Origin of the sequence: Pseudobacillus sp. 179-B 2D1 NHS (assembly GCF_045370945.1) — a bacterium.
Classification (GTDB): domain Bacteria; phylum Bacillota; class Bacilli; order Bacillales; family Domibacillaceae; genus Pseudobacillus.
Genome location: NZ_JBIQDP010000007.1, coordinates 1 through 115,343 on the forward strand (window position 1 = coordinate 1; position 115,343 = coordinate 115,343).

The 115,343-nt window shown below is 40.0% G+C and carries 116 protein-coding genes, 1 tRNA gene and 1 pseudogene (1 of these 118 running past the window's edge); 46 read left to right on the top strand and 72 right to left on the bottom strand.

Going from position 1 to position 115,343, the window contains the following annotated elements:
- Nucleotides 1–834, top strand: an 834-nt coding sequence (locus ACH0BF_RS08775) for an IS1182 family transposase (protein WP_406909283.1), incomplete at its 5' end; no start/stop codon positions are given.
- Between the two features lie 172 nt (nucleotides 835–1,006).
- On the opposite strand, the gene ACH0BF_RS08780 is transcribed toward ACH0BF_RS08775, so the two are convergent.
- Nucleotides 1,007–2,011, bottom strand: coding sequence for an ABC transporter substrate-binding protein (locus ACH0BF_RS08780; protein ID WP_406909284.1), 1,005 nt, complete (start codon nucleotides 2,009–2,011; stop codon nucleotides 1,007–1,009).
- A 186-nt stretch (nucleotides 2,012–2,197) separates the two neighbouring features.
- Between ACH0BF_RS08780 and ACH0BF_RS08785 the strand changes: the two genes are divergently transcribed.
- Genes ACH0BF_RS08785 through ACH0BF_RS08800 form a run of 4 tightly spaced genes read left to right on the top strand, consistent with a single transcriptional unit; the run spans nucleotide 2,198 to nucleotide 5,851 of the window.
- Nucleotides 2,198–3,202: a FecCD family ABC transporter permease gene (locus ACH0BF_RS08785; RefSeq protein WP_120036562.1), complete on the top strand. Its 1,005-nt coding sequence runs from the start codon at nucleotides 2,198–2,200 to the stop codon at nucleotides 3,200–3,202.
- Nucleotides 3,199–4,254 carry a FecCD family ABC transporter permease gene (locus tag ACH0BF_RS08790; RefSeq protein ID WP_340855394.1) on the top strand — a complete coding sequence of 352 codons (1,056 nt, stop codon included), beginning with the start codon at nucleotides 3,199–3,201 and terminating at the stop codon, nucleotides 4,252–4,254. The genes ACH0BF_RS08785 and ACH0BF_RS08790 overlap by 4 nt, the downstream gene beginning before the upstream one ends.
- 18 nt (nucleotides 4,255–4,272) lie before the next feature.
- Entirely contained in the window at nucleotides 4,273–5,100 is an 828-nt protein-coding gene (locus ACH0BF_RS08795; protein ID WP_120036561.1) for an ABC transporter ATP-binding protein, read from the top strand.
- On the top strand, nucleotides 5,084–5,851 hold the full coding sequence (locus ACH0BF_RS08800) for an IucA/IucC family C-terminal-domain containing protein (RefSeq protein ID WP_182917106.1): 768 nt from the start codon (nucleotides 5,084–5,086) through the stop codon (nucleotides 5,849–5,851). Before ACH0BF_RS08795 ends, ACH0BF_RS08800 begins: the two co-directional genes overlap by 17 nt.
- A gap of 55 nt (nucleotides 5,852–5,906) precedes the next feature.
- On the opposite strand, the gene ACH0BF_RS08805 is transcribed toward ACH0BF_RS08800, so the two are convergent.
- The 3 genes from ACH0BF_RS08805 to ACH0BF_RS08815 form a co-directional block, all read right to left on the bottom strand.
- The gene (locus ACH0BF_RS08805) at nucleotides 5,907–6,158 is read right to left on the bottom strand and encodes a DNA alkylation repair protein (protein ID WP_120036559.1); all 252 of its coding nucleotides are present in this window, start codon (nucleotides 6,156–6,158) and stop codon (nucleotides 5,907–5,909) included.
- Nucleotides 6,159–6,277: 119 nt separating this feature from the next.
- On the bottom strand, nucleotides 6,278–7,231 hold the full coding sequence (trhO, locus tag ACH0BF_RS08810; protein WP_340855400.1) for an oxygen-dependent tRNA uridine(34) hydroxylase TrhO: 954 nt from the start codon (nucleotides 7,229–7,231) through the stop codon (nucleotides 6,278–6,280).
- A 473-nt stretch (nucleotides 7,232–7,704) separates the two neighbouring features.
- Nucleotides 7,705–8,466 carry an SDR family NAD(P)-dependent oxidoreductase gene (locus tag ACH0BF_RS08815; RefSeq protein ID WP_120036558.1) on the bottom strand — a complete coding sequence of 254 codons (762 nt, stop codon included), beginning with the start codon at nucleotides 8,464–8,466 and terminating at the stop codon, nucleotides 7,705–7,707.
- A 495-nt stretch (nucleotides 8,467–8,961) separates the two neighbouring features.
- Here ACH0BF_RS08815 and ACH0BF_RS08820 point away from each other — a divergent pair, with 495 nt between their 5' ends.
- The 3 genes from ACH0BF_RS08820 (at nucleotide 8,962) to ACH0BF_RS08830 (ending at nucleotide 12,292) form a co-directional block, all read left to right on the top strand.
- Entirely contained in the window at nucleotides 8,962–9,486 is a 525-nt protein-coding gene (locus ACH0BF_RS08820) for a sigma-70 family RNA polymerase sigma factor (protein WP_340855405.1), read from the top strand.
- A 9-nt stretch (nucleotides 9,487–9,495) separates the two neighbouring features.
- Nucleotides 9,496–10,623 (top strand): DUF4179 domain-containing protein, encoded by a 1,128-nt coding sequence (locus ACH0BF_RS08825; RefSeq protein WP_120036556.1) that lies wholly within the window; start codon nucleotides 9,496–9,498, stop codon nucleotides 10,621–10,623.
- A 268-nt stretch (nucleotides 10,624–10,891) separates the two neighbouring features.
- The gene (locus ACH0BF_RS08830) at nucleotides 10,892–12,292 is read left to right on the top strand and encodes a S8 family peptidase (protein ID WP_120036555.1); all 1,401 of its coding nucleotides are present in this window, start codon (nucleotides 10,892–10,894) and stop codon (nucleotides 12,290–12,292) included.
- A gap of 140 nt (nucleotides 12,293–12,432) precedes the next feature.
- On the opposite strand, the gene ACH0BF_RS08835 is transcribed toward ACH0BF_RS08830, so the two are convergent.
- On the bottom strand, nucleotides 12,433–13,344 hold the full coding sequence (locus tag ACH0BF_RS08835) for a sigma factor regulator N-terminal domain-containing protein (RefSeq protein WP_406909285.1): 912 nt from the start codon (nucleotides 13,342–13,344) through the stop codon (nucleotides 12,433–12,435).
- Nucleotides 13,344–13,835: an RNA polymerase sigma factor gene (locus tag ACH0BF_RS08840; RefSeq protein WP_120036553.1), complete on the bottom strand. Its 492-nt coding sequence runs from the start codon at nucleotides 13,833–13,835 to the stop codon at nucleotides 13,344–13,346. The genes ACH0BF_RS08835 and ACH0BF_RS08840 overlap by 1 nt, the downstream gene beginning before the upstream one ends.
- Before the next feature lie 585 nt (nucleotides 13,836–14,420).
- Here ACH0BF_RS08840 and ACH0BF_RS08845 point away from each other — a divergent pair.
- Nucleotides 14,421–15,062, top strand: a complete 642-nt coding sequence (locus ACH0BF_RS08845) for an NIF family HAD-type phosphatase (protein WP_406909287.1) — start codon at nucleotides 14,421–14,423, stop codon at nucleotides 15,060–15,062.
- Nucleotides 15,063–15,217: 155 nt separating this feature from the next.
- Here ACH0BF_RS08845 and ACH0BF_RS08850 read toward each other — a convergent pair whose 3' ends face one another.
- The 3 genes from ACH0BF_RS08850 to ACH0BF_RS08860 all read right to left on the bottom strand — a co-directional run bounded on the left by ACH0BF_RS08850 (nucleotide 15,218) and on the right by ACH0BF_RS08860 (nucleotide 16,790).
- Entirely contained in the window at nucleotides 15,218–15,484 is a 267-nt protein-coding gene (locus ACH0BF_RS08850; RefSeq protein ID WP_120036551.1) for a phage holin, read from the bottom strand.
- Between the two features lie 286 nt (nucleotides 15,485–15,770).
- On the bottom strand, nucleotides 15,771–16,484 hold the full coding sequence (locus tag ACH0BF_RS08855; protein ID WP_340855423.1) for a class I SAM-dependent methyltransferase: 714 nt from the start codon (nucleotides 16,482–16,484) through the stop codon (nucleotides 15,771–15,773).
- An 81-nt stretch (nucleotides 16,485–16,565) separates the two neighbouring features.
- On the bottom strand, nucleotides 16,566–16,790 hold the full coding sequence (locus tag ACH0BF_RS08860; protein WP_340855426.1) for a YppG family protein: 225 nt from the start codon (nucleotides 16,788–16,790) through the stop codon (nucleotides 16,566–16,568).
- 165 nt (nucleotides 16,791–16,955) lie between these two features.
- Between ACH0BF_RS08860 and ACH0BF_RS08865 the strand changes: the two genes are divergently transcribed.
- On the top strand, nucleotides 16,956–17,753 hold the full coding sequence (locus ACH0BF_RS08865) for a DUF2268 domain-containing putative Zn-dependent protease (RefSeq protein ID WP_340855429.1): 798 nt from the start codon (nucleotides 16,956–16,958) through the stop codon (nucleotides 17,751–17,753).
- A gap of 204 nt (nucleotides 17,754–17,957) precedes the next feature.
- Here the strand turns inward: ACH0BF_RS08865 and ACH0BF_RS08870 are convergent, their stop codons facing one another.
- Together ACH0BF_RS08870 and ACH0BF_RS08875 are read right to left on the bottom strand one after the other, a co-directional pair.
- Nucleotides 17,958–18,215, bottom strand: coding sequence for a hypothetical protein (locus ACH0BF_RS08870; RefSeq protein WP_120036547.1), 258 nt, complete (start codon nucleotides 18,213–18,215; stop codon nucleotides 17,958–17,960).
- Nucleotides 18,216–18,652: 437 nt separating this feature from the next.
- Nucleotides 18,653–18,844, bottom strand: coding sequence for a YbxH family protein (locus tag ACH0BF_RS08875; RefSeq protein WP_120036546.1), 192 nt, complete (start codon nucleotides 18,842–18,844; stop codon nucleotides 18,653–18,655).
- Between the two features lie 113 nt (nucleotides 18,845–18,957).
- Between ACH0BF_RS08875 and ACH0BF_RS08880 the strand changes: the two genes are divergently transcribed.
- Nucleotides 18,958–19,206 (top strand): alpha/beta-type small acid-soluble spore protein, encoded by a 249-nt coding sequence (locus ACH0BF_RS08880; RefSeq protein WP_120036545.1) that lies wholly within the window; start codon nucleotides 18,958–18,960, stop codon nucleotides 19,204–19,206.
- Nucleotides 19,207–19,227: 21 nt separating this feature from the next.
- Nucleotides 19,228–19,401: a small, acid-soluble spore protein, H family gene (locus tag ACH0BF_RS08885; protein ID WP_340855437.1), complete on the top strand. Its 174-nt coding sequence runs from the start codon at nucleotides 19,228–19,230 to the stop codon at nucleotides 19,399–19,401.
- A gap of 76 nt (nucleotides 19,402–19,477) precedes the next feature.
- On the opposite strand, the gene ACH0BF_RS08890 is transcribed toward ACH0BF_RS08885, so the two are convergent.
- The gene (locus tag ACH0BF_RS08890) at nucleotides 19,478–21,874 is read right to left on the bottom strand and encodes an immune inhibitor A domain-containing protein (protein WP_340855440.1); all 2,397 of its coding nucleotides are present in this window, start codon (nucleotides 21,872–21,874) and stop codon (nucleotides 19,478–19,480) included.
- A 452-nt stretch (nucleotides 21,875–22,326) separates the two neighbouring features.
- Between ACH0BF_RS08890 and guaD the strand changes: the two genes are divergently transcribed.
- On the top strand, nucleotides 22,327–23,691 hold the full coding sequence (gene guaD, locus ACH0BF_RS08895) for a guanine deaminase (RefSeq protein WP_340855441.1): 1,365 nt from the start codon (nucleotides 22,327–22,329) through the stop codon (nucleotides 23,689–23,691).
- A gap of 249 nt (nucleotides 23,692–23,940) precedes the next feature.
- Here the strand turns inward: guaD and ACH0BF_RS08900 are convergent, their stop codons facing one another.
- A complete protein-coding gene (locus ACH0BF_RS08900) occupies nucleotides 23,941–25,155 on the bottom strand; it encodes a metallophosphoesterase family protein (RefSeq protein WP_259455712.1) in 1,215 nt (404 codons plus the stop codon).
- A 354-nt stretch (nucleotides 25,156–25,509) separates the two neighbouring features.
- Between ACH0BF_RS08900 and ACH0BF_RS08905 the strand changes: the two genes are divergently transcribed.
- Nucleotides 25,510–26,310, top strand: a complete 801-nt coding sequence (locus tag ACH0BF_RS08905; protein WP_340855447.1) for a DeoR/GlpR family DNA-binding transcription regulator — start codon at nucleotides 25,510–25,512, stop codon at nucleotides 26,308–26,310.
- A gap of 104 nt (nucleotides 26,311–26,414) precedes the next feature.
- On the opposite strand, the gene pstB is transcribed toward ACH0BF_RS08905, so the two are convergent.
- The 7 genes from pstB to ACH0BF_RS08940 form a co-directional block, all read right to left on the bottom strand.
- Nucleotides 26,415–27,185 carry a phosphate ABC transporter ATP-binding protein PstB gene (pstB, locus tag ACH0BF_RS08910; protein WP_340856462.1) on the bottom strand — a complete coding sequence of 257 codons (771 nt, stop codon included), beginning with the start codon at nucleotides 27,183–27,185 and terminating at the stop codon, nucleotides 26,415–26,417.
- Nucleotides 27,186–27,256: 71 nt separating this feature from the next.
- Nucleotides 27,257–28,081, bottom strand: coding sequence for a phosphate ABC transporter permease PstA (pstA, locus tag ACH0BF_RS08915; protein ID WP_120036540.1), 825 nt, complete (start codon nucleotides 28,079–28,081; stop codon nucleotides 27,257–27,259).
- A 1-nt stretch (nucleotide 28,082) separates the two neighbouring features.
- On the bottom strand, nucleotides 28,083–28,997 hold the full coding sequence (pstC, locus tag ACH0BF_RS08920; RefSeq protein WP_340855450.1) for a phosphate ABC transporter permease subunit PstC: 915 nt from the start codon (nucleotides 28,995–28,997) through the stop codon (nucleotides 28,083–28,085).
- Between the two features lie 61 nt (nucleotides 28,998–29,058).
- The gene (locus ACH0BF_RS08925) at nucleotides 29,059–29,901 is read right to left on the bottom strand and encodes a phosphate ABC transporter substrate-binding protein (protein WP_340855453.1); all 843 of its coding nucleotides are present in this window, start codon (nucleotides 29,899–29,901) and stop codon (nucleotides 29,059–29,061) included.
- 333 nt (nucleotides 29,902–30,234) lie between these two features.
- A complete protein-coding gene (locus ACH0BF_RS08930) occupies nucleotides 30,235–31,062 on the bottom strand; it encodes a methyl-accepting chemotaxis protein (protein WP_182917104.1) in 828 nt (275 codons plus the stop codon).
- A gap of 236 nt (nucleotides 31,063–31,298) precedes the next feature.
- The gene (locus ACH0BF_RS08935; RefSeq protein ID WP_340855457.1) at nucleotides 31,299–33,449 is read right to left on the bottom strand and encodes a DUF262 domain-containing protein; all 2,151 of its coding nucleotides are present in this window, start codon (nucleotides 33,447–33,449) and stop codon (nucleotides 31,299–31,301) included.
- A complete protein-coding gene (locus ACH0BF_RS08940) occupies nucleotides 33,446–35,161 on the bottom strand; it encodes a DUF262 domain-containing protein (RefSeq protein WP_340855460.1) in 1,716 nt (571 codons plus the stop codon). Before ACH0BF_RS08940 ends, ACH0BF_RS08935 begins: the two co-directional genes overlap by 4 nt.
- Before the next feature lie 543 nt (nucleotides 35,162–35,704).
- On the opposite strand from ACH0BF_RS08940, the gene ACH0BF_RS08945 reads away from it, so the two are divergent.
- The 3 genes from ACH0BF_RS08945 to ACH0BF_RS08955 all read left to right on the top strand — a co-directional run bounded on the left by ACH0BF_RS08945 (nucleotide 35,705) and on the right by ACH0BF_RS08955 (nucleotide 40,013).
- The gene (locus ACH0BF_RS08945) at nucleotides 35,705–36,679 is read left to right on the top strand and encodes an S-layer homology domain-containing protein (protein ID WP_406909289.1); all 975 of its coding nucleotides are present in this window, start codon (nucleotides 35,705–35,707) and stop codon (nucleotides 36,677–36,679) included.
- Nucleotides 36,680–37,139: 460 nt separating this feature from the next.
- A complete protein-coding gene (locus ACH0BF_RS08950; protein WP_406909290.1) occupies nucleotides 37,140–38,189 on the top strand; it encodes a HEPN domain-containing protein in 1,050 nt (349 codons plus the stop codon).
- 378 nt (nucleotides 38,190–38,567) lie between these two features.
- Nucleotides 38,568–40,013: a hypothetical protein gene (locus ACH0BF_RS08955; protein ID WP_406909291.1), complete on the top strand. Its 1,446-nt coding sequence runs from the start codon at nucleotides 38,568–38,570 to the stop codon at nucleotides 40,011–40,013.
- Here ACH0BF_RS08955 and ACH0BF_RS08960 read toward each other — a convergent pair.
- Nucleotides 40,010–40,240, bottom strand: coding sequence for a hypothetical protein (locus ACH0BF_RS08960; protein ID WP_406909292.1), 231 nt, complete (start codon nucleotides 40,238–40,240; stop codon nucleotides 40,010–40,012). The genes ACH0BF_RS08955 and ACH0BF_RS08960 overlap by 4 nt on opposite strands.
- Nucleotides 40,241–40,969: 729 nt before the next feature.
- On the opposite strand from ACH0BF_RS08960, the gene ACH0BF_RS08965 reads away from it, so the two are divergent.
- Nucleotides 40,970–41,920 carry a hypothetical protein gene (locus tag ACH0BF_RS08965; RefSeq protein WP_406909293.1) on the top strand — a complete coding sequence of 317 codons (951 nt, stop codon included), beginning with the start codon at nucleotides 40,970–40,972 and terminating at the stop codon, nucleotides 41,918–41,920.
- A gap of 102 nt (nucleotides 41,921–42,022) precedes the next feature.
- On the opposite strand, the gene ACH0BF_RS08970 is transcribed toward ACH0BF_RS08965, so the two are convergent.
- The 7 genes and pseudogenes from ACH0BF_RS08970 to ACH0BF_RS09000 all read right to left on the bottom strand — a co-directional run bounded on the left by ACH0BF_RS08970 (nucleotide 42,023) and on the right by ACH0BF_RS09000 (nucleotide 52,096).
- Entirely contained in the window at nucleotides 42,023–42,196 is a 174-nt protein-coding gene (locus ACH0BF_RS08970) for a hypothetical protein (protein ID WP_406909294.1), read from the bottom strand.
- 15 nt (nucleotides 42,197–42,211) lie between these two features.
- A pseudogene (locus ACH0BF_RS08975) lies at nucleotides 42,212–42,659 on the bottom strand (restriction endonuclease); the annotation flags it as partial.
- A gap of 44 nt (nucleotides 42,660–42,703) precedes the next feature.
- On the bottom strand, nucleotides 42,704–45,316 hold the full coding sequence (locus tag ACH0BF_RS08980; RefSeq protein ID WP_406909295.1) for a TnsA endonuclease N-terminal domain-containing protein: 2,613 nt from the start codon (nucleotides 45,314–45,316) through the stop codon (nucleotides 42,704–42,706).
- On the bottom strand, nucleotides 45,309–47,111 hold the full coding sequence (locus ACH0BF_RS08985) for a DNA methyltransferase (protein WP_406909296.1): 1,803 nt from the start codon (nucleotides 47,109–47,111) through the stop codon (nucleotides 45,309–45,311). The genes ACH0BF_RS08980 and ACH0BF_RS08985 overlap by 8 nt, the downstream gene beginning before the upstream one ends.
- Nucleotides 47,112–47,122: 11 nt before the next feature.
- On the bottom strand, nucleotides 47,123–49,984 hold the full coding sequence (locus tag ACH0BF_RS08990; RefSeq protein ID WP_406909297.1) for an ATP-dependent helicase: 2,862 nt from the start codon (nucleotides 49,982–49,984) through the stop codon (nucleotides 47,123–47,125).
- Between the two features lie 290 nt (nucleotides 49,985–50,274).
- Nucleotides 50,275–51,066, bottom strand: coding sequence for a hypothetical protein (locus tag ACH0BF_RS08995; protein WP_406909298.1), 792 nt, complete (start codon nucleotides 51,064–51,066; stop codon nucleotides 50,275–50,277).
- Nucleotides 51,067–51,145: 79 nt separating this feature from the next.
- Nucleotides 51,146–52,096 carry a winged helix-turn-helix domain-containing protein gene (locus ACH0BF_RS09000; protein WP_406909299.1) on the bottom strand — a complete coding sequence of 317 codons (951 nt, stop codon included), beginning with the start codon at nucleotides 52,094–52,096 and terminating at the stop codon, nucleotides 51,146–51,148.
- A gap of 659 nt (nucleotides 52,097–52,755) precedes the next feature.
- Here ACH0BF_RS09000 and ACH0BF_RS09005 point away from each other — a divergent pair.
- From ACH0BF_RS09005 to radC, 4 genes are all read left to right on the top strand, one after another.
- Nucleotides 52,756–52,965: a hypothetical protein gene (locus tag ACH0BF_RS09005; protein WP_406909300.1), complete on the top strand. Its 210-nt coding sequence runs from the start codon at nucleotides 52,756–52,758 to the stop codon at nucleotides 52,963–52,965.
- 38 nt (nucleotides 52,966–53,003) lie between these two features.
- On the top strand, nucleotides 53,004–53,519 hold the full coding sequence (locus ACH0BF_RS09010; RefSeq protein WP_406909301.1) for a hypothetical protein: 516 nt from the start codon (nucleotides 53,004–53,006) through the stop codon (nucleotides 53,517–53,519).
- 30 nt (nucleotides 53,520–53,549) lie between these two features.
- The gene (locus tag ACH0BF_RS09015; protein ID WP_406909302.1) at nucleotides 53,550–54,317 is read left to right on the top strand and encodes a hypothetical protein; all 768 of its coding nucleotides are present in this window, start codon (nucleotides 53,550–53,552) and stop codon (nucleotides 54,315–54,317) included.
- Between the two features lie 198 nt (nucleotides 54,318–54,515).
- Nucleotides 54,516–55,124 (top strand): RadC family protein, encoded by a 609-nt coding sequence (radC, locus tag ACH0BF_RS09020; protein WP_406909303.1) that lies wholly within the window; start codon nucleotides 54,516–54,518, stop codon nucleotides 55,122–55,124.
- A gap of 192 nt (nucleotides 55,125–55,316) precedes the next feature.
- Here radC and ACH0BF_RS09025 read toward each other — a convergent pair whose 3' ends face one another.
- A complete protein-coding gene (locus ACH0BF_RS09025) occupies nucleotides 55,317–56,249 on the bottom strand; it encodes a DNA polymerase III subunit delta (RefSeq protein ID WP_406909304.1) in 933 nt (310 codons plus the stop codon).
- Nucleotides 56,250–56,541: 292 nt separating this feature from the next.
- On the opposite strand from ACH0BF_RS09025, the gene ACH0BF_RS09030 reads away from it, so the two are divergent.
- From ACH0BF_RS09030 to ACH0BF_RS09050, 5 genes are all read left to right on the top strand, one after another.
- A complete protein-coding gene (locus ACH0BF_RS09030; RefSeq protein ID WP_406909305.1) occupies nucleotides 56,542–57,111 on the top strand; it encodes a helix-turn-helix domain-containing protein in 570 nt (189 codons plus the stop codon).
- Nucleotides 57,112–57,154: 43 nt separating this feature from the next.
- A complete protein-coding gene (locus ACH0BF_RS09035; RefSeq protein WP_406909306.1) occupies nucleotides 57,155–57,652 on the top strand; it encodes a recombinase family protein in 498 nt (165 codons plus the stop codon).
- A 532-nt stretch (nucleotides 57,653–58,184) separates the two neighbouring features.
- Nucleotides 58,185–58,370, top strand: a complete 186-nt coding sequence (locus ACH0BF_RS09040) for a helix-turn-helix domain-containing protein (RefSeq protein WP_406909307.1) — start codon at nucleotides 58,185–58,187, stop codon at nucleotides 58,368–58,370.
- Between the two features lie 53 nt (nucleotides 58,371–58,423).
- A complete protein-coding gene (locus ACH0BF_RS09045; RefSeq protein WP_406909308.1) occupies nucleotides 58,424–58,603 on the top strand; it encodes an Arm DNA-binding domain-containing protein in 180 nt (59 codons plus the stop codon).
- Nucleotides 58,604–58,689: 86 nt separating this feature from the next.
- Nucleotides 58,690–59,880: a tyrosine-type recombinase/integrase gene (locus ACH0BF_RS09050; RefSeq protein ID WP_406909309.1), complete on the top strand. Its 1,191-nt coding sequence runs from the start codon at nucleotides 58,690–58,692 to the stop codon at nucleotides 59,878–59,880.
- Nucleotides 59,881–59,955: 75 nt separating this feature from the next.
- Here the strand turns inward: ACH0BF_RS09050 and ACH0BF_RS09055 are convergent.
- From ACH0BF_RS09055 to ACH0BF_RS09065, 3 genes are all read right to left on the bottom strand, one after another.
- Nucleotides 59,956–60,028, bottom strand: a tRNA-Val gene (locus tag ACH0BF_RS09055).
- 87 nt (nucleotides 60,029–60,115) lie between these two features.
- Entirely contained in the window at nucleotides 60,116–60,814 is a 699-nt protein-coding gene (locus ACH0BF_RS09060) for an ABC transporter permease (RefSeq protein ID WP_340855887.1), read from the bottom strand.
- The gene (locus ACH0BF_RS09065) at nucleotides 60,811–61,599 is read right to left on the bottom strand and encodes an ATP-binding cassette domain-containing protein (RefSeq protein ID WP_340855890.1); all 789 of its coding nucleotides are present in this window, start codon (nucleotides 61,597–61,599) and stop codon (nucleotides 60,811–60,813) included. Before ACH0BF_RS09065 ends, ACH0BF_RS09060 begins: the two co-directional genes overlap by 4 nt.
- Nucleotides 61,600–61,679: 80 nt before the next feature.
- Between ACH0BF_RS09065 and ACH0BF_RS09070 the strand changes: the two genes are divergently transcribed.
- The 4 genes from ACH0BF_RS09070 to ACH0BF_RS09085 all read left to right on the top strand — a co-directional run bounded on the left by ACH0BF_RS09070 (nucleotide 61,680) and on the right by ACH0BF_RS09085 (nucleotide 64,005).
- Nucleotides 61,680–61,907: a hypothetical protein gene (locus ACH0BF_RS09070; RefSeq protein WP_340855891.1), complete on the top strand. Its 228-nt coding sequence runs from the start codon at nucleotides 61,680–61,682 to the stop codon at nucleotides 61,905–61,907.
- 321 nt (nucleotides 61,908–62,228) lie between these two features.
- Nucleotides 62,229–62,954: an alpha/beta hydrolase gene (locus tag ACH0BF_RS09075; RefSeq protein ID WP_120036518.1), complete on the top strand. Its 726-nt coding sequence runs from the start codon at nucleotides 62,229–62,231 to the stop codon at nucleotides 62,952–62,954.
- 106 nt (nucleotides 62,955–63,060) lie between these two features.
- Nucleotides 63,061–63,576, top strand: coding sequence for a YjcG family protein (locus tag ACH0BF_RS09080; RefSeq protein ID WP_120036517.1), 516 nt, complete (start codon nucleotides 63,061–63,063; stop codon nucleotides 63,574–63,576).
- A 6-nt stretch (nucleotides 63,577–63,582) separates the two neighbouring features.
- A complete protein-coding gene (locus ACH0BF_RS09085; protein ID WP_406909310.1) occupies nucleotides 63,583–64,005 on the top strand; it encodes a GNAT family N-acetyltransferase in 423 nt (140 codons plus the stop codon).
- Nucleotides 64,006–64,113: 108 nt separating this feature from the next.
- On the opposite strand, the gene ACH0BF_RS09090 is transcribed toward ACH0BF_RS09085, so the two are convergent.
- From ACH0BF_RS09090 to ACH0BF_RS09120, 7 genes are all read right to left on the bottom strand, one after another.
- Entirely contained in the window at nucleotides 64,114–64,377 is a 264-nt protein-coding gene (locus ACH0BF_RS09090; protein ID WP_340855895.1) for a hypothetical protein, read from the bottom strand.
- A gap of 86 nt (nucleotides 64,378–64,463) precedes the next feature.
- Nucleotides 64,464–64,721, bottom strand: coding sequence for a sporulation-specific transcription regulator SpoVIF (gene spoVIF, locus ACH0BF_RS09095; RefSeq protein ID WP_120036514.1), 258 nt, complete (start codon nucleotides 64,719–64,721; stop codon nucleotides 64,464–64,466).
- Between the two features lie 185 nt (nucleotides 64,722–64,906).
- On the bottom strand, nucleotides 64,907–65,038 hold the full coding sequence (locus tag ACH0BF_RS09100) for a YjcZ family sporulation protein (RefSeq protein WP_340855897.1): 132 nt from the start codon (nucleotides 65,036–65,038) through the stop codon (nucleotides 64,907–64,909).
- Between the two features lie 79 nt (nucleotides 65,039–65,117).
- Entirely contained in the window at nucleotides 65,118–65,474 is a 357-nt protein-coding gene (gene spoVAE, locus ACH0BF_RS09105) for a stage V sporulation protein AE (RefSeq protein WP_120036512.1), read from the bottom strand.
- A 26-nt stretch (nucleotides 65,475–65,500) separates the two neighbouring features.
- Nucleotides 65,501–65,977, bottom strand: coding sequence for a stage V sporulation protein AC (gene spoVAC / locus ACH0BF_RS09110; RefSeq protein ID WP_340855900.1), 477 nt, complete (start codon nucleotides 65,975–65,977; stop codon nucleotides 65,501–65,503).
- Between the two features lie 12 nt (nucleotides 65,978–65,989).
- Nucleotides 65,990–66,442 carry a YhcN/YlaJ family sporulation lipoprotein gene (locus ACH0BF_RS09115; RefSeq protein WP_120036511.1) on the bottom strand — a complete coding sequence of 151 codons (453 nt, stop codon included), beginning with the start codon at nucleotides 66,440–66,442 and terminating at the stop codon, nucleotides 65,990–65,992.
- Nucleotides 66,443–66,688: 246 nt separating this feature from the next.
- Nucleotides 66,689–67,051: a DUF1360 domain-containing protein gene (locus ACH0BF_RS09120; protein ID WP_340855904.1), complete on the bottom strand. Its 363-nt coding sequence runs from the start codon at nucleotides 67,049–67,051 to the stop codon at nucleotides 66,689–66,691.
- Between the two features lie 122 nt (nucleotides 67,052–67,173).
- On the opposite strand from ACH0BF_RS09120, the gene ACH0BF_RS09125 reads away from it, so the two are divergent.
- Nucleotides 67,174–67,665, top strand: a complete 492-nt coding sequence (locus ACH0BF_RS09125) for a CotY/CotZ family spore coat protein (RefSeq protein ID WP_120036510.1) — start codon at nucleotides 67,174–67,176, stop codon at nucleotides 67,663–67,665.
- Nucleotides 67,666–67,804: 139 nt separating this feature from the next.
- Here ACH0BF_RS09125 and ACH0BF_RS09130 read toward each other — a convergent pair whose 3' ends face one another.
- The gene (locus tag ACH0BF_RS09130) at nucleotides 67,805–68,341 is read right to left on the bottom strand and encodes a CotO family spore coat protein (protein ID WP_340855908.1); all 537 of its coding nucleotides are present in this window, start codon (nucleotides 68,339–68,341) and stop codon (nucleotides 67,805–67,807) included.
- Between the two features lie 289 nt (nucleotides 68,342–68,630).
- On the opposite strand from ACH0BF_RS09130, the gene ACH0BF_RS09135 reads away from it, so the two are divergent.
- Nucleotides 68,631–69,410, top strand: a complete 780-nt coding sequence (locus ACH0BF_RS09135; RefSeq protein ID WP_340855909.1) for an enoyl-ACP reductase FabI — start codon at nucleotides 68,631–68,633, stop codon at nucleotides 69,408–69,410.
- A 173-nt stretch (nucleotides 69,411–69,583) separates the two neighbouring features.
- Here ACH0BF_RS09135 and ACH0BF_RS09140 read toward each other — a convergent pair whose 3' ends face one another.
- Nucleotides 69,584–71,440, bottom strand: coding sequence for a monovalent cation:proton antiporter family protein (locus tag ACH0BF_RS09140; RefSeq protein ID WP_406909311.1), 1,857 nt, complete (start codon nucleotides 71,438–71,440; stop codon nucleotides 69,584–69,586).
- 122 nt (nucleotides 71,441–71,562) lie between these two features.
- Here ACH0BF_RS09140 and prpE point away from each other — a divergent pair, with 122 nt between their 5' ends.
- On the top strand, nucleotides 71,563–72,300 hold the full coding sequence (gene prpE / locus ACH0BF_RS09145; protein ID WP_340855913.1) for a bis(5'-nucleosyl)-tetraphosphatase PrpE: 738 nt from the start codon (nucleotides 71,563–71,565) through the stop codon (nucleotides 72,298–72,300).
- Between the two features lie 118 nt (nucleotides 72,301–72,418).
- Here the strand turns inward: prpE and ACH0BF_RS09150 are convergent, their stop codons facing one another.
- The 4 genes from ACH0BF_RS09150 to ACH0BF_RS09165 are packed head-to-tail and all read right to left on the bottom strand — an operon-like array spanning nucleotide 72,419 to nucleotide 75,184.
- Nucleotides 72,419–73,318, bottom strand: coding sequence for an RluA family pseudouridine synthase (locus tag ACH0BF_RS09150; RefSeq protein WP_340855915.1), 900 nt, complete (start codon nucleotides 73,316–73,318; stop codon nucleotides 72,419–72,421).
- A gap of 4 nt (nucleotides 73,319–73,322) precedes the next feature.
- Entirely contained in the window at nucleotides 73,323–74,117 is a 795-nt protein-coding gene (locus ACH0BF_RS09155; protein ID WP_120036504.1) for an NAD kinase, read from the bottom strand.
- Between the two features lie 17 nt (nucleotides 74,118–74,134).
- Nucleotides 74,135–74,779, bottom strand: coding sequence for a GTP diphosphokinase (gene yjbM, locus ACH0BF_RS09160; protein WP_120036503.1), 645 nt, complete (start codon nucleotides 74,777–74,779; stop codon nucleotides 74,135–74,137).
- Nucleotides 74,780–74,806: 27 nt separating this feature from the next.
- The gene (locus tag ACH0BF_RS09165) at nucleotides 74,807–75,184 is read right to left on the bottom strand and encodes a UPF0738 family protein (protein ID WP_340855920.1); all 378 of its coding nucleotides are present in this window, start codon (nucleotides 75,182–75,184) and stop codon (nucleotides 74,807–74,809) included.
- 256 nt (nucleotides 75,185–75,440) lie between these two features.
- Between ACH0BF_RS09165 and ACH0BF_RS09170 the strand changes: the two genes are divergently transcribed.
- From ACH0BF_RS09170 to ACH0BF_RS09190, 5 genes are all read left to right on the top strand, one after another.
- The gene (locus ACH0BF_RS09170; protein WP_340855922.1) at nucleotides 75,441–76,034 is read left to right on the top strand and encodes a CYTH domain-containing protein; all 594 of its coding nucleotides are present in this window, start codon (nucleotides 75,441–75,443) and stop codon (nucleotides 76,032–76,034) included.
- Nucleotides 76,035–76,044: 10 nt separating this feature from the next.
- The gene (locus ACH0BF_RS09175) at nucleotides 76,045–76,704 is read left to right on the top strand and encodes a lytic transglycosylase domain-containing protein (RefSeq protein ID WP_120036501.1); all 660 of its coding nucleotides are present in this window, start codon (nucleotides 76,045–76,047) and stop codon (nucleotides 76,702–76,704) included.
- 162 nt (nucleotides 76,705–76,866) lie between these two features.
- A complete protein-coding gene (locus tag ACH0BF_RS09180; RefSeq protein WP_120036500.1) occupies nucleotides 76,867–77,265 on the top strand; it encodes a globin domain-containing protein in 399 nt (132 codons plus the stop codon).
- Nucleotides 77,266–77,288: 23 nt separating this feature from the next.
- Nucleotides 77,289–78,107, top strand: coding sequence for a ClpXP adapter SpxH family protein (locus tag ACH0BF_RS09185; protein ID WP_120038145.1), 819 nt, complete (start codon nucleotides 77,289–77,291; stop codon nucleotides 78,105–78,107).
- Between the two features lie 322 nt (nucleotides 78,108–78,429).
- Nucleotides 78,430–78,591 carry a hypothetical protein gene (locus ACH0BF_RS09190; RefSeq protein WP_182917102.1) on the top strand — a complete coding sequence of 54 codons (162 nt, stop codon included), beginning with the start codon at nucleotides 78,430–78,432 and terminating at the stop codon, nucleotides 78,589–78,591.
- A gap of 49 nt (nucleotides 78,592–78,640) precedes the next feature.
- Here ACH0BF_RS09190 and pepF read toward each other — a convergent pair whose 3' ends face one another.
- The 12 genes from pepF to ACH0BF_RS09250 all read right to left on the bottom strand — a co-directional run bounded on the left by pepF (nucleotide 78,641) and on the right by ACH0BF_RS09250 (nucleotide 92,680).
- The gene (gene pepF / locus ACH0BF_RS09195) at nucleotides 78,641–80,458 is read right to left on the bottom strand and encodes an oligoendopeptidase F (protein WP_120036499.1); all 1,818 of its coding nucleotides are present in this window, start codon (nucleotides 80,456–80,458) and stop codon (nucleotides 78,641–78,643) included.
- 64 nt (nucleotides 80,459–80,522) lie between these two features.
- Nucleotides 80,523–81,668 (bottom strand): competence protein CoiA, encoded by a 1,146-nt coding sequence (locus tag ACH0BF_RS09200; RefSeq protein WP_340855926.1) that lies wholly within the window; start codon nucleotides 81,666–81,668, stop codon nucleotides 80,523–80,525.
- A gap of 129 nt (nucleotides 81,669–81,797) precedes the next feature.
- On the bottom strand, nucleotides 81,798–83,312 hold the full coding sequence (cls, locus tag ACH0BF_RS09205; RefSeq protein WP_340855928.1) for a cardiolipin synthase: 1,515 nt from the start codon (nucleotides 83,310–83,312) through the stop codon (nucleotides 81,798–81,800).
- Nucleotides 83,313–83,449: 137 nt separating this feature from the next.
- On the bottom strand, nucleotides 83,450–84,109 hold the full coding sequence (gene mecA / locus ACH0BF_RS09210; RefSeq protein ID WP_120036496.1) for an adaptor protein MecA: 660 nt from the start codon (nucleotides 84,107–84,109) through the stop codon (nucleotides 83,450–83,452).
- 243 nt (nucleotides 84,110–84,352) lie between these two features.
- Entirely contained in the window at nucleotides 84,353–84,748 is a 396-nt protein-coding gene (gene spxA / locus ACH0BF_RS09215; RefSeq protein WP_041099230.1) for a transcriptional regulator SpxA, read from the bottom strand.
- Nucleotides 84,749–85,118: 370 nt separating this feature from the next.
- On the bottom strand, nucleotides 85,119–85,694 hold the full coding sequence (locus ACH0BF_RS09220) for a GNAT family N-acetyltransferase (RefSeq protein ID WP_120036495.1): 576 nt from the start codon (nucleotides 85,692–85,694) through the stop codon (nucleotides 85,119–85,121).
- A complete protein-coding gene (locus ACH0BF_RS09225; RefSeq protein WP_340855937.1) occupies nucleotides 85,695–86,903 on the bottom strand; it encodes a putative glycoside hydrolase in 1,209 nt (402 codons plus the stop codon).
- 172 nt (nucleotides 86,904–87,075) lie between these two features.
- Nucleotides 87,076–88,005 (bottom strand): ABC transporter ATP-binding protein, encoded by a 930-nt coding sequence (locus ACH0BF_RS09230; protein WP_340855939.1) that lies wholly within the window; start codon nucleotides 88,003–88,005, stop codon nucleotides 87,076–87,078.
- 2 nt (nucleotides 88,006–88,007) lie between these two features.
- Complete coding sequence (locus ACH0BF_RS09235) at nucleotides 88,008–89,072, bottom strand: ABC transporter ATP-binding protein (RefSeq protein ID WP_340855941.1); 1,065 nt, start codon at nucleotides 89,070–89,072, stop codon at nucleotides 88,008–88,010.
- A gap of 13 nt (nucleotides 89,073–89,085) precedes the next feature.
- A complete protein-coding gene (locus ACH0BF_RS09240) occupies nucleotides 89,086–90,000 on the bottom strand; it encodes an ABC transporter permease (RefSeq protein ID WP_340856464.1) in 915 nt (304 codons plus the stop codon).
- Between the two features lie 15 nt (nucleotides 90,001–90,015).
- A complete protein-coding gene (locus ACH0BF_RS09245) occupies nucleotides 90,016–90,951 on the bottom strand; it encodes an ABC transporter permease (RefSeq protein WP_406909313.1) in 936 nt (311 codons plus the stop codon).
- A gap of 85 nt (nucleotides 90,952–91,036) precedes the next feature.
- The gene (locus ACH0BF_RS09250; protein ID WP_340855945.1) at nucleotides 91,037–92,680 is read right to left on the bottom strand and encodes a peptide ABC transporter substrate-binding protein; all 1,644 of its coding nucleotides are present in this window, start codon (nucleotides 92,678–92,680) and stop codon (nucleotides 91,037–91,039) included.
- A 685-nt stretch (nucleotides 92,681–93,365) separates the two neighbouring features.
- On the opposite strand from ACH0BF_RS09250, the gene trpS reads away from it, so the two are divergent.
- A complete protein-coding gene (gene trpS / locus ACH0BF_RS09255; protein ID WP_142927240.1) occupies nucleotides 93,366–94,358 on the top strand; it encodes a tryptophan--tRNA ligase in 993 nt (330 codons plus the stop codon).
- An 82-nt stretch (nucleotides 94,359–94,440) separates the two neighbouring features.
- On the opposite strand, the gene ACH0BF_RS09260 is transcribed toward trpS, so the two are convergent.
- From ACH0BF_RS09260 to ACH0BF_RS09285, 6 genes are all read right to left on the bottom strand, one after another.
- Complete coding sequence (locus ACH0BF_RS09260) at nucleotides 94,441–95,196, bottom strand: YjbA family protein (RefSeq protein WP_120036486.1); 756 nt, start codon at nucleotides 95,194–95,196, stop codon at nucleotides 94,441–94,443.
- Nucleotides 95,197–95,281: 85 nt separating this feature from the next.
- Nucleotides 95,282–95,488, bottom strand: coding sequence for a YuzI family membrane protein (locus tag ACH0BF_RS09265; protein WP_120036485.1), 207 nt, complete (start codon nucleotides 95,486–95,488; stop codon nucleotides 95,282–95,284).
- Between the two features lie 201 nt (nucleotides 95,489–95,689).
- A complete protein-coding gene (gene fabF, locus ACH0BF_RS09270; RefSeq protein WP_340855951.1) occupies nucleotides 95,690–96,934 on the bottom strand; it encodes a beta-ketoacyl-ACP synthase II in 1,245 nt (414 codons plus the stop codon).
- A 43-nt stretch (nucleotides 96,935–96,977) separates the two neighbouring features.
- Nucleotides 96,978–97,910 carry a beta-ketoacyl-ACP synthase III gene (locus ACH0BF_RS09275; RefSeq protein ID WP_120036483.1) on the bottom strand — a complete coding sequence of 311 codons (933 nt, stop codon included), beginning with the start codon at nucleotides 97,908–97,910 and terminating at the stop codon, nucleotides 96,978–96,980.
- A gap of 260 nt (nucleotides 97,911–98,170) precedes the next feature.
- A complete protein-coding gene (locus ACH0BF_RS09280; RefSeq protein WP_120036482.1) occupies nucleotides 98,171–98,362 on the bottom strand; it encodes a ComZ family protein in 192 nt (63 codons plus the stop codon).
- Between the two features lie 14 nt (nucleotides 98,363–98,376).
- Nucleotides 98,377–99,336 (bottom strand): BMP family ABC transporter substrate-binding protein, encoded by a 960-nt coding sequence (locus ACH0BF_RS09285; protein WP_340855953.1) that lies wholly within the window; start codon nucleotides 99,334–99,336, stop codon nucleotides 98,377–98,379.
- A gap of 195 nt (nucleotides 99,337–99,531) precedes the next feature.
- Here ACH0BF_RS09285 and ACH0BF_RS09290 point away from each other — a divergent pair, with 195 nt between their 5' ends.
- A complete protein-coding gene (locus tag ACH0BF_RS09290; protein ID WP_120036480.1) occupies nucleotides 99,532–99,714 on the top strand; it encodes a YjzD family protein in 183 nt (60 codons plus the stop codon).
- A gap of 135 nt (nucleotides 99,715–99,849) precedes the next feature.
- Here ACH0BF_RS09290 and clpB read toward each other — a convergent pair whose 3' ends face one another.
- Entirely contained in the window at nucleotides 99,850–102,447 is a 2,598-nt protein-coding gene (clpB, locus tag ACH0BF_RS09295) for an ATP-dependent chaperone ClpB (RefSeq protein ID WP_340855955.1), read from the bottom strand.
- 193 nt (nucleotides 102,448–102,640) lie between these two features.
- On the opposite strand from clpB, the gene ACH0BF_RS09300 reads away from it, so the two are divergent.
- Nucleotides 102,641–103,453: an undecaprenyl-diphosphate phosphatase gene (locus tag ACH0BF_RS09300; protein WP_340855957.1), complete on the top strand. Its 813-nt coding sequence runs from the start codon at nucleotides 102,641–102,643 to the stop codon at nucleotides 103,451–103,453.
- A gap of 122 nt (nucleotides 103,454–103,575) precedes the next feature.
- Here the strand turns inward: ACH0BF_RS09300 and ACH0BF_RS09305 are convergent, their stop codons facing one another.
- Nucleotides 103,576–103,884, bottom strand: a complete 309-nt coding sequence (locus tag ACH0BF_RS09305) for a metal-sulfur cluster assembly factor (protein WP_049660688.1) — start codon at nucleotides 103,882–103,884, stop codon at nucleotides 103,576–103,578.
- Nucleotides 103,885–104,074: 190 nt separating this feature from the next.
- Here ACH0BF_RS09305 and ACH0BF_RS09310 point away from each other — a divergent pair, with 190 nt between their 5' ends.
- Complete coding sequence (locus ACH0BF_RS09310; protein ID WP_406909314.1) at nucleotides 104,075–104,908, top strand: Cof-type HAD-IIB family hydrolase; 834 nt, start codon at nucleotides 104,075–104,077, stop codon at nucleotides 104,906–104,908.
- Nucleotides 104,909–104,954: 46 nt separating this feature from the next.
- On the opposite strand, the gene ACH0BF_RS09315 is transcribed toward ACH0BF_RS09310, so the two are convergent.
- Nucleotides 104,955–105,809 (bottom strand): YitT family protein, encoded by an 855-nt coding sequence (locus tag ACH0BF_RS09315; RefSeq protein WP_259455710.1) that lies wholly within the window; start codon nucleotides 105,807–105,809, stop codon nucleotides 104,955–104,957.
- Nucleotides 105,810–105,913: 104 nt separating this feature from the next.
- Here ACH0BF_RS09315 and ACH0BF_RS09320 point away from each other — a divergent pair, with 104 nt between their 5' ends.
- The 3 genes from ACH0BF_RS09320 (at nucleotide 105,914) to ACH0BF_RS09330 (ending at nucleotide 108,264) form a co-directional block, all read left to right on the top strand.
- Nucleotides 105,914–106,771 (top strand): DegV family protein, encoded by an 858-nt coding sequence (locus ACH0BF_RS09320; RefSeq protein WP_120036477.1) that lies wholly within the window; start codon nucleotides 105,914–105,916, stop codon nucleotides 106,769–106,771.
- Between the two features lie 27 nt (nucleotides 106,772–106,798).
- Nucleotides 106,799–107,290, top strand: a complete 492-nt coding sequence (locus ACH0BF_RS09325) for a YajQ family cyclic di-GMP-binding protein (RefSeq protein WP_340855964.1) — start codon at nucleotides 106,799–106,801, stop codon at nucleotides 107,288–107,290.
- Between the two features lie 107 nt (nucleotides 107,291–107,397).
- The gene (locus ACH0BF_RS09330) at nucleotides 107,398–108,264 is read left to right on the top strand and encodes an SDR family oxidoreductase (protein WP_340855966.1); all 867 of its coding nucleotides are present in this window, start codon (nucleotides 107,398–107,400) and stop codon (nucleotides 108,262–108,264) included.
- A 71-nt stretch (nucleotides 108,265–108,335) separates the two neighbouring features.
- On the opposite strand, the gene ACH0BF_RS09335 is transcribed toward ACH0BF_RS09330, so the two are convergent.
- The 6 genes from ACH0BF_RS09335 to addA all read right to left on the bottom strand — a co-directional run.
- On the bottom strand, nucleotides 108,336–109,841 hold the full coding sequence (locus ACH0BF_RS09335) for an alpha-amylase family glycosyl hydrolase (protein ID WP_120036474.1): 1,506 nt from the start codon (nucleotides 109,839–109,841) through the stop codon (nucleotides 108,336–108,338).
- A gap of 283 nt (nucleotides 109,842–110,124) precedes the next feature.
- Entirely contained in the window at nucleotides 110,125–110,538 is a 414-nt protein-coding gene (locus tag ACH0BF_RS09340) for a YjdF family protein (RefSeq protein WP_340855968.1), read from the bottom strand.
- A 306-nt stretch (nucleotides 110,539–110,844) separates the two neighbouring features.
- A complete protein-coding gene (locus tag ACH0BF_RS09345) occupies nucleotides 110,845–111,207 on the bottom strand; it encodes a YisL family protein (protein WP_120036472.1) in 363 nt (120 codons plus the stop codon).
- A 75-nt stretch (nucleotides 111,208–111,282) separates the two neighbouring features.
- On the bottom strand, nucleotides 111,283–112,185 hold the full coding sequence (locus ACH0BF_RS09350; RefSeq protein WP_340855970.1) for a fumarylacetoacetate hydrolase family protein: 903 nt from the start codon (nucleotides 112,183–112,185) through the stop codon (nucleotides 111,283–111,285).
- Nucleotides 112,186–112,189: 4 nt separating this feature from the next.
- On the bottom strand, nucleotides 112,190–113,383 hold the full coding sequence (locus ACH0BF_RS09355; RefSeq protein ID WP_340855972.1) for a DUF418 domain-containing protein: 1,194 nt from the start codon (nucleotides 113,381–113,383) through the stop codon (nucleotides 112,190–112,192).
- A gap of 147 nt (nucleotides 113,384–113,530) precedes the next feature.
- A protein-coding gene (addA, locus tag ACH0BF_RS09360) for a helicase-exonuclease AddAB subunit AddA (protein ID WP_406909315.1) crosses the window boundary here: on the bottom strand, nucleotides 113,531–115,343 show its final stretch. Its footprint extends 1,895 nt past the window's final position; the window shows 1,813 of its 3,708 coding nt (coding positions 1,896–3,708); its start codon lies off the right edge, out of view — the gene reads right to left on this strand; the stop codon is at nucleotides 113,531–113,533.

Consider the following 115,343-nt stretch of genomic DNA (forward strand, 5'->3'; position numbering starts at 1 on the left):
CAAGAAGAGATTAATCAGGACCGAGAGGATCATGGAAAAAAGCCGTTCCCGCCAGATAAGTTCGATAAAGAAGAAACGAAAGAAATCAAGGAAAGTACAACCGATCCGGACAGTGGCTACTACGTTAAAGACGAACGAACCAAACAATTTGCCTATTCCTTTCACGCGGCCGCAGACCGTAAGGGATTCGTAATTGGCACAATGGTCACACCAGGCAACACACATGACAGCCAGATCTTAGAGCCGTTAATGGAGAAAGTGATAGAAAAGGTAGGAAAACCTAAAGCTGTTGGTGCAGATGGAGCTTACAAAACACCTGCCATTGCCAGTTATTTAATGGAAAACGGCATGATACCTGCCTTGCCTTATACACGGCCGCGCACAAAAGAGGGCTTCTTCAGAAAGCATGACTATGTGTACGATGAACATTTTGACTGTTACCTTTGTCCGGCAGGGGAAGTATTGAATTACTCAACGACGAATAAGGAAGGCTATCGTGAATACAGATCACCCAAACAGGTTTGTACCTCCTGCCCTTTTTTAGCTAAATGCACGGAAAGCAGAGATCATCAAAAAGTGGTGACACGCCATATTTGGCAGAAATATATGGAAGAGGCCGACCATCTTCGCCACCACGAAGAAGTTAAAGCGATTTATGCGGAGCGAAAAGAAACGATTGAGCGTGTATTCGCAGATGCAAAAGAAAAGCATGGCATGCGTTGGACAACGTTAAGGGGACTTAAAAAATTGTCGATGCAAGCGATGCTTACTTTCGCTGCCATGAATCTCAAGAAAATGGCCAGCTGGACTTGGCGAGAACCAGAAATGGTTTAAATGATGACCTCGGAGAGGTCTATCTTTCTCTCGAAGGGCTTTAAAACTACCGAAAAATCAAAAGGGGTTCGGAATAAGACTATTCCGAACCCCTTTTGTCGACAAACTGACCTCCTTATTTTAATAAGGAGGTTTTTATAGACAAATCCTGGCTATATCGCTTGAAAAAAGCTTACTTCTCAGTTAAAAAATATTTCTCAATATCATCCAGGAATAAATTAGCTGCTACTACGCCGCCCGCTGTATTCCAGACAGCATCGTCCACTTTATGGATGTTGTTATTTTTTACGACATTTAAGTTTTTGAATAGCGGATCGTTAACCCATTCTTCTTCTAACTTCGGTGCCTCCCCTTTGCTTTCTGCCGGGTCATATGTGAAGTAGAAAAGAATATCGCCATCCATTGCAGGAATACGCTCTTTCGTTACATTTTTCTCAGCGAAATCCGGCTGATCCTGGCCCTTCGGACGGGCAAAGCCTAATTGATCTAAAATAACGCCGGAGAAAGTATCCTTGTGATAAATACGAACATCACCAGGCATGAAACGGACAATGGAAACTTTTTGGTTCACCTTGTCACCAAGCTTGCCTTTTAATTCTTGGACGCGCTTGTCAAAGTCAGTAATTACTTGGTTGCCTTCTTCTTCTTTATTTACTGCTTTCGCATAAAGTTTAAAGTTTTCTTTCCAATCACCGCGCAGCGTTTCTGAGTAGACCGTCGGAGCAATCGCGCTTAACTGCTCGTAAATTTTTTCGTGTCGCATTTTATTGCCGATAATTAAATCCGGTTTCAATGAAGCAATAGTCTCTACACTTGGTTCACCTTCATTCCCAACACTTTTAACACCTTTCATGTCATCCTCAATATGTTTATACCAAGGGTTGCCTGTCCATGATTGTACAGCACCTACAGGTTTTACTCCCAATGCCAAAAGGGCTTCCGTGCCTTCGTTTGTCAGAATGACAACACGTTTAGGATTACCTTTGATTTCTGTTTTTCCCATGGCGTGTTCTACGGTGTAAGGTTTGCTCTCAGTTGTGTTTGCTTCATTCGACGCTTTATTATCTTTCGAAGGTTGCTTTTCTTCATTGCCGCAGCCCGCCAGTGCAAAAACAATGACTAGCATGAATGCTGCCAACAGCGATGAAAAGCGGTTGCGTGTAAAATATGTATGCATATATTTTCCCCCTATATGAAAATGATTTTCATTTACATGTAGATATTATGGGATGGGAAATGTTTTGTCAATGAATAATTGAAAATGATTATCAAGATCATTGACAGTGCTTTTCTCATCTCTTACACTTAAAGAAAAATAGGTATATTGGGAGAGAAAAATAGGTATATTGGGAGAGAAAAATAGATGCTGTTGAGACACACGGAGGGAAAAGCCTTTGGACTGATAATTAGTGGAGGAATATTACTTATTTGTATCGGTCTTAGCATCGTCATGGGCTATACAAATACAAGCATAAAAACAGCTGTTCAAGCATTTCAGCATTTCAATGGCTCAAATGAACATATTATTATTCAAAATGTACGTCTTCCCCGGGCATTAATCGCTGCTGCCGTAGGAAGCAGCCTGGCTATAGCGGGGGCGTTGATGCAGGCATTAATGAAAAATCCGCTTGCTTCTCCTGATATTCTTGGAATCAATGCAGGGGCCGGCTTTTTTATTGTAGTTGCATTGATGGTGTTTTCCGTTAACTCTCTTCATGCATTTACATGGATAGCATTTGCCGGAGCGGCATCTGCTGCTTTTATCGTCTACTTCTTCAGCGGGACAGGAGGCGGCGGACTTACCCCCATGAGATTGACGCTTGCAGGCGCGGCCATCGCAGCGCTGTTTTCCTCTCTAACCCAGGGGCTGCTGGTAATGGATGAGTCGGCTCTTGATCAAGCCTTATTTTGGCTTGCCGGATCTGTACAAGGTAGAAAACTAGAAATTCTTCTTTCTGTTCTTCCCTATCTTGCAGCAGCTACGATCGTTGCTTTTTTCATGGCTCAGAAGATTAACATCTTAACGATGGGTGAAGATGTAGCGAAAGGACTTGGCCAGCAGACAGGCGCAGTGAAACTCATTGTTGCCATTTCCTTCATCCTGCTCGCGGGCGGCTCTGTGGCTGTAGCTGGCCCGATTGGGTTTATTGGTATTATCGTTCCTCATATTGTTCGCTCATTAGTGGGCAATGATTATCGCTGGGTATTGCCTTATTGCAGTGTAATAGGCGGAATTTTACTTTTGGTGGCTGATATCGGTGCCCGCTATGTTATCATGCCAGAGGAAGTTCCGGTCGGAGTAATGACCGCTTTTATTGGCACACCCTTTTTTATCTACATTGCACGTAAAGGAGGCCGTGCCTCATGAAGAAATATTCTCCGCTTCGCTTAGGCAAAGGAAACATTTCATTGCTTCTTGACTGGAAAGCACTCTGGATCAATATTGGTTTTATTTTCTTACTGCTGGCTGTATTTCTTGTCAGCACCGGAATGGGAGAGCAATTTCTCCAGCCATGGCGTGTTCTCAATGTACTGCTCGGACAAGGAGATGCTTTTGAGCAGCTGATCGTTAATTCCTTCCGTATGCCCAGGATTCTGATCTCTGTTCTCGTCGGCATGAGTCTGGCGGCGGCAGGGGCTATTTTACAAGCTGTTGTAAGAAACCCTTTAGCCTCTCCTGATATTATCGGGGTAACCGGCGGAGCGTCTGTAGCTGTTGTTCTTTTTTTAGTCCTCTTTACTGATAGAAGCAATGCTCTGACAGTCAGCATCCATTGGCTGCCGCTAGGCGCCTTTATCGGTGCAGCCGTCGTGACCTTTCTCCTTTATCTACTAGCATGGAAGGACGGTCTATCTCCAGTCCGCCTTGTATTAGTCGGAGTGGGAATGTGGGCATTGATGAAATCGTTGACTACTTTATTTATGATCTTGGGGCCTATTCACCAGGCAAGCCAGGCAAATGTTTGGATTACAGGCTCTGTTTACGGATCAAACTGGAAAAATGTTTGGATATTGGCACCTATCACCATTTCCCTTCTGATCATTGTGCTTGTAATGATTAGAAACATTAACATTCAAGACCTTGGGGAAGAGATCGCCACAGGAGTAGGAACGAATGTACAAAAGCAGCGTTTTCTTTTGCTGCTGATCAGTTCTGCTTTAACCGGAAGCGCAGTTGCGTTTGGAGGCGGTATCGGCTTTGTTGGCTTGATGGCTCCCCACATCGCCAGAAGACTTGTCGGCTCCTCTTTTGGAGCGTTGCTGCCTTTATCCTCTATTATTGGAGCCATATTAGTCTTAATGGCGGATTCAATCGGGCGGACATTTTTCCTCCCTGTTGAAGTTCCGGCAGGCGTGTTTACTGCAGCTCTTGGAGCCCCTTATTTCATTTATCTTTTATATAGGCAGCGAAATGCTTAACAAAGGAGCGGAAAGTATATGCCAGCACTAGAAACGAAGTCGCTTACATTGTCTTATGGAGATACAATCATTATTGATGAATTGGATTTACACATTCCTAAAGGTGAAATTACGGTCTTTATCGGCAGCAATGGGTGTGGGAAATCTACGCTTCTTCGCTCGTTAGCTCGCTTGCTGAAACCGCAGTCCGGTTCTATTTTGATCGAAGGAGAAATGGTATCAAGTCTTCCTACAAAAGAAATTGCCAAGCGGTTAGCCATTTTGCCTCAAGGGCCTGTGGCTCCTGAAGGGCTGACTGTTTTACAACTCGTCAAGCAAGGACGCTACCCTTATCAAAAGTGGTACCGCCAATGGTCTGAAGAAGATGAGAGGGTCATCCATAATGCCCTGCAAGCAACGGGAATGGAAGCTTTATCTGACCGTTTAGTCGATTCGTTGTCGGGAGGCCAGAGACAACGTGCCTGGATTGCAATGACGTTAGCGCAGGACACCGACATCATCTTGCTTGATGAGCCGACAACGTATTTGGACATGACTCATCAAATTGAAATTCTTGATCTCTTATTCGAGCTCAACGAACAAGAAGGACGTACCATTGTCATGGTGCTTCACGATTTAAATCTTGCTTGCCGTTATGCCCACCACCTCGTTGCTGTAAAAGACAAGAAAGTCTATGCTCATGGAAAGCCAGAACATGTCATGAGCCCTGAATTAGTGAAAACCGTCTTTAATATGAATTGCGAGATAACCGTCGATCCCCTTTTCGGGACTCCTATGTGCATCCCTCATGGAAAAGGGAGATATGTGGCGGCCGAGGAGAAGAAAGACCATGAACTCATTTACTAATGAAGAATTGGCTGTTCTAGAAGAGAAGTATCGCTTAACCACACGGACTGCTTCTTCCTCCTTAACAATTCAAGCAAACGGTCTACTCGATGATCAACAACTATGCTCTTATTTACTGCAAGTCAAAGATAAAATCAAAGCAGCTAACACGACTGTGGCTGCTTCTCTTTTTATCAAGAGGTACAGTTTTGCTATATTAATTGCCCTCTATTCGATGAGCGTTCTCAATAAGCGACTGGACTTTTCCTTTCGTAATATATGGATTGAAACGTTGGATGAAGAAGAGCCATTATGGCTGCCTTCTTTCAGGTTTTCTCATTTAGCCGCCGATGAACCGGGCAATGTCGACCGTGTGAAATGGAGAGAAGAGGCCATTCAGCAAATATTCGGAGGCCATATTGATCTATTGTTCACTCATGTAAAAAGGCAAAGCCGTCTGTCCAAGTTAATTATGTGGGAAAATCTCTATACTTATATTCGCTGGATGTACGAAAGCCTGCTAAACACCCCAGAGTATCATGGCCAACATGAGACTCTTGCCAATGATTTTCATTATCTTGTTAAAGAAGGAGCTGGATCACTGTTCGGCTCTTACCATCAAAATCCATTGTTAAGATGCGAGAGTTCACAACAGCGCGTTGAAAAAAATGGAACAGTCATTCAGAAGCGCAAAACCTGCTGTCTTTCTTATTTAGCGGGATCGAAAGGCAAGCGTTGCAGCGTATGCCCGATTGATTGTACATCTAAATAACGCAAAAACAGCCAGTTCATGAAACATGAACTGGCTGTTTTTAATAGTCCTCCTCTTAACTCTGTTGCTTTTCCCCAAACTTAATAAACATCATTTCATCTTCAACTAAATTGCAGACCGCACAATGAATTCTGCGTTCGGGACCGTTATAGGTTGCATGGAAAGGACCAGGATCACTTGAGCCTTCGAACCGTTCAATCACCTCTCCTGTCTGAGGATCTAGTTTGACTCCATGAGCGACCTGTTCGACAATGTTGAATCTGGAACGGTTCGTCCTGCAGTTTGGACAGCAATAACGCGTACTCATAAGAACCCTCCTATGCATAATTATGTCAATTATCATGTCCATAAGAAGTTTCTATTATTCATCCGCTTGAACAACGAATAAGAGGATCCTGTCAGATCCTCTTATTCGTTGTTCTCTATTTATTCGTTAATTTGTTCTAATCTGCTTTTTACTTCTTCCTCAGTTAACCCTTGTTCTTTTACATACAAGTTATTCGGATGTGTTCTGCATTCATGCGTACATCCGCGCAAATATTTATGCTCGTTTTCTTCCGTACAAAAAATCCGCTTATCACATTCAGGGTTGGCACAATTGACGTAACGTTCGCACGGTTCACCGGTAAAGTGATCCCGTCCTACTATCACATGTTCGACACGGTTAATGGGGACACCAATCCGGTCATCAAAAACATAACACTGTCCATCCCATAGCCTTCCCTGCACTTCGGGGTCTTTTCCATACGTCACAATCCCCCCGTGAAGTTGGTTTACATCTTCAAATCCTTCCTTCTTCAGCCAGCCGGAAAACTTTTCACAACGAATGCCGCCTGTACAATAAGTTAGAATCTTTTTCCCTTCCAACTCGTCTTTATGCTCGCGTACCCAATCGGGAAGCTGGCGGAATGCCTGAATATCGGGACGAAGAGCTCCTCGGAAGTGCCCTAAATCGTATTCATAATCATTTCTTGCATCGATGATGACTGTATTCTCTTCTTGCATCGCTTCAAAAAATTCTTTTGGACTTAAATAATTTCCCGTCAGCTCCTGCGGATTCACGTCATCATCAAGCTGCAGTGTCACTACTTCTTTTCTCGGACGAACGTGCATTTTTTTGAAAGCATGTTCATCTGCTTCATCTATTTTAAATATCATCTCTGCAAACCGAGGGTCTTTTTTCATCGTTTGCATGTATTGTTCTGTTTGCTCAACTGTTCCGGAAACCGTTCCGTTAATTCCTTCCGCCGCTACGAGAATGCGGCCTTTTAAACCAAGCTCCTCACAAAGCTTCAAATGCTGCTTGGCAAACTCTTCAGGATTCTCAATGGGAACGTACATATAATACAGCAATATTCTATATGGTTTAACATCATTCATCTTATTTCTGCCACCTATCTATTTATATTTGCAGGATATAAATACACTAAGCAATATACTCCTTAAATAGGCTGACTGCAAGTGGAATTTATTGATACTAATCCTTCCTCTTTAAATAAGCTTAGTGTATTGACTCCGTGAGATTAACTTATCGCCCTCTGTCTCCACGGCATTTGTTTTCATCTAGCCCATAAGCTTCTGGTGTTTGAATAAAGACGGCTCATTACAGTTATAGTCGCCGATTCGTTCATACTTATCATTAACTTTTTCTTTTCGTGTCTAAGGAACAGACTACTTCTTTCCATCGTCCATTTTACCAAAAAGCTGATCGGCTTCACTGTTTACTCGTTGAACAGGAAATAAGCCGTCCTTTGATAAGGACGGCGCCGATTATAGAAAAACTCTAGCTTGTACACCATCAAGATGATTGTAATATCTATGCTTCCATCTTCATATTCTCCTGTTCGGCCTTTCTAGAAATTCATTTTAGATTGGCCGCCGTCTACATTAAGGCTTGCTCCCACGATCCATGAAGCTTTGTCAGATGCCAGAAAAGCAACGACGTTAGCCACTTCTTCTGGAGTGCCGAAACGCCCCGCCGGAATATCATTTTTCACAAACGCTTTAATTTGTTCCGGATTTTCTTCAAGCCGTCTCTTCCAGTTGCCGGTTTCATGGAGTATGCTTCCCGGTGCCACGCTGTTTACACGAATCCCATCAGCAATGGCTTCGTCTGCAAAAGCTTTTGTAAAACTGATCAAAGCTGATTTGGCATTGTTATATGTCACCTTGCCGCCGCTCTCTCTTCCATATACAGATGTGATATTGATGATCGCCCCGCTCTTTTCCTTCTTCATATGATCGGCTGCTAGCTTGCTTAAATGAACAGCTGAAAAATAATTCAGCTCCAGCGCTTCATGGAACAGCTCCATCTCCGTATCCATTGCCCTTCCCCCGTTGCTGCCGCCTGCATTGTTGACCAGAACATCAATTTTCCCCTTTTGCTCCATAAAAGATTCCATGAGCTTCTCCCGTTCTTCGGGATTTAAAATATCCGCTTGAAAAATAGAGACATGATGATCCAGCTCTTCTTGTGCTTTTTTCAATGATTCTATGCCACGGGCGGCGATCGAAACATTCGCTCCTTCACGTATGAAAGCTTGGGCAATGGCTTTTCCAATTCCCTTCGAGCCCCCGGTGATCAGTACGTTCTTTCCTTGTAAGTGCAAATCCACCCATCTCACTCCTCTTTGCTTTTATATTAAGTAACGATTATGTATGCTAGCTGTTTTCATTATACCTGTGTCAGCGACTGATTTACATTGATAGCGCTTGTCTTCTTCCTATACATCATTGATAAAAGTCCCCTCCTCTTACTGTATACTTTGAACTGACGTTTCTATATTTTATTAAGCCCAATTTTTATGCTTCCTGCACGAATGATGCATTTTTTATTGCCAGGGTTTGTTAAAGAGCCATGTTGTTTTTTTAATAGTTGATTCGAACGGAAGACAGTATTCCGGCTGGAAAAGCGAGTCTTGATAAGACCTGCAGGAGCATATGAGGCGAGGAGGCTCGCGGACCGCCCACGAAAAGCGTCTACCGGCAGAGAAAAGCAACAACCAAGTGTAACAGAGCCTGTTACTAAAAAGATTCTTTCATAAATGATAGGAAATGACCCTTTCTTCCGTATTAATCAGTGAAAATGTTTTTAGAAAGGTGGTAAACCAATGGATGATAGGATCATCGTTAAGCAAATTACTCGTAAAAAAGACATAGGTTTGGAAATGTTAATCGATCATTATGCCGGTCTCATCACCGCTATCGTTCGAAAACACTTAAGCGGTTTGAATATGTATGAGGAAGAGTGCATCAATGATGTGTTGTTATCTGTCTGGAACAACATTGAAAGCTTTGACCAAAAACAAAATTCGTTTAAAAACTGGATTGGGGCTATCGCTAAATATAAGGCGATTGATTATAAGCGCAAGTATATGAAAGAAAGGAAAAATATTAGCTTATCACAAGTCGATCCCCCGGCCTCTGCAGACTCCCTTCTCCTGCAGCATGAATTGCAGGAAGAAATCGAGGAGTTACTCAGCCATTTGAATGAAAAAGACCGGCATTTGTTTAAACAATATTACTTAGAAGATGTCCGTTTGGAGAAGATCGCCAGCCACACTCAGACAACGAAAGATAATTTGTATAACCGGCTATCAAGAGGACGAAAAAAATTGAAAGAAATTATGAGATAAGGTGGTGCCATGATGAAAAATCCATATGAATTGTTAAACCAAGTTGATAGCAGATCGGAGCAATACGAAGAAGTACAATTAAATGCGGCTGAGAAAACGAGACTAAAGCAATCATTACAAGCAAAAATCAAGCCTCGAAAAAAGAAAAATCGAAAACTTTTACTTGCAGCTGCTTTTATATTGGTAACAGCAGGCCCTCTTATGCTGAGCAATGATCAAGTATGGGCCTCTCTATCAAAAGCTGGAAAGCAGATTGAATTATTTTTTAACAAACCAGAAAATGAGTTTACCGGCTATAAACAAATGATAGAGAAAACAGCTGCAGACCAAGATGTCCACGTTACACTAAATGAATTAATGCTTGATGACGGCCAAATCCTGCTCAGTCTGAATATAAAGTCAACAGACCCGAATAGGAAGACCCCTATTCAGCCAGGAGAACTTCAAGTAAAAATCGGAGAGCTGGCATTCGCCAATGCCGCTTATACTCTGCATAGGGAGAATAAAGAGACAGAAGACGGCAGCTGGAACTACTTATACTCCTTTGATTTAGATCATATCGACACAAATGGAGACGGCGTGAATGACAAAGCCTTCCAAATTCTCGATTATATGGATTCACAAAAAGATTATCCTGTAACGATTACTTTTCAGACGATGGAATATGAAAAGGAACATGGCACTAAGTCTGGGAAATATTCTGATTCGTTCGGGGAAATTAAAGGGCACTGGGCCTTCCAAACGACGGTCAACGGCGCCAATATTCAGTCTGACACAACCGTTTATCGTGTAGATAAAGAAATAAATATTAATGAAAAAGGCATTGAAGGAACGTTGAAAATAAAAGAAATCCGCGTATCCCCTGTCTCTGTAAAAATACATCATACGTTTGAATATAAGAAAGGTACAAGTGAAAGCCACGCTATCCACCTTATTCTTAAAGATGAAAAAGGCAAGCTTCTTCTAGGAAGCGGAACGGGAGAAAGCTCACTCACCCTATCCGAAATGAGTGAAGAGATTGAATTAGACCATAATATTCGTAAAATTAGCATCACCCCAAGTATCTTTAATTATAAGACAGAATCTCAACAGCCTTTGAAGGATCAATCGTTTGAAGTAGATGTAACAAAGCAGTAAGGAAATGAACTGTTCATTGTTTGGCATTTCTTCCTTACCCTATATTTTTCACACAGCGAGCGTGTCTAACACTGCTCGCTGCTTGTAATGGATTGAATCATTCTATACACAAATAAATTAAGCGTAACCGGGGGATAATAACCGATAGTTTAAATTTCTTTAAAAAGGAAATGATTCTGCACTCGCTACGGTGCAGTGAATTTCTAAGGCAGTAAATGATAGAAATGCTCCATTAAAGAAAATGAAAAATACAACTTGAGGTGCCAGCATGCAAAGAAAAGGAATAATCGGATTATCTGTCTTGGTTTTGGGCCTTGCAACGATAGCAGTATTAAGCTTTAACAGACAGCCGGAAGACGAGGCGGCCCGCTTTAACAGCGAAAAAAATGTCCGGCAAATGCAAGTGCAGAACTTGCAGCAGGACAACCCACGCATTTTAAAAATAAATGCCATTCGCGCCAATGATATTACTAAAAAAAGGCTGGATAACGATCCTTCTGTTAAGCTGATCCATCATAACAAGCAGGATAAAAGCCACTATTATGACAATGAGGTAGTTGTAGACTTTAATGCTTCTCCGAGTGAAGCCGATATAGCGAAAATCACTCGCGATATTGACGGCGAGCTGAAAGAGCAGCTGGATTCCGTCTATATTTTCAAATCCAGCAGTAAAACACCGGCTGAATTGATGGAGTATTTCCAGCAAAGCCCGAATGTTACGTATACAGAGCCCCATTATATTTTCTTGCAAAATGAAGTGAACGATACCTATTACCAAAACTACCAGTGGAATCTGCCCGCTATTCGGACAGAAGTTGGGTGGAATGTTACTCGGGGCTCCAGAAAAATAAAAATTGCCGTTGTGGATACCGGCGTAGACCTGAATCACCCTGATCTTTCTCACCGGTTGACGAAGGGCTACAATGCGCTCTCTCATGATGATCCACCAAATGATGATAATGGGCATGGTACCCATGTGGCCGGAATTATCGCTTCTATCCCGAATAATGCTGAAGGGGTCGCAGGGATTACATGGTATAACCCGATTATCCCCGTAAAAGTGCTTAACTCCGATGGGTTGGGCGGCTCCTTTGATGTTGCCCAAGGAATCCGATGGGCAGCAGACCATGGGGCCGACGTAATTAATTTAAGCCTTGGGAATTACCAGCCTTCCACTGTTATGCAAGAAGCCATTCGCTATGCTTTGAAAAAAAATATCGTTGTTGTCTCTGCAGCTGGAAATGATAACTCCAGCCAGCCGAGTTTCCCGGCTGCTTATCCCGGTGTGATTGGTGTAGCTGCTGTAGACTGGGAAGGCAACCGTGCTCCCTTTTCAAATTATGGAGATTATATTGACATAGCAGCACCTGGTGTCCACATTGCCAGTACATTTTCTCAGGGACAATACGCCAGCCTGTCAGGTACGTCCATGGCTGCTCCACATGTAAGTGCCTTAGCAGGGCTGATTCGCTCCATTGATCCCAATTTGAGAAATACAGAAGTAATGAACATTATGACAAAAACAACACAGCAGGCAGAACAAACCCGTCCGAAGATCTACTATGGCAATGGAGTCATTGACAATAACAATGCTTTGCGGGTCGCGTACAGAAAAAAGTATCCATTAGGGAGGACAAGCGAGTGGATCGATCAATTTTTCGCGCGATAAAGCAAGCAGTTAATAATTGAATACTTGTGCTGTCTGATAAGAAAAATAGCTGGTCGAAGCTGCCTATAAGGTCTTCGTCCAGCTACGAAAGGACAGATTAACAAAAAAAGAGACCAGATATCCTTCTGGTCTCTTGCCTATTATTTCTTCGGTTTAATATACGGGACGATTTGCGCAGTAGCCCCTACAGAAGCACCTCGAACAAAATCTTGATTTTCCAAAGCCTTGAAATTTTGGGTTTGCCCCGTCAGCATTGCTCCTAAAATTTTCACTTCATCAAACTGTTTATTTTTATTTAGATTTAAAAACTTCTGGATTGTTTTGTTATCTCCAGCTGCATCGTATTTTTTGAGTGAATCAATAAAGCTGTTGTATGCCTCTTCCGGTGAATTAGATGGGTCAAACCCATAAACTGGCATGCCAGCAGGCCCTTTACTTTCATCTACCATTGGTGATGCCATATACAACCATACAATGTTTAAATTATCAGGAATTTTTGCTTGAATTTCTTCCAAGGTATAAGGTTGATTAAAGGAAATGGCAACTTCCGCAACATAGTTCTTCATCCGTGAAATGTCCCCTAGTTCATTTTGTACTCCATCATAATACTTTTGAATAGATGGATGATAAAATGTCGCAACTTTGTTCTTTGTTTGTTTATCATACTCATAGAACTCTCTGTCAGACCAATAAAACCCTGGTATTAACTCATTGTAATCAACTTTGGTACGAAGCCAATCATACGAACTTGTAAGTGTGCTCCATTGAACTAAATAGCCATTAATATTTTTAGAACGATTTGTCACAATGTTACCACCAAACATGGATGAATTGCTCGTTACCTGAGAATCGACTTGAATATTGGGTTCAGCGATGGCATTATGTAAGAAAAGCTCGTCATGAAGTCTTTCAGAACTTTTTGCTGCAAAGTAATTCCCCGTTTTATAAAGAATGGGCAATGAAATGAGTACGACAATAATTGAGGTAATGATAATTTTTAAGAGTTGTTTTCGTTTAGCTCTTTTTAAAGCTCCATTTAACGAACTATCCATTAATATTTTCCTCCTATTTTTGAGTGAATAAATTTACGTGCGCGATATAATTTCTGCTTTACACTATCTACTTTAATGTCTAAAATAGGAGCAATTTCTTCATAGGAAAAACCATAGTAATACTTTAAAAAGAAAATTTCTTTATATTCCTTTTTTATGTCTTTTAGTAAATAGAAAATCTCATCCTTATTTAAAATGGCATCAAATTCATGGTCTGTATGTTGTAACTTTAAATAAATCTTCTCGGTTAAATAGATGTTTTGTTGCTCCTTTTTCCTTTTCAAGTCAATGTATTCATTGAGTGCTACTCTAAAGAACCAGGGACGGATATTGTCCTCTGTTAGGTCATCCAGCAATGTGTAAACTTTATAAAAGGTGTTTTGAATGATATCTTCTGCATCTTCTTTTTTAGCTCCTTTCGCTAGTAATAAATCGAACACTTCCTCTCCTAAATTGATAAGATAGGAGGCTAACATATTTTCTTTTTTCATCTTTTGTCCTCCCTATACTTATACAACGAATAAGTAATAATAAATGTATACACTTAAATGAAGTAAAGAAAAATTTTTGATTTATCAATGGAGGCTATGGGGCTATATTATATAATTCGATGTCACCGGTGCGGAAGAAGCATTCCCCATCGAGTTTCATGTGCACCTGTTTATTCTCATCGGGGCGATTATCGTAATCGAAAAATACTCGCGAACCGCAAACAACGAGCTCTCCTCCTTGTCCTGTCTGGCGGATTAAAGTACCATGATTTCTGATAAGCCATATTCCTCCGCATAACGCTGCCCTGTTCGTTCATAAAGCCGCTCGCCAATAACCACTGGCACTCACTTCTAGAGAAGAAATATCATAATCCGCCAATCGCGGGTTGGCTAAAAAGTCTACTACCATTGTGCTGATGTCTATCCAATGTGTCCCCTACACTCTTTGCTATTGCAATTAAAAACTTCCCCTCCTGACTATAAAGCTCCTCAAAGCTTTTTAACTGTTAATGATGTAGGATAAGGGAGAAACCCTTTTAAATAACGGCAGCAAAACTTATGATTATGGTGAAAAGGAGACTCCCAATGAAGGCAATGATATTTGATATGGACGGCACTTTGTTTCAAACTAATTTAATTTTAGAAGGAGCATTGGAAAAAGTCTTTGAAGAACTTCGTAAAAATGGCTTGTGGACTGGTCAGACACCGATTGAGCAATATCGTGAGATTATGGGTGTCCCCCTGCCCGTTGTATGGGAAACTCTTTGTCCCCATCACTCTATAGAAACCCATCGGCAAAGCAATGAATTTTTCCATCTTCAGCTTATCGAACTGATAAAAGGCCAGAAGGGAGCCCTCTACCCTGATGCTGAAGACATTTTGGAAGCATTGAGTACAAAATATACTTTATACATAGCGAGCAACGGCCAAAAAGAATATCTACAAGCCATTACGGATACCTATAAATTAAACCGATTCATTAAACATACATATAGCATCCAATCTATCCCGTCCGGACATAAATCTGACTTGGTTAAAAGAATCATTTTAGAAAACAGAATTAAAAACGGAGTAGTTGTTGGAGATCGGTTATCGGATATCCAGGCAGCAAAAGACAATGGCCTCCTAACCATTGGTGTGAATTTTGACTTTGCTCATCCGTCTGAATTAAAGCAAGCTGATCAAGTGATTAATAGTTTGAAAGAGCTGTTAGACTTAGAAATGTAGAAATGAACAAGTCTACTTTTAAAAATTTATGGAATGGTTTTCAATCATGGAAGAAAACTGCTTTTTAAAAGCTTCTTCCCCTTTCATCTATGTACCATTTTCTGCTATAAAAAAGAGCCCATTAAAATAATGGGCTCAAAAACCGCCTGAATCCTTTACCTAGGCTCCTTATAGTTTTTGGCTTGTTCGCTATCTGAGTAGCCTTGGGTTGTAGGATCCTGTACGATCCCTAACATGGCAAGGACAACCAATACAGCATTAACAACTCCCAGGAGCCAGGTGTCTATTTGATCAGTCCATGTGAAATCAATAGCACCCATTTGATTTAATCCTCCAACAATTAGCTGTGCAACGATCAATAATTGAGCAACAAAGCTCATGACCCACGTTGGATTCTTAAATCTTAGTTTCCAGTTAATCACTTCTCATCCCTCCTGATATAAGATATGTTCCAAGAAAAAATTTGAATAATTAATGAGTCCTTAGGAGAGACGAAATTTCGTTAAAATGATTATTTTAACTAACTTATTTGTTGGAGCTGCCTTTCACATAAAACAGCAAGCTTTCTGCTATCGTTTGAAAAATGTCGAGCACAAAATTTCTTGCTTATTACGCATATTAATGTGCTGGTGTTACCCAACTGCTCCTCAAATGATATCTGTCAACTCTTACTAGCCAGAGATAGCACCTAGACGGTTCTTTATCAGCTTAAAGGCCGCATATAAACATACGGAATCCCAGCTTTTCTCTATACTTTATTGTTAAATACTCATGCTCTTGGAAAATCTCGAAAAACTCCTCGTCAATATGTTCTGACAGTGAAAAATCAGCTGCCTGTTCTAGATCCTGTTCATCATCATGCGGTTGGTAGTTTTCAATGGTTACACGAGTGAATCCAGCTTGTTGAAAGGCAGTCGACCAGTCTTCTTCCGTAAACAAACCGGTAAATCCATAAAAGTCTGTTATTTCTCGCTGCTCTTCTTTGAGAAGTGGCTGCTCGCATACCATTTCAACCGCAAGCAATTGGCCGCGCGGCTTTAAAACTCTTTTGAACTCTGAAATGGTTGAGCCCAGATTAGTGAAAGCAATGACTGATTCAGAAAGAATCACATCGAATGCGGCATCAGGAAACAGCAAATTTTGTGCATCGCCTACTTCAGCTGTAACTGGTAAATCCAAAGTTAAAAATCTGTTATTTGCCTTCTCTACCATTACTTTGCTTGAATCAACAGCCGTCACCCGGCATTTGTACTTTTCGGCCATGTATGCGGAAGTTTGGCCGGTACCACAGCCAATATCAAGAACAGTCTTTGTTCTATCTATCTCTACCTTTGCCAACATCTTTTTGGTTAATTGAAGTCCTCCCGGATGCGCTCCTCCTACGCCCAACATTGCCAGACAATCAAGATACGCGTTAGCCAACCCGTTTCCCCCATCCTTTAGCTAGCTTATTAGCTTCTGTTATCCTTGTTAGTTTTTTAGCTTGAAGCGTATATTCCTACCTTATTTCTTCATAAATTTAGAGATCATCGGGCTTACTTGGCTGTATATCCCATTCAATTGCCGGGCAGTTGCTGTAATTTTTTCAAAATCATAGTTCCCCTCTTGATCCTGCAGCAAAGACAGTAATCCTCCCCGTGGTCGTTGTGGCGGTTGTTGAGCCCTTCCGAGCGGGCGCCTTGAAACAGGCGAATAAGGAGCCATTGGGCGTCTTGGTCCAAAAAACATTAGCATCGCACCTCCTTTTTATGCCTTATTCCATAGTATTCAAGTGATTCGTTTCTGAAAGGGTATGTACCCCGACGTTCCAAAAATTACAGTTTGGCAAACGGGAACACTTATCAAAAACAAGCATATCTTGTTAGATAAATTGACTGTTGGAGGAGAATGGATGTGAGCGTTATTCGAACCGATGAGTGGCTGCTAAATTCATATAAGAAACCTCTGGAAATATGCGAGAAGATAACGGATTACTTTAACGGAGTTTCAGCTGCTGAAATTTATGATTATCTGACACTTCATGGGATGTACCGCCAACCAGTGAAAAATGATCGGGCGTTTTTAACAAGCCTGCAGAAAAATAATGTATGGAAGATGGTTGAACAGGAAGAACAGCAGCTTCAAGCAAAATGGCAGGGCCCCGAAGTCCCTATCTTTATTTTGCCGTTAAACATGAAGGAACGGAGAAACTCAAACAAACCGAATGAAAAAGCCGGCTTAGCTTTTAAAGATAAATTGTTTTTATTTATTTCTGAAAGCAATACAGAAGAAGAGATAAAGGCATTGCTGACTCATGAATACCACCATGTTTGCCGATTAGAAAAATATAAAAAAGATGAAGAAGATTTTAGCTTATTGGATACCATGATCATGGAAGGATTAGCGGAGCATGCTGTTCGGGAGAGATTGGGAGACGGACTGGTTTCAGCCTGGACATCATACTATTCAAATAAGGAGTTAGAAAAAATCTGGCAGAACATTATTCTTCCCAACATACATGTACCCAAGTCTCACCGCAAACATAACAGCCTGCTGTATGGCTTTCGTTTCTATCCAAAAATGGCCGGTTATTGCATTGGCTATTACTTGGTGCAAAACTACCTTAATGACACCGGGCAAACAACTGACGAGTTAATGGAACTTCCTTCTGAAGTCATCGCTAAAATCTCTCCGGACTTATGGAGAAAATGAACATGCCAAATAAGCAGAAAGATGTCTTTAAAATGCCGCCTGACAGACACCTTCCTGCTTATTTTTCATAAACTACATATAGCTAAGCGAATCCCTCTATGTGCACAACATTCTATTTGTGCTTTCTTGATGCAAGGCAGTCCGCCTAATCCGTGAACAAAAACGGTATACATATTTATTACCTTTTTGCATTGGTTTATCGAATTACCAAAAGAAAAATGGAAGTAAAGCAAGAGTAGCAATGGCGCCTAATGCAATTCCATAGCCAAATCCTGAACCATAGCCGTACGCTCCATAACCAAAACCGCCTAAGTTACGTGCACCGCTAATAGGACGGATAAAGACTTTATGATTATTCGCGTGTTGAATAATCCCTCTGTGCATTCTTCCATCATGTGTTCTAATCTCAACAGCTCTTCCTCTATATCGTTGGCAAAGTCCATAGTAACGTTCAACTGACATGTTCTCACCCCCATACCCTCATACGCTATACGGCAGTATATGTCACTCTTCAGTTATTGGAGTGGACAAACACAATAGGATAGATGCGGAAAAAGCTTATCTAATCAGGAAACATCCGCCCGGTTATTGATCATCATATGAGGATGCTGAGTGAGTCGGTAATGGGTTGCTTTCATTTATACCATGATAGTCATTCTCGATTTTAACTGATTAGACACCTGCAGAAGATAGGAAGTTTAATAAATCGACCGTGCGAATTTCTTCCTCGCCTTCCCAATGATATCTCCACATAGCTTCATCTAAAAAGAGCAGACAATCTCCCAGAAGATTTGCCCGCTCTTTTTATTTAAGAAATGAAAAACAAACAGTTTATCAAACTAACCAATTCATACCGCTTCTTTTTAAGGATTTTCTCCAGATCATGAACTCATGGTTCTTTAAATATTATGCTCTTTGCAATAATGGTTAACTAATTCCTCTATTTGATTATGTTCAGCAAAGTCTCCAGAGAAATCAAAGAGAATCTCTTCTACGAATTCTCCCTCCCGGTAGACGTGAATAGCCCCATTTTGCTTAATTACGCTGTATTCCGGCACAAACCGATAGCCATTGCGTTCAATCGCGCCCATTTGTTAGCTCTCCTTTCCTTTTCCATTAGTATAGCCAGCAAACTGGACACTAGCCTATACGATAACAACTTATCGGGCATAGTAACATTGAACAGCTAAAAGGAGGAATGCATATGTCGAGAAAAAACAAAATTCTTGTTCCTGAAGCAAAACAAGCGCTAGACAACTTGAAGGCAGAAGTCGTAAATGCCAGTGACCCGGCAGCTGCCAAGTTTGAAGCCGCAAAAGAAGTAGGGGTTCCGCTAACAGAAGGATACAATGGCAAGCTTACTTCTGAAGAAGCCGGTCAAATTGGCGGGCGCCTAGGCGGTTCCATGGTCCGAGAACTGATCAACATGGCAAAAAAGAACCTGCGTTCATAGGAATGAGGTGAAGAGGTGGAAATGAAACGCGTACTTGAAGTTCTAGAATCGGAGAAGGATATCCCTGTTCACTACAGTGGCATCCCTGTTTGGATTGAAGGCGTTGATAAACATTCAAATCTGGCAACCATTCAAGCAAGGGGGACGCATGACGTCAGCCGTGTTGTATCTATTGAGGGCCTTGAGGAAAAGTAATTTTTAAACATCGGGTGCTCTCCCAAGACCACTTAAACAGCAAAAACGGGCTGCTATAACGGCAGCCCGCTCTTAGTTATTTGTGAATCCATACGGCCCCTGCCGAGTTGTCTTTTGCTTCGCCGATAACCTGGAATTTCAAGCCGTAGTTTGGCACGTTACGGCCAGCATCTGGAATCATTTGATTGATATACTTTCTGGCATCGTCAAATGTAGGAACACCGTTTAATCCTTTATAATGATAGAATCCCCGTGTTGGAGAATCGATTGTCCAGCCCGGTGCTTTGTCTAGGCTGAAAGCCGCGTCAGCGATTTGATAGCGCGTGCTCTGATTAATGCTCGGTTGTCCGTTTAACGTGCCGACAATGGCCTCCGGGTGGGAATCCACTACGCCGAGAAATCCGTCTCCAGGATGAACACCTGTCCAGTTATCCATGTAGCTGTCATCCCCATACCATACGACGAGCCCGGTATTATAAGCTACTCCCCGAGAGTGCATCAGGGCCTTGTCTGAACCGTTATAATTTCTCCACTCTAAATAATAGTAATTGGCTTTCTGGAATGTTCCGTTGGATACTTCAAAGCCATCAGTTGTGAACTTAGGCGTTCCTTCCGCATCATCCGCAAAAACTACTTTGCCATCAATTGTAAGCGTGGCGTTATCAAGAGCGAAGCCTTCAAGAGACAAACCGCCATCTGTCACATATTCAAAAACAAGCTTTACCTTTTTACCGGCGAATGCGCTCAAATCATAAGACTTGTCCACCCACTGTCCCTTAGAAGATTCAGCTCGGGTATCGCCGTCTGTATCTTCATCGCCAATAGTATCAATGATAACTTCTTGTCCATCATTCGTAACGGCCTTCACATTCAAGAAGTCATAGTCAAATTCAATATCATAATAGGCTTTATAATCAAACACGGCTGTTTTGGCTGCCGTTAAATCAAACTCTGGTGAAGTTAACGTTGTGTGAAGGTCATCTCCCTTTGTGCTGTAATAATACTTTTCACCAAATTGCGGGGCAATGCCTTGGACGGTTTTCTGTGGCAAATTCACTTTTACAATGCCTGGATTTTTGGACTTGGTCACGCTCTGGTCAAGAATAAAAGCCAGGCCGCTTTTGTCTATATCCTTATAATCCACTTCAGTTATATTGGCCCAATTGCCACCCATTACTTTTTGGAAAAATTCTTTATTTTGCGGGGAAAAGCTTGTTGGCTCGGTACCGGCGATTTTTCCGTTCCAGCTACCGCCGCTCATAATCGACCAGGAGGCGATCGGTTCGCCATGCCCTGTATACTGGGTATCATATTCGTCCGGCAACCCTAAATCATGACCGAATTCATGCGCGAATACACCAACAGCTCCGTCTTCAGGCTGGATCGTATAGTCAAATGCAGCCATGTTTCCACCCCAATAATCCACCTTCGCTTGCGAACCTTGAACAGGATAAACTCCATCAAGCGTCCAGCGGTGTGACCAAATCGCGTCGTCACCAAGTTTGCCGCCGCCAGCTTCCTGACCGGTACCTGCATGAATAATCATTAAATGATCAACGAGTCCATCCGGTTCATTTAAGTTTCCATCTCCGTCGAGATCATATTGGTCAAATTGATCATATTCAGATAAATCAATACCCGAAGCGACCGCTGCATTTAAAGCATCTTTCACGAGGTCACGCGGTCCTTTTGGATCCATATTATCATGACCGCCGTTTGGATTATCATCTCCATATTCCTTGGCCGTTCCCGGAAGTGTTAACCAGTCAGATACCGTGCCGTCTACTGTGTAGCTGCCCCCGGACTGCTCCTCGTAAAATTGTTTAAACGTCTTTACTTTATCTCCGTTAAACAAAGTAAATTCCTGATCGCCAAACATTAATTTTTCATAATGCTCTTTATTAAAATCATCCGCAAACATATAACCATCTTCTTGAACGACATTATTATGTTTAAAATCGCTAAACTCAGTTAATAGAACCAACACTTTATCCTGGCGGACGCTCCCATTATAGTTTGCTTGTTTGGCAGGATTTACCTTCACGGCGCCGTTTGGTTTTCCTTTTTTAAAGTTTTCATGGCCTTTATTAAGCTGCTTCGCGAGTTTATCTTTTTGCTTTGTTAAAAAATCCTTCGTTTTTTTGTCAAATTTTTCGTGTTTTTCATCTGTATATTTCTTATGATTGCCAGGCTGTTTTTCCCCTTGCTTTTTCTTGATATATTGCTTTACTGCCTTCTGAGTTTCTGCCGAAGAAGCATTTTTCGCCAGCAGTCCCTGATCTTTTAAACTCTTGGCAATGCGATCTTCGTTAATAATATTTACATCTATGTCTGGAGACTCGATTGCCGCTGCAGAGGCAGCTGAAGGATGAATGTTAGCGCTTACAAAACCTCCCGTAAATATGGCCGACGCTGCAATAGCACTGGCAGCCCAACTTGAAAGCAACGTTGAATTCCGCTTCTTTTTCCCCATGTTTACCCCCTAGTAAGCTATTATTTTGATAGTCGAAACAATTTGATTATATAACTCGTTAATAAATGGTGTAAATATCCAAATGATATTTTGGTAAAAAATGATAAAATATACTTAGCATAGTTGAGAAGAGTTGAACTTTTTCAGGTATTTATACTAGCTAAAATAAAAAGTAAATAGGCTGGATGGCGGTTATTACAAGGAATAGAAGCCCTCTAAAAAATGAAAATCCGTTCCTCTACTTATCAAGTATTTATGACTCTAATGAGCCTTGTTGCTCCTCTTTTTTTCTCTCTCCCCGATAAAAAATTCGTTGGATAATGAGCATTCGTTAAAATGAACAGTCATTGGGAGAAAACAAGGGGTTCCTTCGTTTTCTTCTAGACCTGCTATTTTTTTTCCCTTATAATCACTAGTATGAATCTATAAAAACGAACATTAAGGTGATAATCATGAAAAAATATATGGATATTTTTCAAGGAACAGCTTTTTCCAGTACGTCTCCTAAAGACATTCAAGTTTTAAAAGATTATCTTTTCTGTATTAACAGTGACGGCATGATTGAAAAAATTGTTGCACCGGAAGAGGCGGACTATCAACAGCTGGTGGATGCTTATGAAGGAGAAGATCACTTTCATCATTTAGCTGAAGGGCAGTTTTTCTTGCCGGGTTTTATCGATTTACATGTGCACGCCCCTCAATGGGCTCAAGCAGGAACGGCGCTGGATCTCCCGCTCTATGACTGGTTACATACATACACCTTTCCGCTTGAGGCCAAATTTTCAGATCTGACTTTCGCCGAAAATGTCTATAACGACTTAGTCAGCACTTTGCTTGCGCATGGAACCACGACCGCCCTTTATTTCGCGACTGTGCACAAAGAGGCTAGTGTGCTGCTGGCTGAGATCTGTGCGAAGAAAGGACAACGAGGGCTCGTCGGGAAAGTTGTCATGGACAATCCTGAACAAACGCCGACCTATTATCGTGATGCTGATACGCAAACAGCACTAGCTGATACGGAGGAGTTTATTTTAGCTGTTAAGGAGTTAGCAAAGACCGCTAAGCAAGGAGTTTATCCGGTGGTGACCCCACGCTTTATCCCAAGCTGTACAAATGACACACTAAAAGGTTTAGGGGAATTGACGGCCAAATATGATACACATGTCCAATCACACTGCAGCGAAAGTGACTGGGCGCATGGGTACGTGAAAGACCGATTTGATAAACATGATGCCTTTGCTTTGCATGAGTTTGGTCTGTTGCATGATAAGTCGGTAATGGCCCACTGTAACTTCCTAGATGATCATGATGCAGAATTGTTTGCTGAAACAGGAACGGCCATCGCTCACTGTCCAATATCCAATGCTTACTTTGCCAACAGCGTCATTCCCATCGCTCACTTTCACTCGAAGGACGTTGAGATTGGCTTAGGATCTGATATTTCTGGCGGTTTTTCACCTAGCCTGTTTGATAATGTAAGGCAAGCAATCATCTCATCGCGAATGTTAGAAGATGGTGTGAACCCCGCTCTGCCTGCTGAAGATCGCGGTGTGCCGCAATCACGTATTACGATTAATGAAGCCTTCTATTTAGCAACAGCTGGCGGCGGCGAAAGTTTAAGCTTGCCCATCGGCCGCCTGCAGGAAAACTATGTGTGGGACGTACAAGTCATCGATACGAAAGCGGCAGCTGCCAAACTGCCTATCTTCGACGTGAATGAAGACTTGCATAATGTCTTCCAAAAAATCATGTATCTCGCCCGTCCGGAAAACATCCGTGAAGTCTGGGTTCAGGGGAAAAAGGTTCATTCAAAGTAATCCTGCTTACTCCTTGACATAGTTTAGAAGGCCAATCCAAGTGGATCGGCCTTCTGATCTTTAAACTAAATGTGGAAGTTAGTACAACAGAATATATCCAGGTGCTTTTATTGTACGGGACCCCTCTTATGGGATTAAAAAATAAATCTTCTAACTGACCATGATACAAACCGCTTGGATCTATCCCGAAGCGGCCTATCTAACAAGGGAAGGTGAATCCTCACTTCCCCTTTTGAGCTATTTCTCTATTTATTTGCTTGTTACAGTTTTTGGCTTATCCTTCAATGGCAATGGATCGATACTTTGATCGTTGGCCGTTAAATCAATGCCATAATCTTTTGCAAAAACCATATATGTATCGACGAGAACATTTTCTTTCTTTTCATCTAGATTGAATACTCTGGCCCCGCGCAGTCTATTTCTTTCTGCCCCGGAAAGCCCGTAAGCCCCGAACCCGCAATTGCCTGCATAGCCAAGCATTACCCCATAATAATTCCCTGCATAGGTGTTGATATGATCATGCCCACAGAAGACGCCCTTTACATCCCCGCGGTGCAAAATGGCTGAAAACATGCCACTATTGAATGGTCCTGGACATTCATTTTCGTTTCTTTCCCCTGTGATACTATGTTTTTTCACAGCTAACGCATGCTTTGATTCTGACATTTCCTCTTTGCTGGCAAACCACATATAGCGATGTTCCCATAAAGGAATATGCATGAACATAAGGGATGGAACTTTACGATTCAATCTTTTCTCTAATTTCTTAGACGTTTCATAATACCAGTTCACCTGATCAAAGCGCAACCAGTCCCAATGAGGATAGCCTTCAAAATCCTGCCCGGCGATTTCCTTTGGCGCATATCTTCCACTATCCATTAACCATAAATTAAAGGCAGGTGTCGTTCCTTTAGAATTATTGATAAGCAGATAGGAATTTCCTGTTCCTGTTACACCTTTTTCACTCGGCTGGTTCCTATTGTACGGATACGACATATAGATTTTGAGCATATCCTCCTCATCAAGGCCATTTTTTGGCGTGGCATCTTCATCATGATTTCCGAATGTCACCGCCCACTGAATCTTTCTCTTCTCCATTGGCTGAGCAAGATTATTAATCGCTTGCTTTACTTCCAATGGAGTATCAGGCCCGCTTGCTAACATGTCTCCATTGATCACTACAAAATCAGGCTTTTCAGCATCTAAAACCTTTTCCATTAACTGAATGGTTCTGCGATCAATTCGTTCATCGTCTTGTGGATCATTAAATTGCACAATTTTAAACCTTCCATCAGAATTAAATTTCAATTTGGCTGCTTGATTGTCTTTGGCTAATGCTGTCGCATTGCCGAATAAATCTCCCGGCATCCCAGCAGAGGCAAGGGTTAAGGCAAGGGTACTCATCCCACCAATTTTAATAAAACTTCTTCTGTCTAACCCTTTACTCATCTCTTCATTACTCATTTAGCATACCTCCCCATTCTTTCATCCTGCTTGTCATTGATAGAGTGTTCTGTCCTCTTTTCTCCCTTTAAGCTTAATCTACTAATATTGGTGGATTATGAAGTTAAGCCAAAAAATAAGTAAAGAAAACAAAAGCATCAAAGAAAGCAAACTATTCATGGATCCAATCATGGCACCCTTTCTAAGAATTAGGAACCATCATGTTCATAGTCGAAAAGACAGATAAATCAGCTGATGTCTCTTTTGTTTTACTAAATATTTTTGAAAAATTAACGAAACTGAAAATCTTTCTTTATAATTCGTTTTTACAATTAAGAAAGACTAAGAAAATTGTAGAAGTGTGGGAGAAATAGTATGAATAAGTCTTTACTATCAGAAAGACATAAAATCATTCTGCGAGAACTTGATGTGAAAATAAAAGTCAACGTCATGGATCTAGCTTTAAAATTAAACGTCACACCTGAAACCATTCGGAAAGATTTAAGTGCCCTTGAGGAGAAAAAGAAATTACGCAGAATCCATGGTGGAGCGGTTAAATATGCTGGGATAAGCAATGAGCCTGATTTCAACCATAAAGTTGGCATCGCCCATCATCAGAAGCAACTCATAGGAGAAGTCGCCGCTTCCTTTATTAAGGATGGCGAAACCATTGCTCTTGATGCCGGCTCAACCACCTTACATGTTGCAAACTCGATTAAACACGTAAGAAATGTCACGATTGTAACCAATTCTTTAGCCGCAGCTGTCATCTTAAATAATCGATTAGAAGCTAACACTTTTAACGGGAAAGTCATCATACTTGGAGGAACATCTAATCCACAGCAACGTTCGATCAGCGGCTCCATTACCAATCAGCTGCTAGAATATTTTTATTTTGATAAAGCGTTTATCTCATGTGGAGGAATAAGCCAGGAGGGAATTTGTGATTTCGATGTGGATGAAGCCACTGCCTCTTCCATTATCATTAAGAGATCAAAGCAAATATATGTTGTGGCCGATTCTTCTAAATTTAATCAAAGGGCTTTGTTTCATATTGATTCCTTGTCATCTATCGATGTTGTCATTTCAGATCAAGAAATGCCGACTCAATGGTCAAAAGATGCGAGCACGAAAGAATTAAATTGGATAAAGACTGATGAAAAGGTCGTTTTCTGATTAATTGACTCTTCCTTTTACTATTCAAAAAAATGACTGCCAAGTCCTCATTATCCAGGCACTTGGCAGTCTAAGAATTTCACTATTTATTCTTCCCTCTCTAATTACCCAAAACGGCCGGTGACATAATCTTCCGTTCTCTGATCCTTTGGATGTGAAAAAATATGATTGGTTACATCATATTCAACAATTTCGCCATTTAAGAAGAAAGCGGTTTTGTCGGATACACGCGCTGCCTGCTGCATATTGTGAGTAACGATAACAATTGTATAGTTCTTCTTCAATTGTGCAATCAATTCTTCTACTTTCAGCGTAGAAATCGGATCTAATGCCGAAGTAGGTTCATCCATTAATATCACTTCCGGCTTCATTGCGATGGCACGCGCAATGCAAACACGCTGCTGCTGACCGCCTGATAGTCCGAGAGCTGAGGATTTCAGGCGGTCTTTCACTTCGTCCCAAATGGCCGCACCGCGTAAGCTTTCCTCCACAATCCGATTCAATTCTTTTTTATTTGTTACTCCCTGCGCCCGGGGTCCGTATGCGACATTATCATAAATGCTCATCGGAAATAGGTTGGGCTTTTGGAAGACCATTCCGACCTTTGTGCGGAGCTTAATCACATCGTTAGATTGATATATATTTTCATGATCAATGATAATATCACCGCTAATTTTTACTCCAGCGATCAAATCATTCATTCGGTTTAACGTTCGCAGGAAAGTGGACTTCCCGCAGCCGGAAGGACCGATTAAGGCTGTCACCTTCTTTTCTTCAATATTCATTGACACATTATAGAGTGCCTGTTTTTCTCCATAAAATAAGTTCAAATCTTTTACACTAATTTTCGTTGTTCCCTCTGAATGCTGTTTCATTGGCGGGAACCTTTCCGCCTTTACTTCTGCGTTCCGCTCCATCATTGCTACACTCATATATCACACCTCATTTAATAGTCAGCTTTATTTAATTTCTTTGAGATAAATGTCGCCACAAAGTTGAGAACCACGATCATCACAATTAGTACAATCCCAATGGCCGCTGCCAGTTCAATGTCTCCGGCCTCCTGTGTCACCAAATAGGAGTGGACCGTTAACGTTCTGGCAGATGAGAAAATACTTTCAGGCATGGCTGCTACCGTTCCAGCTGTTAAAAATATGGCAGCCGATTCACCGACAATCCTCCCCATTGAGAGAATAATTCCCGATAAGATCCCTGGCATGGCACTTGGCAAAATCACTTTATATAAAGTTTGCAGCTTCGTTGTCCCTAATGCGAGAGAGCCTTCTCTGTATGACTGCGGTACCGTCTTTAAGGCTTCTTCTGTCGTTCGGATGATGACCGGCAATACAATAATAGTCAGAGTCAGCGAGGCCGCTATGATCGACATGCCTAATTTCAACGTAGTGACAAAGAATACGGCTCCGAATAATCCATAGATGATAGAAGGAATCCCTGTTAAGCTTTCTGTAGCAAAACGAATGACATTTACTAATCGGCCTTGTTTAGCGTATTCTTGCAGATACACGGCCGCCAAAATCCCGATTGGTGTTGCAATTACTAATGAAATAATAATGGTATACATAGTTGTCACAATCATCGGCCAAATACCGCCACCGCCCGTTGGTGAATAATCACCAAAGATGAACTCAAAGTTAATTAGCCTAACCCCTTTGTAAAAGATGAACCCTACAATGACCACAAGGACGGCAACAGTCAAGATGGCTGAGAACCAGAGAAGCCCATGCAGCAAGTTATCTTTCCACCTTTTCATTTTACTTACCACCCTTTGCACTGATTTTTGCTAATACGAAGTTTAACAACAAGATAAAGGAGAATAAAATAATACCAGTCGCAAACAGCATCTCTTGATGAACGCCGGATGCATAGCCCATTTCTAACGCAATGTTTGTCGTCAACGGGCGGACACTATCTGTTAAGCTTGCAGGGACGATTAGACTGTTCCCCGCGACCAATATAACAGCCATTGTTTCTCCAATGGCTCTCCCTAATCCCAATACAATGGCTGCCATAATTCCTGATTTGGCTGCTGGTACAACTACTTTAAAAATCGTTCCAATTTTTGAAGCGCCAAGAGCCAAGGACCCCTCACGGTATGTTTTTGGAACGGCGCGAATGGCTATTTCAGCTACCGTTACAATCGTTGGCAGCATCATGATAGCTAACACAAGAATGACAGCCAATAAGCTTTGCCCTTTGACTAACCCCAGGTTGTTCTGCAGCAAAGGAACGATAATAGCCAATCCGAATACACCATATAAAACAGACGGGATCCCTGCCAGCAACTGTACAGCCGGCGAAATAATTTTTGCTACGTTTTTAGGGGCAATCTCTGATAGAAAAATCGCTGTAAACAGACCGACCGGCACACCAATCATTAAAGCGCCAATGGTCGCATAGATTGATGCCACAATCATTGGAAATATGCCGAATTTATCTTCACTTGGTACCCAATCTACTCCAAAAATGAAATCTATAAAGCTATAACCTTCTTTTATAAATGGATAGGAGCCTTTATAAAATACGAATCCAATGATTAGCAATAAACTGACGACTGATAGAAGGGCACAAAACAAGAAAATTCTAGATGAAACCTTCTCCATCACATATTTATTTTTATTTGATTTACCGTTATCTATGATTGGTTTTTCCATAAGCGGGCTTGTCATGCTACATTCCTCCCAGATCACTTTTAGATTTCCACGATGTTAGATATAAAATCTATAAACGTTAATTTACTGGTATAGCCCCTGTTTCGGAAACAATAGCTTGTCCCTCTGAACTTAAAATATAATCAACGAATTGTTGTCCTGCATCCGTCAGCTGATCTTCCTTATGGACAAATAAGAAGGGGCGTGACAGACTATATTTCTGTTGAAGGACATTTTCCGCCGTCGCTTCCACTCCATTAATCTTTAGAGAGGAAACAGAGTCATCCATATATTCAAAAGAAATAAATCCTATTGCATGCTCATTTGTCGCAACAGTCGTTTTAATATTGCCGTTGCCGCTTGCAATAATGGCACTTCTCACTAATTCGCCTGAAGTGTAGCCGACAATTTCTTGGAAGGCATCACGTGAGCCCGAACCGTCTTCACGAGAAACGACTACTATTTCCTTGTCCTCTCCTCCAACTTCCTTCCAGTTCGTAATCTCTCCAGTAAAAATTTGCTTTACTTGCTCCGTCGTAAGATTATTAACTTTGTTGCTAGGATGGGCGACGACGACGATTCCATCATAAGCAATGACTACCTCTTTCAGCCCGCTAGCTTTTTCTTCCAGTTTCAAATCACGTGAAGACATGCCGATCTCTGACACACCGTTGATTGCATTTGTGATACCCGCAGAAGATCCTATTTGATTAATCTCTATATTGACATCGTTCTTCTCTTCATATTTAAACGCTAACTTTTCGGCTAATGGTCCTACAGACGTAGACCCCGAGATAGAGATTGTAGCTTTCCCTTCATTTGCCGACGCTATTTCATCGTCTTTCTGTATTCCACACGCTGATAAAACGGCAACTAAGGCTAGCATTACTAATCTATTCGTTGCTTTTTTTATAAGCCTCATGTTTTTACCCCCAAGATGATTTATTGGCAAGTTAATTTTGTTGAATGTTGATTCTTTGTTAAGAATAACGTCTTTTTGTTAATTTCCATTGAACTCTTTGTAAAGGTTTTGTAAATATGTTCAGAAAATTAAGGGCTTTATACAAACAATTTCCAAACCGTTGATTTTTGCCTGTTTTCTTACGGCTATTCAAAAAAAGGAACGGCTTAACTTAGTTAAGCCGTTCCTTTTTTTGAATATTTTTGTTGTATATTCTTTACTTTCCAATCATTTGACTTCCTCAATATGGATTAGAAGGTAATCATAGGAATCCAAGCATTCGCTGTAATGCTTTTAATTTTGCTTCAACAAGCCGCTTATAAAACTATCAAGAGTTTGGCCTAATTCGTTCAGTTCTTCTGTAACCTGAGTAAACGTTTCCGTATTGGAGCTTAATTCAGTCGATGACTTCTCAATATCCCTAATACTTTGCGTTACGGCTGTGATCTGTTCCCTCATATTTTCTAAGAAGGTACCAATTTTCTTGGAGGCTTCTCCTGTGTTACTGGACAGTTTTCTTATTTCCGTTGCCACCACAGAAAACGTCTTGCCATATTCTCCTGCCCTTGCCGCTTCAATGGAGGCATTTAGACCGAGCAAGTTGGACTGCTGGGCCACATTGTCTATAAAAGAAATCACATCATTCATTTCTTCCGCGTGCTGCATCGTATTCTCTGAAGAGGCAGAAATTTCTTCAATTGTAGCTGAGAGCTCCTCTGCATGGGCGGTAATGTTTTGGGTTCTTTCTCCAATGGCATTTGATATTCCATTTAGATTGGCAATAATGTCTCTGAGGGCATACTCTTTCTTCAAACTAATGCCAAAGCCTAATGATCCAATAAAATTTCTATTTTCATCAAATAAAGGATAGCCAATCCCTTTAAAAGGCGCCCCATATTCAGGAGGAGTTAAGATTTCTACTCTTCTCAACTTCTCTCTTACTTGGCCAAATAAATCGTGATCGAAGAAAGGCTGTCCACTTACGATTCCCGGATCTAAAAACTTGCCCGGCGTCGCGTAAAGGTATTTCTCTGTATCCGTAACCGCCACGATAAAATCTTCGTCCTTAAGCAGCTGTGTGAGTATTGGTGCCACAGACAAAGCTTGTTCTAAGCTATTCATTTCCCATTCTCCTTTGTTACTGTAAATGTATGCATATAAATGTACTGTTCTTTTATCGGCCAAAACATTTAGCATTTGACCGATTTTTGTAAATTTTTAATGACAATCACTCAGAACACAATGAAAGCTATTTCGTGCGGAACGGTTGCCCTTGAAAAGATGTAAAGGGGGAGCCTTCTCCACTTTAATGCCGAAAAAAGTAAAATGCCTCATGCAACTACATGAGGCTCCCTTATCTATACCTTCAATGTATTTAGTTCCTTTTCAAGCTCCGACACAACATCCTCTAGAGATTCACTTTCCCACTCTTGATCCGTATCATTTCTCCAAATAAACTTGCCGTTTTCAAAGGAGATGTTCCAGCCCAATTTTGGGATATTTACATACTTTTCACCATCGCGTCCTAAAGAATGATAATAATCAGATTTAATATTTTTTTCTTCTAACGCCGCATGCAGTGCATAGCTGTAATATTCTTGGCAATATCCATTCGTTGCACTGCTTTCTAATAGAAGAATCTCATTTTCATCGTTATAACGAATAAATCTTTTCGAACCGCATGTTTCATTCAAAATCATTGGATAGTTTATGAAATAACGACGCCAATCTTCTACATCGGAATTTTCTATGATACTCTGTAAACTTGCCTCGATATTATGTATATCTACTACATCGAACAAGTCTTTCAAATAACATACATTCTCCTCTCGCAACAGTCGTTTCCAACTAATATCACGATCAAACCCTTCTGTTAAGAAACTATAGTTGCGTCCCTTCTTCAATGTGTAATCACCGAATGTTAATAGCGCACGTGTGAATAAATTCTTATCAACATTTAGTTTTTCTGATCCAAAAATAGCAACCGCACGCTCATAGTAAAATATAAATTGTTTTTGAGCCGTTGCATGCGTTCCCTCACTCCATTCAGCAATTTCTGCTGCGGATGTTACCCCTGCAAATCCGAGTAAAAAGCCGATGTCTCCCTTAAAATAAGGATAATCCTCTGCTTTTTTGAGTAACGGTCCCCAATCGGCATGCGATAATAGCAATTGGGCCTTTTTTCTCTCCTGTTCAAGTTGCGCTCCATAAAATCCTTGAAGCTTCGTTGCAGGCCTTGCTAAATACGTATAGAAGTCATCGATATGTGACGCAAGCTGCTGGATGGCACGCGCCGAGTTTATGTAATCCGTAACAGAATTATAAAGTGTACTTTCCGTCACATTACGTATAAATCTCATCCAGGTGCTGAGAGTTTCCTTATCAACATCTGACACTTGCGACGCATATACCGTAAACGCAAATAACCGCAGACGATCCGCATAGGTAATTTCACTAGACATTGAACGACGCACTAATTGTTCGCCATCTATAACAGCCATTGGAATATGATCTTGTTCCCTGCGAATGAATGCATCCACTGTTGCTTCTAATCTATATAACCAATCTGTGTCATCCAACTGTGCCTTCACAATCTCTTCAAAGCTCACTGCATGTTCTTGGCTGACAAGCATTGATACCCGCTCATTATTTTCTTTGTGTAAGGCCAATTGATTTGTAATAACAACTTGAATAAACTGTAAATATGCCTGATTATAAAGTTTCTTTTGGCTTTCCCAGAAGAAATCAGCCCATTGATTATCCATTTTCAACAGAAGTTGTTTCGAAAAATGAGTGGTAATTTTGTCTTGGCTCACTAGTTGCTCCATGTATGCCTGCAGCTTCGCCTTGAAGTTTTCAAAAGGTGTTAGCGGCTTTCCTCTTGCATTCATTTTAATATAAAGCGTATCTTCTAAATGGAATGTATCCAAGTCGATAAATTTAAACTGAATAGGGCAATCATTCGTCAATGTGTCATACAGCTTGTTCTCATACAACTTATGAATAGCATCAAGCACGACAAGCATCGCCTTCACAGTCGGATCCTGATTCCATATTAAGAAGAAATCTGGTACATTTTGAATTTCCCTGCTAATGGTCGCTTTATCAAAATCAATACCTTCTAGTTGCACAAGCATACGACAAAAAGCTTTGCTGCTACTGCGAGTTTCATACGAAAACTTTGCTAAAATGCCACGAGCTTCATCCATTCTTCCTTCACGCATCGCACTATACCAATGCAGAAGGTACAGTGTTGTTAAACGCTGCTGACCGTCTAAAGGGGCAAACACCCCTTGTGCATTTACCGTACCGTAAATGAAATCCAGCTCAATCGTTTCCTTCGTCTCAAGGCTCTTGAATAATACCTTCAAAAAGCTGTCACGTACCTGCTCGACATCTTTTGTTTGTCGCCCCTGCGCATAGTCTCGCTGGATGATTGGAATCTCAATGCGGTTAATGTGCTCTTCTTGAATGAGCTTCCAAAATGCATATGTCTTTGCTTTACTCATATATACGCACTCTCCTTCACGCTTGGTATCACGGTACTAAGCGCCGTAACCATTGCATTGATATAATGCTCCCGGTCTTTCTTCCCCCAGTAATTCATTTGTGTCACGTCAGGGTTGTAGTATTTTAAGAAGACATTTCTCGTGCATGCCGGAATATAAACACCTGTTTTATCACGTTCAATTAAGATTTGGCGTTTTTTAGGGAAAATGGCGTTTTTATAAGAACGGTTCGTTGTGGCATCAAGTAGTGTTAAATTTGAAATGTTATTCGTCTCATCATCCCCAAATTCATCTACTATGCGCTCAAATAACCCTTCGAATTGCTCTTGGTCATAGGCAGCTAAAAAAGAGTTGATAGCCAGGCGAAGCTCTTCATCCTTCACATATGGAAGTGCTTCGTTCAGAAATTGAGACTGCGCTTCCGTACTATGTGGCTTCTTCGATTTTACTGCATGAATGTGCTCAATATCCCATTTTTCTTTTTTGTAACGTTCAAAATCAAAGCGCTGATTCGATAACACGTCATTTTGCAATGTCAAAATATTAAATAACAGCAGCACATGGCGTACCTGCTTGCTATCCTCATACATTAATCCAACAATATCAACATCCTCGAAGGAGCTGCGAATCATTTCTTTTAAAATCTCCACAAAGGCATCTTTCTTCATGTTATTAGACTTCTGAATGATGCTCTCCATTGATACACTTGTCGCAAGCAAATAACCAATGTAATGATAGAGCTCTCTATTTTGATACCACTCCGTCACTTTCATGTAAAGCTGTTGAACCTCTAACCAAATCGACTCAATAATAGCATGCTTTGATTTATCCGCTTCTGATTGATTCTTCATCCATTCATTGAACACATGGAAGGTATAATAAGGGATATTCTTTTCGACTCCCATCTTATAATCACTGGCTATAAGATCAAATAGCCACTCAATCCGGTTCTGATAATCCGAATCCGTATCGTTTTGTAAGAAATACCATAGCTCATCATTTTGCAAAGCATATTCCATACGATCCCATTCATTAGAAATTTCAATTTGCTTTAAGCGTACAATATCTTCATCGCCTTCATTCTGACTTAAATGGTTTTTGCTTAAGAACAATGCCTTGATCAACTCCGCATTGGTTAATGGAATCCTTCCAATATTGATACGTGAGAAAATATCAATTGCATCATATGAATCATCCACTTCATACCACATGACTTTGACCTGCTCACGCAACCGCTGTGCTATAAACATAACAGCCTGGGGCTTATGCTCTGCAAACCATTCCTGAATCATCTCATAGGCTTCATACATGTGGTAAAAATCAATGTTATCATCCTTCATATTCTCACCGGCAGCTATATCCCTCAAGAAATCTGAACTCTTTGGGCGTGTCTCATAATCAATCGAAAAATAGTGATCTACTAAAAAAGGAATTTGCTTCTTTATGTATTGCAACAAAATTAAAATTGTCGTTAAACGTTGCTGTCCATCAATGACTTCCCAAGTTTCTTCATTCTTTTTCACAATAATTGGCTGAAGCCAGTACACCTCATCTTTTGCCGGATCCTGCTCATGAAACTCCCATAAATCATCCAACAGCTCTCTAACCTGTAACTTAGACCAACGATATCCTCTCTGATATGAAGGAATATAAAACTTTTCTTCTGACTCCATCAAATCTTGAATTGCTTTAGCTTGCAGAACTGTCTCCAAGTCCCCCACCTCGATTACCCTGTTTATTGGAATTATATGAATTCATCATACATGGATTTCAAAAAACATCCAGATAAATAGTAAAATTAATTCAATATTTTTTTACTATCTAATCAAACCTATCCAACCTTCTGTTTTTTCGCCGACCGCTTTTCAACAACCTTTTGATTCAGCCTCTTTAATAAAGAAGCCTGATTTGTAGCAGATAACGAGCAGCCCATCGGCTGGATTTTCTTCCCCTGGCAGCTTAAATGAATGGTTCTTTTGTGAAGGCTCCTGGCTTAAAAACTTCAATATAGAACATACACGAGAAAAAAATAAACCGTATCCTATAAAAACACTCTCTTTGCAATTAGCTAAGCACTTTCTCTTTATAAGTTTTCCTATACCCCACTTATTCCGCCCTTCTATTTTCATGGTATTATAAATCTATAATCATCCACTAAATGGATTACAATTCAAATTAAGGAATTAAGAGTCTTAAATGTAAAGCAATATTTATCTTATTCTCTTTAATTATGAAAATGAAAAGGGGCCAATTGAATGAAGAGATTATTTAGTCTACTGTTAGTTTGTTGTTTAACTTTTACAGGCACTACCTTTGCTTCGGCTGCGTTTAAAGATGTGAGCCGTGATTATTGGGCAAAAGATGAAATTACATACTTAACAGACAAAAAAGTCATTAACGGTTTTTACGATAATTCATTTCGCCCGCAAGCACCGGTTACTCGATTGCAAGCTATGATATTAATGGCGAGGGCTCTAAATCTAGATTTATCTAACCGACCAAATCCAGGCTTTAAAGACTTATCCACCATGAATAGCGGCTATAAATATGCGGCAGCTATTGTAGATGAGGGAATCTTTCCAAAAAGTGCGTATTTAAAACCAAATGAACCGATGACTCGTGAATTAATGGCTAGAATGCTTACTTCTGGATTTAAATTAAAATCAACGAAAAAGACTAGCTTTAAAGATGTTCCTCCAAGTTATTGGGCTTATCCATACATCTCTGCTCTAGCTGAGAATAATATTACTCTAGGGTATCCAGACGGAACATTTAAACCAAGTACAACACTTACACGTGCTCAATTTTCTGTTTTTCTAGCCAAAGCTTTAAATGACAATTTTAAAACCTTTACTTTTTCTAATGAGAAATACCACTTTAAATTAGAATTGCCTAACTACATGAAATCTCAAGTCGTATTTGATGATGGATTAGGTATAAATGAGGATAAAGTGTTTTCAGTTAACTTTTATTATAATAATGATACTCATCTTGGCTATACACCATTCGCTGGATCGATTCATATCATTCCTGCTTCCTTATGGAAAAACTTCTTTGAAGATGCACCTTACTATCTAATTAAAAAGATAAATAACTATTATTATTGTTACCAAGGTCAAAGTGAGGATCCTTATTACGAAGTAGGCAAACAAGGCTCTAGAGAAGCTAAAACATACATGGGTATCCATGATCGACTTGAGTATGCAATTAAACATATGAAAATCAATTAATGAACAAGCCCGCTGGTTAGCTGCCAGACGGGCTTTTCCATTTTTAAAGAAGAGTAAGCAGGTTCTTCGGGTACCTTATCAATTGGTCAAGAGAATCATAGTGCGCTAAATGAGAAATCTTGCTCAACAAACAAGCCCACACAAATAAAAAAGCGCCAGAAACGCTACTTTCATAACGTTTTGACGCTTGCGTATGATTCCGACTGGGTTCGAACCAGCGACCTCTACCCTGTCAATTCACAAAGCGATGTTTCCACTAATTTCTTAAAATGTCCCTAAGCCTACTTTTATCAAGGTTTTAGGGACTTTTCTTTTTTAGAATGTGTCCTGCTGTTTTCGGATGTTTTTTCGAGTGTGTGACCAGTTTGGTGACCAGTAACAAATTGCCCTACTATAAACAAGGTAGTAATTTAATGGTATTATAGTACTGTTATCTAATATTAAAAAGGGGGACTAATACATGCTAAAGGCTAACTCATTAAAAAATATAAAGGACAAATTTCTTATAGAACAAATTAATTCTGAAAGTATGATGTATAGAATAGCTAATCGTTTTGACTTAGATGATGATGATTATGAAGAAATCGAGAAATATGTTGAGGATTACATTCGGGATAACTTATTTCATATTGTCATTAATACACTAGAAGATATTTCTGACACTACTTATTATTTATCTGGAGATATAGAAACTGATGATTGGGACTACAAACATTCAAATAAAGTACATATATTTTGGAATACATTTGTAAAAGGATATAGTCGTATAATCAACGTAACTCTTGAAGACTATGGAATGGCTTCGGATTTTGATCCTATTACAGTTACTGATGATGGTTACATAGAAATTGACGAAAGTTATGAGGAAGATTTCTTTTTAATTAGAGGCATACCTGGCGATTATTCATTCGAACTCAAATTATCTAGTCTAAACAACCTAAACGGGCATGTTCTTTTTAGAGGAACGTTTACAGGACCAGGAAATCGAATTCTAGAAGCAAGTAATAACGCCATGATATACGTAATACATGTAACAGGGATCAAACATGAAACTAATACTCCAAATTGGCTAGAATATTTAATTGATGGCTTCTTAAACTTGGAGAGTAAGAATAACAAAATGGCGTTTTTTAATTTATTTGCTGCCTTAGACAATTTAATAAATACACAGCATGAGTACATTTTCGAAGAATATCTGGAGCTTTGTAAGAAAATCAAAATCTCAGATCAACTTAAAGATAAAATCAGATTGTTCTCATCAAAAGAAAAAAAGTTGCAAAATAAGTTAAATCATGTATTAGATGAATTTAAAATTGTTAATTACAAAGAATTAAAATGTTATAAGTTCTACACAAAATTAGTTAAAGTACGGGATAAGATAGCTCACGGAGGTAATTTCGAAGAGACAATAGATATAGATGAAGCAGCATATTCTATTACGACACTCATTTATATACTATTGTTACAAGAAGATGTTGAAAAAACAAATTGGAATGGTATACGTTCATGAGTTACCTATAGTTTATGTTTTTTGGATAACCTTGAAACAAGAATGTACCAAACCTTTATAAAGACTTAGTGCAAGTCATAAATTTTTTTAAACAAGAAAAGATCACTTAGAAAGTTATCTGTTTACAAAAAGTATTTCCCCTGACCTTAAAATTATCATACCTATGTCAAAAGCTTGGGGTTATTCCATATACAAAATACTCCTTTAGGTATTCACTTGTTATCTCAAGTTAATGACTAGTTCTTTTAATTACGAAAACACTCCACCATAAATTTAAGTGGAATAAATTGCGTGAATTTTTCATTTTCTTTTCATCCCTGATCTTTATCCACTTAATTAAGTATTTATCAATATGTTGTTTAATAAGGAAGGTGCAAAATGAAAAAAATTTATACAGCTTCTCTTTTAGCGGGAATTTCAGGTTATCTACTTGGTAGTCTCAGCAAAAAGAAAACATTAAAATCTAAGGAACCAAAAATTCGTCTAGAAAAAGTTCTTTCAATTAAAGGTCATGGCTTATATGAATGTGTCGATAATAGCGATACTACTTTATTGAATGGAAGTTTCAAGTTTACCTTTCCTTCTCATAAGAAAACAGAAGAAATATATGGAGAATTTATACGTACAGAGTTAAATACACCAGATGAAATACCTTTTTTTCCTTGGCGTTTTATAGGTGAGAGTGAAAACGGAGAGCCGTTGATTGCTTCTGGTTTAGCATTGAGCTCATACAAGGAAAATTTGGAGAATTTCTCAAAAGTAAACCTAGGTTTTAGTTATAATGAGCTTCAGATCGGTGAACCCTCCAACTTTACAAGTCTGTCTTTCTTTGTTCCAGATATAAAAATTGAATTCGACAGAATGGAGAAAATAGGTAAAAGACTTATTAGAAATCATTCAAATTTTGTACTTACCTATAAAGAAAGTAATTATAAAATTGAATTTAAAAATATAAATAGGACTCTTAATACCATGGAGAAAAACATCCTTGAGTCTAACTTCCCGTTAAAGATAACTCTTACAAAAGATAATCAACTTATTGATTTTGAAGATGCAAAAACAGTATTGGATTATGTTTTAGAATTAATATCTTTGGCATATGGTAGTAGAGTTTTATGGAGATATGTTATTGGCTATAAAAATGACGTAGAATGTTTTAGGTTTTTCCGAAATACTAAGCACTCAAATGTTTCAAGCTTTAGAAATTTAATTTCTATTGATCGCCCTGGAATGTTCACTCAGTTTATCACATCTACATTCCCATCATACATTCAGTTAAGCAAAGATTATCATCTTAGTTTAATTAAGTTAATTGATGGACTACATTTTTCATCCGAAAGACTTACATTTCCAATGCCCATTGTGACTCTATCTTCATCCATTGAAGAGTTTGCGAATGAGGTGTTAAACGAACGCGTTACTCACTACACAGATAAAAGTACTCGAAAAAATCTGTATCCTCTCTTCAATAAGTGGATTGATCAAAATGTAATACCGCTATTAAGCGAAATTGATAAACAGGATTTTGGCGAAGGTAGCTCTAAACAAAAGTTATCTGCTTTGTTGCAGAGAAATTTACGATCAAGAATTACATTTTTATTTGATCAATACAACATACAATATGATGACACAGTTGTACGTAATTTCGTAAAAAAAAGAAACAATGCAGCACATGGAACATATAAATTTGAAAATGCAGATTTCTTATTGTGGTCCACGATGGTTTCATACTTAGAACAGTTAATCCTAAAAACAATTAATTATAATGGTCACTATCTAGATTGGTCTACTAGTCCTCCAGAAGATAAACGAATAGAGGATTAATCTAAAACTATCAATGATATATTAATCGAGTAAGAGGGGGTGATTACTCCCTTAGCTCGTGCATATACTTTTGTTTTCGAACCCCTAATCCAATGAGTTTCCTCACTTTGATTTTCTGTTTCTTCCATCCTTTCTATTGGCACATTTAGAGTCGTTTTTCTAACCAAAGAAACAATATTCAAGCTATTTATCTTCACATCAAAATAGCTCAGTTGCTTCATAATCATCTTCAATCTCTTTAGATAGCTTTTAAGCCATATAATTCTACAGTAATCTTCGATAAACCTTTCTTTCATGGACTCGTGCATTGGTAAAAATTAAACAGTAACAGCAATTCCCGCTCAAATGTTACAGATACTTCGAATATTTTCACTATCGGCATTACTGTAAAGATAAATAATCTAATCTTGACACTCTTGTCTCGTTTCAACCATAATTGCAGCAAACTGTTTTCCTTTCTAAAATAATAAGGAAGTTTTTGTAGAGTTGTAATAATTCTTTCTCCCAGACTGAATCGCATCCCACTCTACAACGAGCTGACGTCAATTTTCCGAACGATATCAAACATTCGTTCGAACAAGCAATGGTTCCTTTTCTGAATAGCAAATACAAACTTATGTATATAGAGACCACCTTATATTAATTTCCGCTTCTATAGTCATATTAAAATCCCCCTTTATTGAGTAAGTATCCTGAGTGGGTTACTTTCCACCTTTTACCTACACCGTTTGTGTACGTAGTTATCAAAGGAGAGATAGTGACATATCCCTCCTTTTATTTATGTATCTTTATTATAAGAACATTCAATCCAAGATATAAATGTGGGAAATAACTTATCCCCCCATAAACCACTTGTGCTATATTAAACTAGATAAGCGGCAATTAAATAGCAAGAGATCCCTTTCTTTAATTTGATTAGTTAGCTGAAATTGAAAAAAAGGAGGATTGAAATAGTAATGTTTTATTTAAATCCACTCGAAATAGCTCAAAACCTTACCCGCTACTTTTTAAAGCTAGGAATAACACCAGATGAATACATAACCTTAAACGCATATTTAAATCATCCAGGCTTAATGTATGATAACCCCAATCTAAATGAAATTGCGAACTCAGCCGGTAAATCCCCAAAAGAAGTAAAAGAAATATTTCAAATTATGCTAGGTAGACAAATCATAGATTTTGATGAAGAAGGGTTAATTGACTTAAAAAAATTGAATGATAAGTTACGAGAGGTAAGATTAAGTACTATGTCCCTTAATGAACGGATTGCAGAAGACATAGATACTGTTAGGCACATGGGATACTACAATGAATATAGTCATATAGGTAACGTTACATTGATACCAATAAAAAGCGGCGGAATAGCCGTAGCAAGGAGCGACCAAAGTCTCTTTGGCAGCTATATGTGGAACGTTGAAGACATGCGTAAACTATCCAAAGAAATATTGGAGTTCGCTGATGCTACCGATGAAAAATGGATCGATGCCTACAATCAAAAAATTAAAGAGAAGATACAACTGGAAAGAGAACAGGAAGAAGTAAGGTATAAAGAGAGACAGGAAGAAAAAATAAAACGCACAGAACCAAAGCCAGGGATAGTTATTTTATTTCAAGTATTTCCTAGTGGGTTATACAAATTCTCATATAGTACTAGTGTTAGTTTGCAACATAAGATCAACCTTATTAAAGAACAAAATGGGGACAATACTGAAATCGTTCATACCTTTGAAACGTATGATACCATGAAATTCTATTATCAATTTATTAAGAAACAATATAGCAATCGATTAGTTGATACAAGCTGGTATGAGCTTACGGTAAAAGACATCGAAAATATTCGAGCAGAAAATTTCCCTGCTAATGCTCTCGACTGGTTACATGGCAATAGAAATAAAGAAATCAAATAAAAAACGGACGCTCTTAGACAAAAGAGCGTCCGTTTTTTATGGACATATTTACATCCAACAAACAGTGAAGTATCGGTTCATATCTTATCAATACAAATACTGTTATTTTTTTAAAATCGAAAAACTCCTAATCATTGAACCAACAAACATTACACCTGCCCCACCAATAAGCAGTGCCAAAAATGCCTGTTTACTGATTACATCAAGCGGATACAAAGCACTACTTATAATCGTTATAAAGCCAATAACAGTGAAAATCCAGCTCATTTTTTTCATATTCCACCACCAAACTTATTCAGGCACGTACATCTTCTGTAGAGGCAATAAAGCTCTTGTTTCTCTTAGCATCTTCTCATACCATTGCACAACAAGTCGAACAAGCTCATCTAAATCGACTAATCGAACAGAATTATGCTTTGCTACCGCTTCAGCGTGTAAGGTAAAGAAACAAAAAGGATGTTAGCATCAATAGGATTAGCTCCTAGCAACTGCTGTATCTCTGGTACTGACGCCGAGTTTTTGCGATATATTACTTGTACTTTAATAATCGGCCTTTCAAATCCAAACGCATCTTTGTAGGCTAAAACATCAACACCACCATCGAGCCTTTTGGGCTTATTTGAACATTGTACTCCATTGCTTTGAGAAGCCCACCTACCAATTTCTGCATCTCCCATGGATCAAGGTTATCTACTTTATCCTCAATCATGATAAAAGCTTTTCCAACTAAACTGAAGATAAAAAGCTGCTCATTTCAATTTGAGCAGCCCTCTGATGCCCTATTTAATTAACTTTATCTAGAATTGATTTTGAGTTACCGTTCATGACCTGGCTACCAACTATAATACGGTAATCCATTTCGCTGGCACTGGCTATTTCTCTTGCTGCTTTTTCTTTAGCTTGGACTATCGGGTCATCAATTTTGTTATCACCTTTGATTTCAATGATAAGCATTTTTCCATCATTCTTCTCTATTAAAAAGTCAGGGTAATAACTTCTCACTGTGTTTGAAGCTGGGTCAATATATTGAATATAAAAATCCGATTGTCCATGAGTAAGCATTCCCGTAAAATAAACCCTTTTTATATCCTCATGACGTATGATTTCCTCAAAGAATCGCTTTTCTGGGTTAGAATCAAAGCAGTACGTATCTAAATGAAAACTTTTATCGATAAAATCTTTAAACGCCATATCATTAATTTCCACTACTAGCTTGGGATTTGCAGTTACTTGATAGTAGCCTTTCTCTGGTTCCTTAACAAGGTTAATTTCTTTTGTTTCTTTTTTCTCATAGCTTTCTAAGGTATATATTTCATTAAATAGCTTAGGAATAATCCAATCATACAAGAGTTCGTTGTATATATTTACATATTCTAATATGATGTTATATCCCTGTTCGGATTTAGCTAAAATTGTGTCTAATTCTATACATGAACGGTTTAAATATCTAGAAATCTCAGCTACTAGTGTAATTTGACTAAATTCTCTCTTTTGACGAAAATCAGTTAAATCTTCACTAATCTTTCTATTGATTTTACCTGCTACTAACCCCGATTGTTCTGTATGAATTAATTTGTACTTTTCTAAGTCTATCTTTTCAAATTCAAAATCAACAGCCTTAACTAATTCTTTTTCTTTCAATTCATGTAGTTTTTTCTTTCGGTTAACTTTAATTGTAACTGGTGGTGGTACCAATTGAATATCATAAGTCTTATTTTGACTATCTTTTTTAGATAAATCATTGATACTCATACGGAAATTTTGTTCTAGTTCTTCTTCAAGGATTTGCATATTTTCATCAGAAAGATATACATTGGCCCTTTCCTGAACCCCTCCGATCGCCCTTAAGCATCTCATTGTTGCTTGCAATACAAAAATCTTAGATTTCGGCTTTCTAAATAAAGCGACACCGAATAAAGACCTACAATTCCAGCCTTCACGTCCTTTATTCACAAGAAGAATGAACTGCTTTTCAGATGATTGGGTATCTAGCCGGTTAAATTCTCTGATATCGTCGTTAGTTGTTAATTTATCATCGCCAACGTTTACCAGTATCTTGTCCGTTGGGATATTTAGATCATTTAATATTTCTTCTAACGCGGGCTTTAGGTCATTTTGAACTTCCTCAATCGTACTAGCGAAGATAGCAAGTTTAGGGAGCATTCCTTCATAACGGCCCTCATTATACTTTTCCCAGAAGCTTCTAACGGATAAATTTAGAAATTCTTTTGACTTTGGGTTAGAATAGCCGTTAATTGTAACGCTTTTAAGATACTGTTTATCGATTGCATCTTTTAAGCCATACGCATAAACCACTTCTGGAAAGATTTCTTTCCCGGCATACGGTGTTCCTGTATAGTTATAGCATGCAACTACTGATGTACCTGATTTTTGTAAAGCCTTTGCAAGTTCATTAATGGTTAATCTTAGACTCGTTTTTGCTGATTTGAGGCCCATGTCTTTTGCTAATGCATTTCCAAATGAATGATGAGCCTCATCAACATAAATCCCTAGTTGTTCTAGGCGAGTTAGCTTTGAAAAGCGTTGATTATCGATTAGCTCCCCTTCATCTTCCGGTTGATCAAAGTCATATAAATCTGATATGTCATCGTATGCAGTTCCCTTATCGTATAAAGGGGCATTAAAAAGTTGTTCGATTTTACTTTTTTCTTTATGCTGACGTTTTAAAATGATTTTTTGTGCATTGGATATGATGATATTATATTTCGAACGATCAATTGTATTTAATGTCGTTCCGGAATCCTCTAAGAAGTGAATTTTTAAATGAGTGTTTAACCAATTTAAATATTCAGGTGGTATAACACTTGACCGGTCAAATGTTTGAATTTCCTTTAATGATTGTAATACAGTTTTGTCGGGGGCAAAGACTAAAGCATTATGACAATACTTTTTATCTTTAGGAAACTTGTTTGCTAATAGAAACTCATAAAAAATACAAGTTGCCATCAAAATTGTTTTTCCTGTACCCATCGTTAAAGCAAATATATAATTCGGATATTCCTGGGCAAATTTTTTCATACGAGCAAAAACACTTTTATATTGATCCACGTCTACACTGAATAATGTTCCTTGCTCGCCCTTTGTAAATCCTAAGTCACTTCTCTTTTCAAATCGGTCTTTTTTATAATACCAATCCTCAAATATCTGATGAACTTGTCTGTTATCTAGATATTCTTTTAAGAAAATGTACATTTCTAATGCTTCAAACTGTGGTGTGCGAAGAAATGAATTTGGGTTGGACGAATCGTTAAAATCCAAAAACTTCTTTGAAAGATTTCTATAGTTATTTCTTATTTTCCCTCGATTTTCTTCATAAAAATCCCTTAAGTAATTAAAAAATGCAAAGTCTAGGGCGAAGTCCTTTGTCTTAGCCATCTATAGTCACCTCTAAAGATTCCGAAAGAAGATCAGTAATCTTTACTCGAATAGTTCCTGCGTCCTCCGGAACCTTATATTCTCCTGTTACTAGTTCATTTCTCTCTGGAATGTCAACTACTGCAGGTTCTAAAACAGCTCCATCATAATTCCAATCAATCATTACTGATTCAACTAACTCTTTCCAGTCTTCCACATTTTCTTTCATAATGCTTAGCTTTTGAAGTAAGTTCATTGGATAAAAATTCTTAATAACTAACTTATCATCCTTCACAATAATTTCTGCTTCCGAATCACGTTTGAACTCGAGATTCGTCTTGTCTCTCAGAATATCAACTACCTCTATATCAATCTTATAACCAATTTCTTGCTCAAGAGCAGCAGCTAGGTCTGGCTCGTGACCCATACAAACAAGTAATAATCTTTCTACTGGTTGATTCGGGCTTTCTTGTTGTCGTTTTTCAAACAATTTATAGTCAAAATTAGTAATTAACTCATTGAGATCTGCTCTAGTGGCAATACGATTTACAGGCATAACTTTAACCATACGACCATCTTTTTCACCATCATAGAGAGAGTTATTATATATTGGTTGAACTTCCAGTGCTTCTATGAGTAACTCCTTGGCCTGAACAGGGTTACGAAAAACCTCATAATTATTAACATTATATACTTCGAATCCTGATAACTCCTCTTCATAATTGTTTAGCATTTTTACAAGTCTTTTAGTTGTAGTTTGAACTGCCCCTAAATTAATATCTGCTCCCAAAAAACGTCGACCGAGTTTCATTGCAACAACTTGTGTTGTACCTGATCCCATAAATCCATCGAAGATAATATCTCCTGGAGCTGAAGATGCTTTGATTATTCTCTCAATTAATGCTTCGGGCTTTTGAGTAGGATAATTTGTACGCTCAGCAGCTTGTGAGTTAACCTCTGGAATGTCAATCCAAATATCACCTAGAGATTCTCCCTTTTCTTCATCCAAATACCTCTTTAGCCTTTTTTTTCTGCCTGAGGTAATATATATTTTACCTTGTTCTTCAAATTTCTTTATAGATTCCTCCGAATAATCCCCTAGATCGCAATCTCTGAACAATCTTCCATTTTCGTCAGGTCGAAATTTAGTTTTAATAAACTTTTCATCATAAGGTTTATATGCCCCATTCCAAGTCCAATTATTAGATTTGGAATAAAAAATAATAGTATCCGAGTTTCTTGCATATTGCTTAGATCTAGCCTTTGCACCTCTTACTGGCTGCCGCTTCCACTTAATTTCATTTCTAAAATTATCCATACCAAAAACTTCATCAAGTATACATCTAATATAATGACTTTTTCTTGAATCACAGTGAACGTACAGGCTCCCATCATCAGATAACAATTCTCTAATTAGCACAATTCTCTCAAATATATATTGTAGATATCCATCGCTAATCCAAATATCTGTATATTGTTTTTCTTCAAATGAATTATGATCATTAGAGACATTTTTTCCTTTTAAGGTAATCTTCTTTTTATAATCAGCTTTAGAATCAAACGGGGGATCAATATATACTAATTTAACTTTTCCTCTGTACTCTTTTAACATATGGCTCATTACTTGGATATTATCTCCCCAGAAAATCTTATTTAGCCAACCCTCAACAGCTTCACCGTGTGTCTCTTTTAGTTGAGCTGGATAGTATTGAGTTGAACGAAAGGGACGTTTCCCCTTCCAATTCAACATAGGATATCCTTTAATTGGTTCAAACTCGTATTGTTCTATATTTATGTCTTGTTCATGTGTAGACAATTTCTTCACCCCTATAGTTTCTTATCACAGTAAAAACGCATATCACAGTTGCGACAATGTTTCTTAGGACGTTTTTTAATTGTGAAATCCTTTTCTTCAATTCTTTGTACAATCTCATCAAAAACCGAGATAGTTTTACCAATAGATTTTGTATTCTTAGGGAAAGTAACATATGGATTACTATCTTCTTCTCCAGTGTAATACAGATGCATTTTGCTCACTTGTTGTCCGGTTCTTTCTTCTATTAAATGAGCGTAGACCTCTAGCTGCCGTTTATAATGATATAATATTTCAGCATCCCTGATCAAATCAGGCTTTTTCTCTGATTTAAAATCAATAATTTCAACTGTTTCGTTTGCCCCCCGAATTAAATCAATTGTTCCTTTAAGGAGATAGTGCTCTTTGACTAATGAAACATCTATTTCTGCTTCTTTTACGTGATTCCAATTATTCTCCTGCTTTTCTACATACTGTAATACCTGTTTCAAAGCAGCCTTTTGTGTTTGAGGGGCAAGATATATACGTTCTTTTTTTACTAAGTTATTGTAATTGGCATTAAACCAGTCTTCTATATTTTCTTCTTTAATCTTCTCCTCCTCTCCTCGAAGTGCAGATTTATGAATATCTTCTATTGTTTGATGAACAAGCGTACCAAATAAAGTTGCACCTTGACGAACAGGAGAAAACTCAAATTCTTTATAGAACTTATACTGCAAAGCACACGATTCGAAAATGTTAATATGAGAGGTAAAGGAATATTCTTTTTTAGTATTCACATCTTTCACTTTTTCAATTTCTAAATTATATATACTATTAGTTTTTCTCCAACTAGCAAGTAACCCATATGACTCAATAAATGGTTTCGAAGGTACGCTTCGTGTACCTTGTCCGCTCGCTGTGTTTTCTTGACAACTTAAGACGAGTAAATTCTGTGCTCTTGAAAAAGCAGTATAATATAAACGCCAAAAGTCATAATACTTCGTACGCTCCAGAGGCTCAAAAGGCTCCTTATGATAATAGCTTGCTTGGAGAACTTCATCTAAATCACTATACTGCTTTCTTGGTGTAGTATCTAGGGAGCCAACAATCACGATAGGGAATTCCAGGCCTTTTGATTGATGAATCGTTAGAAATGATACACATCCACTTGGTGCATATTCAGACTCATCCTCATACTCATTAATTCCACCATTAATTAAAAATCGTAAAAACTGGTTGAAAAAAGTAGTAAGATGAAAATTAATTGTTTTTGGTGTGAAAACTGTTGCCCTATGAAGATACTCAAACTTTGTTAAGAGTTTTGAAAAGAGTGACAGATTTCTGACTGAGCGACTGTCTTTGACTTTATAGGAGTCTTGTTCTAAATAATGACTAAATAAATCAAATTGGAATAGCTGATAAAAAAGACCGGCAAATGAATAGTCAGTATTTTGTTGTAGATTCATATGTTCTTTCGCACGACTACGACACCATTTCAATAATTCCTGATTTTCAGACTTTCGCAACTCACTAGCAAACTCTCTTAAACATTGGTCATACATTTCCCACTCATCTAAATAAGCATTTTCATCCCATTTCCTTACTTGGGGAAATTGGGGAAATAAAAATAAAAACGCTCCTATTAACAGACGGATTTCCTCTCTTTCAAAAAACATATTGGATCTAGGAGAATAAACAGATATATCTCTTTCTTCTAGATAATTTGCCAGTGATACGACTTTTTTATTTTTCACAGAACGGAATAGGAAAGCTACTTGGTTCCAATCAGTCAATTTCCCTTTCTCTTTCATAGAAACGAGAAATTGATACACTTCTTCTTCCCAATTCTCTAAACCATCTGAACCCGATACTCTTATTACAGTTTTACAATCCAAATAATTACCTTTATTAGGTTCAATTCTTTTATCATATCTAAACGATTCGCCCTCATGTGACCAATTATTTTGCTCCATCCATTGATTATAAAACTGGATAATTGATGGATGTGAACGGTAGTTTATTGATAACTCCACTTTTTTACATTGTCCTCTTTTAAATTTTGATGGAAACTCCAAGATATTTCTAATCGTGGCTCCTCTAAATCGATACAGCCCCTGATCATCATCGCCGACCACACAAATATTTTGTCTTTCCCCTGCAAGTAAGAAAATTATTTCTTCTTGAATTGTGTTGGTATCTTGAAATTCATCAATCATAAGATAGTGCAACTTTTCACTAAGATTAGTTGTAATTTCCGGATATTCTTTCAACAAACGGTATGCTTCTAACTGAATTGTAGAGAAATCAAGGGCATTCTCTTCTTCAAGATGTTGTTGGTAAAGCTCATAGCAATAACCTAAAGCTTTCGCTTTCAACTCTGTTGAGTTTTTCAACTGTTCAACATTTAACATTTCCTCACTAACTTTATTAAGCCATTTCAGTAATGTCTCTGCTTTTTTCCATCTAGAAGTTCTCTCTCCAAGTAATAAATCTACATTCGGAAACTGTGTATACTCATATAGTTTTTGATAGAGAAAGTATTGCTGATCGAATTGATCCATTAAAGTAAAGTTCTTCTTAAGCCGAGTAAACTCTCTATTTTCTTCTAGAATCCGTAAACAAATTGAATGAATTGTACCTAAATACATTTCATTTAAATTAAAAGAAATATTAGATTCATGGAGGCGATTAGAAACCCTTGTCATTAGTTCTTGTGCGGCTTTGTCTGTAAATGTAGCTACTAAGATATTTTCAGCTGCAACATTTTTATTGGTAATTAGGTAATATATTCGCTCTACGAGAGTATATGTCTTACCGGAACCAGGGCCAGCAATAATTAATAATGGCCCCTCTGTTGTTTCAACCGCTTTCTTCTGATTTTGGTTCAGTCCCATTTACAGCACCCACCTATTTAAAAAAGATTAATTTTATTTTAAAATATAGCCTAAAGATGTGGTTCTAAAATTCCTTTTTCACCTTAACAAAACACTTAACTTTTATGATTAAATAATCATTGTAAAAAAGTTCCTCTTTTACTATATCAAATCCCATCAAATATAACTATTTTCCTATTTTTTTAATTTCCATAACTAACATATAAAATAACCTCCTTTCTCCCTACTTCTGTGCATAATTTCCACAGTTGTCATCTTTTTTGAATCTGATGTTAATACTTTTTCGTTTCTTATATACCGCTCACTTCTTTTTTCATCCATTCCAACAGCTCACTGTACTCTTTCTCGTTTAACATCTTTTCTGCTTGCTCCTTCATTTCTTTATTCCGTTTAAAGTGCGCTTTTTTCAATTCCCGAATTTCTTCAGCATGTTGCTGGAAAATAGAGGCCATTTGAACAGTGTCTTGATAAATAAAATTCATATTCCATTTTTCATCAATGGCTTTTTTAGCAACAATAGCCGCTCCTGATTCACTTCCAAAATAAACATCCCATTTATAATGTAGAGAAAGATCATTTAGATAGCGCTGCTGCAAGATGCTAAACCATATCCCTTGATAAACGCCAGACAGTTGCACTTTCGGTGAAAAACGGTGATGGCCATTGCACCCAGCCAATGCTGTAATGCCAGCCAGGTTCAGTGATTTTACGAACATTGCCATGTTTGCGTCAAGATCCAGCGCATTTACTTTAATGCCGAATCGACGTTGCACAAATGAACGCCAGTGAAAATGATATCCTTCCATCCGGATAGGAAACAAACGGCCTTTTTCGTTCATAATCTTTTTCATAGCTGCTATCGGTAGTCGATTGACCAACACTTCAAACGAATGGCTATTTTGCCAGAACGTTGGGATATTTAGTTTTTCAAGAAGAATACGGACCTGTTTGATGTCACTCTCCGTGTTTTCAGTTGTCATTATAATTACACTGTCACTTTCTCTTATAAACAAGCCTCTTATTTTCAATGCTTCTGCTACACGCTTCGTTGCATTCATCATTTCTAATCTCATTAAATTCATTTCTCATCACTCTCCTGTTGTTATTTGTTACTTATAGTATAAAAGAGGACCGGTTACGATTTCGTAACCGGTCCCTGTCTCAACGGAGAACGTAAGATTGTATATCTGCTTTCCATTCATATCCTTCCTCGGCTGTGGCAAGAACGGCACGTATATTCTCGCATGACATGGCGCGGGGGAGCTTGCTTCTTAAACTTGAAATATATCGCTTTACAGCGGTTGAACTTACTTGCCGATCTAGCCAGACGGCTTCTTCGATAGTTCGTTTCGAACATGATAAGCCTTGATTATCCATTAAAAAACCAAGGATTTCTGCTTCTTTCCGTTCAAGGCGTATCGCATCATGATCCGCATAAAAGTACTTTTCATCCGATGAAAGGTCCAGCACCACGCATGTTCCGTCCATTGCTTGTTCTTTTATTCCTTTGTAATCCGTTTTTGAAACAGCTTTCCGCTCTCCATTGGATGATTTCAACAAGATTGGTTCATTTCTGCATTTTTTCATTTTGTCCATATAGAGTAGAATAAACCAATCATGCTCATGGCTTTGATTTAACTCTTGCGCCTTTTTTATATAATCAACTGCCTTGGATGGGTAACCAACTCGGTTATAAGCCAACGCCATGTTACAAAGAAGCTTGAGCTTCTGGACACCTTGAAGACCATTTTCAAGCGCTTCTTTTCCATAAAAAAGAACAGCTTCCCATCTTCTTTCTTCATTAGCCATAATGAAGGATAAATGATAAAAAGCATCAGGCTTATTTGGTGCGTAAATGGTTGATTTTCTTAATATACTATAGGCAGATTGATAATTTCCCCGCCGCATTTTTTCATCTCTTCCCCGTTGTAAATAAAGGTCAGCTAGCATAATTGCATAACGCGGTTCTTTGCGGTCAATTTCGATGAATTGCTTGTATAGTGCGATACCTTCTTCCAACCAGGCGTTCCGCTCTTGAAATTCGTCTAATCCTTCCCGGTCCATCCAATTGTCTTCCCGATCTAGAAGGTCCTCTATTGTAAAAGATTTCATTTGCACCCCATCCTCCTACATATTCAAATGAAAAAATTTAAGTTGGTTAGAATATTCAAGACAATTCACGCTTATCTTAACAGTTTGATAGACTGATTAACTTAGAATCCATACCTTAATTGAAAGCACAATTATCATTATTAGAAATACCAATATCCAGAGCTTTTTATGATGAAAATACAAGTATTTATCCTTAGAGGTCAAGTTTAGTTCCTACGCGATCCATTTGGATTTCATAATGTTGAAGAATCCAAAATGAGTGTGGCAATGAGTAAAAATAGCTTGATTGTAAATCAAGCATGCCTATACTTCCTCACTTATTTTTTTATCTGTACTCAAAAAATGAAAATTTACAGGTTTTTCATCATTGTATTTAATAAGGATTATCGCATGGGAATAGAGACGTAAAAATAGGGGAATTATTGGACACTTACTCTTATTCTATATATGGTTCTTTAATGACACAATAGAGGATAGAAAAAATGTAAAAAATCCCCTTACTAGCACGATTTATTAATGATATAAGGGCCCCTGCCGTTTCATGCCCCACCCCTTTTATATAAACCGTTATTTATCCATTTGGATAAATAGCGGTTTTTTTGCTTTACAGAGACGACAAGCGCAGTGAGAGGAGCGCAATTAAGAAAGGAGGAAAAGTCATGAATCACTCATTAATTCGTATTCTTATTGACGCAAAAGAAAAAAACAAATGGGTACCGGTCAAATATCTAACTAAATACCACGTTCACGAAATCAATCTTATGCAGCTTGAAGACGATGGTTTGTTACTTGTTTATCGTCGGTCATCGGATGGACTTTCAATCAAGCTCACTATAAAAGGCTATCACTTTTTCAGCCGGCAGCAGTAAGACAATAATAACTATTATTCATTAGGAGGAATTTTATTATGAAGAAAAACGTTTGGGATACGTATCAAGATCAGGAACGAATAAACGGAAAAGATATTTCACTTTCTGAAATCCGAACCATCCACAGATCCTTAGTTGAGCAATATGAAGGAATTGGACGGGATATAGTAGATGCGATTGATCGTAACGACTGCGTGAAGCTAACCCTTTTAATTACTAAAAGAAAGCAAGTCCAAACTGCTATTGAAGAAATTGAAACTATGTATGAGGATGATCTTTGTACTTCTCAGATGCTTAGGGGTCGTATTGTTGATGGATTAAGAAACAGCGCTCAATTAAGTGAGAAGAACGGTGGAGATGTCTTACAGAGTGTACGAGACAGTTTAGAAAAACTAAATCATTCGGCACACTCAGCCGCTTCCAAGACACTAACTGTCTCTTTAAAGGCCATCAGCATTGGTAATCAGCTGCAGCACAAAGCAGGTCGTTTCATCGTATCTCAAACATCAAGCGGACTTTTAAAGATTGCAAATGTACTAAAGAAAAACTCTTAAACAATCTGACTAGAAAGGATGACAAGAAATATGACTGTAGAAAATCAGATTTTAAAAAGGAAGGTCGTACCATTTTCTGAACGATCTATATCCGCTTCACTTCCTAACCTTGTAATTTCGTTGTCAGAATCAAAGGAGCGAATTGAGCAACTAAAAGAGTTTGTTGAGGAAGCAATGGTAAAAGGAATCGATTACGGACTGGTTGAGGGGTTTTCTAAACCAACATTACTGAAGCCAGGCGCTGAAAAGCTGTGTGATGTCTTTGGATTCTCAAAAACAGTGAATGTGATTAATCGTATTGAGGATTGGACGATGGGTATTTTCGCGTATGAGATAAAAGTAACGCTGACTAGTAAAGAAAGCGGCATTGTCGAAGCTGAAGGAATTGGTTCATGCAATAATAAAGAATCCAGCCTCCGGCAACAAGATCCTTATACCGTCGTCAACACGGTACTGAAGATGGCAAAGAAACGTGCGCTGATCGACGCTGTGTTGTCTGCGACACGTGCGAGCGGATTATTCACGCAAGATATTGAAGATTTTCCAAAACAGCAGGCATCTATTAAAGGGGGGGATGAATTAGCAACAAAACGCCAGTTGCAAATGATCTTTCGCATCGTCGCTGAACTGCAGATGCGCCCTGAAATCGCCAAAGAGATGATGCAGATGAGTTACAACGTCGATCACAGTACACAGCTGACAAAGAAACAGGCATCTAACTTCATTCAAGACTTGCTTCATTTAAAAGATGCTTTTGAGGAGGGAGAAGAATTGGAGATACAACAGAAAGATCGTTAACGGCTCATGGATTGCTGCGGCATTCAATGGGCTTTTTTATTGCATAAAAAAGATGAGCTCATCCACCAATGAACTCATCTCAGGAAAATAACTATGACTTTATTTTAACTCGTCATGAACATTTGGTTCAAGTTGGGAGAGACATCATTGTCTCTCCTTTTTTTATTTCAACAATACAACTGCTAAATGGAGGAACTAATGATGAAAACTTTTGATAAATACACATTCAAATTATTGCTTGCAACAACAATCCGTGAAAAGGAAGATGGCTACGTCGTTAATGAAATCTTCAACCGCTATCCATCTATTCAAGAGCTTCTTGAAGTTACAGAAGAAGAATTGCTTCAAATTAACGACATCGGCAAAGTGAAAGCAAAGCAGATCATCGCAGCATTAAAGCTGGCGCGTATGAATCCTTGCCCTATCGAAAAACGCTTTACGATCCGCTCCCCACAGGATGCATACGACTATTTAAAAGATATGCAATATTTAACGCAGGAGCATTTCGTCGTACTCGGCCTCAACACAAAGAATGAGATCTTATTCAGGGAGACTGTATTCGTCGGCTCTTTGAATTCATCCATCGTGCATCCAAGGGAAACATTCAAGCATTTAATCCGTCGTAGTTGCGCCAGTGCCATCGTCGCCCACAACCACCCAACCGGAAATCCCGCGCCAAGCCGCGAAGACATTGATGTAACCAAAAGATTGGCAGAGGTCGGGAAGGTTGTCGGCATTGAAGTCCTTGATCATCTCATCGTCGGCGCTGAAAAATACGTATCATTAAAAGAAAAGGGTTACCTATAATCATCATCAAAGAAGAGACAGTGCTTTTTGGCTGTCTCTTCTTCTTTTTATGGGCTCATAATTCAATTTTTCGATCTTTTTCGTCTTCGTAACTGGATCTATGCTATATAAAAGACTGATACTACGCTATTTCTTTCCTGGAATAGTAGTTACTTAAAAATGTAACATTGCATTCGTTACTTTCGCCTAATTTTATACTGCCGTTTCCTCTCTGGAGTTGTAATCAAGTAGCCCCTGCTCTATTTCATTCTTATCGGAAAAAGATATTCTTATCCATGCTACAGCATCATCAGTAAAAACTTTTCCAAGATCTATCAATGGATTTGTATATCCTTCATGCCGCTTGAATTGTTTTCTCATTGCATCATCCATGCTGCGATACGCCTCTTGTATTGTTAAATGCTGCTTAATGAATTTACCTAAGCGTTTCCTCTTATCGATCTTATCTACGTCGACCAACACAAGAGAAGATAAAGCTTTGCTTTCTGGTGAGAACAAAAACTCTTTTAAGGTAGGTCGCTGATCACCGGAATATTTCTTTCTTTTTTCAACACGCGTTAGCTCTCCCTCTTTCGTACCTTGTTCTTTACCTTTGTCGTATACCTTAGTCTGCTGTCCGCTTCTCTCTCCATAGTAGTATGTTTCTTGCTTATATTCAAAATCCTTTAATGAACGCACATATGGTACGAAAAGCTTCTTCACTATACCTCGTACAGTTTGATTTTTCAGGTCTACTTTCTCATCAAAAGAATGAACATGTATACCATCCAAATCTCCGAACACGAGTAATAATATCTCCAAGACACCTTTAGGGGTTAACCTCTTCTTGTTAGGATTGATTCTGATATGTGTCGACCACTCACTTTTGCAGTAAGGTAACCAGAATAAGTGAAACAACGAGCAACGCAGTTCATAGTGAAAGTATTTATTAGAGATGACCGGGTGACCACCTCGCCGTGCAGGTTTGATTAATTGAAGGAACGAGTCATTCGGCAAGTTCCTACTACAAAACACAATCCCATCATAGGGGCAGCTACTTTTCTTTTTAAGTCTCTCCACCCGCTGACTAACTCCTTTACCACTTAAAATCTTCATTACAGTATGCCCATCATATAAATAACCCATTGCCATCCCATCCTTTTTATACGTGTTCAAGCCTTGTAGTAGTAAGTCTCCGACTATATTCCTTGTCCAAATTAGTGGATAGTTATCTAATACATAATTCCCCCTTGGTCAATAGCAATTTAAAAAATATTAAACAGAAGACTACACAACAGTCCCCTCTTACAATTTGTTTTCACATCTGTAAAATGAATTAACTACAAAAACCAAAAGTTCATATTTAATATGATAAAAATAAGCGAATATATTGTAAAGTAATTTAAACACATATATAATATAAATGAGGTGGTAATGAATGTCTATAAGTAAAATGATTAGTCAACGACGGGAAGAATTGAAACTAAGCTATAGGGAATTAGGCGAACGTATCGGTATTTCTCATACATACATTCGGGACGTTGAAAAAGAGAAGTTTGTTCCTTCTTTTGAGAAAGTGATTCAAATAGCAAATGGTTTAGATTTGCCCTTAGAAAAAGTCATCATAGAAACCTATCGTGATCAAGTAAAGAATTTGCTACTTGAAATGATTAACCTTTCATATGATCACCATATCAATCTTTCTTTTAACGATTGGTTACAAGGCGGATTACCAATTAAACCTTTAAATTCAGAGGAAACAGCTATTAAAGATTTTGCTTTAGAAATGGCTCAGCTTCTCTATAAAGAAGAAGATACCGAGTATGCAGAATTAAAGATGAAGGTTATAAAGCTTATTGCCAATGATAAATACGCAAAGTATGTGATCAGCATATTGGAAGAGCTTCTTTTGAAGATGGTTGCTATAAAAGAAGCGAAAGGAAGAGAAGGCGTTAAAAAGGTATTAAAGGAATTGGGTTTCATTGCCTATCCCACGAAAAAATCATGAACAATAAAAACCTGTAAATATTAAGTCGAAAGGAAGTTATCTCATGAAGCAACCCCCTTTTGGATATGTTATTGAGTACGTTCCTCATTTGAAGAAGAACTGGTACGTTATAAATGAGGAAGAATGTGAAGCTTTAGAAGACATCTTCGAGAGTATTACCTTTTCACACAGCTTAGCGAGTATCGCAGAAGACCTTAATAAATCAGGATTTCAGACACGATCAGAAAAAAGGTTTTCCGCTCTTAGTGTTCGGGCAATTGTTAAAGATCCTTTTTATATCAACTTAATCAGAACAAAAAAAGGTGGAGAAACAGCTTATGAATTTTCCGCTCATCCATGCCCTATTAGAACTGAGGAATGGGTGTTTGCCCAAGTAATGATTAATAACATTGATGTATTGAAGGAACCTCAAATTCAACAACAACTGCGAAACCCTCATTATGAGCCCTGTAACTCTTTCTTCGAAATAGTAGGGGAAGAAGATAATACAGACTATTACCTCGATCTTTATGATGAAGAACCCGAGGGACCACTAGTTTAATAAATATGCTCAACAAACTTAATGAATAATCTAACCAGGAAGAGGCTTCTTAAGTCTCTTCCTTTTTATATTCATTTATACACAAAGGAGAAGTTTACATGCTAACAGGTGTCATTTATGCACGTGTAAGTAGACAGGAACAAGCATCTTAGGGGTGTAGCATCGAGGTACAGAAGGAATTGCATCGAGAATGTGCTAAACATCGAAATATCGAGATTGTTGGAGAGTATACTGATGAAGGACGCAGCGGGAAAGTATAGACGGCCAGTCTGAAATACAACGCAACTGCTACCAGAGAGCGCAAGAAAGAACAAGTTTAACGCTACATCTACGAGCTTGTTTATTTTACTCGTGAAACATAAGCTTCACTTGAAATGTTGCCGTCTTTATTCCTAATAGAATGGCCAAGTTCGACCGGACGCCTATTCTTATTTCATAGTTAAATTCACACTCTGTTTGATGATACAATAGAACTACCAAAGGACACTAAAGAGCCTTATAAAAAACAACTATTTAAGTGAGGGATTTATACATGACGGAAGGAAATTTATACCCCGCCGCTCTGGATGTATCAGATATCCAGTCCATCCTTGGCATCGGCAGAAGACAGGCATACGAACTAGTAAATTCAGGACAGTTTCATGTTGTTCGGGTTGGTAAGAGGATAAAGATTTCCCGGGAAGTGTTTTTTAATTGGTTAAACGGCGGAGAGGAATAACCCCCCTCTCCCTTTTTCCTAGCATGTTCATAAATAGAAAGGAGAGGATCGCTATGGACTATACCGGATCTATAAGAAAAGAATGTACTGCATGGTACTATGTTATCGACTTAGGGAAAGGTGTAAATGGCAAGCACACACAAAAGGAAAAACGTGGGTTTAAAACAGAGGAAGAAGTGAACTCATCTCTTATAAAGGCGTTGCATGAATTAAATACTGATACTTACATTTAACCTGTAATGGTTGCTTGAAAAGTGGAGAGGAGTAAGTTTCCCCTCCACTTTTCTATACACTTATACAATGAAGGGAGATCTATTTAATGAGCTATTCAGGATCAGTACGCAAGGAAGGCAGTAAATGGTATTACGTGATTGAACAAGGAAAAGACTCGAATGGCAAGCGAAAGCAAAAAAAGAAGCGAGGCTTTAAAACACAGAAAGAAGCAAAAGCGGCTCTTACAAAAGCACTGCACGAACTGAATACAGGGACTTATATTGAGCCCTCATCACAAAAACTTGGTGAGTACTTAATACAATGGCTTGATTTTAAGAAAACAAGCGTTGCAGAGAGCACGTATAAAACGTATTACTACAACTTGAGAACTCATATTTTACCAGAGTTAGAGAATATCACTTTAGCCAACCTTAAGCCTATGCATATCCAGCAATTTTACGCCAAGCTGTTAAATGAAAAGCACTTGAATCATAACACAGTAAGGAAAGTTCATACGATGCTAGTGAATGCACTAGAACGAGCAGTAAAGTTCGATATGGTATTAAAAAATGCAGCAAAACTAGTTGATCCCCCGAAAGAATCGAAGAGCGAAATGGAAGTATGGGATGTAGATGAAGTGTTGACCTTTTTAGAAACCGCTAAAGAAAGTCATCTTTATATGGTCTACCTAATTGCCATTAACACTGGTATGAGACAAGGAGAAATCCTCGGACTTTCTTGGGAGGGCGTCAATTTGGATGATGGAGTTATCTATGTTAAACAAACATTGAGCAACGATGGGAAAACACTCAAAGCAACTACGAAAACAGCTGCAGGTATGCGTACTGTTGCAATACCAGACGAACTGATTGCTGAGCTAAAACGTCATAAATTAGAGCAAAAGAAACATCGTCTGCGGGTAGGTTCGCTTTATACAGATATGAATCTTGTCAACGCCACTGAAGTAGGTACTCCTATTAATCCGAGTAATCTTAGACGCAACTTCAAAATCTTCATAAAAAAGGCTGGGGTTAAGAACATTCGTTTCCACGACCTCCGGCATACCCATGCAACTCTGTTATTAAAGCAAGGTGTTCATCCAAAGATTGTATCCGAGCGGCTTGGACATGCTGATACCCGTATGACCCTAGATCGGTATAGCCACCTTCTTCCCAACATGCAAAAAGAGACAGCGAAGAGATTCGGTGAATTACTGTTTGGCCAGAAAGATCAATCACACATTAGTGACCAGAATGAGATCAAAGAGACGCTTGAAGCCTACGTGACCAATTGGTGACCAGTTGCACCTTTTTATACTGCTAGGGTATGAGGACAAAATAAAAAAGCCCTTGATATCAAGGGCTTTTTGGTATGATTCCGACTGGGTTCGAACCAGCGACCTCTACCCTGTCAAGGTAGCGCTCTCCCAGCTGAGCTACGGAATCGTTCAACTGACAAGTTCTATTCTATGAAAATTCTGGTCAGTTGTCAACGGATATTTTGTTTTTCTTGGAGAAGTTTTCTATTGGTTATTAATTTACTTTTTCCCTCATCAAAAACAGACTTCTTAATACTATGAATCCAATAATCACGTAAGCTACACTCCAGACAATCCCTACCGGATGGTCATACATTCCTTCTTTTATCGTATTGGATACTGCCGTCACAGGTGGCAGGATAAAAACGATCCACTTTAATGCTTCTGGAAGCACATCCATGATTTTAGAGCCAGCAATGGCCGCACAGACGACAAAGGCGCTGCCGCTCCACGAGTATTTTTTCCCGCCCATGCTAGTGGCGCTAAAGAGACTGCCTGTAAAGAGACCTAACATCACAAAAACAATGTGACCGTATAAAAAGAGACCTATGCGTTCGCTTGTGAGCGGTTCTGCGAAGATTCCTAACACTATCGGCATCATAAATGAAACAGCCGCGAGTATGAGGCCGCCCAAAAAAACGACGACCATTTTGCCGTAAAGAAAGTGTTCTCTTTTTCGCATATACGAGAGCAAAATGAGTTTTTCACTGCCTTTTTCCAAGTTAAAAACGATCATGGTGAGCCATACCACTACTGGATAGAGAAAGAACGCCGAGATCGAGTGGCTGTCAGCGATCGGCAAGTTTTGATAAGAGTATTGACTAAAGAGCCAGGCTACATACAAAATTGCTGGCGGCATCCATTTCAGTGAGTGAAATAGAGAGAGCATCTGATAAGTAACAAATGTTTTCATCGTGCTTCCTTCTCCTTCACTTCGATAATATGCCCGCTGTTTTTCAGAATCTCGCCGATCGTTTTATCTGACTCTGTTTCTTCAACAGTCAGCCGGTAAGTATCACCCACTAATTGAACAGCCTTCAGTCTGTTTTCATTCATTCGATAGGTAATCTCCATCAGATGGCTCGTTCGCTGTACAGGTGAGAGTGAGGTAAGATGACCATTCTCTAGAATAGCGATATGTGTAGCGAGCTGATAAGCCAGCTCGGTTTCATGAAGGGTGAATACAGTTGTCCCTTTCCACTCCATCAACAAACTAGCCGCTATCTGAACACTGCTTTCATCCATGCCGGTGAACGGTTCGTCGAGAAAAAGCACCTCTGCCTTTTTCATTAAAGCCTGGATAAAGCCAGCTTTTTGCTTCGTTCCCTTCGAACATTTTTTTAATGGAGTATCTAGAAAAGGTTCAAGCCCGAACAGCCTCGCATAGTGAGCCGCCTTCTCTCCTTCCTGTCTGCGGTCCATCCCGGCGAGCAGCTGCAAATAGTTCTTCACGGTGAATGAAAGATGCTCAGGAAAGTGCTCCGGCACATAGGCATACGAGGTGAAATTCCGTTGAATTCTTCCAGTCTGCGGTTCGCTGATTCCTGCCAGCAGCTTAATAAGTGAGCTTTTTCCTGAACCATTGGCTCCCATGACAGCAACAGACACTCCCGTTTCTACCTCCATCGTTATCCTCTTTAAAATATCTTTCCCATTCACCGAAAATCCAGCTTCTGTTGCCTCAATTATTTTCCCCATGTCTTCCCCCTTAATGTTGTTATTTGATTTGCATAAAGAACGCATGTTCGTGTATAATAAGAACAAGGAGCTGATCTTACATGAATGCTTTATTACTGCGAAGCCAGCGTGAAAATTTGCCTCTTGTCATTATGTATCAGGCTCAGGACGGCACGATCACAAGACGCAATATTGTTGTGAAGTCCCTTTCGTCATCTGCTGTCTATGCCTACTGCTTTTATCGCAAACAAAAGCGGCGCTTTTTGCTTTCTAATATACTTGCGGCTTATCCTGCTTCCATTTTACGAAGAAACAGCCAATCCGCCTAATTTTTCTCACGGCTTCTCTACGCGTAGGCAAAAGCTGATTGAGAACGCTTATTTTTCAATCCTAACGTTCATAAGCAACAAGGAAAGCGCGTCTTTGTTAATAGTCTAAGCCGGCCTGATTTTTCAGGGCGGCTTTTTTATTTTATTATAGTAAAAAAATCCATTTGTGAACAATGCTGGATAACCGTTAAGGTACAGATACTGCAACTATTCCAATTACGAGCGGGTAGCCCTTAGTTTAGGAAGGCTTCATCCCTTACTGCCCGGCTCAATTGTGCTAAAATCAAAGATGGATAACTATTAATTATTTGGAGGTTCGCTATGGCGATAAAGCGCGGCACAATCACAGATGAAACGATTTATTCGAAGGAGCTTGATGAGGAAATCGAGCTGCTTGTATACCTTCCAGCGAATTTTTCCCCGTTATATAAATATTCGCTGTTAATTGCCCAAGATGGGAAAGACTATTTTCAGATGGGGCGTATTCCGCGTATAGCCGATGAACTGCTCGCGGAAGAACAAATTGAGAATCTCATTATTGTCGGTGTTCCTTATCGAAATGCGGAAGACCGATGGCAAAAATATCATCCGGACGGGCAAAAACAGGAAGCGTACATTCGCTTTTTAGCGCACGAGCTCGTGCCATTTCTAGATGAAAAGTATCCTGGCTATCATGTTGGCTACGGACGGGCACTTGCCGGTGACTCACTGGCAGCTACGGTCTCCCTAATGGCTGCCCTGCGCTATCCGCATACGTTCGGGAAAGTAATTATGCACTCTCCACATGTAGATGACAAGGTCATGAATGCTGTCAGTGAAGCAGAGGATTATAAACACCTGAGCCTTTACCATGTCATTGGTCTGGAAGAAACAAAAGTTACGAGAATGAATGGAGAAACCGATGATTTCCTGACACCGAACCGCTCGCTTCACGACCTTTTTTACGAGAAAGGCTTTGAGTGCTTTTATGATGAATTCCAAGGGGGACATACATGGAAATTTTGGCAGCCTGACTTAAAACGCGCATTGCTCACAATGTTTGAATAAAAACATTTTCGCAGAAAAGTGTCTTTTCTATGGAATATTGAGAAAATTTGTTATAATAGAAAGATGATTCATAATTATTTTTTATTTATAAGGAGTGAGAAAGAACATGAAACTAGGTATCGTTATTTTCCCATCAAAAAAACTTCAGGATCTCGCTAATTCCTACCGAAAGCGATATGACCCTCACTATGCACTCGTTCCGCCTCACATTACACTAAAAAGTGCATTTGAAGCCGATGAAAGCGATCTAAAGCACTTAACAAGCCAGCTAGAAGAAGTCGCTAAAAAACATCAGCCATTCTCGTTCCACCTCAGCAAAGTAAAGACTTTCCATCCATTGAATAATGTGATTTATTGGAAAGTTGATCCAAGTGATTCATTGACTGCCTTGAATGAAGATTTGTATCAAGAGGATATGATTGGCGGCAAGCCTGAATATGCCTTTGTGCCTCACCTAACTATTGGACAAAAGCTGTCAAACTTGGAGCACGATGATGTGTACAATTCTTTGAAAATGACAGACATTGACCATGAAGAAACAGTGGATCGTTTCCATTTGCTTTACCAGCTGGAAAACGGTTCATGGACAGTATATGAAACATTCTTACTCGGAAAGGGATAATCACTAGTGAAAGTAATTACTGTAAAAAACGAGCAGGAACGTGAACACGCTTATGACGTCCGCAAGAAGGTCTTTGTAGAAGAACAGCGTGTTCCTCTCGATATAGAGATTGATGAATATGAAGATTCCGCGGTACATTTCGTTTTATATGATGGGAACAAGCCATGTGGAGCCGGACGTTTCCGCATAAAAGACGGCCTTGGCAAAGCAGAGCGTATTTGTATTTTACCTGATTACCGCGGTAAAGGAGCCGGACGTCTAATTATGGAAGCCGTCGAGGCGCAAGCCAGAGAGCAAAAGGTCCCAGCTTTGAAACTCGATGCCCAGGTGCATGCCATCCCATTTTATGAACGTCTCGGTTATGAAATTATCTCAGAAGAATTCATGGATGCCGGCATTCCACACAAATCCATGAAAAAAGATTTTTAACTACAAATTCTCTCTTATCTATATAAGAACCAGATGCTAAACAAAAAAGCTGTTCCACTTAGACGAGTGGAACAGCTTTTTTCTATGGACCGAAAACCTGTCTTTAAGCTAGGCAAACCTATCAATTTGTACACCTTTGCCGCTTATTTTTGCAAGGTGGACCTGGAAAGCTTCATATTCTTTTTTCTTTGATAGACGGGCCTCTGTACGATCATCCGAAGCCATCGTTGCATCAGAATTGTTATCAAGTATCTTGCCAAAAGAAACTCTTTCTACAGGATCAATGGATGAATAGCTATCACCAACATGATTCACTACGCGTTCTTGATACTGATTGTATTGATATTGCGGGATCGGCAGGATGTAGCCCATTTTTCTTTTCTCCTCTCTTCACAAAACTTTTTTCTTCTTTACCCAAGTTTTAAATAAATTAAACATTTTTTTGAATTTTCCTTCTTTTATTTCTTTTTATTTAACATATCTGTAATTGTTTGCATATCAAGCTTTTGTCCATCTTTTACAATTGACTGTACAATCTGGTCTTCGAGCTGTTGCGGTACAGGCTTGTTAGCAAGGGCTGATACCCGTTTAATAATCCCCCGAACTGTCCGTTCATCTTTAAAGTTAGCATTTTGCAAAGAATTTGCCAGTTCCATGATGTCCTTCATCCGCACGCCTGTTTTTTGTTCAATATTTTTAAAAAACCCATTTTCCAACTTGGTTCATCCCCCTTCTGTTCTTTTTCATCTTATGCTCCATTTTCAAAAAAGTTCATCATGATGAACACAGAAAAACGGCCTGTCCTTTGCTTAGAAAAGAGGGATCTTCTATTTATTGAAACAGCAAAAAAGCTAACGTAAATGGAATGTTGCATGGTCCGTTTACGTCAGCTCGACAGCCATTAGCAGGCGTAAAAGCTTGCTCCGACAATAATTAACAAAATGAAAAGCACCACAATCAACACGAATGTTGATGTACCGCGATAACCATAGCCGCCGTAACCACAGCCGCCATATCCGTAACCATAGCCCATCTTTATCACCTCGCTTTTCATCTTTACACTGTTACTATATGAGGAAAACGAGGATGCGTTTGGGCAAATGACATGAAGATTAACCTTTTGGCTTAAATACAGCGGCACCGATAAATCCAAAAACAATCGCTGCAGAAATCCCAGAGCTCGTGACTTCAAACATACCGGTCAGAACACCGACCAGACCATGCCTCTCTGCTTCCTGCATCGCTCCCGCAACAAGCGAGTTTCCAAAGCTTGTAATTGGAATGGTCGCCCCTGCTCCGGCAAAATCAATTAATGGCTCATACAAGTCAAAGCCGGCAAGAATAGCCCCTGCCACTACCAATGTGCTAAGCGTATGGCCTGGTGTTAGCTTGCCCACATCCATCATTAGCTGTCCGATCACACAAATCAGACCGCCGATGACAAAAGCCCAAAAAAACATTGCCAGCATTTTTTCTTCTCCTTCCTTATAATGAATTACAGCCCGCCCCACTGCATCAGAATAGTCTTGATTAACGCTATAACAAATGCGGCAAACACGCCGAACAGTATAACCGAACCAGCCAGCTTAAACATATTCCCTCCGACCCCTAACACGAAGCCTTCTGTTCGATGTTCGATCGCTGCAGAGATCACCGCATTTCCAAACCCTGACACAGGTACAGAGCTTCCTGCTCCAGCATACTGCCCCAAATGATCATAAATGCCAAACCCCGTCAACAGCATAGCAAGAAACACCACAGTGGCTACTGTTGGATTGCCAGCTGTTTGTTCAGTAAAGTTAAAAAAGTAAATAAAGAAATAAGTAATCGCCTGACCAATCGTGCAAATCACTCCACCAACAAAAAAAGCACGCAGGCAATTTTTAAGAACTGGCCGCTTTAACTCATGCTTCTGATTGAGTTTATCGTACTGTTGCTGGGTAGGTGTCTTTTTTTCATTGTTGTTAGCCATAGGTCCTCTCCTTTATGTCCGCTCTTGTTTTAATTTAATAATTTCATGAAGCCGCTTGTCCGCTTCTTTATCATTTGTTTTGCCGGAATCGATATCTTCGCGAAGACGGACCGCTTCAAGAAAAATTTTATAATCGCTTGATACGATAAAGGTTTCCTGACCATATTCCTTTTCAAGACGCTCTTTTAAGTTTTTTTCAATTTTCTTCATTTGAAAACGGTCCAAATGACGGACTTTGTAAGCAACAAGGATATTATGGTCTCCTTTAATAACAGCGGCATCGTAAATTTCTTTTATCGCTTCTACTTCTTTACGGATATTTTCCACAGAAACCCCGTTTTTTTCAATTTGTATTGGCTCCGGATTCGTTGTTTTTAGTAAAGCAAGCCGGCTGTCGTCCCTTTCTTTCTGAAAGCCACATCCCGCCAGTAGTACAGCTGCCAATACATAAATGACCGCCTTCATGTTCTTCCTCCATTCTTCTTTCATTTACCGCTTAGTTTTTTCTGTTTTTCTGTTTTTATTTATCCAAAAGAAAAAACCGCCCTCATTGAGACGGTTTTTTTTTCTTTTTCTTCTTTCCTGTACAGCCGCATGATGATTTCTTTTTCGGTTTTTTATTTCCGTAATTCGGGTTTAGATACTCATTCATTCATTGTTCACATCCTTTTCTCTCTATCACATTATTGTATGATGTCACATATAAATGAGTTAATCTGATTCCCTAATCAATCGCTGTACAACCGACTCAATTAATGCGGCACCACCGGCTACAGCAAGAATAATTAAAAAGAACCATCCAATTGGCGGAAAAAATAGATAGAGCAAGCAGCAAAAAGCAGAAGCCCATACTCCAGTGCACCAATAGCAGCTCAGCATGCGTCCAATCCATCCCCTCAACCCATGGGGCCTTGGCACAATAAATAGTTCCTTTTCCCCTGTTTCTGTAGTTTCTTCTACTTCAATAAAAAAGGGAGCTCGAAACCTCTCCATAATATCATCGAAGACGAGCAGTCTTGTCAGCCTGAAAGACGAAAGGAAAAGAACAACAAGATCGAGCATTGTAATAGTCATCGTTTATCCTTTCTTTTCATACACAAATTTTCCTGTTAAACACGGCAATTGTCCGTACCCATTTGGCATAAACGCCATATGTTAATAATGTAAGAAAATAACCCGAAGAAAGGAGCTTACTCATGAGCTGTAAATGCAACGATAACCATTCTAGTTGTGTTTGTGAAGTTCTGCGAGCTATCCAAGATCTTCAAGATGCAGCAGACCGTGATGATTGCAGGGGCTGTAAAGATTGTTTGACGGAACCTCTTGGCGATTTAGCTGGTGTCCGCGATATAGCCGATACCCGTGTTTTCACATTAACATTAAAAGACGGTTCCCCATTCTTTGCTTTCTTTAAGTCCAAAGACTCTGACCACGGCCACTGTGATGCTTGCGTTTCTATATTCTTCCGCGTGGAAGAGGTGTTCGATAACTGCTGTGCGCGTCTTCGTGTGTTGAAACCAATAAAAGATCATAGAGCAGTCAATCTTGCAGAAGGATCTGGTATTGATCTCTGCAAGGTGTGTGAAGTGGAAGATTTCGAAAAAACATTCAGCTGCATTACTGTTGATTTAAATTGCTTCTGCGCTGTTCAATGCATCAAAGATATTGATTTAGATATTTGTGACTAGTGAAAAAAGAAAAGCAGCGGTTGTTGCCGTTGCTTTTTCATTTGTAAACTGGAGCTCCATCCATTCATATTCTGATAAACCCCTCTTAATTATTTACGATTCTAAAGAGAAGAACCTATTGATCCAGGGCGCTCATTTTTTACAACGGACCAAGTAATTGAATATGCTGCAAATCTTTTCGTTCAATGATGACCGTTTCACCCTTTAATGTTTGTACTTTCAGCTGATCTGGAGAGACTTCACGGAGTATGCCTTTATGAGAAACCTCTCCACAATCAAATACACAGGGAAGGGAAGTAAACTGGGTCATTAAGTGTTGAAGCTTTTCATCCATCTCCATGTCATAAAATCTCTTGACTGGCCTCATGCCTCTCCAGACAGGCTGTTCCCCAATTTCTTGCTTTTCTTCCACCAATGGTTCACTTTCTACAGGAGCTGTCTCCGGCTCTTTTTTTCTCTTTTTGCTCTCTGCCATCATCGGTTTTTCCCTTTTCACAGCTTCATGAATTCGGTTCTCTGGCTCTTTACTCTCCTGTTTATCTTCTACCTGCTTTTCTTTTATTTGCTCTGGCTGACTTCTCGTGTGATAAGTGCTTTGCATTACAGGTTCCGGAAAAACAAATTCGGGCTGATGAATATACATAAGCGGCTCGCGCTTTTCTTTATTTTTCTTCATACTTACACCTCCTGCAAGGCTTTCTTTTCATTTATATGCCTGTTCTCCTCATTTCATGAAAAAAACAAAAAACCCGCCTTGGGTGGGTTTTCAGACTGTAGACAAACTCAATGAAATTCGAGAGTTTGCTGCAGTGTTTTTTATTTTGATTGTAAATGTGGGCTGTTGATTTCCATTCCAGGGAACGATTAATGAATAATAGTAAATTCAAATATAGTTTCAGATGCTAAAACCAGGTATAATAAAAAACGTATATAAATTAACTATCAATAATTAATTGGAGGATAAAATGGAAGATTTACTTAAACTAGAAGGAAAAAACGTGGTTGTGACTGGGGTAGCCAATGAGCGAAGTATTGCTTGGGGCATTGCACAATCTCTTTATAAAGCTGGGGCAAATGTAATTTATACATACCGCTTAGACAGATCCCTGCAAAAATTGACCAAGCTATTAGAAAAAAACGGGCACCCAACAGATTTGATTTTCCAATGTGATGCAAATGATGATGAAAGTATTCACAAAGCATTTACAGAAATTGGCGAAAGAGTAGGAGTCATTCATGGAATCGTGCATTCCATTGCTTTTGCTCACGCTGAAGATTTACATGGTGAGTTTATTCATACATCAAGAGATGGCTTTGCGTTTGCACATGATACAAGTGCATATTCATTAATTGCCATTGCAAGAGAAGCGAAGCCTTTTATGACAGAAGGTGGCTCTATTGTGACCATGAGTTATTTAGGCGCACAACGTGCAGTTGAGAAATACAACCTTATGGGGATCGCAAAAGCCGCTCTTGAATCAAGCGTAAGATATTTAGCGCTCGAATTAGGAAAAGATGATATCAGAGTAAATGCTGTTTCTGCTGGAGCTATTAGAACACTAGCAGCAAAAGGCATCCCTGGATTTAACGACATACTAAGAATTATTGAAGAAAAAGCACCTTTAAAACGCAATGTTACACAAGAAGAAGTTGGCGACATGACAGTTGGGATGTTAAGCCATTTATCACGGAGTGTTACTGGACAAGTCATTTACGTTGACTCCGGTTATAATATCGTAGGTTAACCTTTTGAATCCAAAAAAGCATCGGTTTGTGTTTTCTCAACCGATGCTTTTTATATGAAAAATTCAAAGAACAGGAAAATCTTTAATTGAAAAGCATCGGTTTAAAATTCGGCCAATAGCCAAAAAATAAGCGCCCAAAGCCTTTCAGGACGCTGTTACATTTCTTTTTGCATTTAACCGCCGTACTCTAATTCCACTTTCAGCTCATCTACATATTCCTTTGATCCAGTTAAAATCAACCGATCATGCAGGCGGAGCTCGGTATCCCCATGAGGAACAATGGATTCGTTACCCCGGAATATCCGAACGAAGATCACATCGCCGGTGAATGGAAAATTCCTAAGGGTTAGACCTTCGTAATTGTCATTCATCAATTCTACTTCATATAGCGAAGTTTCTTTATTCGTCAGGATGCTAATGATGCTCGGCGACTCAATCAGAGCACGCAGAAGCGCTTTGGCAGAAAGGAAGTAAGAAAAGGTTTCGATGCCTTCTTCTATTAATTTTTTCTCTGTTTCTTCTTTTTCCACGTGGGCAATAACACGTTCGGTTCCCTTGGACTTAGCTGCCATCGCCAGCTGTGCATTTTGCTCTAAATCACCGGTCGCAAATACCACAATATCAGCAGCGAACACACCGGTATTCTCGAGCGTATCAACCGTAAGATCATCAAGTTCCTCGACATCAAATAATGAATTGCTTAAGTTATTCTCTTCTGCGTCTGATTTTTTCCGGTAAACAACGGTATCATATAGAGCCGACTTTAATTCTTTAGAGATCGGCATTGTATACTGGTTGGCACCGACAAATACAATGTTAATCCGCTTTTCTTCTTTCATATAAGGCGGAAAGAGCTTTTTAAAGACCACTGGCGTAATTAAGCAAGTAAGCACCGCTACAAGAACGAGCAGACCACTCATTTGGGAAGTGATGACTCCGACCCGTTCAGCGATTTTGGCCGCAGCAATAACCAGTGATAAAGTAGATGTCAGCAAAAAGGCCGAAGCCATTACCGTTTTCATGTCGTACCATTTTCTTAAGTAAAGAAGCGGCAGAATCTTAGAAATAAAAAATGCAATCATTAACAGGGGAATAAGCAGCAGCATCTTCTTATCGCTTAGCAGTGACCACAGATCGAGTTCGACCCCGACCATCACAAAGAAAATCGGGATTAGAAAACCATAGCCGAACGAATCCAGCTGACGAACGAGTTCATGGTTGGGAGCGAGCAGCGAAACAAGAACTCCGGCCAGAAAAGCCCCAAGGATATTTTCCGCCCCTACATATTCTGACAAAGCAACGAGCACAATCATTAATGTAAACACTGCCCTCGTGCCGATCTGCACCGTGCTCGTAGACAACGCTTCAAAAAGAGGTTTGTTTTTGAAACGCTTGGCAATGAAATAAAGAAGGACTCCAACAGCAAACAGCACGAGCAGAAGCCACATGTTTCCCCCATCCGATCCATTTACCGACACGAATACAGCGAGCAAAATCATCGTGACGAGATCGGCAATGACGGCGACAAGCAAAATGATTTGTCCAATGACGGTTTTCATCAAATGAGCTTCTTTTAATGTCGGCACGACCACCCCAAGAGAGATTGTCGAGATAATCAATGTCATTAAGAAGGCGTCCTCAATTAAATGAAGCAGGACAAATAAGTAAGAGAGGCCGAAGGATAGCACTAAGATGCCGGTAAAAATCATTAAAGCAGCAGCAAAGGCATTAGGCTCTTCTTTCCCTGGCAGCATTCTCGATGTTTCTTTTTTCTTGTTGGAAAATGCCGAAAAATCAATTTCGAGCCCGCTCAAAAACATCAAAAAGAGGAATCCGAGCGTGGAAAGTGTTTCCAGCCAGACATCTTGATCAACTATATTAAAACCGCTTTGTCCAATGATCAAGCCAACAATAATTTCCGCGATAACAACTGGGATAAAGTTCAACTTCAACCGGTGCAAAATAATAGGGGTTAAAAAAGCGGCAACAATAACAATAACTAATGAAATCAATGAACCATCCTCTTCCATGCAATCCCCTCCTTTTCCATAAAATTGTTGTGCCTTTCACTACTATAGCAAAAGGAGTGTAAATGTTCTTTTATTATAACTTGCAGTATGATAAAGATAACCATAAAAGGAGTGCCTCTCATATGAAGATTGATATTATTGGAGATATTCACGGCTGCTTTACGGAATTGAAAGAGTTAACGAATAAATTAGGTTATTCATGGGAAAGCGGACTTCCTGTTCATCCCCACAACCGTGTGCTTGGTTTTGTCGGCGATTTAACTGACCGCGGTCCAGACTCTGTCCGTGTAATTGAAACGGTCTACGGCTTATGGGAAAAAAAGCTTGCGTACTATTCCCCCGGCAACCATTGCAATAAGCTATACCGAATGCTGATCGGCAATAAAGTAAAAATTAATAACGGATTGGAAACAACAGTCGACGAGTTAAATGCGTTGGATAACCGTCATTACAAGCGGGTAAAAAAGCAATTCATCACCCTGTATGAGCAATCCCCTCTTTATCAAATTCTTGATGACAGCAACTTAATTATCGCCCATGCAGGCATTCGTGAAAAGGACATTGGCAAATACACTTCTAAAGTAAAAACATTTGTCCTATATGGTGATATCACTGGCGCTGCCGACATTGATGGCTTTCCGATCCGGCGCGATTGGGCCAAGCATTATCACGGCGAGCCGTGGATCGTCTATGGACATACTCCAACACGAGACGTACGCATCATCAACCGCACGGCCAATATTGATACAGGTGCCGTTTTTGGCGGATCATTGACCGCCTTTCGTTATCCTGAAAAACAAACGGTCTCTGTGCCGTCCTCTATGCCATTTATTGCCGAGAAATTCCGCCCAATTGAATAAACACAAAGTGGTCCGCCAACAACCTTCCTAGGGGGACCACTTATCGTCACCTCTGCTCTTGTTAGGGCAGAGGTATTTTATTAATTAGTTATCTTACTTATCACTCTGGTCAAGCGGTTCAAGATGGTCTCGCTTGATCGATTACTGCTTGCATATCCTTCGGTAGAGAGCGTTCAAAGTGCAATAGCTGCTTTGTAATCGGATGCGAAAAAGACAACTTGCCACAGTGAAGGGCCTGCCGATTCATTTCTTTTATAGAGCCTCCATACAATTCGTCACCGAGCAATGGATGGCCAATATAAGCCATATGAACACGAATTTGGTGAGTCCGGCCTGTTTGCAGCTGAAGCGCCACCCGTGTAAAATCTGAAAATGACTCCAGCACGTTAAAATACGTGCATGCGTATTGTCCGTCTTCTCTTACTTCTCGCTCAATAATACTTGTTTCCTTGCGCCCGATCGGCTTCTCGATGATGCCGTTTTGCGATAGCAATCTTCCTTCAGCTAACGCCTCATAGGCTCGGGAAATTTGATTATTTTTCTGCATTTTGGAACATAGGTGATGAACGTGCCGATGCTTCGCAATTAGCACGAGACCCGATGTATCACGGTCAAGTCTCGTAACGATATGTATAGTTGCATCGATTCTTTGTTCCTCATAATAACCAAGCAGTCCATTGGCGAGACTGCCTGACGGATGCTCCCGGGAGGGGATGGTGGTCATCCCTGCCGGCTTTTCTACAACGAGTAAATAATCGTCTTCATATATAATAGAAAGCGGGAACCGCTCTTTCAATATGCCCTCACTCGGTGTTTCTCTCGGAAAAAGAACCTCTACTTCATCTCCTGCCTTTAATAAAAAGCGGACATTCTCTTCTTGACCATTCACTGCAATACGGCCGCCGCCGAATTTAATATCTGTCAGCGCCCGCTTAGAAATTTGCTGCTCAGCTAAAAAATCCCTTAACAGCTTTTGGTTATCTCGTTCTTCCGCCATCCATTTCAGCTGAAATCTCATTGTTTCAACTACTCACGAAAGAATCGTGCACTCTTTTCCAAAATGGGAAAGGACGGAAGCGGGCAAAACGAATTTTCTCATTAGCCACCCGGTACTGGATCGACTTTACATCTTTATGAAGCAAGGTTAAGTGATCAATCGTAACGAGAAAGTCAGACCGGTTAACCGGCTTCAGCATACACGTATGATGAGCGGGCAAAATTAACGGCGATCCTACTGTCCGGAACACACGGTTGTTAATGGAGGCCATTTCAGCAAGCTGCAGCGCACGAATAGATGGATGCAAAATGGCGCCCCCCAAAGCTTTATTATAGGCTGTACTTCCCGATGGAGTAGAGATACACAACCCATCGCCCCGAAAGCGTTCGAATTGATCTCCGCGAATTTCGACATCCATGACAAGCGTGCCATCCACAGCCTTGACGGTAGACTCATTTAATGCCAAATACCGCGTTTCTTTTCCACCGTGCTGGTAACGGATAATGGCCTCTAGAAGCGGATATTCGATAATTTGATACGGTGTGCGGGCGATAGCGATGACGAGCTTTTCAATTTCATCCGGCACCCAATCGGCGTAAAAGCCAAGATGCCCGGTATGAACGCCGACAAAGGCAGTTTTATCCAGACGCTCAATGTAACGATGGAAAGCGTATAAAAGCGTCCCATCTCCACCGACAGAAATGACAATATCTGGCCTGTTCTCATCATAGGTTAACTTAAAGTCGAGCAAATAGGCCCGAATCTTATGCATTAACGCATTAGATTTGGCATCTCCCTTGGATGTTACTGCAAACTTCATGTAAAACCACCTTCTTCCTATTCTTTCGTTCTGTGGTCCTTCACCTGCTCTTTTTTCTTCGTAAAAAATGCTTGAGCTTCTTTAATCTCCTCACGAATAAGCGACATTTCCTCGTCCAGTCGGAAAGCAGCCTCTGCCGCTCTCTCCAGCCTCATTAAAATTTCTTCTGGAAATTGTCCATCATATTTATAATTTAATGAATGCTCAATAGTTGCCCAGAAATTCATTGCCAGCGTCCGGATTTGAATTTCGGCCAGGATTTTCTTTTCGCCGTGGATGGTTTGCACCGGATACTCGATGACCATATGGTAAGAACGATAGCCGCTCGGCTTTTTATGGGAAATATAGTCCTTCTCTTCGATGATCTTAAAGTCTTTGCGCATGCGCAGTTTCTTGACGACTTTAATAATATCATCAACAAACTGGCACATCATACGGACGCCAGCAATGTCCTGCATCTCCGTTTCAAGCCGGTCCAAAGAAATGTTTTTATCTTTCGCTTTGTCAAGAATGCTGGCAATCGGTTTCACGCGTCCTGTAACAAATTCAATCGGTGAATGCTCATCCCCATATTCAAACTGTTTTCGCATTCCTTTCAGCTTCACTTTTAACTCATCCACCGCTTGTTTATAAGGTATTAAAAACTCATCCCAATTTATCATTTTTCTTCCCTCTCAGACATAGCTGCATTATTGATGATGTAAAAAGACAGCCTCTACCTTCTTCACCATTTCTTCTCCATAATTGCTGTTGCCTTCGATATTGTTAATTAAATAAATAAGCTCTTCTTTCCAGCCAGTCAGTTCGAGAGTGGTGTCTTCGCCTGCTGCAAAGAGACAGGCTTCTTCTTTTAACGCTTTCTCCAAATCTCCCCATGCTGTTTCATGTATGTATAAATAAATAAATTCATCCTTTTCTTCTGCTAAATAAACAAAAGCCATTTGATCGGAATCGACGATCATTTGCCCTGCTGCTTTAATACCCTCCATCTTTACAGGTGAGTCTGCATGCAGTTCAATCCCATCGCCATTCCATTGTGCTTTCGTGAAATGAATTGTTTTTCTCATTCTCTCTTTCCCCTCTCCATGCCTGCTATGTTAAACTTTAAAAGCGGAAGCGCCTGATCTGCCGCAATAGGCCACTGATCTAAAAAGCAAAAGGCGGGTAAACACCATTCTGCTACGCAGGTGGAACAGCCTCATTGCCTTGCGGTACCTGCAGACAGGCTTTAATAAAAACTCATTTCATATTTTAACACATCTGTCCATTTCAAATACAGAACTATGGATATACGAAACTAAATTAGGGAAAGAGGAAAAAAGCATGAGTCAGGAATTAGAAATCGAGTTTAAGAACATGGTAAGTGAAACAACTTTTAAGCGTCTAATGGATGCCTTTCAACTGCAGCCGGCAGATTTTCACATCCAACACAATCATTACTTTGATACAGAAGACTTTCTTTTAAAACAGGCGGGTTGTGCTCTGCGTATCCGTGAGAAAAATGAAGCCTTTGAGTTAACTTTGAAGGAGCCGGCAACGGGTGGCCTTCTCGAAACCAATGAAACACTTTCCCGTTCAGAGGCAGAGATGCTTTTAGCAGGCGGGGCTTTTCCTGATGGAGCAGTAAAAAGAGCCCTTCAATACTTAATAACCGATTTAACTAAGTTAAAACCTTTTGGGACATTATCTACAAAAAGGGCAGAAGTGGTGCATGAAAGCGGACTGCTCGTTTTTGATCATAGCTTTTATTTAGGATGCGAGGATTATGAAATTGAATACGAGGCAGCAGAGAGACAAAGCGGAGAAGAAACCTTTAATAATTTCTTAAAAAATTATCAAATTCCTTTAAAGCAAGCCGATAATAAAGTAAGAAGATTTTATAAAGAAAAGTTACGCCAGACAGCTGGTGATCAATAAGGAGCGAACGATGAGCAGCAACCCATTCCAAACTATGTTTGCCACAGGCATTATGCAAAGTATGTCTACGTACCCGAACACCACGACCTCTGTCACAACAGCTCCGAGCCAAATATTTGGTGCTGTTCTGCAACAGGCTTTAATGCAGGGGCTTGAACTTGTCGGTGGAGGATCTGTCGCTGATTCTTTGGAAAACACAGATACCGACACTTCCTCCCCTTCAGCTTTGCCGTCCGCGCTGCTTCCAACAAAACCAGGAGCGGACTTGTTAAAGAACATCAACACAACAGTAAAGACGGATTTTGATGATATTATTACCCGAGCTGCCGAAAAATACAACATACCGAAAAAGCTTATCCAGGCAGTTATTCGCCAGGAATCGAATTTTAATCCGAATGCGAGAAGCTACGTTGGTGCAGCTGGCTTGATGCAATTAATGCCGGCGACTGCGCGTGGACTCGGTGTGAAGAACGTTTATGACCCTGAACAAAATATATTCGGCGGCACAAAATATCTCCGGCAAATGCTTGACCAATTTAACGGAAACATTAAGCTGGCACTTGCTGCCTATAATGCCGGAGCAGGCAATGTCAAGAAGTACGGCGGCATACCGCCATTCAAAGAAACACAAAATTATGTTCAAAAAATTACTTCCCATTATTATGCCTAATGCCCGTATGTTAAACAGACCGTTGAATGGTCTGTTTTCTTTTATACCGGGACCATATTCCTGCGCAAGCTTGTAAAAAATAGGCATAAGCACTTTGTTTGTGTTATAACAGTCCCCTTGATAAAATAAATTTAGACTACAAGGAAAAAAGGAGTTATTGGTATGGGCGAAAAATCAATAGCACCATTTGAATACATCGGTGAAAAGAAGCTTTCAGAACTAGTTGACACGTTTTACTTAAAGGTTAGTCAGCATCCTGATTTATTCCCAATTTTCCCTGACGACTTAACTGAAACAGCCCGCAAGCAAAAGCAATTTCTTACTCAATATTTGGGCGGGCCTCCTTTATATACCGAAGAACATGGCCACCCGATGCTTCGAGCTCGTCATATGCCTTTTCCGATCACTCCGAAACGTGCCCGCGCCTGGCTTTCCTGCATGCAGGAAGCGATGGACGAAGTGGAGCTTCACGGTGATTTACGGGACTTCCTTTATCATCGGCTTGAGTTAACGGCAAATCATATGGTTAATCAGCCGGAAGGACCGGGTGAAAACTATTGAAACCATCATTACTGCTTAACCGGATGTGTTCCACTCAGCAAAAGCCGCTGGAGATCTATTTATTTGTTGATCCGCTCTGTGCGGAATGCTGGGCACTTGAGCCATTTATCCGAAAATTATATATCGAATATGGTCGTTATTTCCGTTTGAAGCAAGTACTAACCGGGAATCTTGCAGCGCTGAATCTCCCGGAGTCTAAGGTTCGCAATTGGGAAGCAACTGCTGCTAGAACTGGCATGTCATGTGATGGTGCTCTATGGATGGATCAGTCTATGTCCTCCCCTTTTCTTGCTTCTGTTGCTATTAAAGCTGCAGAACTGCAAGGTCGCAGAGCAGGAAGCCGCTTTTTAAGAAAGCTGCAGGAAGTACTATTTATTGAAAAACAAAATGTTTCTGATCTGGCGGTCCTAACCGATTGTGCAGAGGAAGCTGGACTGGACAAGGCAGAATTCTTGAACGACGTTCACTCTTCCAGTGCAGCCAAAGCCTTTCAATGCGATTTAAAGATCGCTGCCGAGATGGAAGTAACAGAAACACCAACGCTTGTTTTCTTCAATGAAAACATTGAAGAAGAAGGCATCAAGATTACCGGACTCTATTCTTATGATATTTATGTGCAGATTATTGAAGAAATGCTTGATGAAATACCAGAACCGCAAGAGCCACCTTCTCTTGAAGATTTTCTAAAACAATTTCGGTTCACAGCTTCAAAGGAAATTAGTACGGTGTACAATTGGACAGAACGAGAAGTTGAAAAAGAGATGAAAAAGCTTCTTCTTCAACGAAAGGTCCGTAAAGTACCAGTAAAGTTTGGCTCGATATGGGAATTTATTGATGAATGATGGTGCTGGAAGCTCGTTCCAGCATTTTTTCGATAAACAGCCTCGTCTCAAAGGCTGTTTTTTTATTTGAAATAAAACAGCAAAAAAGAAAAGGCCTTGTATAATTACAAGGCCTTTTCTCACGAACAAAGGGGATGGGAGAAATTTTTCACGGTCAAACAAAGGGGTATATGTTTGTATGTGATCAACTTCACGTTTTTCATCTTATCATGCATAAACCCTTAAAAACAAGTGTTTGTGCTTAATTTCACACATTTGTCATAACAATGGAATAGAAAGCGTAAACTAACATATAATGGTACTTGCTGCAGGAGGTCTTTCTATGAAATGGGTTGCCTTTTGGTTTTATGTTTCACTTATAGCCGCTGCCTTTTTCTTTAATTTACTCGGTCTGCTGAACTTATACCCATTGTATGTAACAGCACCAGCTTTATTCTTTGTTTTATTTATTCCCGTATACGTTATGAATCGCCAAAAAAGATGAACACGAAAAAGAAAGAGAGTACCCGGACGTCCGGACACTCTCTTTCTTTTTATGACAGCAATTGCTCCATTTCATTTAATTTCTCTTCAAACACTTTGCAAGCTTCTTCAATTGGTTGAGCAGTGGTCATATCGACTCCTGCTTTCTTTAATACTTCGATTGGATAATCAGAGCTGCCTGCTTTTAAGAACTCGTTAATATAACGGTCTACCGCCGGCTGGCCTTCCTCTAAAATTTGTTTGCTGAGCGCTGTCGCTGCACTAAAGCCCGTTGCATACTGATACACATAGTAATTGTAATAAAAATGTGGAATGCGCGCCCACTCAAGGCCGATCTCTTCGTCAATAACCATGCCGCTGCCAAAATATTTTTTATTTAGCTCATAGTATTCCTTCGTTAAAGAATCCGCTGTCAGCGCTTCTCCGTTTTGAGCCTTCATGTGAATCAGGTGCTCGAATTCAGCAAACATGGTTTGACGGAAAACGGTACCGCGGAACCCTTCAAGATAATGATTCAAAATATAAAGCCGTTTCTTCTCATCATCTAGATTTTTAAGCATATAGTCATTCAGCAGTGCTTCATTGCACGTAGAAGCCACTTCTGCCACAAAGATGGAGTAGTTGCCATATACGTAAGGCTGGGATTCTCTCGTGAAATAACTGTGCATGCTGTGGCCAAATTCATGAACTAATGTAAATAGATTGTTCACATTGTCCTGCCAATTCATCAAAATATACGGATTGGTTCCGTACGCACCAGAAGAATACGCCCCGCTGCGCTTCCCTTTATTTTCAACCACATCGACCCAGCGGTTCTCTAGGCCACTTTTCAAGATCCGGCTGTATTCTTCTCCCATTGGAGCCAATCCATTGATCATATACTCTTTCGCTTCATCATAAGTCACTTTCATCTTTACATCTTTTACGAGCGGAGTATATAAATCATACATATGAAGCTCATCAACACCAAGCACTTTTTTTCGGAGTTCCACGTAACGGTGGAGCAAATGCAAATTGTCATTTACTGTGTTAACAAGGTTATCATACACCGCTTCCGGAATATTATTGCCTGCCAATGCGGCTTCTCGCGCATTGTTATAATGCCGCACACGCGCATAAAAATTATCCTTTTTCACTTGGCTGCTAAGCGTGCTTGCAAACGTATTTTTGAAGTTCCCATATGTTTTATAGACCGCTTTAAATGCTTCTTCTCTTACACGGCGGTCACTGGATTCCAGAAATTGAATATAACGGCCATGCGTAATTTGGACGTCATCCCCTTCTTCATCCTTAATGACCGGAAATTCAAGATCGGCGTTATTCAGCATGCCAAAAGTATTGCTGGCAGCAGCTGTGACTTCTGATACTTGAGCTAATAAATTCTCCTCCGCCGCCGATAATACGTGCGGACGCTGTAAATTGATTTCTTCAATCGCCTGTTTGTACACCTTTAACCCTTCATAGCTACCTATGAATTGCTTTAACTTTTCTTCATCAATCGCTAAGATTTCAGGCGTTGCATATGAAAGAGCACTTCCAATTTGGGTGTATAAATTTTTCGCGCGATCGTCCATTCCCTGATAGTGAGAATTTGTTGTATCTTGATCATAGCGCATATGAGAGTATGTATACAGTTTGCCCATGCGCTCTAATAACTCATCTTGATAAGTGAAAAAACGATAAAGATTTTCTGCACTTTCTCCGAGTGTTCCCCGATAGGTTTGTGCTTGTTCTGACAGTTTCTTAACCTGCTCAAATTCCTGCTCCCATTGCTGGTCATCTTCAAAGATATCTTCGAGCCGCCATGTTAGCTCTTCCTGTACACTATCCCTTGCCGGAAGCTGCTTTACTGCTTGTTCGTTCGTCATCTTTAACCCCTCCAGTTTCCATAATTTCTCTTCCTCTTAATCATATTATTGTATGCCGAAAAACTCAAAAAATAAGCCGGGGGATGATAAACTCTTCAAAATCATTTATAAAAATTTTTTCTCTCTCTGTCCGTTCAAATACTGTGCGATTTACTCGTTTATTCTCCGTTCCCACCGCTTGCCAAAGGGATAAATATTCCGTCATAAGACAGAGAATTCCCGGTGATGGACACAATGGAAAAGTATTCATCTGCAGCTCTCCCCGCTCTATCCTCTTCTCAATCACCGCTACTGCTTCTTCTGCTACTGCGTTCTTTTTAGAGACCAACAAATCGTTCCATAAATAAAATTGCCATTCAATCGGATGATTTTTAATAAGTGCCATAAATCGAACCGGCATTCCTATACAAAGGGGCAACAAGGACGGGTGATGACTTGTTTTATATACTGCGCTGAAAAATGAATCATATAACCCTTGTTTAAAATATAGTTGTTTTTGCAGCCAGCAATCTCTTTGGCGAAACCAGTCGGACAGGGAAAAAACAGCAAGTGTATGAGCTTTAGTAAATGTTGGGGGATAGGATAAAGAATAGAGCGGTATTATTTGGACAGAAGCTGAATAAAGAGACGGGGACATTGGAGTAAGTTGAGAATAGAGAATGAAGTGCTGGCGATCTGGACAGTAGGCCAGAAACCAAAAGCCAAAATGCGGAGAATACCGAAAAAAGAGGCGATGAAAGGCGGAGATTTGATAAAGTCGATTCTGTCTCTTAACCGGCGGGCCTCCATATATCCAGAACGGAACAATGTCATTTTCTTCATATCCCTTTGTTCTTTTGGCAAACAGAGTAGCCGAAAGAGGAGAACATTGATATTCGATCGCTACTTTTCCTTCTACGAGTAAATCAGGGCGCTGGGCCATTTCTGGCAAATAGGCCTCCAGCTCTGTTTTATGAGTGCGACTGATCCATTTGTATAAATCAGCTTTCCCCTTCAAATGGCGGTCGGATTCTCCTTCAGAAAACGACGCGCATGCACGCAATGACTGATGAGCAAAATGGGGCATCTTTATAGCCCCTGCCTTCAAAACCACTGGCTGTCGGCAAGAGGGACAAAAGTAAGAAGAATCGCGGATTTTCCGAATCACTGATTCTTCAAGGCGGCTTTCCAGGCTGATCACCTGACCGAATTGATTAATAGCCACTAGCATAAATTGACACTCCTTTCCTCCTTACCTTTATTCGCCCTCTTTCTTCCCGTTCCTTCCGAAAATGGAAGGAAGTTATATTTCCCTGCCTCTTCCCCATTCACAAAAAGAGCAAAGCCTTAGGCTTTGCTCTTACAATAATGGCGATAGGAGCCTCGATGTTGATTCAATGAGACGATAACCAAGGTGACGCCCATTAAAGTCATCCAAGTTGATTTCATCAGAGGCATGAATATCGTTGATGTATTCCCTCACGAGTGATTCGATGCTGTGAGTGTGGTACAGGAAAGCATTCACCTCAAAGTTCAAATGGAAACTCCTCATGTCCATATTTGATGTACCGATGGAAGCTATCTCGCCATCCACGATAATAAATTTACTATGCATGAATCCTTCCCTATATTCGAAAATGCGCGCCCCGGCTTCAAGCAATTCCGGGAAATAGGAACGAGAGGCATGAAAGACGATCCGCTTGTCAGGGTGCTTTGGCACTAATAAGCGGACATCTATCCCGCTTAAAGCAGCAATTTTTAATGCTGAAAAAATATCTTCATCCGGGATGAAATAAGGGCTAGCAATCCAAACAAACTCCTGTGCCGATGTAATCATGGAAAAGAAAACATTTTTAATGACGCTCCACTCATTATCTGGGCCTCCAGCGATCATTTGGACTCCCCCTGTTCTCCGTACCTTTTTCTCCGGTTCAGGTGTTAAATATCCTGGTGTAATGAAGCTGTCATTCGTCATGTAATACCAGTCCTGAAGGAAAATTAACTGCAGCGAACGGACCGCTTCTCCACGTACGTATAAATGAGTATCGCGCCAAAATCCAAACTGGGGATCTTTCCCTAAATATTCATCACCGATATTTAAACCACCGACAAATCCCACTTTGCCATCAATAACAATGATCTTACGATGATTGCGGAAGTTGAACTTGCTGTTTAGAAGCGGCATTTTTACTGGACCAAAGGCCACCATTTCAATGCCAGCTTCCCGCAATTCCTCAATATAGGCTTTCGACAGCCTCCAGGAACCCACCGCATCGTATAAAAAGCGGACCTTTACACCATCTTTAGCTTTAGCAATCAGCACATCCTTAATTTCGTTGCCAATGCCGTCTGCGCGTACGATATAGTACTCCATGTGAATATGATGACGGGCTTTTTTCAATTCTCTCAGAATGGAATCATATGTTTCCTCGCCATTTGTCAATAATTCGGTTTCAGTGTGAAAAGAGATCTCCATATTGCCGAGCCTTTCCGCTAGGGCATACACTTTATGCTCTCCATACTTCTGGAAATGCTGCCTTAAATCTTCCGGTGTATGGGTAAAGTTGTATTGTTGATATGTTTCTTTATCCAGAATATATTTTTTCTTAAACATCCGTTCTTTCCGGTAGCTTCTGCCAAATAATAAGTAAAAAATAAATCCAAAAAGCGGAAAAGCACCTAACACGACAAGCCATGTAACTGTTTGCGTCGGGTGCCTGTTTTCAAAAAAGATTAAAAAGCTAATGACAATTACAGAAAGTGTTAACGCCACGCTCGTATATTTCAATAGCCCGTTCATATAGTGATCCGCCCACAATATATAGAGCACAATCACAGCTAACACAAAACCGGCTACTTTTATCGTATGTTTCATTCGTTTTCTCCTGCCCCTTCTACTCCTGTTGCTCATTTCCTGCTATTATACCCTTTTTTCCCAAAGAAACGCCCGCTCTTCTTTTTATTTATTCATAAAAAAAGCGCTGATTTCCAAAGAAATCCGCGCTGGCTTTATTAATTGAAATATTTGCGAACAGTTTCAAATACATCGCTTTCCATCACGCATGTTCCATATTCCTGAAGGCGATGGACGGTCACTCCTGATTCATCTGTATATTCTAGCAACAGGCTTAATGTATTTTCCACTTTTTCCTCATCCAGAGTCCCCTCTGGAAATTCCACAAATAAATAGTATTTATTATTGTAGGCATACAATTGTGTTGACAGCTCATCTAGATCTGTCCGCTTGCTTAATTGTATGAGATCCTCAAAATCATTAAATGAAAGCATAAATTCCAGCATAGGCTCTTTCGCTTCGGCATCTTCATTTGCCTGAAAATGTTCATCGAGCAGTTCTTCCAAACGATCGTCAACTGGGAAATCCCGGTACTTATCTCCGGGAAGCGGCAGCTCAATTCGTTGACCATCCTTCGTTAGATTCGCTTGTGTTACCAATATTTCGAGCCCCTTGTCTAAGGCTTGAACTTGAATCCATAGCGGTCCATCGACTGTAAAGTCTTCTTCATCATGTATTTCTTCCATCATGTCCCAAAAAAGTTCTTCACTTCTCTCGCGATTATACCAAATTTCCTCGCGATCAAAGCCTCTTTCCTCTATATCCAAGTATGAAATGTAAAACTTAACTGTGTTGTCGTTAATACGTTCAATTTCCATAACTACCTCTCCCTTCCGTCTAAGGGTACCTGAGGACGACTCCCCTTATTATTAGGCATTGCCCCAAATAGCTTGATGATATACATCTACCTGATTCTATTGTATGCTAAACGCAAAGCAAATGAAAATATAATGATTCTAAAATAAAAAGAGTGTCTCGCTATTCTATCTGAATTTTGTAAAAATTACAACCCGGAAATAAAAATAAAAACCCCCATACTTCCGGTATGAAGGTTCTCTTCTTTAGTTGACGAGCCGTTGCGCTTCCTTCAATTGGAATGTACGCACTTTTCTTGGCAAGAATCGGCGAATTTCATCCTCGTTATAGCCTACTTGTAATCGTTTCTCATCCAGAATAATCGGACGGCGAAGCAGCCCTGGATTAGATTGGATCAGCTCGAATAAATTTTGTAGAGGCAGCGCCTCAAGATCTACATTTAACTTTTGAAAGATCTTTGAGCGTGTGGAAATGATTTCATCCGTGCCATCTTCTGTCATTCGTAATATCTCTTTAATTTCTTCGATGCTCAAAGGCTCGGAAAAAATATTTCTTTCAACGTATGGAATTTCGTGTTCTTCTAACCATGCTTTTGCTTTGCGGCAGGAAGTACAACTTGGTGAAGTATATAAAGTAACCATTCCTCAAACACACTCCTTAAAGATTAAAATATAATACCTGTTCTTTCATGAGGAATCTCCATTCATGAAGCAGTCGATTTGAATAATTTCAAATGCCCGGCTACAATATATATTATACATGATGGAACAGCTCATGAATACAGTTTTCATTACATTGTAATAATAATTACAAATTTTTTTCATTTCTTCTTTATTTAAAAATAATAGACATACTTCTTATTTTTACCCTTTCTTTTTCCCCTTTAAACCACTTATAAATGTTTTACTAAACAAGCAAAACAAGATCCCAAACGACCAGTTTCCCTCTAATCACTAGCGGATACCATGCAATCTGACAGTAACTGGCCTTCTATTTGGGACCTACCTCTCGTTATGTTAATTCCTTTAGTATATCTTCGTCTCTCGTTTCATCCCTGGATAAAACCTCTTGAACAGGATCAAATGGTTCTCCATACAATTCTTCATCTTTATACTTATGGATGAGCCGATACGTTTTTTTCATGCTTTCATAGATCTTTTCCTCTGTTTCATCCTTTGATGTCCAATAAAGAATTTCCATATCGTTTACTTCATTAGTAGCGAGGGAACGACGGGAGTAACCGATGGTTGAAGCATGATTGAATCCCTCTCTCGCATAAAAACGCAAGCGCTTCTCACTGTCTGTATCTTCGTAGTTAACCGGTTCCACCTCTAAGATGATCGCTTTCCCTTTTGCTTTTAGCTTGTCGATTAGCTTATGGCCAAGCCCCTGTCCGCGGGCATTCTTTGATACAAATAAATAATCAACAAATATAAAATCATCGAATTCCACATAAATAAGCACATGATTAGGGCCTTCATCTTTATGATAAATATCGCTTTGCTCTTCTAAAAGTAATTCGATGTGTTCTCTTGATTTCATTTCTTCAATCGGAAAATATTGATTTAGCTTTTCATACCAATGCATTTAATCTTCCTTTCTTTTTAAGGGTGTATAATCCACATCCTGCGTATACTTATTGCTAGCATTCCACAATAAAAATTCATTTATGCCATTTTCATTTAACGCGCGAATTTGTGCTTCTACCTCAGCCTTGCCGTAAGGACGATAATTGCCGGTTCCAAGCCAAGAAGCTGTAAAGTCTTGCAGCCACGGTCTCGAAAGCGGTGGAGTTTTCAACTCCTTCAGCTTCTTGTTCTCCACCTTAACATATTCTGTAATTAATTTGTAGGGTTCCGTGTCGGGTTTGGCAATCCCAAAATAAGAGGTCCAATGACTAGGGTAGACCATTGAAGAAATCACATCCACGTTCTCGGCAATTTTTGAAAAGTTTTGCCCAATTCCAGGAGCTTCCGGCAGCGTAGCGGAATAACCGAAAATATCGACAGACACTTTTACTCCATAAGGCCTTAGTTTTTCTCGCGCATAATGAACAAAGTCTGTTACCGCCTGTACCCGTCGATGAACAGCATCTTCTTTTGAGTTTGCATATTCACCGAGATTGTAAATGAGCTGCTTATCCCGTTTCTCAAATCCCTCTGGAAAGCGAACATAATCGAATTGCACTTCTTGGAAACCCATTTTTGCTGCCTCAATGGCTATGCCTACGTTGTAGTCCCATACTTCTTTCATAAATGGATTGACGAAAGATTCCCCACCGCCATTTGACCATACCTTCCCATTTTCAGTAAAAGACCATTCCGGCTTGGCTTTTGCCAGGTTAGTATCCTTAAAAACAACCACGCGTGCAATCGGATATACTTGCTTTTCCTCCATTTTCTCCAGCAGCATTCTCGTATCTTTAATAAACGGCTGGCTGATTCCTTCATATGGAGAGTCACGCTTCGGTTTGTATGTAAGATTTCCATGATCGTCCTTTATGTCAATGACCATTGCATTTAATTCCGTTGCTTCCACCATTTTGAGAAGCTTATCAAACCGAGCCCCTCCTGCTGAGTGACCAGTCACATAAATCCCCCGAACTGCATCCGGATAAGTAAAGTGCAAATCAGACCTGCTTTGGAAGCGCGCCACTTTGCTTGGAACTTCTTTGTTTAAGGATGGTATGGGCCGTTCTTTAAAATTCACTTCTTCCTGTGCTGTGCCAGTTGCTCCAGGAAGAAGAAGCATTCCAATTAGAAGAACAGCTGTTCCTATCTTTTTCCATCTCTCCATACCTATTCCTCCCTCCTATCCTTTTTTCACCAGTCTCGTTATCTTTTATCCTCTTACACTTACTTTAAACAGAAAATCTACAACTACTTAAATATTGTTAGTCATTGATTCAAAAAAATGAGGCCCTCTGCAAGCCAGCCATAGATAGACTGGGCAGAGGGCCCATTTTCTTTTAATAATTTGCCTTGTATTGTTTAAACTCTTTTTCAGAGCAGTATACCCAATGCTCCGGTGCTATCTCTCTCATTCTTACTTCTTCACCGGCAGCATAATTATGAACCGCTGGGTCGTATGTTTTTCGTGTACGATTTCTTTCATAGTCCGGATCCGGAAGTGGAATAGCCGAAAGCAGAGACTGTGTGTACGGATGAAGCGGCTTTTCATACAGCACATTGCTTGGTGCGAGTTCCACCAGCTTTCCAAAATACATGACACCGATACGATCACTGATGTACTTTACCATTGACAGATCATGTGCAATAAATAAGTATGTCAAACCTTTTTCTTTTTGCAGCTTCTGCATCAAGTTCACAACTTGCGCTTGAATCGATACGTCCAGCGCTGAAATCGGCTCATCTGCAATGATAAAGTCCGGCTCTACCGCAAGGGCACGTGCAATCCCAAGACGCTGGCGCTGGCCGCCAGAAAACTCGTGCGGGTAGCGATTGGCATGCTCGCGGTTCAAGCCGACCGTCTCCAGCAAACTATATACTTTATCCATTCGCTCTTTTTTTGTTTTTGCCAAACCATGAATATCGATTCCTTCTGCAATAATATCCGCTACCTTCATACGCGGGTTAAGTGACGCATAAGGGTCTTGGAAGATCATTTGCATCTTACGGTTGAATTCTTTTAAATCTCTTTTCGACTTCTTGCCGTGCACATCTTTTCCATTAAATAATACCTGTCCCCCAGTAGCATCATATAAGCGAATAATTGTCCGCCCAGTTGTTGACTTCCCGCATCCTGATTCCCCTACTAATCCGAGTGTTTCTCCGCGGTAAATATCAAAGGATACATCATCTACTGCTCGCACTTCATTAGGAAATCCGATATTAAAATACTGCTTTAATCCTTTGACTTCAATTAATTTCTCTTTCATTACTAAACCCCCCTTACCATAACCGGCTTCTCAAACGTTCCCGCTAATTTCTTTCTAATTTTAAGGACTGCTTCAGGAGGGTCCACTCTTGGAGCGTCAGGATGCAGAAGCCAAGTTTTTGCAAAATGTGTAGGTGATACCTGAAACATTGGTGGTTCCTCTTCATAATCAATCTGCAGAGCGTAAGGATTTCTCGGAGCAAATGCATCGCCCTTTGGAGGATTCGTTAAATCAGGCGGCGTTCCCGGAATCGCTTCCAATTGTCCGTCATCTACAGTCTCCAGACTAGGCATAGAAGCCATCAGTCCCCATGTATATGGATGGCGGGGATCGTAAAAGATCTCATCCACTGTACCAATCTCTACAATCTGTCCAGCATACATAACCGCTACCCGGTCTGCTACATTAGCCACTACGCCTAAATCATGAGTAATAAAAATAATGGAAGACCCAACTTCTTTTTTAATGTTCTTCATCAGCTCTAGTATTTGAGCTTGGATGGTTACATCAAGTGCTGTTGTGGGCTCATCGGCAATCAGTAGTTTGGGATTAGCCGCCAGCGCAATCGCGATCATTACCCTCTGCCTCATCCCGCCGGAAAATTGATGGGGATATTGTCTAACCCGTTCTTCAGCTTTCGGGATGCCAACAAGCTTTAATAATTCAATCGCTTGTTTATTGGCTGCTTCCTTGCTCACATTGTTATGCTTCAAGATTACCTCTGTAATTTGGGCTCCTACCCTCATCGTAGGATTTAAAGAGGTCATTGGATCCTGAAAAATCATGCTAATATCTTGTCCGAGTATTTTTTCCATCTGTTTAGAAGTTTTAGGAACCAAATCTTCTCCTTCCAGAAGAATTTGTCCGTTTTTAATTTCACCGGGAGGCATAGGTATAAGCTTCATAATTGCCTGTGTCGTTACACTTTTTCCTGACCCAGATTCACCAACGATTGCCAGTGTTTCTCCCTTGTTCACATCAAAACTGATACCTCTCACAGCATGCACATAACCACCATAAGTCTGAAATCCGACCTCTAAGTTTTTAACTTCCAATAACTTTTCCATCGTATACGTCCTCCTATTTTCTTAACCGTGGATCAAGCGCATCTCGTAAGCCGTCCCCAATCACGTTAAAAGCAAAGATTGTTAAACAAATGAATGTTGCCGGGAAAAATAATCTCCACGGGAAGTACTCAAGAGCCGGCAATCCATCGGAAGCCATTGTTCCCCAGCTTGCTAAAGGAGGATTTAAACCTAAACCAAGAAAGCTTAAAAATGCTTCTGTAAATATAGCGGTAGGAATAGTCAGAGTAAGGGTAACAAGGATAGGCCCCATCGAGTTAGGGATTAAATGTTTGAATAAAATTCTTTTTGAATCGGCACCCAGTGTTCTTGAAGCCAATACAAACTCCTGAGTTTTCAACTGCAAAACTTGGCCGCGGACAATCCTAGCCATCCCAATCCAGCCCGTAATAGTCATTGCTAAAATCATCGTACCAAGGCCTTGACCAAGCACTACCATTAAAATAATAATCATAAGAAGGTTCGGAATACCGTACAAAATGTCTGCAATCCGCATCATAATTTCATCTACCCGGCCGCCTTTGTAGCCAGCAATTCCTCCCCAGATAATTCCGATAAGCAAATCGATGAGAGCAGCAGCAATCCCGATAAATAGTGAAATTCTCGCTCCTTCCCATGTACGTGCAAACACATCACGGCCAAGATCATCTGTGCCAAACCAATGTTTCGCAGACGGCGGCTGGTTGGAATTCATCAGATCGTTAGTAGCATAATCATATTTCACAATATGGGGTCCAATGATAGCCATGAGGATTAATACAATCAGAAGGAATGCGCCAAACATGGCCAATTTATTCTTTTTAAAATGAATCCATGCTTCTTTCCAAAAGGACAAACTCGGTTTATCAATTTTTTCGGCGTTATCTATCTGTGATCCGACAACTACAAATTTATTGTTCTTTTCTGGCATCGCGCTCATTTCAGATTAGGCTCCCTTCTTGTGTGCTCTTAGTTTGATTCTTGGGTCAATCATTCCATAGATAATGTCAACAATAAAAATTGATAGAAGCAATAGAATGCTATAAAACACAGTTACACCCATGATGACTGTATAATCGCGGTTTTGAATACTTGTTACAAAGTGTGATCCTAATCCCGGAATACCAAAGATTTTTTCAATGACGAAGCTTCCTGTGATAATTCCTGCAGAAAGTGGGCCAAGATAAGACACTACTGGCATCATCGCATTACGAACTGCGTGTTTAACAGTAATAACTCCACGGCTTAACCCTTTCGCTTTAGCTGTTTTAATATAATCATTAGACAACACCTCAAGCATGGAAGAACGGGTTAGACGGGCAATAAACGCAAGCGGAGTAGTCGCTAAAGCCAGGGCCGGGAGAATTGTGTGAGCAAAAGAATCCCAACGGGCTACAGGAAGTATCTGTAGCTTAATAGCAAAGATATATTGCAAAAGAGCAGCCATAATAAAAGACGGTACTGATATGCCAATGACAGCTAGAATCATTGATGAATAATCTTGCCACTTGTTATGATATAAGGCAGCGAGTACTCCTAACAAAACACCTAAAGCTAGAGCAATAAAGATAGCTTCTATTCCTAGTGCTAACGAAACTGGAAAACCTTCACTAATAATGTCATTGACGGTTTGGCCTTTATATTTAAAAGAAGGGCCAAAATCCCAAGTAGCAATTTTTTTCAAATAATCAAAATACTGAATATACCACGGTTCATTAAGCCCGTAATGAGCAGTTAAGTTGGCTTCTATTTCTGGGGGCAATTGTTTTTCAGAGGTAAATGGGTTTCCCGGAGCAAGCCTCATAAGAAAGAACGTTGCTGTAATGATTACTAATAAGGACAAAAACATGTAGAAGAATCTCTTACCAAAATATTTGATCATTTTGTACACCTCCAAATTATGCATAAAACTCAAAACTCAAGGGTACATGGGAACCTGTCCCACATACCCTTGATTTAGAAATTAATTACTCAAAGTGAGCCCATTTCAGCTGCACGTCGCCTAAACCGGACATAACTACATCTTTTAGGTTCTCTCTCTGTACCCAAGAGTTCGTATAGAAATAGATTGGAGCTACAGGCATTTCATCAATAAAGATCTTCTCAGCATCTTTTAACATTTGAGCACGCTTTTCAGGATCCATTTCTTTTTGTGATTCCACTAAAAGTTTCTTGAATTCTGGATTTTCCCAATTTGTATCGTTGTTTCCGCCTTCTTTCTCACGGAACAATTCAAGGAAGTTAATTGGATCATTAAAGTCTCCTAGCCATCCCATACGTCCAACCATATAGTCTCCAGAGTGAAGTTTTTCAATATAAACAGCCCATTCTTCGTTTCCAAGCTTCGTTTTAACACCTAGTTCCTTCTTCCAAGTATCTTGGATTGCCTGAGCAATTTTTTGGTGAGCTTCATCCGTATTATAAGAAATTGTAATTTCCGGAAGTTCTGAAGCGTCTTTCAAGCCCAATTCTTTTAAACCTTTTTCTAAATATTCTTTTGCAGTTTTAACATCGTGATCTTTGAAATAACCTTTTTCATTTTCTTTAAACATACTAGGAGGTACTGCAGCCATTGCTGGAATCTGGCCACCTTTTGTAATCTTCTCTACAATGGACTTTCTGTCGATCGCATAAGTGAGTGCCTTGCGGATATTCACGTTGTTAAGCGGTTTCATTTCTGTGTTGAACTTATACCAATAAACCCCAGCGATCGGTTCAACGTTTAATAGTTTTTCATCTTTCAAGCTTGACATAGCATCTGTCGGTAAAGAACTGAACGGCATACCTGCCCAGTCAAGTTCTCCCTTTTTAAACATGGAGAGTTCTGTATTTACATCATTAATCATAAACATTTGAATTGTATCAAGCTTTACAGTGTCTTTATCCCAATACTGGTCATTCTTCTTCAAAACAATTTTGTCGCTATGTTCCCATTGGTCCATTACGTATGGTCCATTGGATACATAATCTTCACCAGCGTTTTTATACCAATTCGGATTTTGTTGAGCAACTTTGCTGTTAACAGGTAAGTAAGTATAAAAGGCAGTTAACTCTAGAAAATAAGGCGTAGGGTTTTCTAACGTTACTTGAAGCTTTTTCTCATCTAACGCTTTAACTCCTACCTCATCAATTTTAGCTTTTCCTTCATTGGCAGCTTGGCCATTCTTTAAATAATAAAGTTGGTAAGCATATTGAGATTGATTCTTTGGATCAAGCGCCCATTTCCATGCATATTCAAAATCTTTCGCAGTGACCGGATCACCGTTTGACCATTTGTGATCACGAAGTGTAAATGTATAAACTTTGCCATCCTCTGATACGTCTACTTTTTCAGCTGCTGCATTTTCAGGTTTGTCGTCTTTGTTAATTCTTGTCAGCCCTTCAAAAGTATTTCTTAAGACTGATCCAGACGTACTATCATTTGCTAGGCCTGGATGCATAGAAAATGGCTCGGTTTTAATATTAATTTTTAATTCATTTTTGTTGTCCTCTTTTGCATTTTCTCCAGCTTTGTTACCGCCGCCATTGCCGCTACCGCCGCCACATGCTGCAAGAAACATACTCAGCACAAGCAATAAAGCAAGAAAAAAAGTATAATTTCTTTTCTTCATCTAAATCCCCCTTAATCATTATTTTCTTCCTAATTATTCAGAAGATTTCTTTACTAATTATAAATTTTCTTAATTTTTTTGCAATAATTATTTTTCAATTCCTTTTAAAAAGTATATATTTTCCTAATTGAGTAATTAATCCCCTTCCAATAGCCCTAAATGGCATTTTTTCATTAAATTGAATAATAATTCACTTAGATAAAACGCTTTCATTTATTGGTCATTCCAAACAAATTTTCTATTGTTATTTTTATAGTATAGTTTCATCACTTAAATCTTCTTCTTTTAAACCTGATTCACAGAAAATATGGGGATTATTCCCTTCTCTTTGTATGTTTATTATATAACGAAGGCTAATTGTTTATTTCCCCTTGAAAAGGTGACAGGTGTCACCTGTTGAATTATTATTCATTTTTATGAATTTTATCTCTTTTTACGACTATAAAATCCAATTAACAACAGTTTTGTATTTTTTAAAGCCTCTTCAATTCAATGACAGAAGCTTACAATTTAAGTAGTTATAATTACACTAGTTGTTTTATAAGGGTTTAGAAAAGAAACACTCCATATATTGTTTTTTTTCGCTTTATATTATATCTTCTACTTTTATATGCTCATTCTTTCCTTATCTTGAAAGTTGCAGAGTATTTGTTTATAATTTTGTCAACAAGAAGTGAGGGATTATGTGATGAAAACAATTTTTTCCGGCATCCAGCCGAGCGGTACAATTACTCTTGGCAACTATATTGGTGCTCTCAAACAATTTACTGAACTGCAGGACGATTACAATTGTTACTTCTGTATCGTTGATCAGCATGCCATTACGGTTCCCCAAGACCGTCTAAAGCTGCGTCAAAATATTCGCAGTCTGGCTGCTTTATACATAGCTGTTGGAATCGATCCTAAGAAAGCTACTTTATTCATTCAATCAGAAGTCCCAGCTCATGCTCAAGCTGGCTGGATGCTTCAATGCGTCGCCTATATCGGTGAATTAGAGCGAATGACGCAGTTTAAAGATAAGTCAGCTGGCAAAGAAGCGGTTTCCGCGGGTCTTTTGACTTACCCGCCGCTCATGGCTGCTGACATTTTGCTATACGGAGCTGATTTGGTGCCTGTTGGGGAAGATCAGAAGCAGCATTTAGAGCTGACCAGAGATCTTGCAGAAAGATTTAACCGTAAATACAATGATATCTTTACGATTCCTGAAGTTCGCATCCCTAAATCGGGCGCTCGGGTTATGTCGTTGCAGGATCCAGCGAAGAAAATGAGTAAATCGGATCCGAATGCTAAAGCCTTTATCTCTCTGCTTGACGATCCCAAACAAATTGAAAAGAAAATTAAAAGTGCCGTTACTGATTCGGACGGCATCGTAAAATTTGATAAAGAGTCAAAGCCTGGCCTTTCTAATCTTCTTTCCATTTATTCTGTGCTTGGTGAACTATCTATTGAAGACATTGAAAAGCGCTATGAAGGCAAAGGATATGGTGACTTTAAAGCCGGACTAGCTGAAGTTGTTGTCCGCCATTTAGAACCGATTCAAAAGCGCTATTATGAGCTTCTCGATTCTGAAGAGCTGGACCTCATTCTAGATGAAGGTGCCGCTAAAGCCAATCAAGTAGCTGGAAAAATGCTAAAGAAAATGGAAAATGCCATGGGGCTGGGTAGAAAGAAAAAATAACAAATGCCCGACTTGTCTGGCCGCTCTTTGAAGGCAGACCATCCATTCAATAAAAAAGCTGAACCTGATGAGGTTCAGCTTTTTATTTGATCGATTCATTTTTGGATGTGTGTTCCGTTTCCCACAGCTTTTCAAAAAATGGCTGTCCTTTTATGAGGTTTTCACAGAGACGATCATGCCGGCTTGTCCATCCTTCCATCGTCTCTTCAAGAAAAATTCTTTTAATGTCTTCCACGTTCATCGTTTGGATATCCTCATAACGCTCAGGCATCCACTCTGTGTACCAATAGCGAATCTCGGCTGAATTTTTTGAAGAAAACAATTGATCAAGCGCCATAAACAATAGTTGTTTTAGTTGTCTTTCTTTTCTTGTTAAACCTTTCATGCTTTCAGGAGAAAGCGATAAAATATGATATTCTTTTTCTTCCATTTCCCATGCAAGCTCATAGGATGTGATTGGATGCACTTCAAACATTTCGAAAGCTAACTGTTCCTGTCTTGGGACGAGGCGGCTTTTGCGTACGGGAATCGTGTATCCCATTGTATCAACAGCCAATATCCCTCTTCCATCCGTAACGACAAAACAATGCTCCAACTGGATTCTTTCATGATTTCTTCTCAAGAAAGCTTTTTTACGTACATCCTCTAGGAGTTGTTTTGGCAATTCCGCTAAATGATTTTCAATATAATAAAATAATTTCTCGTCGATTAAAAGCAAAGGTACCTGATCTAATAACTCAACAGCGTCCTCTTTGCGCCATTCGTGATAGTGGCATACATTGTACCCGTTCTCCTCCCCCTCAAACCAGTTCACCCAGACATCATGAAGATATAACATAATGAACCTCCTCACTTCTTCATCTATTTGTCTTAAAGTATGGGCAAAGCGAAGTAAAATTATTCCTTGAACGACTATTTTTTCTTTATTGCCTCGTTGGAAAGTAGAGAGCAGCTGTCATTAGTAAAATACCAGCCGCCAATAAGTAACATTCCACCCGCTCGAAAACAAATTGGACATACTCTTGCACAGTGAACCCGGCTGTCAGCAGATTTAAGTACATGATGCAGCTTACTCCACCGAGAATGGATAAGCCAAATCCGGTTAAAAAGGCAACTAGGCGTAGGGCCATCTTCCTCTTCCTTTATCAATTGATCAGGCTGCAGCAGCTTGTCCTATATATGTATGTCCTTCAATAAAAAAAATGCCAAAAAAACAGGGATAGACAGATCCCTTTACAACTTTTGCAGGCAGTCGGCTGCTGTTTTGAACGCGTGGAAAATAAAAAAGATGAATAAAAGCGGAGCTTTTATTCATCTTCGGCGTTGATCGCTTATTCTGATTTGTATTTACGTAAAGCAATGGTCGCGTTGTGACCGCCAAAGCCAAGGGAGTTGCTGAGTGCAACATCAATTTCTTTTTTGCGCGATACGTTCGTCACGTAATCTAAATCGCATTTCGGATCTGGTGTTTCATAATTAATCGTTGGTGGTAACATATTGTTCTTAATTGCTAAAGCCGTAAAGATCGCTTCTACTCCCCCGGCCGCTCCTAGTAGGTGGCCTGTCATGGATTTCGTTGAGCTAATGGCTAAATTGTAAGCATGCTCTCCGAACACTGTTTTAACCGCTGCCGTTTCAAATTCATCGTTATACGGCGTGCTCGTTCCGTGAGCATTAATGTAATCTACTTCTTCAGGATTAATGCCTCCATCTTCAATCGCGATTTGCATCGCTCTTGCTCCACCTTCACCATCTGGTGCTGGAGCAGTGATATGATGGGCGTCTCCTGTAGAGCCATACCCGACAATTTCTGCGTAAATATGAGCGCCTCGCTTCTTAGCGTGTTCAAGTTCTTCTAATACAACGATGCCCGCTCCTTCTCCCATAACAAAGCCATCACGGTTTGCATCAAATGGACGGCTTGCTGTTTTTGGATCGGGGTTCGTTGATAGAGCGGTGTTCGCACAGAATCCAGCTACGGACATTTGCGTAATTGGCGCTTCGCTTCCTCCAGTAATCATCGCATCTGCATCTCCACGCTGAATCACTTTAAAAGCGTCGCCAATAGAGTTCGTGCCAGTCGCACAAGCAGTTACTGTACAGGAATTCACTCCTTTAGCGCCTAAGAAAATGGATACTTGTCCCGCTGCCATATCGGGAATCATCATCGGCACAAAGAACGGGCTGACGCGTCGATAGCCGCGGTCGAGAAACGTTTTAAATTGATTTTCGAATGTTTCCATGCCGCCAATCCCTGAACCTACCCAAACACCGATGCGATCTGCATTGGATTCATCAATGGTTAAATCTGCATTTTTCACAGCCATCTTTGCTGCAGCGACCGCATATTGTGTAAAACGGTCCATTTTGCGGGCATCTCTTTTATCCATAAAGTCTTCTGGATTAAAATCGGTAACCTCTGCAGCTACCTTTACCGGATAATCATCTGGATTTACTCGAGTTAACGGTTTAACTCCGCTGACTCCACTTAAAATATTAGCCCATGCTTCTTCTACTGTATTTCCAACAGGCGAGATAATTCCAAGCCCGGTAATAACTACTCTTCGTTTTTCCACTCTTTCCACTCCTTCGTACTACTTATTCAATCACTATATAAGATTAGCGTCCCCATCTCATAGCAATTGCACCCCAAGTGAGTCCGCCGCCGAACCCAACCATGATTAATAGATCATCGTCTTTAATTTTTCCTGCCTGTAGTTCTTCGATTAAAGTGAGCGGGATGGAAGCAGACGATGTGTTTCCATATTTATTAATAGTAACCGACATTTTTTCTTTTGGCAGATCAAGCCGCTGACGTGCTGCTTCCATAATGCGGATATTTGCCTGATGAGGAAGCAAAAAATCGACATCTTCCTTTTGAAGGCCCGCTTTTTCCAACACATTCACACAAGATTCTCCCATTTGGCGCACAGCAAACTTAAATACTTCGCGTCCATTCATTTTGATATAATCTTTTTGATACAAATGCTTTAGTCCTGAACCGTCCGCTCCGAGCTCAAAAGCTAAAATGCCGCGGCCTTCTGATACTTGGCTAACAACAGCCGCTCCAGCCCCATCACCGAATAAAACAGCTGTATTACGGTCAGACCAATCCACTGCTTTTGTCAATTTTTCTACACCTACAACGAGAACATGCTTGTAATCACTCGCTTCGATGAACTGCTTTGCTGTTACAATTCCATACATAAAGCCGGCACATGCAGCACTAAGGTCCATAGCCGCAGCTTTTGTAGCTCCGATTTGGTGCTGTATCATTGTAGCTACAGAAGGAAAGCGATAGTCAGGAGTGACGGTTGCCACGATAATTAAATCGATCTCTTCAGGAGAAATCCCTGCATTTTCAACGGCTTGTTGCGCCGCTTTTACGGCCATGTCAGATGTATCCGTCTCGTCCCCTGCAATTCTTCGTGATTCGATTCCTGTTCTTGTTCTTATCCACTCATCTGATGTATCCATCATCTTTTCCAAGTCAAAGTTTGTTAATTCTTTTTCAGGCACAAATTGGCCCATTCCAATAATTCCTGCGTTCATCAGGACCCCTTCTTTCAACTGCTCTATTAGCATATAATCAAATATTAAGACTTGGTACTAATTTTACTTAAAAAGGGCTCATTTTGCAATAGATGAATCTTGTCGCATGTTGCTTATTCTTACATCATAGAAGTCACTGTTGTACTTGATTGTTGAGCTCCGCTACAACCAACAGATGAAAAAGCATCCACCTTTAACAAGTCAACAGAAAAGAGACGGCCCCACGATCATCGATGAATCGCGGGGCCGTCTCTTTTTGATTAATTATTCTCTTGCTGTGCTTCTTTTTTACCTAACTCGTATGCTTCATTCATGACGTTAAGAAACATCCCCATGAATGGTTCTATTAAATCCATAGAGAAATCTATTCCTGATTCTTTTAATTTTTCTTGTGCCTCCGGTAAGTACTTCATAGCAATTTGCATAAATTCCATATTTTTATTCTCGTTCATCTTTATTCCTCCGATTATTTATTTGGCAATTTGCCTGTTTTGATATATCGGTTAATATCCGCATTTATTTTCTTTTGGAAGACTTTGTCCACTTCCGGACTGAAAGGGCTTAAAGAAATAACTCCATCTGCAAAGTCAAAATGAAGATTACCAGATTTCAATTTTCCTTTCACAAATTGGTCGGCAACGAGTACATACAGCTGGTCCACGTGTTGTACTGTACTTGTCAAAACCGTGTCTTTGCCAAGATCCGACTGATCGGATACATAACCGATAGCATGCAAGCCATTTGCCTTTAATTTGTCGATAACAGGTACATTATAGCCATCCCCAGCTGGATAGACAACATCGGCGTCCTCAGCAATTATTTTGTCAAGCAGTTGCAGCGCCTTCTCTCTGTCATCCCAGTTCTCTACATATTCTGTTGCCACGCGAATATCGTTGCGTTCGAATTTCGCTCCTTCTACAAATCCTTTGACTTCCGGCTGCCATTTGTGTGTTGCTACGATCCCGATCGTTCCTGTTTTTGAATAATGGGCTGCTGTCATCCCCCCAAAGAATCCCATTGCATGTGCTTCAAATTTTAAGCTTGTCGTATTTTTTTCATCTGCATTGCCATTAAAGCTGACAAAATGTATATCAGGATAATCTGGGGCTAGCTTATTGAAATAATCGGCGTATTCATTGCCGTGACCAAATACAATATCTACACCTTTATGTGAAAACTCCTCTACAGCTCGTTCTACTAATGCTTGGGAATTAATATTTTCCTTGTAGAAAATATCCGTTCCATAGGCATTCTGAATTTTTAACATGCCTTTATATCCATTTGTTCCCCATACTTGATCGTTAATTGTATCAGGAACGAGCAGACCGACTTTCTCCAGCTTTTTCGATTCTTGTTTTCCTGAACAGCCTGCAAGAACCATCATGAAACAAATCCCTAGTATAGCTAGTAATCTTTTGTTGAACATTTTCTTTCTCCTTTTATATACCAACACCCACCTTCCTTTATCTTAACTGTATTTATTAAGAAGAAAAAGTTTTTTCGAATAAGATAAATAAAAATGTTAAAAATACTGACAAAAATTCATTTCAAACTGTATCTCTACTGTGCTATGATTAATGTTGGCTTATATACATATCTTCTTTTGAAGGAGGGATATTTCATGCAATTCATTATGACTTTCTTCTGGACTTTCTTATTGACAGAGATGTTAACATACGTTGTCAGCTCAATGAACGGCGCTGAATTCAGCTTCATGACAGGCTTGATGCTCTCTATTATCGCAACTATTATCCTGTTTGTTCTTTCTACATTAATTACAGACGATCATGCTGAACAGCATTAAATTACAAAAACGGCTGCCCCAAGCAGCCGTTTTTGTTTTTATAGCCGAGCTTCGCCTATAGCACCAGGCTGACTAAAAATGCTTGTCTTTTGAAGCGCGGAGGTTTGTTGCTGTTATAAAATAGCTGCTTTCCGTTTACCTGATAATTAGCTCTCCGTTCTCCACATCAACAATCGCTTCACTGTGAGGAAGGATCAATCCGGAAATAATCGCCCGGGCAAGCTTCGTTTCAATTTGGTGCTGGATAAAACGTTTCAATGGCCGCGCCCCATATACCGGATCAAACCCCTCTTTCGCGATAAATTCTTTCGCTTCTTCTGTAAGCTTCAGATTGATTTGCTGATCTTCAAGCCGCTTCTTTAAATCATTAACCATCCGCTCGGCGATGCCTTTAATATTTTCCAAGCTTAACGGTTTAAAGAGAACAATGTCATCTACGCGATTTAAAAACTCAGGACGGAAATGGTTCCGCAGCTGCCGCATGACTTTCTCTTTCGTTTCTTCCAGGATTTCGTCTTCATTTTCTTTGCGATCAAGCAAATAGTCAGAGCCGATGTTAGATGTCATGATAACCACTGTATTTTTACAATCGACAGTTCGGCCCTGCGAATCAGTTATTCGTCCGTCATCAAGCATTTGCAGTAAGATATTAAACACTTCTGGATGCGCTTTTTCAATTTCATCAAGCAGTACAACGGAATACGGCTTTCTGCGCAATGCTTCTGTCAGCTGTCCTCCTTCTTCAAAACCGACATATCCGGGAGGTGCACCGATCAAGCGGGAGACCGCGTGTTTTTCCATATATTCCGACATATCGATACGAATCATTTGCTCTTCACTATCAAACAATGTATTAGCGAGCGTTTTGGCCAGCTCTGTTTTACCAACACCAGTTGGCCCTAAGAAAATAAATGAACCAATGGGCCGATTCGGATCTTTAATTCCTGCACGTGCACGGAGTACGGCGTCGCTCACTAACTGAACCGCCTCGTCTTGCCCAACAACCCGCTCGTGCATAATACTCTCTAAGCGCAACAGTTTTTCCCGTTCTCCTTCCACAAGCTTTGTTACAGGAATACCCGTCCAGCGGGCGACAATATCAGCAATCTCTTCTTCGGTCACTTCTTCACGCAACAAACGGTTATCATTTTGATTGGCTCTTTCCATTTCCTCTTCCAAATGGACAAGCTCTTTCTCAACAGCTGGAATTTTACCGTGGCGCAGCTCTGCAGCTTTGTTCAAATCATAGCGGCTTTCCGCATCCTCCAGCTCTCTTCTCAACTTTTCAAGCTGCTCCCGCTTTTCCTGTACTCGGCCAATGGCTTCCTTTTCTGACTCCCAGCGCGCCCTCATTTCATTCGCTTTTTCCTTTAAATTAGCGAGCTCTTCCTGCAGTTGCTCAAGCCTTTCTTTGCTTGATACATCCGTCTCTTTTTGTAATGCTGCTTCTTCAATCTCCAACTGCATAACACGGCGAGTCACTTCATCCAGTTCACTCGGCATCGAGTCAATTTCTGTACGGATCGTAGCACAGGCCTCGTCAACTAAATCAATCGCTTTGTCAGGTAAAAAACGATCGGTAATATACCTGTTAGATAGGACAGCAGCAGCAACGAGCGCCCGGTCATGAATCTTTACTCCATGATGGATTTCAAACCGTTCCTTTAAGCCCCTTAAAATTGAAATCGTGTCTTCCGGTGTCGGCTCCTGAACAAGTACTTGTTGAAACCGACGCTCTAATGCCGGATCTTTCTCAATATACTTCCTATGCTCTTCAAGCGTTGTCGCCCCAATACAATGCAGCTCTCCACGTGCAAGCATCGGCTTTAACATATTACCGGCATCCATAGCCCCCTCAGTTTTTCCAGCTCCAACAATCGTATGCAGTTCATCAATAAACAGCAGAATCCGTCCTTCACTCTTCTTTACTTCATTTAAAACTGCCTTTAGTCTTTCTTCAAATTCTCCGCGAAATTTTGCTCCCGCGATAAGGGCACTCATATCAAGAGCAAAAATCGTTTTATCTTTTAGTCCTTCCGGTACGTCCTTGCGAACAATTCTTTGTGCCAATCCTTCAACAATAGCGGTCTTTCCCACTCCCGGTTCACCAATCAGCACTGGGTTGTTCTTTGTTTTTCGGGAAAGGATCCGGATAACGTGACGAATTTCGTTGTCACGTCCAATCACTGGGTCCATCTTTCCTGAGCGGACTTCCTCCACTAAATCACGTCCATATTTCTTTAACGCTTCATAGCCTGCTTCTGGCTGCTGTGATGTCACTTTTTGATTCCCCCTTATCTCTTTAATGGCCTTATTGATCTTCCCTTTTGTCAGCTGTTCTTTTTGTAGAAAACTTTTTGTCGCATAATCAGCTGCATCGGCAAGAACAGAAACAATATGTTCAACAGAAAGGTACTCATCTTCCCACTTTTCCTTCAGCCGTTCTGCTTCATTTAAAACAGACTGAAGGACGGTCGAAAGGTAGGCCCCATACTTCACATCAGTGCCAGCAATCGATGGCTGCTTTGAAAGCTCCTCCTGGAGAAATGCCCGCCATCTTGCATCATCACTACCCGACCGTTCAATAATCCGGGACATCAAGCTGTCCGGCCGATCAATAAGCGCCAGTAGAAAATGGGCAAGATCGATTTCCGTATGCTTATTTTTCTCAGCTGCCTTTTGAGCCTGAGCTAGTGCTTCTTGTACTGACAATGTCATTCTTTCAATGTCCAAATCGCTTTCCACCTCTCTTGACCTTTTTTGACCTTTTCTAAATTATATGGCTTTACAATGTAAAAAGTAAAGCATAAAGCCAGTAAAGGAAATATTGTCCACAAACGAATCATATATAAAGAATATCTTTATACTTTCTTTCCCAACCATGCTACATTATAAAAGTGAAAAGAATTAAATGGAGGAGGCTGTATTGGAAAACACTTATTTGCTACTAAAATATTTGTTTTTGGGTTTGTTTCAAGGCTTTACTGAACCGATTCCGATCTCTTCAAGCGGGCATCTTCAATTGGCCAAGCACTTTTTTGGCATCGAAATTAAAGGGCTGTCTTTTGAACTGCTCGTTAACTCGGCGTCACTGCTTGCTGTGTTGGCTGTCTATCGCTCAGACATTATACGGCTCGCTGCTAACGGATTTCATTACATAAAAGACCGTAATCCGGAGGATCGCTCCGAGTTTATGTTTATCGTATACTTGCTTATCGCCACTATTCCCGCCGGTATAATCGGTATTGTATTCGGCGATTTTATTGAAGACAAGTTGTCGTCCGTACGTACGGTAGCTATTACGCTTATCATCACAGGAATCGCTCTCTGGACGATTCGTAACTTAAGAGGACGCAAAAATGACGGCGATATGAGAGTAAGAGATGCCGTGATTATCGGCTGTGCCCAGGCAGTGGCTCTTATCCCTGGAATCAGCCGTTCTGGAGCAACCATTGTTGCTGCTATGGGACTTGGCATGAAGCAGGAAACAGCTCTTCGTTTCTCTTTCCTTCTGTTTATTCCTGTCAGTGTCGGCGGCATGATTTTAAGCTTTTCAGATATTCTGCAAGACCCTAACTTGCATCAGTTGGCTATTCCCTACACAGTGGCTTTTATTGGCTCGTTTGTCATGTCTTATTTCTCATTAAAATGGTTTATGAACATTATGGCGCAAGGAAACTTGAAATACTTTGCCATCTACTGCTTTATCGTTGGCCCACTCGTACTGCTGTTTCTCTAATTCAAAACATTGATTCTAATCCGAACACAGCTCGCCTTCTAACACCTAATCTCAGGTTTCTTAATAGGAAAATAGAAAAAGCACCCGCTTGATCAAGCGAGTGCTTTTTCTTTATTACTTTATTATTGAATACCAAGAGCAATTTTAGCATAGCGTGACATCATATCCCGTGACCACGGTGGATTCCAAACGATATCAACTTCTACTTCTTTTACCTCGGGAATATCTGCGAGTGCAGCTTTCACTTGGTCAACGATAATGCCAGCAAGCGGACAGCCCATTGATGTTAATGTCATCGTTACTTTTGTTTTTCCTGCCTCATCCATATCAACATCATATACCAACCCAAGGTTAACGATGTCAATACCAAGCTCCGGGTCAACGACTTGCTCTAGCGCCCCTAAAATATTTTCCTTTAAATCCTGATCCATGCTTTTTTCCTCCTTCAAGCTTTGGCTTATCCCTATCATAACAAAGCAGTGGACAAATTAGCACCTTCCATGCTTATTTTCCAACAAACAGGTAAATTTCATGTAAATATCTATGCTTCATTGGACATAAGTATTAAATTAAGCGTACACTTAAGAAAGAGAAACCATGAAAGGGAGTGTCTGCGGGTCAATGGCTGAAAAACATTTAATTGTCGTCGATTTAGATGGAACACTGCTTACGGATGATAAACAAATCTCCTCCCGTACAAAAGAAGTGCTAAAAAAAGCAATGGAGCAAGGACATGAAGTAATGATTGCTACTGGTCGTCCTTATCGCTCCAGCGGACTTTATTACAATGAGCTAGGTCTTGTAACACCCATCGTGAATTTTAATGGGGCTTTCGTCCATCATCCTAGAAATAATAGCTGGGGAATCTACCATGAACCAATGGACTTGAAAACAGCTTCTGAAATTGTGGAAGCCTGCCATAACTTTGATTTCCATAATATTATTGCGGAAGTGCAGGATGATTTGTACTTTCACTATCATGATGAACGGCTGATTAATCTGTTTAATTTAGGGGATCCGGCTATTACTAGCGGCGATTTGCGTCGGATGCTTAATGATGACCCTACCTGCATGCTGATCCACGCCACTGAAAAAACAGCTCCGCTCATTCGTGATCACCTAAGCGAGGTTCATGCAGAAGTCATTCACCATAGACGCTGGACTGCCCCGTGGCATGTGATTGAGCTTGTTAAATTAGGACTAAATAAAGCAGTCGGCATTCAACGGGCCGCAGCTGATTTGAACATCCCTAGGGAGCGGATTATTGCTTTTGGCGATGAGGACAACGATTTGGAAATGATTGAATATGCCGGAACTGGAGTGGCCATGGGCAATGCTATTAATGAACTAAAAAATATCGCCAATGAGGTCACATTAACGAACGAAGAAGATGGGGTGGCTGCCTTCTTAGAGTCCAAATTAAATCTCGCCATAGATAAAAAATCTGCGATTTAAAGAAAGCCGGGTTGCACGCTATGCTTGCGTACAAGCCGGCTCTTTTTTAATCCTTTCTGAAGAAACCAAAAATTCCTGCTGTTTCTACAATATTGGTAAAAGCATTCGGATCTACTTCTTTTATGATTCGTTCCAAATCGTAAAGCTCGTATCTCGTAATAACAATCATCAGCATTTCACGTTCCTTGCCTGAAAAAGCTCCCTTTGCCGGCAGGGCGGTGATCCCCCGCACAAGTTTGGCATGGATCGCCTTCTTGACCTCTTCGGATTTATCAGTAATAATCATAGCAGTTAATTTAGCGTGACGGGTATGGATCGCATCGACTACACGTGTGGAAACGTATAACGCTACCAATGTATAGAGGGCTTTTTCCCAGCCAAAGATTAAACCTGCGAGCAAGATAATAATCCCATTCATGACGAGAAAATAGTTTCCGATTGGCCGGTCCTTCATCCTTGAAAGAATCATGGCAACGATATCGAGACCGCCAGTTGATGCCCCCCACTTTAGCGTTAAGCCAACACCGGTTGCTCCAATGACTCCACCGAAAACTGCATTTAAAATAATGTCTTGTGACACAGCTTTTACAGGGATGAGTTCAAGGAAAATGGTAGAAACAACAACGGACAAAAAACTAAAAATGGTAAACGTCTTTCCTACTTTCATCCAGCCAAGAATCGCTACCGGGATGTTTAATAAGATGAGTAAAAATCCTACAGATACATTAATCGGTGTGAAAGAAGTAAAAATGTTTGACAGCAGCTGAGCCACGCCTTGAAATCCACTTGCATACACATTAGCTGGGATTAAGAAAAGATTCATGGAAAGCGCGTTTAAAAACGCCCCAATAATGACGATAATGACTTTCTTTGATAAACTCCAAACTGATTCTTTTACCAATTTCTCTCCTCCTTGTTCTACTGCCAGGCAGTTCAGATTAAATTTAATTGTTATTTTTCGATGAAGCCTTTACAATTATTACAGATAAAGGGGGTATTCAACAAATGAAGCTATTCGCTGATTCAGGCTGTGATCTGCCGCTCCATTTTTTCGAAAAACATCAGGTCACACTCATTCCGCTTCATGTTCATTTGTACGGTGAAGATTATGAAGATATAAAAGGCATCGATCCCAAAGAAGTATACCAGGCTATTCGCCAAGGTGAAATGCCAAAAACGTCCCAAATCTCCCCACTTTTGCTTGAAAAATTATTTACGGAACTTGCCGAAAGTGGAGAGCCCGGTATTTATCCTGCCTTCTCTTCTGCCCTCTCCGGTACATATCAAACTGCTGTGATGGTTCGCGATCAAGTAAAAGAAAAATATGCTGACCTTGACTTAACCATCATTGATACAAAGGCGGCTTCCTTAGGCTATGGATTAATCATCATGCAGGCAGCCGATTGTCTGCAAAAAGGGTGGCCGAAAGAAAAAATCATATCGGATATTGAATTCCATTGCCAGCACATGGAGCATATTTTCACCGTTGAGGATCTTGGTCACCTTGCCAAAGGCGGAAGGCTCTCCAACGGAGCTGCTTGGATTGGCGGGCTATTAAATATTAAGCCGATTCTACATGTAGAAGAAGGCAAGCTTGTACCTATCGAAAAAATCCGCGGCCGCAAAAAGGCGTTTAATCGCATGCTCAATATTATGGAACAGCGCGGCGAAGATCTTAACAAACAACGGATTGCTATTAGCCATGGTGATGACCCCGAGGCAGCAGAACTGCTTAAATCAATGATTAACGAGCGTTTTCACTGTCAAGAGATTTTTACCCATATTATTGGTTCAGCAATCGCTTCCCATGCAGGACCCGGAACAATTGCCTTGTTTTTCTTAAATAAAACACCATCCTCATAAAGATAACAATAGAAAGGCGGAAAAGATATGTCTAAAGAAAATTCATTTGATATTGTTTCAAAGGTAGACTTTTCAGAGGTGTCAAATGCGATCACTCAAGCATTGAAAGAAATCCAAACCCGTTATGATTTTAAAGGGAGCAAAAGTGATCTTTCCCTCGATAATGAAGAAATTGTTCTCACTTCAGATGACGAGTTCAAGCTTGATCAATTGAAAGATGTTTTGCTCAGCAAATTGATTAAGCGGTCTGTACCTGTAAAAAACCTTGATTACGGAAAAATAGAAGGTGCATCAGGCGGCACTGTTCGCCAGCGTGCCAAACTCGTACAGGGAATTGATAAAGAGACAGCAAAGAAAATTAATTCCTTGATTAAAGACAGCGGGTTAAAAGTAAAATCACAAATTCAAGGAGACCAGTTGCGTGTCACCGGAAAAAACAAAGACGACCTACAAAAAATCATGGCTATGGTCCGTGAAGCAGATTTGGCTGTAGACGTACAATTCGTGAATTTCCGTTAATGTTCATTTTGATCGGTTGGGGATACCCAACCGGTTTTTTTATGATTAAACCTCCACACTCTGGGTAAAGATACATTGGATATAGAATTTGTACAAGGAGTGATTGGATGAGTCAACAAGAACAAAAGAAAACCTTTCCGAAACAGCATCAGGACGTTCATTCGGGAAAAACAGAGTTAATGCATCCGAAACCTGATCATATAGACAGCAGCTATAAAGGCAGTGGAAAACTTGAAGGCAAAAAGGCGTTGCTGACCGGAGCTGATAGCGGGATTGGCCGGGCAGCAGCTGTTTATTTTGCCCGAGAAGGTGCAGACGTTGCTATCGTTTATTTAGAGAATCACGAAGATGCAGAAAAAACGAAGAAACTGGTTGAAGAAGAAGGCCAGCAGTGTTTGCTTATTTCAGGGGATATCGGCTCTGAGGATTTTTGTAAAGAAGCCGTCCAAAAAACGTTAGATGCCTTTGGCAAGCTCGATATTCTCGTCAACAATGCCGGTGAGCAGCATCCACAGGAAAGCTTGCTTGATATTACAGCAGAGCAGCTGGAAAGAACATTCCGCACGAACATTTTCGGCTATTTTTATATGACAAAAGCTGCTCTTCCTCATTTAAAAAAAGGAGCTAGTATTATTAATACAGCTTCTATTACAGCATACAAAGGAAATCCGTCATTAATTGATTATTCGGCGACCAAAGGAGCCATTGTCTCATTTACTCGTTCTCTTGCCGGCTCTCTTGCTAAAGACGGCATCCGCGTAAATGGCGTAGCCCCTGGTCCTATTTGGACACCATTGATTCCTTCTACCTTTTCAGCTGAAAAAGTAGAAAAGTTCGGTGCTGATACACCGTTCGGCCGTGCTGGTCAGCCGGTTGAACTGGCACCTGCTTATGTCTTTTTAGCAAGCAATGATTCAAGTTATATTTCCGGACAAATGATCCACGTAAATGGTGGTACTATTGTAAACGGATAATACAAAAAAGGACTGCACAAAAAGCCAGGAATGATCAGCTTTTTGGCAGTCCTTCTTTACTAAGAATTGCCTTAATCCTGTTTCCGGGATGCTCTTCCCCGTTTCCATACAAGATAGAGAAAGACCATAAAAATAACATAAACTGCAGCAAGAGCTGTGATAAATAATTTATTCACTCCGGCTTTTTCAGTAAGTGCATAAACTTCCGCTTTCTCTCTATCAAGGATAAGCGAAAACTTCTCTTCTTCTGGACGGGCCAGTCCCCCTTCAAGCAACCCTCGCAATTCTTTGTTGCGGTCGAGTTCCTCAGCAGGAATGGTAACCTTTTGAGTTTTATTTGAATTATTGATAGCGACGATTAACGTTTCATCTTTGTATTGACGCTTAAACACTGTCATTCCATTCTTGTCATAAATCGGTTCATAAGAGCCGCGGGTTAATGCTGGAAGTTCCTGGCGCAATCCGCCGATTTTTTTTATGTAATCAACGAGCTCCTGATCTTCTTTAAAACCAAGCAGGCGATGGCTTGTTGGTCCTTCTTCACCGTTAAGCGCTACTTCCGACCCGTAATAGACAACCGGTACTCCTGGCATCGTATACAAATAGGTTAAAGCCAGCATCCAACGTGTACCTGGAAACATATTTTCCTCTACTGTCTTCTTTGTAAAGCGCGCCGTCTTGTTGGAATCTAAATAGTTCGCCGATAGTAAGGCTTTCTCCCCCGCTGCCTCCTTGACAAGTGCCGCACTTTTGTCAGACGGCTGCTTGATGTTTTTAAATTGCTCTTGAAGCTGGGCAGCAAGATTCGTATTCATTACACTATCGAGCCCTGATTGTTCAAAACGTTTGATATCTGTCTTTTCGTTGTTTCCGCCAAGTAAAAAGAAGTTTTTCTTTTGCTGCTTCAATTCGGCAGAAAAATCGGACAAGAAAGAAAGAGGCGCATCAGCAGAATCACTTATGTAGTAACCGTCTACCTTTGCTTCCTTCATCCACCATTTACCGGCTTTGACCAGCTCTTGCTTGACTGCCTTATTTTCAAGATTTAATACAGCCATTTGTCCAAGCCATTCTTCCTCTGTCTTACCGCTTTTCGTTACAAACCAATCCGCCTTGGCTGATTCCTTCGTCCACGGATGAGATGGACTCACTTTCGTAACAGGGAAATCGACAATAACTTTCATGTCACGGTCGTGGGCTTCTTTAATGAGATGATTCAATTCCTTTATGGAACCAAACTGCTGATTCGGTTTATAAAAATCGGTAATCCAGTAACCATGATATCCACCCTTGGCATTCTCAAAGACCGGGCTAAGAATAATAGAAGTAAAGCCCATATCCTTCAGATAATCTAGCTTATCAGCTGCACCGGCGAAATCTCCACCTTGATAAGCACGCAGATCATGATTATTAATCTCTTTATCATTTTTGCTATCACCGTTATGAAAGCGATCGGTCATTATATAATACATTGTTTCATCTTGCCACGTTCGTTCTTCTTTTTCTACAGCGCTAACAGGAAAGGCGTATAAAAGAAGAAACGGCAATAAGACGAGCGAAAATAATTTCTTTTTCACTTCCGCTTCCCCCTCCGATAAATGATCGTACCGCTTTTAAGATTACGCTTTTCCGGGACAGCCGTCAAACGCAAAAAAGAAAGTTCAACAAATCTACAATAAATCAGCGAGAAAACAGACAGTTCCTAAAAAGGTTTTATCTGTTATTCAATTTAAGAGGCAGTCTTCCCCCATAGAGTCTATCTTCTAATACCAGACCTGTGCTCTTCTATTACACCCGTTTAATTAAAGCATATAAGAAAAAATAACTGGCTGTTCAACAGCCAGTTATTTAAAGTGTACCTTATTTCCCCTTGTGTTTATTTTTAGCCTTTTGGATTTTCAGGTCTCTTTTAAACTGCTTGAGCTCATCTTTAATTTGTTTTATTTTACCCGATTTTTCTTTCTTGCGCTGGGCATATTCTTCTTTAATGGCTTCCTGGGCTTTCGTAGAAATCCCCGACTGTTTCATTTCTTTTGCGACCATTCTCTGAAGCCTTTTCGGATTTACTTTTCTTGGCGCATCCTGTTGAATGGTTATTCCCTTTTGATCGTGCCTCTCAATGAACCTTAGCAAATCCTTGTTAACAAAATCCATTATTTCTTGCTCTTTCGGTTCTGCGCCAAAGATATAACGATAAGCTTTAAGGGTGTTTTGAGATACCACTTCAATGATCCCTACATAAAATTGACCATTATAAGAAATGGTTAGTTTCATAATAGGTCCCTCCTCTAAAAGTAATTAGAACGACGGACATCCCGAGGAGGGGAAGGTTACTTACAGCAAGGACTGCTGCATCCGGACTACCAACCGGATCGTGTTTTTTCATTCCAACTCTATTATACAATTAATTCCATTATAGTAAATAGACTCTTGTATTTAGATAAAAATAACAGCCGTATGAGCAGGCATTCCTGGAACGATAAAAGAAATACTTTTTTATGAGCAGCTCTGCTCAGCCTGCAATATCTTGAACAAAAAAAGGCTGTACCTGCTGAAATAACAGGTACAGCTTTCTTGATATTAGGCAAAGAAATTCAAGCCCATCGGCAATTTAAACCCTAAGTAAAGAGTAATAATCAGCAAAACAATTGCACCGATCAATACCTTGCTCGTGTCTTTTCCTTTTTTCTTGCGGACAAGCACCATTTCCATTAGTCCGATTGTCAGGATACCAGCGAGCATTTTCATGCCATAGAGCATGTCATTAATGCCATGGTGTCTAATAAAGAGCAGAAAACCAGTTATTAATACCAATACATAAAACAATCTTAATGCCATATGAGCACCCGTGGAATATCTGCTAACAGCGATAAAAAATAAAATAATCGCGATCACCCAAGTTGTAATATGTAAATGGGTACTGTTAAAAAATAAGCTTTCCATGTCAGCCCCCTCCTTTCTGCTTTTCTTTTCTAATAGTATCATTTTGGCAGAAGAGAAGGAAATATTGTGCTAAGATTATTGGACTTTGTTTGATAATGTACCAATTTGTTCAATATTAATTTCAATCGTATCCCCTGACTTCAAAAGACCTGGAGGATTCATCCCCTGTCCTACTCCTGCCGGTGTACCTGTAGCAATCACATCTCCGGGCTCGAGGGTCATGCCTTTTGATAGCGTGGAAATAATGTCATCAATCGGGAAGATAAAGTGCTTCGTGTTCGATTGCTGACGAACTTCTCCGTTCACTTTCGTTTCTATATCCAAGTTGTGTGGATCTTCAACTTCGTCTTTCGTCACAATCCACGGTCCCATTGGACAAGTACCATCTAAGCTTTTTCCGAGGAAAAATTGCTTGTGCCGCTTTTGGAGATCACGCGCTGTCACATCATTAATAATCGTATAGCCAAAAATATAGTCAAGTGCATCCTCTTTTGCAATGCTCTTGCCTTTTTTGCCAATGATCACTCCAAGCTCTCCTTCATAGTCAAGCGCATTGGACAATTCCTCATAAGCCGGAATTGACTCATTGGCTGCAATCACAGCAGTTGGTGCTTTCGTAAATACCATGAGTTCTGTTGGAACACTTTCTTCGCCACCCATTTCAATGGCATGATCACGATAATTTTTACCAATACACATAATGTTCTTTGATGGGCGCGGGATTGGAGCGAGCCATTCCACCTCTTTTACAGAAACAGCTGCCGCTTTCTCTTCTCCTTCTCCGGCCGCTTCCATCCACTGCCTTACTCGTTCTGTAAGCTCCGCTGCTGAGGCAATCGCTTCAAGCAGTGTATCAGGAAGCGTTCTCTCCCCCGTTGCACTTTCTTCTAACGCCTGCAAATTCCAAATTGTCTGTTCTTTCTCCACATAAACACCATATGTTTCCCTTTGATTAACACGATAACTGACCAATTTCATCACTTTATCCCCCTTTAGTGATCATCTTTTTTTCTTCTCTTTGGGACCCATAAGTAAATTTCCTCCACAAGGTTTCCATCGGGCCCCTCTTAAACTTGGACAGCCAAAACTCAGAAAAGATTACTTGACCGGCAAAGATAGCAATCGCTATCCAAACACCCGTTGAAAGCTGTATTTGTCCATATAGGCCCATCCCGTAATGATAGAAAATCAGCGTGCCGATTACCGATTGCAGCAAATAATTAGTTAATGACATTCTACCGGCCGCCGCCAATGGCTTCAAAAGCCTACTTGCCTTATCCATGGAACTGATTCCTATTACAAGTGCTGCATAACTGACAGCGAGAAGCGGTCCTCCAATCGAATCCTGAATATACACATAAGCAAGATTAGAATCAATCATATAAGGCAGCGCTTTTAAAGTAATTCCTGCTACAAAAAAAGTAATAAAAGCAGTAAAAGCAACTTTAGGACGTGCCTGTCCTTTTGTAAAGACCCTTAGTTTTTGAGCGCCTGCCCCGATCAGAAAATGTGGGAAGATGGTGATCAGCTGTACCCAAAAAGTAGCTGGTTCATTTCCCATAAGCCAGTCTGCCGCCCTCTGTTGCGTGATTTCAGCAAAGGTGCCGCTGCCGTAAGCAGCAATCGAATTCTCAATGCTTGCTATATCTGTCCAGTGCACAGCACTCGTTGGGTCCACTACTGACGCAAGAACGAGCAATATGCTAAGAAATACGTTCGGTAGTAAAAGCAATATGCTACCTATGATAATTAATATTTTTCCAGAAAGCCGTAAAAACAGCAACAGAAAAAGTCCAAAAACAGCGTAATTTATTAATATGTCACCTGGCCAAATTAGAAAAGCATGGATCATTCCAATGACTAATAGAAAAGAAAAACGACGGATACCTGCCGGCACAAATGACTGGCCTCTTTCCACGGCATTCTCCCTTTGCATAGCCGTCCCGAAACCAAACATCATTGCAAACAGCGGATAAAAACTTGCCTGCACAAAAATATCAATCCAACGGTAATGCCAAAAGTTTTCCGGTTCCTTCCACCATTCGAAAGGATCATAGTAAAAATAAGGTGAATGAAAAGAAATCATATTAACTAAAAAAATCCCCAAGAGTGCCAAACCACGCAAACTGTCTAATGTGGTGATCCGCTCTTCGTGTTTCAATGGAGTTAACTGCACACTCGCCTTTCCCCTTTCCTCTTTCCATTATCGTTTTCATCATATCATTAAAATGAAACAAACAGGAGAAGATAGTTTCTCTTTAACTCTCCCTCATAAAAAAGCTGCCCCAAGCCTATTAGCTTTAGGACAGCTTCAATCAACCTATCAATCTATTGACAACAAGTGGCCTCCATCGAAGAAGAAGAGCAGCTTATGATCTACTTTTCGCTTCCAGATTTGTTCAATAGCCTGAGCATATAACTGAATTTGCACACGGTAGCGTTTCTCCAGAACCGCACGGGCTTGTTCAAATCCTCCCGAAAAGCGTCCGGCGATTTGATCTGTTTTATAATCGAGCAGATACAATTCCCCGTCTTTTTCAAATAAGCAGTCAATTACACCTTGAACCAAAACGGCTTCGTCAGAGCCATTCCAGTCAGAATAGATCTCATTGGCTCCTATTCCCATATTGAACGGTGTCTCTCTATAGACTTCTTCGGCCTGTAACAATTTTTGTCCAATGTCAGTTTGAAAAAAGAAAACAATCTTTTCTGGATCGACAGCTGCGGCTTGTTCATCTGTCAGTAATTCCCGGGAAATGAGTGTTTTCAACAGCTGTTCAACTTCTGCAAGCTCTGGCTCTTTACCAAGAGAGACATGCTGCATGACCGTATGAAGCGCCGTTCCCGCTTCGGCTGCCGTAATCGTCTTTTTCTGCATAAATGCCGGCCGCCGGAAAATCGGCCGTTGATAATGGCGGGCAAGATCGTTGCTTGCTCCCTCATTAAAAATTTCATTCATGCGTTTTAAATCAGAGACAGACTGCTTTGAGCGCAAATGGGTGGCTGGCTCATACTTATATGCCCAATTCATCCGCGCTTCTATTTCATCCTTAAACAATGATGAAATAGGCACATGCTTGTAGTTTTGAACCTTTTCAAGCAAGCCCCCGCTCTCTTCTGCCTCTTCAAATCCCATCGGCTGAAGTGTCTCAGCGCCAACTGTTTGAACGGTCCATTTAGATGAATCATTATCAAATATTACCGAGCGGCTTTGCGCTGTTCCAGTATAATCAAGATGGCGGACGAGCGATGGGCCGATCCAATCTAAGTAAGATTTAGCTGAAACTCTTGATGCATTGCTTAAAATCCATTCTGGGTTCTTTGCTGCCCTTTCCCATTTATCCATCTCTTTGGAAGCACTCTTTACAGAACCAAGCAGGAAGAGCTTTTCTTTCGCTCTCGTTAACGCAACATACAATACCCGCATTTCTTCAGCAAGCAATTCAAATCGTTTTTTTCGCTTTAAGGCAAGCTGCGGCAACGAAGGATAGCTGATCCGCTTTTCTGCATGCACATATTTTGTACCGATGCCGAGCTCTTTATCTAGCAAATAGCTTTTAGATAAGTCCATCGTGTTAAATGGCCTGTTCAGGCCGGCAACGAAAACAACCGGGAATTCCAATCCTTTGGATGCATGGATCGTCATCAGGCGGACAACATCTTCCTGTTCACTTAAAGCACCCGGTTCCCCTAAATCTTCTCCTCGTTCCTGCATTCGTTCTACGAAGCGCAGAAAACGAAATAACCCACGGAAGGAAGTGTCTTCATATTGGCGCACACGGTCATATAAAGCATGTAAATTGGCCTGTCTTTGCTTCCCTCCCGGCATACCGCCGACAAAGTCGTAAAAGTGAGTATCATGATACAGCTGCCATACAAGGGCAGACAAAGCGCCATGACGACCAAGCGAGCGCCAGCCTGACAGCTTCTCAAGGAATTTACTTACCTTCTCATGCAATTCTCCATCATGCGGTTCAGGCTGACTGGAGACAAATGATTTTACCGCTTCGTAATAAGAACCAGATTTGGACGCAAGCCGGATCACTGCTAGATCATTCTCCGTACAGCCTACAACCGGAGAGCGCAAGACGGAGGCGAGAGGAATATCCTGGTAAGGGTTATCAATTACCTTCAGC

Coding starts and splice junctions, on each gene's coding strand:
- ACH0BF_RS08780 (WP_406909284.1), bottom strand. CDS start 2,011: ATGCATACATATTTTACACGCAACCGCTTTTCATCGCTGTTGGCAGCA.
- ACH0BF_RS08785 (WP_120036562.1), top strand. CDS start 2,198: ATGCTGTTGAGACACACGGAGGGAAAAGCCTTTGGACTGATAATTAGT.
- ACH0BF_RS08790 (WP_340855394.1), top strand. CDS start 3,199: ATGAAGAAATATTCTCCGCTTCGCTTAGGCAAAGGAAACATTTCATTG.
- ACH0BF_RS08795 (WP_120036561.1), top strand. CDS start 4,273: ATGCCAGCACTAGAAACGAAGTCGCTTACATTGTCTTATGGAGATACA.
- ACH0BF_RS08800 (WP_182917106.1), top strand. CDS start 5,084: ATGAACTCATTTACTAATGAAGAATTGGCTGTTCTAGAAGAGAAGTAT.
- ACH0BF_RS08805 (WP_120036559.1), bottom strand. CDS start 6,158: ATGAGTACGCGTTATTGCTGTCCAAACTGCAGGACGAACCGTTCCAGA.
- trhO (WP_340855400.1), bottom strand. CDS start 7,231: ATGAATGATGTTAAACCATATAGAATATTGCTGTATTATATGTACGTT.
- ACH0BF_RS08820 (WP_340855405.1), top strand. CDS start 8,962: ATGGATGATAGGATCATCGTTAAGCAAATTACTCGTAAAAAAGACATA.
- ACH0BF_RS08825 (WP_120036556.1), top strand. CDS start 9,496: ATGATGAAAAATCCATATGAATTGTTAAACCAAGTTGATAGCAGATCG.
- ACH0BF_RS08830 (WP_120036555.1), top strand. CDS start 10,892: ATGCAAAGAAAAGGAATAATCGGATTATCTGTCTTGGTTTTGGGCCTT.
- ACH0BF_RS08835 (WP_406909285.1), bottom strand. CDS start 13,344: ATGGATAGTTCGTTAAATGGAGCTTTAAAAAGAGCTAAACGAAAACAA.
- ACH0BF_RS08840 (WP_120036553.1), bottom strand. CDS start 13,835: ATGAAAAAAGAAAATATGTTAGCCTCCTATCTTATCAATTTAGGAGAG.
- ACH0BF_RS08845 (WP_406909287.1), top strand. CDS start 14,421: ATGAAGGCAATGATATTTGATATGGACGGCACTTTGTTTCAAACTAAT.
- ACH0BF_RS08860 (WP_340855426.1), bottom strand. CDS start 16,790: ATGTTTTTTGGACCAAGACGCCCAATGGCTCCTTATTCGCCTGTTTCA.
- ACH0BF_RS08870 (WP_120036547.1), bottom strand. CDS start 18,215: ATGTCAGTTGAACGTTACTATGGACTTTGCCAACGATATAGAGGAAGA.
- ACH0BF_RS08875 (WP_120036546.1), bottom strand. CDS start 18,844: ATGGGCGCGATTGAACGCAATGGCTATCGGTTTGTGCCGGAATACAGC.
- ACH0BF_RS08880 (WP_120036545.1), top strand. CDS start 18,958: ATGTCGAGAAAAAACAAAATTCTTGTTCCTGAAGCAAAACAAGCGCTA.
- ACH0BF_RS08885 (WP_340855437.1), top strand. CDS start 19,228: ATGAAACGCGTACTTGAAGTTCTAGAATCGGAGAAGGATATCCCTGTT.
- ACH0BF_RS08890 (WP_340855440.1), bottom strand. CDS start 21,874: ATGGGGAAAAAGAAGCGGAATTCAACGTTGCTTTCAAGTTGGGCTGCC.
- guaD (WP_340855441.1), top strand. CDS start 22,327: ATGAAAAAATATATGGATATTTTTCAAGGAACAGCTTTTTCCAGTACG.
- ACH0BF_RS08900 (WP_259455712.1), bottom strand. CDS start 25,155: ATGAGTAATGAAGAGATGAGTAAAGGGTTAGACAGAAGAAGTTTTATT.
- ACH0BF_RS08905 (WP_340855447.1), top strand. CDS start 25,510: ATGAATAAGTCTTTACTATCAGAAAGACATAAAATCATTCTGCGAGAA.
- pstB (WP_340856462.1), bottom strand. CDS start 27,185: ATGAAACAGCATTCAGAGGGAACAACGAAAATTAGTGTAAAAGATTTG.
- pstA (WP_120036540.1), bottom strand. CDS start 28,081: ATGAAAAGGTGGAAAGATAACTTGCTGCATGGGCTTCTCTGGTTCTCA.
- pstC (WP_340855450.1), bottom strand. CDS start 28,997: ATGACAAGCCCGCTTATGGAAAAACCAATCATAGATAACGGTAAATCA.
- ACH0BF_RS08925 (WP_340855453.1), bottom strand. CDS start 29,901: ATGAGGCTTATAAAAAAAGCAACGAATAGATTAGTAATGCTAGCCTTA.
- ACH0BF_RS08930 (WP_182917104.1), bottom strand. CDS start 31,062: ATGAATAGCTTAGAACAAGCTTTGTCTGTGGCACCAATACTCACACAG.
- ACH0BF_RS08935 (WP_340855457.1), bottom strand. CDS start 33,449: ATGAGTAAAGCAAAGACATATGCATTTTGGAAGCTCATTCAAGAAGAG.
- ACH0BF_RS08945 (WP_406909289.1), top strand. CDS start 35,705: ATGAAGAGATTATTTAGTCTACTGTTAGTTTGTTGTTTAACTTTTACA.
- ACH0BF_RS08950 (WP_406909290.1), top strand. CDS start 37,140: ATGCTAAAGGCTAACTCATTAAAAAATATAAAGGACAAATTTCTTATA.
- ACH0BF_RS08955 (WP_406909291.1), top strand. CDS start 38,568: ATGAAAAAAATTTATACAGCTTCTCTTTTAGCGGGAATTTCAGGTTAT.
- ACH0BF_RS08960 (WP_406909292.1), bottom strand. CDS start 40,240: ATGATTATGAAGCAACTGAGCTATTTTGATGTGAAGATAAATAGCTTG.
- ACH0BF_RS08965 (WP_406909293.1), top strand. CDS start 40,970: ATGTTTTATTTAAATCCACTCGAAATAGCTCAAAACCTTACCCGCTAC.
- ACH0BF_RS08970 (WP_406909294.1), bottom strand. CDS start 42,196: ATGAAAAAAATGAGCTGGATTTTCACTGTTATTGGCTTTATAACGATT.
- ACH0BF_RS08980 (WP_406909295.1), bottom strand. CDS start 45,316: ATGGCTAAGACAAAGGACTTCGCCCTAGACTTTGCATTTTTTAATTAC.
- ACH0BF_RS08990 (WP_406909297.1), bottom strand. CDS start 49,984: ATGGGACTGAACCAAAATCAGAAGAAAGCGGTTGAAACAACAGAGGGG.
- ACH0BF_RS08995 (WP_406909298.1), bottom strand. CDS start 51,066: ATGAATTTAATGAGATTAGAAATGATGAATGCAACGAAGCGTGTAGCA.
- ACH0BF_RS09000 (WP_406909299.1), bottom strand. CDS start 52,096: ATGAAATCTTTTACAATAGAGGACCTTCTAGATCGGGAAGACAATTGG.
- ACH0BF_RS09005 (WP_406909300.1), top strand. CDS start 52,756: ATGAATCACTCATTAATTCGTATTCTTATTGACGCAAAAGAAAAAAAC.
- ACH0BF_RS09010 (WP_406909301.1), top strand. CDS start 53,004: ATGAAGAAAAACGTTTGGGATACGTATCAAGATCAGGAACGAATAAAC.
- ACH0BF_RS09015 (WP_406909302.1), top strand. CDS start 53,550: ATGACTGTAGAAAATCAGATTTTAAAAAGGAAGGTCGTACCATTTTCT.
- radC (WP_406909303.1), top strand. CDS start 54,516: ATGATGAAAACTTTTGATAAATACACATTCAAATTATTGCTTGCAACA.
- ACH0BF_RS09025 (WP_406909304.1), bottom strand. CDS start 56,249: ATGGGTTATTTATATGATGGGCATACTGTAATGAAGATTTTAAGTGGT.
- ACH0BF_RS09030 (WP_406909305.1), top strand. CDS start 56,542: ATGTCTATAAGTAAAATGATTAGTCAACGACGGGAAGAATTGAAACTA.
- ACH0BF_RS09035 (WP_406909306.1), top strand. CDS start 57,155: ATGAAGCAACCCCCTTTTGGATATGTTATTGAGTACGTTCCTCATTTG.
- ACH0BF_RS09040 (WP_406909307.1), top strand. CDS start 58,185: ATGACGGAAGGAAATTTATACCCCGCCGCTCTGGATGTATCAGATATC.
- ACH0BF_RS09045 (WP_406909308.1), top strand. CDS start 58,424: ATGGACTATACCGGATCTATAAGAAAAGAATGTACTGCATGGTACTAT.
- ACH0BF_RS09050 (WP_406909309.1), top strand. CDS start 58,690: ATGAGCTATTCAGGATCAGTACGCAAGGAAGGCAGTAAATGGTATTAC.
- ACH0BF_RS09060 (WP_340855887.1), bottom strand. CDS start 60,814: ATGAAAACATTTGTTACTTATCAGATGCTCTCTCTATTTCACTCACTG.
- ACH0BF_RS09065 (WP_340855890.1), bottom strand. CDS start 61,599: ATGGGGAAAATAATTGAGGCAACAGAAGCTGGATTTTCGGTGAATGGG.
- ACH0BF_RS09070 (WP_340855891.1), top strand. CDS start 61,680: ATGAATGCTTTATTACTGCGAAGCCAGCGTGAAAATTTGCCTCTTGTC.
- ACH0BF_RS09075 (WP_120036518.1), top strand. CDS start 62,229: ATGGCGATAAAGCGCGGCACAATCACAGATGAAACGATTTATTCGAAG.
- ACH0BF_RS09080 (WP_120036517.1), top strand. CDS start 63,061: ATGAAACTAGGTATCGTTATTTTCCCATCAAAAAAACTTCAGGATCTC.
- ACH0BF_RS09090 (WP_340855895.1), bottom strand. CDS start 64,377: ATGGGCTACATCCTGCCGATCCCGCAATATCAATACAATCAGTATCAA.
- ACH0BF_RS09100 (WP_340855897.1), bottom strand. CDS start 65,038: ATGGGCTATGGTTACGGATATGGCGGCTGTGGTTACGGCGGCTATGGT.
- spoVAE (WP_120036512.1), bottom strand. CDS start 65,474: ATGCTGGCAATGTTTTTTTGGGCTTTTGTCATCGGCGGTCTGATTTGT.
- spoVAC (WP_340855900.1), bottom strand. CDS start 65,977: ATGGCTAACAACAATGAAAAAAAGACACCTACCCAGCAACAGTACGAT.
- ACH0BF_RS09115 (WP_120036511.1), bottom strand. CDS start 66,442: ATGAAGGCGGTCATTTATGTATTGGCAGCTGTACTACTGGCGGGATGT.
- ACH0BF_RS09120 (WP_340855904.1), bottom strand. CDS start 67,051: ATGACTATTACAATGCTCGATCTTGTTGTTCTTTTCCTTTCGTCTTTC.
- ACH0BF_RS09125 (WP_120036510.1), top strand. CDS start 67,174: ATGAGCTGTAAATGCAACGATAACCATTCTAGTTGTGTTTGTGAAGTT.
- ACH0BF_RS09130 (WP_340855908.1), bottom strand. CDS start 68,341: ATGAAGAAAAATAAAGAAAAGCGCGAGCCGCTTATGTATATTCATCAG.
- ACH0BF_RS09135 (WP_340855909.1), top strand. CDS start 68,631: ATGGAAGATTTACTTAAACTAGAAGGAAAAAACGTGGTTGTGACTGGG.
- ACH0BF_RS09140 (WP_406909311.1), bottom strand. CDS start 71,440: ATGGAAGAGGATGGTTCATTGATTTCATTAGTTATTGTTATTGTTGCC.
- prpE (WP_340855913.1), top strand. CDS start 71,563: ATGAAGATTGATATTATTGGAGATATTCACGGCTGCTTTACGGAATTG.
- ACH0BF_RS09150 (WP_340855915.1), bottom strand. CDS start 73,318: ATGAGATTTCAGCTGAAATGGATGGCGGAAGAACGAGATAACCAAAAG.
- ACH0BF_RS09155 (WP_120036504.1), bottom strand. CDS start 74,117: ATGAAGTTTGCAGTAACATCCAAGGGAGATGCCAAATCTAATGCGTTA.
- yjbM (WP_120036503.1), bottom strand. CDS start 74,779: ATGATAAATTGGGATGAGTTTTTAATACCTTATAAACAAGCGGTGGAT.
- ACH0BF_RS09165 (WP_340855920.1), bottom strand. CDS start 75,184: ATGAGAAAAACAATTCATTTCACGAAAGCACAATGGAATGGCGATGGG.
- ACH0BF_RS09170 (WP_340855922.1), top strand. CDS start 75,441: ATGAGTCAGGAATTAGAAATCGAGTTTAAGAACATGGTAAGTGAAACA.
- ACH0BF_RS09175 (WP_120036501.1), top strand. CDS start 76,045: ATGAGCAGCAACCCATTCCAAACTATGTTTGCCACAGGCATTATGCAA.
- ACH0BF_RS09180 (WP_120036500.1), top strand. CDS start 76,867: ATGGGCGAAAAATCAATAGCACCATTTGAATACATCGGTGAAAAGAAG.
- ACH0BF_RS09185 (WP_120038145.1), top strand. CDS start 77,289: ATGTGTTCCACTCAGCAAAAGCCGCTGGAGATCTATTTATTTGTTGAT.
- ACH0BF_RS09190 (WP_182917102.1), top strand. CDS start 78,430: ATGAAATGGGTTGCCTTTTGGTTTTATGTTTCACTTATAGCCGCTGCC.
- pepF (WP_120036499.1), bottom strand. CDS start 80,458: ATGACGAACGAACAAGCAGTAAAGCAGCTTCCGGCAAGGGATAGTGTA.
- ACH0BF_RS09200 (WP_340855926.1), bottom strand. CDS start 81,668: ATGCTAGTGGCTATTAATCAATTCGGTCAGGTGATCAGCCTGGAAAGC.
- cls (WP_340855928.1), bottom strand. CDS start 83,312: ATGAAACATACGATAAAAGTAGCCGGTTTTGTGTTAGCTGTGATTGTG.
- mecA (WP_120036496.1), bottom strand. CDS start 84,109: ATGGAAATTGAACGTATTAACGACAACACAGTTAAGTTTTACATTTCA.
- spxA (WP_041099230.1), bottom strand. CDS start 84,748: ATGGTTACTTTATATACTTCACCAAGTTGTACTTCCTGCCGCAAAGCA.
- ACH0BF_RS09220 (WP_120036495.1), bottom strand. CDS start 85,694: ATGCATTGGTATGAAAAGCTAAATCAATATTTTCCGATTGAAGAAATG.
- ACH0BF_RS09225 (WP_340855937.1), bottom strand. CDS start 86,903: ATGGAGAGATGGAAAAAGATAGGAACAGCTGTTCTTCTAATTGGAATG.
- ACH0BF_RS09230 (WP_340855939.1), bottom strand. CDS start 88,005: ATGAAAGAGAAATTAATTGAAGTCAAAGGATTAAAGCAGTATTTTAAT.
- ACH0BF_RS09235 (WP_340855941.1), bottom strand. CDS start 89,072: ATGGAAAAGTTATTGGAAGTTAAAAACTTAGAGGTCGGATTTCAGACT.
- ACH0BF_RS09240 (WP_340856464.1), bottom strand. CDS start 90,000: ATGCCAGAAAAGAACAATAAATTTGTAGTTGTCGGATCACAGATAGAT.
- ACH0BF_RS09245 (WP_406909313.1), bottom strand. CDS start 90,951: ATGATCAAATATTTTGGTAAGAGATTCTTCTACATGTTTTTGTCCTTA.
- ACH0BF_RS09250 (WP_340855945.1), bottom strand. CDS start 92,680: ATGAAGAAAAGAAATTATACTTTTTTTCTTGCTTTATTGCTTGTGCTG.
- ACH0BF_RS09260 (WP_120036486.1), bottom strand. CDS start 95,196: ATGTTATATCTTCATGATGTCTGGGTGAACTGGTTTGAGGGGGAGGAG.
- ACH0BF_RS09265 (WP_120036485.1), bottom strand. CDS start 95,488: ATGGCCCTACGCCTAGTTGCCTTTTTAACCGGATTTGGCTTATCCATT.
- ACH0BF_RS09275 (WP_120036483.1), bottom strand. CDS start 97,910: ATGAACGCAGGAATTATTGGAATGGGCCAATTTGTGCCTGAAAAAGAA.
- ACH0BF_RS09280 (WP_120036482.1), bottom strand. CDS start 98,362: ATGAACGAGAATAAAAATATGGAATTTATGCAAATTGCTATGAAGTAC.
- ACH0BF_RS09285 (WP_340855953.1), bottom strand. CDS start 99,336: ATGTTCAACAAAAGATTACTAGCTATACTAGGGATTTGTTTCATGATG.
- ACH0BF_RS09290 (WP_120036480.1), top strand. CDS start 99,532: ATGCAATTCATTATGACTTTCTTCTGGACTTTCTTATTGACAGAGATG.
- ACH0BF_RS09305 (WP_049660688.1), bottom strand. CDS start 103,884: ATGGATCAGGATTTAAAGGAAAATATTTTAGGGGCGCTAGAGCAAGTC.
- ACH0BF_RS09310 (WP_406909314.1), top strand. CDS start 104,075: ATGGCTGAAAAACATTTAATTGTCGTCGATTTAGATGGAACACTGCTT.
- ACH0BF_RS09320 (WP_120036477.1), top strand. CDS start 105,914: ATGAAGCTATTCGCTGATTCAGGCTGTGATCTGCCGCTCCATTTTTTC.
- ACH0BF_RS09325 (WP_340855964.1), top strand. CDS start 106,799: ATGTCTAAAGAAAATTCATTTGATATTGTTTCAAAGGTAGACTTTTCA.
- ACH0BF_RS09330 (WP_340855966.1), top strand. CDS start 107,398: ATGAGTCAACAAGAACAAAAGAAAACCTTTCCGAAACAGCATCAGGAC.
- ACH0BF_RS09340 (WP_340855968.1), bottom strand. CDS start 110,538: ATGAAACTAACCATTTCTTATAATGGTCAATTTTATGTAGGGATCATT.
- ACH0BF_RS09345 (WP_120036472.1), bottom strand. CDS start 111,207: ATGGAAAGCTTATTTTTTAACAGTACCCATTTACATATTACAACTTGG.
- ACH0BF_RS09350 (WP_340855970.1), bottom strand. CDS start 112,185: ATGAAATTGGTCAGTTATCGTGTTAATCAAAGGGAAACATATGGTGTT.